At 29.2% G+C, this 112705-nt stretch carries 136 protein-coding genes, 3 tRNA genes and 2 pseudogenes (2 of these 141 running past the window's edge); 56 read left to right on the top strand and 85 right to left on the bottom strand.

Annotated features, from left to right (window positions below):
- Positions 1-611 carry the 3' portion of a threonine aldolase family protein gene (locus ACY2RX_RS02050; RefSeq protein ID WP_490102286.1) on the top strand. The gene continues 409 nt to the left of window position 1, outside the view, so the window shows 611 of its 1020 coding nt (coding positions 410-1020); its start codon lies beyond the left edge, outside the window; it ends in the stop codon at positions 609-611.
- On the opposite strand, the gene ACY2RX_RS02045 is transcribed toward ACY2RX_RS02050, so the two are convergent.
- Genes ACY2RX_RS02045 through ACY2RX_RS02035 form a run of 3 tightly spaced genes read right to left on the bottom strand, consistent with a single transcriptional unit; the run spans position 608 to position 2243 of the window.
- Positions 608-1093, bottom strand: coding sequence for a hypothetical protein (locus ACY2RX_RS02045; RefSeq protein ID WP_490102285.1), 486 nt, complete (start codon positions 1091-1093; stop codon positions 608-610). The genes ACY2RX_RS02050 and ACY2RX_RS02045 overlap by 4 nt on opposite strands.
- A 7-nt stretch (positions 1094-1100) precedes the next feature.
- Positions 1101-1745, bottom strand: a complete 645-nt coding sequence (locus ACY2RX_RS02040) for a DUF8845 family protein (RefSeq protein ID WP_490102284.1) — start codon at positions 1743-1745, stop codon at positions 1101-1103.
- A 3-nt stretch (positions 1746-1748) separates the two neighbouring features.
- Positions 1749-2243 carry an RNA polymerase sigma factor gene (locus ACY2RX_RS02035; RefSeq protein ID WP_490102283.1) on the bottom strand — a complete coding sequence of 165 codons (495 nt, stop codon included), beginning with the start codon at positions 2241-2243 and terminating at the stop codon, positions 1749-1751.
- A gap of 119 nt (positions 2244-2362) precedes the next feature.
- On the opposite strand from ACY2RX_RS02035, the gene ACY2RX_RS02030 reads away from it, so the two are divergent.
- From ACY2RX_RS02030 to ACY2RX_RS01995, 8 genes are all read left to right on the top strand, one after another.
- Positions 2363-3256 (top strand): MerR family transcriptional regulator, encoded by an 894-nt coding sequence (locus ACY2RX_RS02030; protein ID WP_490102282.1) that lies wholly within the window; start codon positions 2363-2365, stop codon positions 3254-3256.
- Positions 3257-3318: 62 nt separating this feature from the next.
- Positions 3319-4788 (top strand): phytoene desaturase family protein, encoded by a 1470-nt coding sequence (locus ACY2RX_RS02025; protein ID WP_490102521.1) that lies wholly within the window; start codon positions 3319-3321, stop codon positions 4786-4788.
- 1 nt (position 4789) lies between these two features.
- A complete protein-coding gene (locus ACY2RX_RS02020) occupies positions 4790-5632 on the top strand; it encodes a phytoene/squalene synthase family protein (protein ID WP_490102281.1) in 843 nt (280 codons plus the stop codon).
- Positions 5632-6081, top strand: coding sequence for a sterol desaturase family protein (locus ACY2RX_RS02015; protein ID WP_490102280.1), 450 nt, complete (start codon positions 5632-5634; stop codon positions 6079-6081). Before ACY2RX_RS02020 ends, ACY2RX_RS02015 begins: the two co-directional genes overlap by 1 nt.
- Positions 6078-6779 (top strand): lycopene cyclase domain-containing protein, encoded by a 702-nt coding sequence (locus ACY2RX_RS02010; RefSeq protein WP_490102279.1) that lies wholly within the window; start codon positions 6078-6080, stop codon positions 6777-6779. The genes ACY2RX_RS02015 and ACY2RX_RS02010 overlap by 4 nt, the downstream gene beginning before the upstream one ends.
- Positions 6772-7239, top strand: coding sequence for a TspO/MBR family protein (locus ACY2RX_RS02005; RefSeq protein WP_490102278.1), 468 nt, complete (start codon positions 6772-6774; stop codon positions 7237-7239). The genes ACY2RX_RS02010 and ACY2RX_RS02005 overlap by 8 nt, the downstream gene beginning before the upstream one ends.
- Positions 7239-7718, top strand: coding sequence for an SRPBCC family protein (locus ACY2RX_RS02000; RefSeq protein WP_490102277.1), 480 nt, complete (start codon positions 7239-7241; stop codon positions 7716-7718). The genes ACY2RX_RS02005 and ACY2RX_RS02000 overlap by 1 nt, the downstream gene beginning before the upstream one ends.
- A gap of 220 nt (positions 7719-7938) precedes the next feature.
- Positions 7939-8535 (top strand): DUF4240 domain-containing protein, encoded by a 597-nt coding sequence (locus ACY2RX_RS01995; protein ID WP_490102276.1) that lies wholly within the window; start codon positions 7939-7941, stop codon positions 8533-8535.
- Positions 8536-8692: 157 nt separating this feature from the next.
- On the opposite strand, the pseudogene ACY2RX_RS01990 reads toward ACY2RX_RS01995, so the two are convergent.
- Positions 8693-9097 (bottom strand): annotated as a pseudogene (locus ACY2RX_RS01990) (argininosuccinate lyase); the annotation flags it as partial.
- 104 nt (positions 9098-9201) lie between these two features.
- Here ACY2RX_RS01990 and ACY2RX_RS01985 point away from each other — a divergent pair.
- From ACY2RX_RS01985 to ACY2RX_RS01975, 3 genes are all read left to right on the top strand, one after another.
- Positions 9202-9345, top strand: coding sequence for a hypothetical protein (locus ACY2RX_RS01985; RefSeq protein ID WP_490102520.1), 144 nt, complete (start codon positions 9202-9204; stop codon positions 9343-9345).
- A 119-nt stretch (positions 9346-9464) separates the two neighbouring features.
- Positions 9465-11888, top strand: coding sequence for an outer membrane beta-barrel protein (locus ACY2RX_RS01980; RefSeq protein ID WP_490102275.1), 2424 nt, complete (start codon positions 9465-9467; stop codon positions 11886-11888).
- Positions 11889-11898: 10 nt separating this feature from the next.
- Complete coding sequence (locus ACY2RX_RS01975; RefSeq protein ID WP_490102274.1) at positions 11899-12645, top strand: LolA-like protein; 747 nt, start codon at positions 11899-11901, stop codon at positions 12643-12645.
- An 82-nt stretch (positions 12646-12727) separates the two neighbouring features.
- Here ACY2RX_RS01975 and argH read toward each other — a convergent pair whose 3' ends face one another.
- The 11 genes from argH to ACY2RX_RS01920 form a co-directional block, all read right to left on the bottom strand.
- Positions 12728-14005, bottom strand: a complete 1278-nt coding sequence (gene argH, locus ACY2RX_RS01970; RefSeq protein WP_490102273.1) for an argininosuccinate lyase — start codon at positions 14003-14005, stop codon at positions 12728-12730.
- Between the two features lie 119 nt (positions 14006-14124).
- The gene (locus tag ACY2RX_RS01965) at positions 14125-15192 is read right to left on the bottom strand and encodes a M20 family metallo-hydrolase (RefSeq protein WP_490102272.1); all 1068 of its coding nucleotides are present in this window, start codon (positions 15190-15192) and stop codon (positions 14125-14127) included.
- A gap of 2 nt (positions 15193-15194) precedes the next feature.
- Positions 15195-15971, bottom strand: coding sequence for an acetylglutamate kinase (gene argB / locus ACY2RX_RS01960; RefSeq protein ID WP_490102271.1), 777 nt, complete (start codon positions 15969-15971; stop codon positions 15195-15197).
- 120 nt (positions 15972-16091) lie between these two features.
- Positions 16092-17030 (bottom strand): N-acetylornithine carbamoyltransferase, encoded by a 939-nt coding sequence (locus ACY2RX_RS01955; RefSeq protein ID WP_490102270.1) that lies wholly within the window; start codon positions 17028-17030, stop codon positions 16092-16094.
- Positions 17031-17067: 37 nt separating this feature from the next.
- Positions 17068-17829, bottom strand: a complete 762-nt coding sequence (proB, locus tag ACY2RX_RS01950) for a glutamate 5-kinase (protein ID WP_490102269.1) — start codon at positions 17827-17829, stop codon at positions 17068-17070.
- Position 17830: 1 nt separating this feature from the next.
- Positions 17831-19024: a glutamate-5-semialdehyde dehydrogenase gene (locus ACY2RX_RS01945; RefSeq protein ID WP_490102268.1), complete on the bottom strand. Its 1194-nt coding sequence runs from the start codon at positions 19022-19024 to the stop codon at positions 17831-17833.
- An 80-nt stretch (positions 19025-19104) separates the two neighbouring features.
- Positions 19105-20235 (bottom strand): aspartate aminotransferase family protein, encoded by a 1131-nt coding sequence (locus ACY2RX_RS01940; protein WP_490102267.1) that lies wholly within the window; start codon positions 20233-20235, stop codon positions 19105-19107.
- Positions 20236-20237: 2 nt separating this feature from the next.
- On the bottom strand, positions 20238-21032 hold the full coding sequence (proC, locus tag ACY2RX_RS01935; RefSeq protein ID WP_490102266.1) for a pyrroline-5-carboxylate reductase: 795 nt from the start codon (positions 21030-21032) through the stop codon (positions 20238-20240).
- A 105-nt stretch (positions 21033-21137) separates the two neighbouring features.
- On the bottom strand, positions 21138-22121 hold the full coding sequence (gene argC / locus ACY2RX_RS01930) for an N-acetyl-gamma-glutamyl-phosphate reductase (protein ID WP_490102265.1): 984 nt from the start codon (positions 22119-22121) through the stop codon (positions 21138-21140).
- Positions 22122-22174: 53 nt separating this feature from the next.
- Positions 22175-23350 carry an argininosuccinate synthase gene (locus ACY2RX_RS01925; protein WP_490102264.1) on the bottom strand — a complete coding sequence of 392 codons (1176 nt, stop codon included), beginning with the start codon at positions 23348-23350 and terminating at the stop codon, positions 22175-22177.
- 4 nt (positions 23351-23354) lie between these two features.
- Positions 23355-23966 carry a GNAT family N-acetyltransferase gene (locus tag ACY2RX_RS01920; protein WP_490102263.1) on the bottom strand — a complete coding sequence of 204 codons (612 nt, stop codon included), beginning with the start codon at positions 23964-23966 and terminating at the stop codon, positions 23355-23357.
- A 607-nt stretch (positions 23967-24573) separates the two neighbouring features.
- Here ACY2RX_RS01920 and ACY2RX_RS01915 point away from each other — a divergent pair.
- From ACY2RX_RS01915 to ACY2RX_RS01885, 7 genes are all read left to right on the top strand, one after another.
- Positions 24574-24987, top strand: coding sequence for a DUF2141 domain-containing protein (locus tag ACY2RX_RS01915; protein ID WP_490102262.1), 414 nt, complete (start codon positions 24574-24576; stop codon positions 24985-24987).
- Between the two features lie 30 nt (positions 24988-25017).
- Entirely contained in the window at positions 25018-26373 is a 1356-nt protein-coding gene (locus ACY2RX_RS01910; RefSeq protein ID WP_490102261.1) for a 2TM domain-containing protein, read from the top strand.
- Positions 26373-26696, top strand: coding sequence for a 2TM domain-containing protein (locus ACY2RX_RS01905; protein ID WP_490102260.1), 324 nt, complete (start codon positions 26373-26375; stop codon positions 26694-26696). Before ACY2RX_RS01910 ends, ACY2RX_RS01905 begins: the two co-directional genes overlap by 1 nt.
- Complete coding sequence (locus ACY2RX_RS01900; protein ID WP_490102259.1) at positions 26696-26992, top strand: 2TM domain-containing protein; 297 nt, start codon at positions 26696-26698, stop codon at positions 26990-26992. The genes ACY2RX_RS01905 and ACY2RX_RS01900 overlap by 1 nt, the downstream gene beginning before the upstream one ends.
- Positions 26992-27330 (top strand): 2TM domain-containing protein, encoded by a 339-nt coding sequence (locus ACY2RX_RS01895; RefSeq protein WP_490102258.1) that lies wholly within the window; start codon positions 26992-26994, stop codon positions 27328-27330. Before ACY2RX_RS01900 ends, ACY2RX_RS01895 begins: the two co-directional genes overlap by 1 nt.
- Before the next feature lie 111 nt (positions 27331-27441).
- The gene (locus tag ACY2RX_RS01890; RefSeq protein ID WP_490102257.1) at positions 27442-28197 is read left to right on the top strand and encodes a LytR/AlgR family response regulator transcription factor; all 756 of its coding nucleotides are present in this window, start codon (positions 27442-27444) and stop codon (positions 28195-28197) included.
- A gap of 349 nt (positions 28198-28546) precedes the next feature.
- On the top strand, positions 28547-28750 hold the full coding sequence (locus tag ACY2RX_RS01885) for a hypothetical protein (RefSeq protein ID WP_490102526.1): 204 nt from the start codon (positions 28547-28549) through the stop codon (positions 28748-28750).
- A 141-nt stretch (positions 28751-28891) separates the two neighbouring features.
- Here the strand turns inward: ACY2RX_RS01885 and ACY2RX_RS01880 are convergent, their stop codons facing one another.
- From ACY2RX_RS01880 to ACY2RX_RS01860, 5 genes are all read right to left on the bottom strand, one after another.
- Entirely contained in the window at positions 28892-31084 is a 2193-nt protein-coding gene (locus tag ACY2RX_RS01880) for a M1 family metallopeptidase (protein ID WP_490102256.1), read from the bottom strand.
- A 157-nt stretch (positions 31085-31241) separates the two neighbouring features.
- Positions 31242-31739 carry a DUF6702 family protein gene (locus ACY2RX_RS01875; protein ID WP_490102255.1) on the bottom strand — a complete coding sequence of 166 codons (498 nt, stop codon included), beginning with the start codon at positions 31737-31739 and terminating at the stop codon, positions 31242-31244.
- A 29-nt stretch (positions 31740-31768) separates the two neighbouring features.
- Positions 31769-32569, bottom strand: a complete 801-nt coding sequence (locus ACY2RX_RS01870) for a peptidase associated/transthyretin-like domain-containing protein (protein WP_490102254.1) — start codon at positions 32567-32569, stop codon at positions 31769-31771.
- A gap of 78 nt (positions 32570-32647) precedes the next feature.
- Positions 32648-33433, bottom strand: coding sequence for a carboxypeptidase-like regulatory domain-containing protein (locus ACY2RX_RS01865; protein WP_490102253.1), 786 nt, complete (start codon positions 33431-33433; stop codon positions 32648-32650).
- Between the two features lie 112 nt (positions 33434-33545).
- Positions 33546-34079 carry a lipocalin family protein gene (locus ACY2RX_RS01860; RefSeq protein WP_490102252.1) on the bottom strand — a complete coding sequence of 178 codons (534 nt, stop codon included), beginning with the start codon at positions 34077-34079 and terminating at the stop codon, positions 33546-33548.
- Between the two features lie 62 nt (positions 34080-34141).
- On the opposite strand from ACY2RX_RS01860, the gene pepE reads away from it, so the two are divergent.
- Positions 34142-34843, top strand: coding sequence for a dipeptidase PepE (pepE, locus tag ACY2RX_RS01855; RefSeq protein ID WP_490102519.1), 702 nt, complete (start codon positions 34142-34144; stop codon positions 34841-34843).
- Between the two features lie 34 nt (positions 34844-34877).
- Here the strand turns inward: pepE and ribB are convergent, their stop codons facing one another.
- The 6 genes from ribB to tpx all read right to left on the bottom strand — a co-directional run bounded on the left by ribB (position 34878) and on the right by tpx (position 41603).
- Positions 34878-36023, bottom strand: coding sequence for a 3,4-dihydroxy-2-butanone-4-phosphate synthase (gene ribB, locus ACY2RX_RS01850; RefSeq protein WP_490102251.1), 1146 nt, complete (start codon positions 36021-36023; stop codon positions 34878-34880).
- Entirely contained in the window at positions 36020-37468 is a 1449-nt protein-coding gene (locus ACY2RX_RS01845) for an LptF/LptG family permease (RefSeq protein ID WP_490102250.1), read from the bottom strand. The genes ribB and ACY2RX_RS01845 overlap by 4 nt, the downstream gene beginning before the upstream one ends.
- A 93-nt stretch (positions 37469-37561) precedes the next feature.
- Entirely contained in the window at positions 37562-38218 is a 657-nt protein-coding gene (gene lolA1, locus ACY2RX_RS01840) for an outer membrane lipoprotein periplasmic chaperone LolA1 (RefSeq protein WP_490102249.1), read from the bottom strand.
- A gap of 3 nt (positions 38219-38221) precedes the next feature.
- Positions 38222-40678, bottom strand: a complete 2457-nt coding sequence (locus tag ACY2RX_RS01835; protein WP_490102248.1) for a DNA translocase FtsK — start codon at positions 40676-40678, stop codon at positions 38222-38224.
- Positions 40679-40721: 43 nt separating this feature from the next.
- Complete coding sequence (locus ACY2RX_RS01830; RefSeq protein WP_490102247.1) at positions 40722-41102, bottom strand: diacylglycerol kinase family protein; 381 nt, start codon at positions 41100-41102, stop codon at positions 40722-40724.
- Between the two features lie 3 nt (positions 41103-41105).
- Positions 41106-41603, bottom strand: coding sequence for a thiol peroxidase (gene tpx, locus ACY2RX_RS01825; protein ID WP_490102246.1), 498 nt, complete (start codon positions 41601-41603; stop codon positions 41106-41108).
- A 117-nt stretch (positions 41604-41720) separates the two neighbouring features.
- Here tpx and ACY2RX_RS01820 point away from each other — a divergent pair, with 117 nt between their 5' ends.
- From ACY2RX_RS01820 to ACY2RX_RS01810, 3 genes are all read left to right on the top strand, one after another.
- Complete coding sequence (locus ACY2RX_RS01820; protein WP_490102245.1) at positions 41721-43100, top strand: MATE family efflux transporter; 1380 nt, start codon at positions 41721-41723, stop codon at positions 43098-43100.
- A 12-nt stretch (positions 43101-43112) separates the two neighbouring features.
- Positions 43113-43337: a DUF8828 family protein gene (locus ACY2RX_RS01815; RefSeq protein WP_490102244.1), complete on the top strand. Its 225-nt coding sequence runs from the start codon at positions 43113-43115 to the stop codon at positions 43335-43337.
- A 237-nt stretch (positions 43338-43574) separates the two neighbouring features.
- Positions 43575-43697: a hypothetical protein gene (locus ACY2RX_RS01810; RefSeq protein WP_490102243.1), complete on the top strand. Its 123-nt coding sequence runs from the start codon at positions 43575-43577 to the stop codon at positions 43695-43697.
- Between the two features lie 64 nt (positions 43698-43761).
- Here ACY2RX_RS01810 and ACY2RX_RS01805 read toward each other — a convergent pair whose 3' ends face one another.
- The 3 genes from ACY2RX_RS01805 to ACY2RX_RS01795 all read right to left on the bottom strand — a co-directional run bounded on the left by ACY2RX_RS01805 (position 43762) and on the right by ACY2RX_RS01795 (position 44848).
- On the bottom strand, positions 43762-44568 hold the full coding sequence (locus ACY2RX_RS01805; RefSeq protein WP_490102242.1) for a carboxypeptidase-like regulatory domain-containing protein: 807 nt from the start codon (positions 44566-44568) through the stop codon (positions 43762-43764).
- A 78-nt stretch (positions 44569-44646) separates the two neighbouring features.
- Positions 44647-44730: transfer RNA gene (locus ACY2RX_RS01800), tRNA-Leu, on the bottom strand.
- 45 nt (positions 44731-44775) lie between these two features.
- Positions 44776-44848: transfer RNA gene (locus ACY2RX_RS01795), tRNA-Lys, on the bottom strand.
- A 95-nt stretch (positions 44849-44943) separates the two neighbouring features.
- Between ACY2RX_RS01795 and ACY2RX_RS01790 the strand changes: the two genes are divergently transcribed.
- Entirely contained in the window at positions 44944-45459 is a 516-nt protein-coding gene (locus ACY2RX_RS01790) for a shikimate kinase (protein WP_490102241.1), read from the top strand.
- Here the strand turns inward: ACY2RX_RS01790 and ACY2RX_RS01785 are convergent.
- Together ACY2RX_RS01785 and ACY2RX_RS01780 are read right to left on the bottom strand one after the other, a co-directional pair.
- Positions 45451-45954 carry a phosphoribosyltransferase domain-containing protein gene (locus tag ACY2RX_RS01785; RefSeq protein ID WP_490102240.1) on the bottom strand — a complete coding sequence of 168 codons (504 nt, stop codon included), beginning with the start codon at positions 45952-45954 and terminating at the stop codon, positions 45451-45453. The genes ACY2RX_RS01790 and ACY2RX_RS01785 overlap by 9 nt on opposite strands.
- A complete protein-coding gene (locus ACY2RX_RS01780) occupies positions 45951-46331 on the bottom strand; it encodes an RNA-binding S4 domain-containing protein (RefSeq protein WP_490102239.1) in 381 nt (126 codons plus the stop codon). The genes ACY2RX_RS01785 and ACY2RX_RS01780 overlap by 4 nt, the downstream gene beginning before the upstream one ends.
- Before the next feature lie 79 nt (positions 46332-46410).
- Between ACY2RX_RS01780 and ACY2RX_RS01775 the strand changes: the two genes are divergently transcribed.
- Together ACY2RX_RS01775 and ACY2RX_RS01770 are read left to right on the top strand one after the other, a co-directional pair.
- Positions 46411-47226 (top strand): FKBP-type peptidyl-prolyl cis-trans isomerase, encoded by an 816-nt coding sequence (locus ACY2RX_RS01775; protein WP_490102238.1) that lies wholly within the window; start codon positions 46411-46413, stop codon positions 47224-47226.
- Between the two features lie 74 nt (positions 47227-47300).
- Positions 47301-47780 (top strand): hypothetical protein, encoded by a 480-nt coding sequence (locus ACY2RX_RS01770; RefSeq protein WP_490102237.1) that lies wholly within the window; start codon positions 47301-47303, stop codon positions 47778-47780.
- A 21-nt stretch (positions 47781-47801) separates the two neighbouring features.
- Here the strand turns inward: ACY2RX_RS01770 and ACY2RX_RS01765 are convergent, their stop codons facing one another.
- Together ACY2RX_RS01765 and ACY2RX_RS01760 are read right to left on the bottom strand one after the other, a co-directional pair.
- Positions 47802-48599 carry a TerC family protein gene (locus tag ACY2RX_RS01765; protein WP_490102236.1) on the bottom strand — a complete coding sequence of 266 codons (798 nt, stop codon included), beginning with the start codon at positions 48597-48599 and terminating at the stop codon, positions 47802-47804.
- 66 nt (positions 48600-48665) lie between these two features.
- On the bottom strand, positions 48666-49445 hold the full coding sequence (locus ACY2RX_RS01760; protein WP_490102235.1) for a sulfite exporter TauE/SafE family protein: 780 nt from the start codon (positions 49443-49445) through the stop codon (positions 48666-48668).
- A 143-nt stretch (positions 49446-49588) separates the two neighbouring features.
- Here ACY2RX_RS01760 and acs point away from each other — a divergent pair, with 143 nt between their 5' ends.
- Both acs and ACY2RX_RS01750 read left to right on the top strand, forming a co-directional pair.
- Positions 49589-51520: an acetate--CoA ligase gene (gene acs / locus ACY2RX_RS01755; protein WP_490102518.1), complete on the top strand. Its 1932-nt coding sequence runs from the start codon at positions 49589-49591 to the stop codon at positions 51518-51520.
- Positions 51521-51553: 33 nt separating this feature from the next.
- Positions 51554-52318 carry a DUF6503 family protein gene (locus tag ACY2RX_RS01750; protein ID WP_490102234.1) on the top strand — a complete coding sequence of 255 codons (765 nt, stop codon included), beginning with the start codon at positions 51554-51556 and terminating at the stop codon, positions 52316-52318.
- Between the two features lie 12 nt (positions 52319-52330).
- Here ACY2RX_RS01750 and ACY2RX_RS01745 read toward each other — a convergent pair whose 3' ends face one another.
- A complete protein-coding gene (locus tag ACY2RX_RS01745) occupies positions 52331-52873 on the bottom strand; it encodes an NUDIX hydrolase (protein WP_490102233.1) in 543 nt (180 codons plus the stop codon).
- Between the two features lie 189 nt (positions 52874-53062).
- Positions 53063-54151, bottom strand: a complete 1089-nt coding sequence (locus ACY2RX_RS01740; protein ID WP_490102232.1) for a M42 family metallopeptidase — start codon at positions 54149-54151, stop codon at positions 53063-53065.
- Between the two features lie 233 nt (positions 54152-54384).
- On the opposite strand from ACY2RX_RS01740, the gene ACY2RX_RS01735 reads away from it, so the two are divergent.
- From ACY2RX_RS01735 to ACY2RX_RS01725, 3 genes are read left to right on the top strand one after another with little or no spacing between them, the layout of a single operon-like run.
- A complete protein-coding gene (locus ACY2RX_RS01735; protein WP_490102231.1) occupies positions 54385-55272 on the top strand; it encodes an ABC transporter ATP-binding protein in 888 nt (295 codons plus the stop codon).
- 47 nt (positions 55273-55319) lie between these two features.
- A complete protein-coding gene (locus ACY2RX_RS01730; RefSeq protein ID WP_490102230.1) occupies positions 55320-58976 on the top strand; it encodes a M1 family aminopeptidase in 3657 nt (1218 codons plus the stop codon).
- A 4-nt stretch (positions 58977-58980) separates the two neighbouring features.
- On the top strand, positions 58981-59637 hold the full coding sequence (locus tag ACY2RX_RS01725; protein ID WP_490102229.1) for a lysoplasmalogenase: 657 nt from the start codon (positions 58981-58983) through the stop codon (positions 59635-59637).
- Positions 59638-59974: 337 nt separating this feature from the next.
- Here ACY2RX_RS01725 and ACY2RX_RS01720 read toward each other — a convergent pair whose 3' ends face one another.
- A complete protein-coding gene (locus ACY2RX_RS01720; protein ID WP_490102228.1) occupies positions 59975-60349 on the bottom strand; it encodes a DoxX family membrane protein in 375 nt (124 codons plus the stop codon).
- Positions 60350-60427: 78 nt separating this feature from the next.
- On the opposite strand from ACY2RX_RS01720, the gene ACY2RX_RS01715 reads away from it, so the two are divergent.
- The 8 genes from ACY2RX_RS01715 to porD all read left to right on the top strand — a co-directional run bounded on the left by ACY2RX_RS01715 (position 60428) and on the right by porD (position 66982).
- Positions 60428-61510, top strand: a complete 1083-nt coding sequence (locus ACY2RX_RS01715; protein WP_490102227.1) for an esterase-like activity of phytase family protein — start codon at positions 60428-60430, stop codon at positions 61508-61510.
- 34 nt (positions 61511-61544) lie between these two features.
- Positions 61545-62066 (top strand): DUF6913 domain-containing protein, encoded by a 522-nt coding sequence (locus tag ACY2RX_RS01710; protein WP_490102226.1) that lies wholly within the window; start codon positions 61545-61547, stop codon positions 62064-62066.
- Positions 62067-62164: 98 nt separating this feature from the next.
- On the top strand, positions 62165-63040 hold the full coding sequence (gene dapA, locus ACY2RX_RS01705) for a 4-hydroxy-tetrahydrodipicolinate synthase (RefSeq protein WP_490102225.1): 876 nt from the start codon (positions 62165-62167) through the stop codon (positions 63038-63040).
- Positions 63041-63062: 22 nt separating this feature from the next.
- Positions 63063-63572 carry a ferritin gene (locus ACY2RX_RS01700; RefSeq protein WP_490102224.1) on the top strand — a complete coding sequence of 170 codons (510 nt, stop codon included), beginning with the start codon at positions 63063-63065 and terminating at the stop codon, positions 63570-63572.
- Positions 63573-63694: 122 nt separating this feature from the next.
- Positions 63695-64558, top strand: a complete 864-nt coding sequence (locus ACY2RX_RS01695; protein WP_490102223.1) for an outer membrane protein assembly factor BamD — start codon at positions 63695-63697, stop codon at positions 64556-64558.
- A 9-nt stretch (positions 64559-64567) separates the two neighbouring features.
- Positions 64568-64888 carry a DNA-directed RNA polymerase subunit omega gene (locus tag ACY2RX_RS01690; RefSeq protein WP_490102222.1) on the top strand — a complete coding sequence of 107 codons (321 nt, stop codon included), beginning with the start codon at positions 64568-64570 and terminating at the stop codon, positions 64886-64888.
- A complete protein-coding gene (gene coaBC, locus ACY2RX_RS01685) occupies positions 64888-66099 on the top strand; it encodes a bifunctional phosphopantothenoylcysteine decarboxylase/phosphopantothenate--cysteine ligase CoaBC (RefSeq protein ID WP_490102221.1) in 1212 nt (403 codons plus the stop codon). The genes ACY2RX_RS01690 and coaBC overlap by 1 nt, the downstream gene beginning before the upstream one ends.
- Positions 66092-66982 carry a type IX secretion system protein PorD gene (gene porD / locus ACY2RX_RS01680; protein WP_490102220.1) on the top strand — a complete coding sequence of 297 codons (891 nt, stop codon included), beginning with the start codon at positions 66092-66094 and terminating at the stop codon, positions 66980-66982. Before coaBC ends, porD begins: the two co-directional genes overlap by 8 nt.
- A 55-nt stretch (positions 66983-67037) precedes the next feature.
- Here porD and ACY2RX_RS01675 read toward each other — a convergent pair whose 3' ends face one another.
- The 23 genes from ACY2RX_RS01675 to ACY2RX_RS01565 all read right to left on the bottom strand — a co-directional run bounded on the left by ACY2RX_RS01675 (position 67038) and on the right by ACY2RX_RS01565 (position 82091).
- On the bottom strand, positions 67038-67307 hold the full coding sequence (locus tag ACY2RX_RS01675; protein WP_490102219.1) for a helix-turn-helix domain-containing protein: 270 nt from the start codon (positions 67305-67307) through the stop codon (positions 67038-67040).
- Positions 67308-67392: 85 nt separating this feature from the next.
- Positions 67393-68235 (bottom strand): DNA adenine methylase, encoded by an 843-nt coding sequence (locus tag ACY2RX_RS01670; protein WP_490102218.1) that lies wholly within the window; start codon positions 68233-68235, stop codon positions 67393-67395.
- Positions 68236-68418: 183 nt separating this feature from the next.
- Positions 68419-68805: a hypothetical protein gene (locus ACY2RX_RS01665; RefSeq protein WP_490102217.1), complete on the bottom strand. Its 387-nt coding sequence runs from the start codon at positions 68803-68805 to the stop codon at positions 68419-68421.
- Positions 68805-69179: a hypothetical protein gene (locus ACY2RX_RS01660; RefSeq protein WP_490102216.1), complete on the bottom strand. Its 375-nt coding sequence runs from the start codon at positions 69177-69179 to the stop codon at positions 68805-68807. The genes ACY2RX_RS01665 and ACY2RX_RS01660 overlap by 1 nt, the downstream gene beginning before the upstream one ends.
- 11 nt (positions 69180-69190) lie before the next feature.
- A complete protein-coding gene (locus ACY2RX_RS01655; RefSeq protein WP_490102215.1) occupies positions 69191-71011 on the bottom strand; it encodes a hypothetical protein in 1821 nt (606 codons plus the stop codon).
- A gap of 3 nt (positions 71012-71014) precedes the next feature.
- Complete coding sequence (locus ACY2RX_RS01650) at positions 71015-71839, bottom strand: phage baseplate protein (protein WP_490102214.1); 825 nt, start codon at positions 71837-71839, stop codon at positions 71015-71017.
- Positions 71836-72300: a hypothetical protein gene (locus tag ACY2RX_RS01645; RefSeq protein WP_490102213.1), complete on the bottom strand. Its 465-nt coding sequence runs from the start codon at positions 72298-72300 to the stop codon at positions 71836-71838. The genes ACY2RX_RS01650 and ACY2RX_RS01645 overlap by 4 nt, the downstream gene beginning before the upstream one ends.
- Entirely contained in the window at positions 72290-73129 is an 840-nt protein-coding gene (locus ACY2RX_RS01640; RefSeq protein WP_490102212.1) for a nucleotidyltransferase, read from the bottom strand. The genes ACY2RX_RS01645 and ACY2RX_RS01640 overlap by 11 nt, the downstream gene beginning before the upstream one ends.
- A 4-nt stretch (positions 73130-73133) precedes the next feature.
- On the bottom strand, positions 73134-73382 hold the full coding sequence (locus ACY2RX_RS01635) for a hypothetical protein (RefSeq protein ID WP_490102211.1): 249 nt from the start codon (positions 73380-73382) through the stop codon (positions 73134-73136).
- A 28-nt stretch (positions 73383-73410) separates the two neighbouring features.
- Positions 73411-73770, bottom strand: coding sequence for a hypothetical protein (locus ACY2RX_RS01630; protein WP_490102210.1), 360 nt, complete (start codon positions 73768-73770; stop codon positions 73411-73413).
- Positions 73770-74057: a hypothetical protein gene (locus ACY2RX_RS01625; RefSeq protein ID WP_490102209.1), complete on the bottom strand. Its 288-nt coding sequence runs from the start codon at positions 74055-74057 to the stop codon at positions 73770-73772. Before ACY2RX_RS01625 ends, ACY2RX_RS01630 begins: the two co-directional genes overlap by 1 nt.
- Positions 74057-74239 (bottom strand): hypothetical protein, encoded by a 183-nt coding sequence (locus ACY2RX_RS01620; protein WP_490102208.1) that lies wholly within the window; start codon positions 74237-74239, stop codon positions 74057-74059. The genes ACY2RX_RS01625 and ACY2RX_RS01620 overlap by 1 nt, the downstream gene beginning before the upstream one ends.
- Positions 74239-74748 (bottom strand): hypothetical protein, encoded by a 510-nt coding sequence (locus ACY2RX_RS01615; protein ID WP_490102207.1) that lies wholly within the window; start codon positions 74746-74748, stop codon positions 74239-74241. Before ACY2RX_RS01615 ends, ACY2RX_RS01620 begins: the two co-directional genes overlap by 1 nt.
- Positions 74749-75240: a hypothetical protein gene (locus ACY2RX_RS01610; RefSeq protein WP_490102206.1), complete on the bottom strand. Its 492-nt coding sequence runs from the start codon at positions 75238-75240 to the stop codon at positions 74749-74751.
- Positions 75237-75797 carry an N-acetylmuramidase family protein gene (locus ACY2RX_RS01605; RefSeq protein WP_490102205.1) on the bottom strand — a complete coding sequence of 187 codons (561 nt, stop codon included), beginning with the start codon at positions 75795-75797 and terminating at the stop codon, positions 75237-75239. The genes ACY2RX_RS01610 and ACY2RX_RS01605 overlap by 4 nt, the downstream gene beginning before the upstream one ends.
- The gene (locus ACY2RX_RS01600; protein WP_490102204.1) at positions 75794-76783 is read right to left on the bottom strand and encodes a hypothetical protein; all 990 of its coding nucleotides are present in this window, start codon (positions 76781-76783) and stop codon (positions 75794-75796) included. Before ACY2RX_RS01600 ends, ACY2RX_RS01605 begins: the two co-directional genes overlap by 4 nt.
- Complete coding sequence (locus ACY2RX_RS01595) at positions 76783-77385, bottom strand: DUF6046 domain-containing protein (protein WP_490102203.1); 603 nt, start codon at positions 77383-77385, stop codon at positions 76783-76785. The genes ACY2RX_RS01600 and ACY2RX_RS01595 overlap by 1 nt, the downstream gene beginning before the upstream one ends.
- Before the next feature lie 190 nt (positions 77386-77575).
- Positions 77576-77899: a hypothetical protein gene (locus ACY2RX_RS01590; protein ID WP_490102202.1), complete on the bottom strand. Its 324-nt coding sequence runs from the start codon at positions 77897-77899 to the stop codon at positions 77576-77578.
- Positions 77900-77902: 3 nt separating this feature from the next.
- Complete coding sequence (locus ACY2RX_RS01585; protein ID WP_490102201.1) at positions 77903-78316, bottom strand: hypothetical protein; 414 nt, start codon at positions 78314-78316, stop codon at positions 77903-77905.
- On the bottom strand, positions 78316-79560 hold the full coding sequence (locus ACY2RX_RS01580) for a DUF2586 family protein (protein ID WP_490102200.1): 1245 nt from the start codon (positions 79558-79560) through the stop codon (positions 78316-78318). Before ACY2RX_RS01580 ends, ACY2RX_RS01585 begins: the two co-directional genes overlap by 1 nt.
- Positions 79560-80024, bottom strand: a complete 465-nt coding sequence (locus ACY2RX_RS01575; RefSeq protein ID WP_490102199.1) for a hypothetical protein — start codon at positions 80022-80024, stop codon at positions 79560-79562. Before ACY2RX_RS01575 ends, ACY2RX_RS01580 begins: the two co-directional genes overlap by 1 nt.
- A 14-nt stretch (positions 80025-80038) precedes the next feature.
- Positions 80039-80797, bottom strand: a complete 759-nt coding sequence (locus tag ACY2RX_RS01570; RefSeq protein ID WP_490102198.1) for a phage major capsid protein — start codon at positions 80795-80797, stop codon at positions 80039-80041.
- Positions 80798-80969: 172 nt separating this feature from the next.
- Positions 80970-82091: a Clp protease ClpP gene (locus ACY2RX_RS01565; protein WP_490102197.1), complete on the bottom strand. Its 1122-nt coding sequence runs from the start codon at positions 82089-82091 to the stop codon at positions 80970-80972.
- A 170-nt stretch (positions 82092-82261) separates the two neighbouring features.
- Between ACY2RX_RS01565 and ACY2RX_RS01560 the strand changes: the two genes are divergently transcribed.
- From ACY2RX_RS01560 to ACY2RX_RS01520, 9 genes are all read left to right on the top strand, one after another.
- A complete protein-coding gene (locus ACY2RX_RS01560; protein ID WP_490102196.1) occupies positions 82262-82693 on the top strand; it encodes a hypothetical protein in 432 nt (143 codons plus the stop codon).
- A 59-nt stretch (positions 82694-82752) separates the two neighbouring features.
- Positions 82753-82825 (top strand) — tRNA-Met (locus ACY2RX_RS01555).
- Positions 82826-82838: 13 nt separating this feature from the next.
- Entirely contained in the window at positions 82839-83282 is a 444-nt protein-coding gene (locus ACY2RX_RS01550; protein ID WP_490102195.1) for a hypothetical protein, read from the top strand.
- On the top strand, positions 83282-84871 hold the full coding sequence (locus ACY2RX_RS01545) for a hypothetical protein (RefSeq protein ID WP_490102194.1): 1590 nt from the start codon (positions 83282-83284) through the stop codon (positions 84869-84871). The genes ACY2RX_RS01550 and ACY2RX_RS01545 overlap by 1 nt, the downstream gene beginning before the upstream one ends.
- On the top strand, positions 84871-85311 hold the full coding sequence (locus ACY2RX_RS01540; RefSeq protein ID WP_490102193.1) for a phage protein Gp36 family protein: 441 nt from the start codon (positions 84871-84873) through the stop codon (positions 85309-85311). The genes ACY2RX_RS01545 and ACY2RX_RS01540 overlap by 1 nt, the downstream gene beginning before the upstream one ends.
- A gap of 58 nt (positions 85312-85369) precedes the next feature.
- Positions 85370-87913, top strand: a complete 2544-nt coding sequence (locus tag ACY2RX_RS01535) for a phage portal protein family protein (protein WP_490102192.1) — start codon at positions 85370-85372, stop codon at positions 87911-87913.
- A gap of 113 nt (positions 87914-88026) precedes the next feature.
- Positions 88027-90162: a phage tail tape measure protein gene (locus ACY2RX_RS01530; RefSeq protein ID WP_490102191.1), complete on the top strand. Its 2136-nt coding sequence runs from the start codon at positions 88027-88029 to the stop codon at positions 90160-90162.
- Positions 90162-90638, top strand: a complete 477-nt coding sequence (locus tag ACY2RX_RS01525; RefSeq protein WP_490102190.1) for a phage virion morphogenesis family protein — start codon at positions 90162-90164, stop codon at positions 90636-90638. Before ACY2RX_RS01530 ends, ACY2RX_RS01525 begins: the two co-directional genes overlap by 1 nt.
- A complete protein-coding gene (locus ACY2RX_RS01520; RefSeq protein WP_490102189.1) occupies positions 90635-91177 on the top strand; it encodes a hypothetical protein in 543 nt (180 codons plus the stop codon). The genes ACY2RX_RS01525 and ACY2RX_RS01520 overlap by 4 nt, the downstream gene beginning before the upstream one ends.
- A 28-nt stretch (positions 91178-91205) precedes the next feature.
- On the opposite strand, the gene ACY2RX_RS01515 is transcribed toward ACY2RX_RS01520, so the two are convergent.
- The 21 genes and pseudogenes from ACY2RX_RS01515 to ACY2RX_RS01415 form a co-directional block, all read right to left on the bottom strand.
- Positions 91206-91409 carry a hypothetical protein gene (locus ACY2RX_RS01515; RefSeq protein ID WP_490102188.1) on the bottom strand — a complete coding sequence of 68 codons (204 nt, stop codon included), beginning with the start codon at positions 91407-91409 and terminating at the stop codon, positions 91206-91208.
- On the bottom strand, positions 91402-91623 hold the full coding sequence (locus ACY2RX_RS01510; RefSeq protein WP_490102187.1) for a hypothetical protein: 222 nt from the start codon (positions 91621-91623) through the stop codon (positions 91402-91404). The genes ACY2RX_RS01515 and ACY2RX_RS01510 overlap by 8 nt, the downstream gene beginning before the upstream one ends.
- Positions 91620-92303: a BRO-N domain-containing protein gene (locus tag ACY2RX_RS01505; RefSeq protein ID WP_490102186.1), complete on the bottom strand. Its 684-nt coding sequence runs from the start codon at positions 92301-92303 to the stop codon at positions 91620-91622. The genes ACY2RX_RS01510 and ACY2RX_RS01505 overlap by 4 nt, the downstream gene beginning before the upstream one ends.
- Positions 92304-92473: 170 nt before the next feature.
- The gene (locus ACY2RX_RS01500) at positions 92474-93010 is read right to left on the bottom strand and encodes a hypothetical protein (RefSeq protein ID WP_490102185.1); all 537 of its coding nucleotides are present in this window, start codon (positions 93008-93010) and stop codon (positions 92474-92476) included.
- Positions 93011-93045: 35 nt separating this feature from the next.
- Positions 93046-93339: an SEC-C metal-binding domain-containing protein gene (locus ACY2RX_RS01495; protein WP_490102184.1), complete on the bottom strand. Its 294-nt coding sequence runs from the start codon at positions 93337-93339 to the stop codon at positions 93046-93048.
- Positions 93336-93410 (bottom strand): annotated as a pseudogene (locus ACY2RX_RS01490) (DUF7220 family protein); the annotation flags it as partial. The gene ACY2RX_RS01495 and the pseudogene ACY2RX_RS01490, both read right to left, overlap by 4 nt.
- The gene (locus ACY2RX_RS01485; RefSeq protein WP_490102183.1) at positions 93394-93552 is read right to left on the bottom strand and encodes a DUF7220 family protein; all 159 of its coding nucleotides are present in this window, start codon (positions 93550-93552) and stop codon (positions 93394-93396) included. The gene ACY2RX_RS01485 and the pseudogene ACY2RX_RS01490, both read right to left, overlap by 17 nt.
- A gap of 10 nt (positions 93553-93562) precedes the next feature.
- On the bottom strand, positions 93563-93985 hold the full coding sequence (locus ACY2RX_RS01480; protein WP_490102182.1) for an LvrA C-terminal domain-related protein: 423 nt from the start codon (positions 93983-93985) through the stop codon (positions 93563-93565).
- Positions 93973-94311: a hypothetical protein gene (locus tag ACY2RX_RS01475; protein WP_490102181.1), complete on the bottom strand. Its 339-nt coding sequence runs from the start codon at positions 94309-94311 to the stop codon at positions 93973-93975. The genes ACY2RX_RS01480 and ACY2RX_RS01475 overlap by 13 nt, the downstream gene beginning before the upstream one ends.
- 157 nt (positions 94312-94468) lie before the next feature.
- Entirely contained in the window at positions 94469-95068 is a 600-nt protein-coding gene (locus ACY2RX_RS01470; RefSeq protein WP_490102180.1) for a hypothetical protein, read from the bottom strand.
- Between the two features lie 4 nt (positions 95069-95072).
- Positions 95073-95258, bottom strand: a complete 186-nt coding sequence (locus tag ACY2RX_RS01465) for a hypothetical protein (protein WP_490102179.1) — start codon at positions 95256-95258, stop codon at positions 95073-95075.
- A gap of 181 nt (positions 95259-95439) precedes the next feature.
- Positions 95440-95598 carry a hypothetical protein gene (locus ACY2RX_RS01460; RefSeq protein WP_490102178.1) on the bottom strand — a complete coding sequence of 53 codons (159 nt, stop codon included), beginning with the start codon at positions 95596-95598 and terminating at the stop codon, positions 95440-95442.
- Complete coding sequence (locus tag ACY2RX_RS01455) at positions 95588-95845, bottom strand: hypothetical protein (protein WP_490102177.1); 258 nt, start codon at positions 95843-95845, stop codon at positions 95588-95590. The genes ACY2RX_RS01460 and ACY2RX_RS01455 overlap by 11 nt, the downstream gene beginning before the upstream one ends.
- A complete protein-coding gene (locus ACY2RX_RS01450; RefSeq protein WP_490102176.1) occupies positions 95845-96309 on the bottom strand; it encodes a hypothetical protein in 465 nt (154 codons plus the stop codon). The genes ACY2RX_RS01455 and ACY2RX_RS01450 overlap by 1 nt, the downstream gene beginning before the upstream one ends.
- Positions 96288-96578: a hypothetical protein gene (locus ACY2RX_RS01445; protein WP_490102175.1), complete on the bottom strand. Its 291-nt coding sequence runs from the start codon at positions 96576-96578 to the stop codon at positions 96288-96290. The genes ACY2RX_RS01450 and ACY2RX_RS01445 overlap by 22 nt, the downstream gene beginning before the upstream one ends.
- Positions 96579-96580: 2 nt before the next feature.
- A complete protein-coding gene (locus ACY2RX_RS01440; protein ID WP_490102174.1) occupies positions 96581-96751 on the bottom strand; it encodes a hypothetical protein in 171 nt (56 codons plus the stop codon).
- A gap of 176 nt (positions 96752-96927) precedes the next feature.
- Positions 96928-97659: a DUF3164 family protein gene (locus tag ACY2RX_RS01435; protein ID WP_490102173.1), complete on the bottom strand. Its 732-nt coding sequence runs from the start codon at positions 97657-97659 to the stop codon at positions 96928-96930.
- The gene (locus ACY2RX_RS01430; protein WP_490102172.1) at positions 97656-97832 is read right to left on the bottom strand and encodes a hypothetical protein; all 177 of its coding nucleotides are present in this window, start codon (positions 97830-97832) and stop codon (positions 97656-97658) included. Before ACY2RX_RS01430 ends, ACY2RX_RS01435 begins: the two co-directional genes overlap by 4 nt.
- Positions 97825-98766, bottom strand: coding sequence for an ATP-binding protein (locus tag ACY2RX_RS01425; RefSeq protein ID WP_490102171.1), 942 nt, complete (start codon positions 98764-98766; stop codon positions 97825-97827). The genes ACY2RX_RS01430 and ACY2RX_RS01425 overlap by 8 nt, the downstream gene beginning before the upstream one ends.
- Positions 98767-98777: 11 nt before the next feature.
- Positions 98778-100862: a Mu transposase C-terminal domain-containing protein gene (locus tag ACY2RX_RS01420; RefSeq protein WP_490102170.1), complete on the bottom strand. Its 2085-nt coding sequence runs from the start codon at positions 100860-100862 to the stop codon at positions 98778-98780.
- Positions 100863-100865: 3 nt separating this feature from the next.
- Positions 100866-101036, bottom strand: a complete 171-nt coding sequence (locus tag ACY2RX_RS01415) for a hypothetical protein (RefSeq protein ID WP_490102169.1) — start codon at positions 101034-101036, stop codon at positions 100866-100868.
- A gap of 109 nt (positions 101037-101145) precedes the next feature.
- Here ACY2RX_RS01415 and ACY2RX_RS01410 point away from each other — a divergent pair, with 109 nt between their 5' ends.
- The 7 genes from ACY2RX_RS01410 to ACY2RX_RS01380 all read left to right on the top strand — a co-directional run bounded on the left by ACY2RX_RS01410 (position 101146) and on the right by ACY2RX_RS01380 (position 106217).
- Positions 101146-101967 (top strand): S24 family peptidase, encoded by an 822-nt coding sequence (locus ACY2RX_RS01410; RefSeq protein WP_490102168.1) that lies wholly within the window; start codon positions 101146-101148, stop codon positions 101965-101967.
- Between the two features lie 455 nt (positions 101968-102422).
- Complete coding sequence (locus ACY2RX_RS01405; protein WP_490102167.1) at positions 102423-102632, top strand: hypothetical protein; 210 nt, start codon at positions 102423-102425, stop codon at positions 102630-102632.
- A gap of 82 nt (positions 102633-102714) precedes the next feature.
- Positions 102715-102894 carry a hypothetical protein gene (locus ACY2RX_RS01400; protein ID WP_490102166.1) on the top strand — a complete coding sequence of 60 codons (180 nt, stop codon included), beginning with the start codon at positions 102715-102717 and terminating at the stop codon, positions 102892-102894.
- A complete protein-coding gene (locus tag ACY2RX_RS01395) occupies positions 102894-103361 on the top strand; it encodes a hypothetical protein (RefSeq protein WP_490102165.1) in 468 nt (155 codons plus the stop codon). Before ACY2RX_RS01400 ends, ACY2RX_RS01395 begins: the two co-directional genes overlap by 1 nt.
- Complete coding sequence (locus ACY2RX_RS01390; protein ID WP_490102164.1) at positions 103355-103522, top strand: hypothetical protein; 168 nt, start codon at positions 103355-103357, stop codon at positions 103520-103522. Before ACY2RX_RS01395 ends, ACY2RX_RS01390 begins: the two co-directional genes overlap by 7 nt.
- A 2-nt stretch (positions 103523-103524) precedes the next feature.
- Positions 103525-104049, top strand: coding sequence for a TlpA family protein disulfide reductase (locus tag ACY2RX_RS01385; protein ID WP_490102163.1), 525 nt, complete (start codon positions 103525-103527; stop codon positions 104047-104049).
- Positions 104046-106217 (top strand): peptidase domain-containing ABC transporter, encoded by a 2172-nt coding sequence (locus ACY2RX_RS01380; protein ID WP_490102162.1) that lies wholly within the window; start codon positions 104046-104048, stop codon positions 106215-106217. The genes ACY2RX_RS01385 and ACY2RX_RS01380 overlap by 4 nt, the downstream gene beginning before the upstream one ends.
- An 18-nt stretch (positions 106218-106235) precedes the next feature.
- On the opposite strand, the gene ACY2RX_RS01375 is transcribed toward ACY2RX_RS01380, so the two are convergent.
- The 4 genes from ACY2RX_RS01375 to ACY2RX_RS01360 form a co-directional block, all read right to left on the bottom strand.
- Positions 106236-106667 (bottom strand): DUF4268 domain-containing protein, encoded by a 432-nt coding sequence (locus ACY2RX_RS01375; protein WP_490102161.1) that lies wholly within the window; start codon positions 106665-106667, stop codon positions 106236-106238.
- A 65-nt stretch (positions 106668-106732) separates the two neighbouring features.
- Entirely contained in the window at positions 106733-107314 is a 582-nt protein-coding gene (locus tag ACY2RX_RS01370; protein ID WP_490102160.1) for a MiaE family protein, read from the bottom strand.
- 1 nt (position 107315) lies between these two features.
- Positions 107316-109505, bottom strand: a complete 2190-nt coding sequence (locus ACY2RX_RS01365; protein WP_490102159.1) for a SulP family inorganic anion transporter — start codon at positions 109503-109505, stop codon at positions 107316-107318.
- Positions 109506-110339: a universal stress protein gene (locus tag ACY2RX_RS01360; protein WP_490102158.1), complete on the bottom strand. Its 834-nt coding sequence runs from the start codon at positions 110337-110339 to the stop codon at positions 109506-109508.
- A gap of 126 nt (positions 110340-110465) precedes the next feature.
- On the opposite strand from ACY2RX_RS01360, the gene ACY2RX_RS01355 reads away from it, so the two are divergent.
- Complete coding sequence (locus ACY2RX_RS01355) at positions 110466-112280, top strand: cation:proton antiporter (protein WP_490102157.1); 1815 nt, start codon at positions 110466-110468, stop codon at positions 112278-112280.
- A gap of 4 nt (positions 112281-112284) precedes the next feature.
- Here ACY2RX_RS01355 and dnaX read toward each other — a convergent pair whose 3' ends face one another.
- Positions 112285-112705: the 3' end of a DNA polymerase III subunit gamma/tau gene (dnaX, locus tag ACY2RX_RS01350; protein WP_490102156.1), read on the bottom strand. It continues 1268 nt past the right edge of the window; the window shows 421 of its 1689 coding nt (coding positions 1269-1689); the start codon falls outside the window, past its right edge — the gene reads right to left on this strand; its stop codon occupies positions 112285-112287.

The following is a 112705-nucleotide window of genomic DNA, read 5'->3' as shown; positions in this document are numbered from 1 at the left end:
AAAATACTACTAATAAAGGTGGAGGAGCTTGTTGGGATTTTTCTGAATTAGAAAAAGTACAAAAAATAGCTAAAGAGAATAACTTGGCTTTTCATTTAGATGGTGCAAGATTGTTTAATGCTTTAGTGGTAAAAAATGAAACTCCTAAACAATATGGAACGTTGTTTGATACCATTTCTATTTGTTTATCAAAAGGTTTAGGAGCGCCTGTAGGTTCTGTTTTATTGGGTTCTAAAAAACATATTGCCAAAGCTTTACGAATTCGTAAATTATTAGGTGGTGCTATGCGTCAAGCTGGTTTTTTAGCAGCAGCAGGTATTTATGCATTAGATAATCATATAGAACGCTTGGCAGAAGATCATCAAAAAGCAAAAGAAATAGGTATGGTTTTAGAATCTGTTTCTTACATTAAAAAAGTAGAGTCGATTGAAACAAACATCATTATTTTTTATGTTGATGATAAAATAGGAGCAGATAATTTTATCAATAAAATGAAAGATAAAAACATTCTATTATCGCCAATGGGAGAAGGTAGAGTAAGAATTGTTACCCATTTAGATTATACTGATGAAATGCACCAAATCTTTTTAAATGCGTTGAAAAATTTTTAAAAATAAAATCGTACAATAGGAGAAAATGGCGATGCATAAATACTTTTGTTCTTGTCATATAAAACATCATATCTAAAACCAAAAGCAAATCTACCACTGTTATAAGCTGCGCCTAAATACATTGCAGGAAAACTGGTGTTTACACTGCCTAAACTATTAGTTTGTTTGGCAAAAGATTGTTCAAATTCGCCCGATAATTGAATGCCTACATTCGGAATTTGATATAATGAAATTATATTTGCGCCATAAACATTGGTAGTAAAATCAGCAACTTCGCTATAAATATAAGTTACCCCAGCTCCTAAAGAAAAACCGTTATTAAAATCGTATACTGCACTTGGCGAAATTCCTAAAGTGGTTTGTGAGCCAAAACCTAAAGTAAATCCACCACCAAATCTTACATTATCCCAAAAATCAGATTTTTGTTGAGCATATATTGAAACGGATAAACTTAAAAGAAATAATAGAAAAAACTTTTTCATAAGACAATTAATTTATGCTGTCTAATTTAGCTAATTCTTTGTAGTTTCTGTTTAATTTTTTTAATAAAATTCCATAAACTAATTGGTAAAAAAGCCACAGTAAAACTAAAAATATAATTAGTGCAATTATTTGGCTTATAATAGATATGGTTATAATTTTGTTAATATCCATAGCTAAATTATTAGGATTCATAATCTGAGTTAACTTATCTTCATCAGAAAACATTGTAATATTTAAAATTAAGCTGACTAAAAAAACGGTTGCTAAATTATAGAATACATAATATTTAACTGTTTTTCTAATCCGTAAAATGCTTTTTATGAGTTTTTTAGTGTTAGAAACAACAGAAATTCTCTTATAGTTTTTATAAAATAAAAACAGGAAAACAATAATTATAACATAATGTAATATCATAAAAATATTAAGAAAGCCCATTAAATTTAAATCTTGATAAACTTTGTAAAAACTATCAGGAATAATAAGGTTTATTCCAGCCCAAAAAATGAACTCAATAATTCCAATAATAAAAATCCACTTTACAATTGAAGATGATTTTGAATGCGCAATTTTGTAAATTTCTAAAGCAGAAAGTTTATTTTCTTCTTCTGGTTGATTACTCCACGCTTTTTTATACTTATCTAATAAATCCATAAGTTATGGGTTTAATATATTTTTTAATTTTTCTTTGGCTCTATTCATTTTTACTCTTGCATTTACGCTAGAAATACCTAAAGTTTCAGAAATTTCTTTATAAGGTTTGTCTTCTAAGTATAAGAATATTAGAGCTTTATCTATGTCGTTTAACTTATGTATAGCTTTGTATAAAGCTTTTAATTGAATTTCTTCTGTATTATCATAATCTGTTGCTTTTATCTTATAAGCAAAATCACTGATGTCTTGTGTTTTTACTGTTCTTGTTGATTTTCTATACAAAGAAATAGCTGTATTTAAAGCAACTCTATACATCCATGTACTAAATTTAGAATCTCCTCTAAACTTTGGGTAATTTTTCCAAAGCTGAATAGTTATTTCTTGAAACAAATCATTATGAGCGCTTTGATTTGTAGTATAAACTCTACAAATTTTATGTGCTATATTTTGGTTTTTTTCAAAGTCCGATAAAAATTTAGTTTCTAAACCTTTCTGCACTTGTATAAATTAGTTAGTTATCTATAAGTAGCGTAAAAGTATGAATTGTTACATTTTTGATAAAAAATATTTTCTTCAATGTTTTTTTTATAAATTTGTTCAACACAAAACAAAATATATTGAACAATATTAAACAAGATTTTACTATTAAAGACCTTGAAAATATTTCTGGTATTAAGGCACATACCATTCGTATTTGGGAAAAGAGATATAATTTGTTGCAACCTAAAAGAACAGATACCAATATTCGATATTATTCTAACAGAAATTTACAAAAACTATTAAATATTGTTTTATTAAATAATAATAACTATAAGATTTCTAAGATTGCAAAAATGACTGATGATGAGTTGCTTTTAAAATCTAAAGAAATTGCTTTTAACGCAGCAATAGATAATGAAGCTATCAACTCTTTAAAGTTATCAATGTTTCAGTTTGATAAAATATTATTCAATAATACTTATACCAAACTTTTGCATAAAAAAACATTTAGAGAAATTTTTAAAGATGTTTTTATTCCATTTTTAAATCACATTGGTTTATTATGGCAAACAGATACTTTATTGCCTGCTCATGAACATTTTATATCAAACTTAATATCACAAAAAATTCAAATAAATACAGAAAAGTTACAATATAGTGTTGTTAATTCTGCCAAAACTTATGTACTTTTTCTACCAGATAATGAAATACATGAAATAGGTTTATTGTATTTAAATTACGAATTAACTTTACGAGGTAATTACACTATTTACCTTGGTCAAAGTTTGCCAATTAATAATCTAGATTATTTTTTTAGAAGCGGAAAAGATATTTGTTTTATAACATCATTAACAGTAATGCCTTATGATAATAAAATTGAAAATTATTTTAAAGAAATAGATAAAGCTTTACAAAATACAAATCATCAATTAATTGCTTTGGGTAGAAAAACAGAACAAGTAAAAAATAATAAATATTCTTCTAAAATAGAATTTTATGACTCTGTATCAGAATTGTTAAAAGAACTATAATTTTTTTTGCTAAATTTTATTTTGTTTAATATTTTTGTATATTTGTTAAACAAAATAAATAAATCGTGAAAAAAGTTTATATAATTGGTTCGGGTTTTTCTTCTTTAGCAGCTTCTTGTTATTTAACAAAAGCTGGGTATAAAGTCACTGTTTTAGAAAAAAATGATACTTTAGGTGGTAGAGCAAGACAATATAAAAAAGACGGATTTACTTTTGATATGGGGCCTTCATGGTATTGGATGCCAGATGTTTTTGAACGTTTTTTTGCTGATTTTAATAAAAAGCCTTCAGATTATTACATTCTAGACAAGTTAAATCCTGGATATGAAGTTTATTTTGGAAAAAGTAATTCCCTCAAAATTTCTAGCCAATTAGATAAAATTTACGCTCTTTTTGAAAATGAAGAAAAAGGAAGTAGTAAACACTTAAAAGCATTTTTAGATGCTGCAAAGTCTAATTATGAAACAGCTATAAAAGATTTAGTTTATAAACCAGGAGTTTCGCCTTTAGAATTGGTAAATACTAAAACAATAACTAGAATTTCTCAATTTTTTTCAACCATAAGAAAGCAAGTTCGAAAAAATATTAAGAGTAAAAAATTAATTCAAATTTTAGAATTTCCTGTGTTGTTTTTAGGAGCAAAACCAAGCAATACACCCGCTTTTTATAGTTTTATGAATTATGCCGATTTTGGGCTTGGAACTTGGCATCCAAGAGGAGGAATGTATTCAGTAATTGAAGGCATAGTTTCTTTGGCAGAAAGTTTAGGTGTAAATTTTAAAACGAATGCAAATGTTGAAAAAATTCTAATTGATTATGAAAATAATTCAGTTAAAAGTTTATTGGTTAACGGAAAAGAAATTAAAACAGATTTAGTTTTAAGTGGCGCAGATTATCATCATACAGAAACTTTGTTAGATAAGGATTTTAAACAATATTCAGAAAAATATTGGAATAAAAAGACCTTTGCACCATCATCACTTTTATTTTATGTTGGTTTCGATAAAAAAATAAAAAATGTAAGCCATCATACACTTTTCTTTGATACAGATTTTGATGTACATACAAAAGAAATTTACGACCATCCTAAGTGGCCAACAGATCCTTTATTTTATGCAAACTTTACATCAATAACAGATGTAACTTCTGCACCAGAAGGAAAAGAAGCAGGTTTTTTCTTGATACCATTAGCTCCAGGAATTGAAGATACAGAAGCATTAAGAGAAAAGTACTTTCATAAAATTATGGATAGGTTTGAGAGATTGACAAACCAAAAAGTAAAAAAATACGTTTTATTTAAAAAATCATTTTGTGTAAAAGACTTTAAAAAAGAGTACAATTCTTATAAAGGAAATGCTTACGGAATGGCAAATACGCTGTTGCAAACCGCCTTTTTAAGACCTAAAATAAAAAGTAGTAAAGTGCAGAATTTATATTTTACTGGGCAATTAACAGTTCCAGGTCCAGGAGTGCCACCTGCATTAATTTCTGGTAAAATTGCCTCAGAATTAATCATTAAAAACCAAAAGTAATATGAAAGAATTATTTGATACAGTATCTAATGAATGTAGTAAATTGGTTACCAAACAATATAGTACTTCATTTTCTTTGGCTGTAAATTTATTGTCGCCAAAAATTAGAAAAGACATTTATAATATTTATGGTTTTGTTCGTTTTGCTGATGAAATTGTAGATTCTTTTCATCAATATAACAAAGAAATGCTACTCAATAATTTTGAAAAAGATTATTATTTAGCTTTAGAACAAGGTATTAGTTTAAATCCAATTTTGAATTCATTTCAGCAAACTGTAACAAAATATGATATTCCAGATGAAATGGTGCAAGCTTTTTTAAAAAGTATGAAAGCAGATTTGTATAAAACAGAATATCAAACAAAAGCGGAGTATGATAAATATATTTATGGTTCTGCAGATGTGGTAGGCTTAATGTGTTTAAAAGTTTTTGTTGATGGTGATAAAAAACGTTTTAAAGAATTAAAAAATGCTGCAATGCGTTTGGGATCTGCGTTTCAGAAAGTAAATTTTTTACGCGATTTAAAAGATGATTATCAAGTTTTAAATCGTTCTTATTTTCCGAATATTAATTTAGGAGAATTAAATGCAGCCTCAAAACAAGTTATTATAAACGAGATTGAAGAAGATTTTGATTTTGCTTTTAAAAATGGAATTCTTAAATTACCAATGGAAGCCAAATTTGGAGTTTATATGGCGTATAGATATTACAAAAGATTACTAAAAAAGCTAAAGAGAGTTCCATCAGAAAAAATTATGGATACTCGAATTAGAATATCAAACCCAATGAAAATCAATTTGTTAGCAAGAAGTTATGTAAAATATAAGTTAAATATTATTTAATGATTTACGCACTAATTACCTTAGGAGTTTTTTTATTGATGGAATGTGTTACTTGGTGTACACACAAGTATGTTATGCACGGTTTTGGTTGGTATTTGCACGAAGATCATCATCAACCAAAATACCAAGGAGTTTTTGAAAAAAACGATGCTTTTTTTGTAGTTTTTGCTGTACCCAGTATGTTGCTTTTTTATTTTGGAACGTATACAGAGCATACTTTTTTATTCTTTATCGGGCTTGGAATTTTATGCTACGGAATTGCCTATTTTTTAGTACATGATGTTTTAATTCATCAACGTTTTAAATGGTTTAAAAATACCAATAATCGTTATTTAAAAGGTTTAAGAAAAGCGCACAAAATTCATCATAAACATTTAGGAAAAGAAGAAGGAGAATGTTTTGGAATGCTGTTTGTTCCGTTTAAATACTTTAAAAAATATAAAAAGTGAGTCAATATTTATACCTCTTTTTAATTTTAGGAAGCATAAGTATTCCGCTATTATATAGTATTTTAGAAAAGAAATTTCATTTTATTCAATATTTTAAAATTGTTTTTTTAAGTATAATTTTAATTGCGATTCCTTTTTTAATTTGGGATGCAATTTTTACAATAAATGGAGTTTGGGGATTTAATTCAGATTATTTTATAGGAGTTAAAATTTTTGAAATGCCCATAGAAGAATGGCTATTCTTTTTTTGTATTCCTTACGCTTGTTTATTTACTCATGAGGTTCTAAAATATTATTTTCTAGATTTTAGAGTATCAAAAAAAATAACCAAAATCATCAGTTTTCTATTGATTTTACTGGCTATTTCAATATTAATATTCAATTTTGGAAAATGGTATACAACAGTAAATTTCATTTGTTTTTTAATATTGATGTTATATAGTGTAAAATATCAACTTAAAACATTGCAACAATATTATCCTAGTTTTTTAATAATATTAATTCCTTTTTTAATTGTAAACGGAATTTTAACAGGTAGTTTTATTAAAGAACCAGTGGTTTGGTATAACAATGCAGAAAATATTGGTTTTAGAATCTTTACTATTCCTTTAGAAGATTTCTTTTACGCATTTGTTTTATTATTTTCTATACAATTAACCTTTAATTTCTTAAAGAAGAAACAATTAAGTTATGAATAAATATATGCGTTTTTTTATATTTTTGACAGCTAATTTTCTTGCGCTTGCAATTGGTGTTTTATTGATGAAAAATGGTCCGCAAACTGTTTGGTACACTTCACTAAATCAAGCTCCTTGGACACCCGCTAACTGGGTTTTTGGATTTGCTTGGTCTACAATTATGCTTTGCTTTGCATTTTATATGACAAAACTGAGTTTTAAATATTATTACTTAGATAAAAAAATAATTACTTTATATACATTTCAATGGATATTAAATGTAAGTTGGAACTACATTTTTTTCAATCAACATTTAACAGTTCTAGGCTTAGTAATTATTGCAATGTTATGGTTATTAATAGGCTATTTTACTTTTAAGCATTTAAAAAAAATAAAATGGTATACTTTATTAATACTCCCTTATTTAATATGGATGACTATTGCAACAAGTTTAAACGCATACATTGTTTTTAATAACTGATGATAAAATTTAAAAAACATTCAGGAATTTATACACTTACAGCTGAACAAGTTTTAAATATTCCTTTAGAAAAAGCGTGGATTTTTTTCAGTTCACCAGATAATTTAGAGAAAATAACTCCAGCAAAAATGGGTTTTAAAATTACTTCTAAAGTTGATAAAAAAGCTTTTGCAGGACAAATAATTACTTACAAAGTAACAATTTTACCAGGAATAAAATCGAATTGGGTTACAGAAATTACCCAAGTAAAAGACAAAGAATTTTTTATTGATGAGCAACGTTTTGGCCCATATAAAATGTGGCACCATGAACATTGGTTTCAAAAATTACCTGATGGAAAAACTTTAATGAAAGATAAAATATCCTATAAAATACCCTTTGGAATTTTAGGTCATTTAACACAAAAACTCTTTATAAAAAAACAGCTTAAAAGTATTTTTGAGTATCGTTTTAGAACTTTAGAAAAAATGTTTAAATGATGTAACCGCTTAAAGATAAATACTAGAAAAAATTATAATTGGTGTTTTTCCTGTTGTTTTTTTAATTCTAAATCACGAATTTTGCTAACTGCGTTTATAAAACATTTAAACGTTGAATATACGTGCTTACGTTAGTCAAAATTTAAACCAAGTGAGATTAATAATAAACATTCTAATTATTACACTATTTTTTTCTTGTATAGAAAGAACTCAAAAACCTGTGAAAGTTTCTAAGTTTGAGAAAAATAAGAATATAAAATTAGAAAATTTAAACTTTGAAAAATCAAGTGAAATGATAGAGGAAGTTAAATATTGGAAAATAATTAATAAATCATTTCTTGAATTTAAAAAATATAGCAAACAAAAAAACGAATTATTAAATCAATTACTAAAGTTAACACCAAAAGAAATTATAGGTTTTAATTTGAGAACATCAAAATTATTAGGAGATTCATATTCGTCTGAATTATGGTGTGCTGCGTATATAATGAAAGGTGGTTGTTCTGATGATGGATTTGAATATTTTCGTTGTTGGCTTATTTCACAAGGGGAAAATGTTTTCTACAAAGCAGTTAAAGACCCAGATACTCTTTCAGATCTAGAAAAAAGAATCTTTTCCAGCTACGAATTAGAGGAATTATTCTACATACCTGAAAATGTTTTTAAAACTAAAACTGGTAAGGAAATTTACGATTATATTGACTACAAAAAATTTCAAAATGAACAAGGAGGTTATAATAATTTTGAATTTAATTGGCAAGAAGACGATAAGGAATCTATGAAAAGAATTTGTCCAAAATTATATAAGAAGTTTTAATCAAATGAGGAAAAGACTTTGACTAACACCGTGTATAATTAATTGCTTGGTTTCACCCAATTTACGAAAGTACTTGCGGACTTTCTATCTCTAATTTGTTTGCTAACTTTAGTGCTTAAATCATACAACTAATCTTATACAAACCGTCAGCAAATTATTATTTTTTAGGATACTTTTCTCTAATTTTATCCAAACCTAAATTATGAATACTACCTACGTGAGAATGTTTTTTTCCTAAATCTGGTTTGTAAGTTCCTGCTTGAACTTGACCTCCAATTTGTTGATAGGCTTCTCTAAAAGACATTCCTTCAACTACTAAATTATTAATAGCATCAACAGTAAATAAATATTGATATTTTTCATCATTCAAATCGATATCTTTTACAATTACTTGCTGAATGGAGTAATTAAAAATGTCTAAAATATCTTTTACATCTTCAAAAGCATTGATAATGTTTTCTTTTAATAATTGAAAATCTCTATGATAACCTGTTGGTAAATTATTGGTAATCAGTACCATTTCTGAATGCAATGCCTGAATTTTATTGCATTTTCCGTTTAATTGTTATTTAGAATAAATATATTTTTTTAACATTTAAAACTAGTACTTTTAAGTTTGTCAAGTGTAATACTAATAAGTGGAAGTTTTTCTTAAAGTAGTAATGACTGCATTCTAGCATTTTTAAAACTGACGCAAATGGAGATGGTAAATTATCTGTTGAGGAATTTTTAACTTTTAAAGATGCTACTTATATGTTATTTATTAGGATAGATGCGGATGGAAGTGGACTGATTGAATTCGATAAATAGAATGCTGCAATTGATAAAGGTTTAAAATGCAGAAAGGAATATATGACAAGTCTTTTCTAAATTCTCATTAATACAAATTTTGCATTAATGAGAATTTAGTTTACTAATTAAACAATTTAATGAAAATTTTATTATTTCTATTATTATCGTTTCTTACACTATCTTCAATACATAGTCAGTATGTTATTGGGTTTTCTAAAGATTCAATATCAAACTCAGTAAATTTTAGTGGTCGCATATTAGATGCCAATAATAAACCTCTAGCTTATGCACATATTATACTTACAAATATAGAAACAACTAAAAGAGCAAAAACCATTAGTAGAGAAGATGGTTCTTTTTATATAAAAACAAATAGTGGCAATTACTATTTGAGTATTAGTATGTTAGGTTTTCAGAGAACAACACAAAAAATAAAACTTATAAAAAATACGATACTAGCTCCAATTATATTAAGAGAAAAAGCTACTGTATTAGATGAAATTGTAATTCGTAATAATATAACTAAAGGAATTAGTCATTCTGCTAACGGAATGGTTTTTAACATTAAAAATGATTCGCTGTTAAATAAAAAACCAATAACGCAAATATTAGAGTATTTACCAGGTTTAAAAGTAGATGAAATAAAAGAAACTATTGGTATGATAGGTAAGAGTTCTATTTTAATTCAGTTAAACGGCAAGCGTACTCGAGTTTCTGGTAGAATGTTATATAATATGTTAGGTAGTATGTATGGAGACCGATTGGAAAATATAGAAATTATACAAACACCTAGTGCCAAATATAGTGGCAGAATAGAAGGTATCCTAAATATAAATTTAAAAAAACAACGAAATAATGGGTTTTTAGGTTCTTTTTCAAGTAGGTATCGGAATAACAACCAATCTTTTATGCCTTCTTTGTTTATGGATTATAAAACGAATAAAATTACGTTTACAGGTGGTTTAACGGGTTTGTTTTTAGATAGAGAAAATATAAATTATACAGAACGTGAGTTTATAAATAGTAAACAGCTTTTTTTAAATACAACAGAAAATAATTTTAAAATGAATTCGTTAAGCTATATTTTTGGCATTGATTACGAATTAAATAAAAAGCATTCCTTTTCTTCTGGTATTTCTATTAGAGATGCAAATAATACAAAAAAACAAAATTTATCTAGCAAACAGTTTAAGAATATTCTATTAGATAATATTTTTACGAATGCTTTAGTACAAAGAACCCCAACAATAAATTATAATTACGATTTTTCATATCGTTATGATATTAAAAAGAAACAACGGTTAGATATGGCAATTAATTATCATGAAAGTTTTAATGATAATAATAATTTCTTTGATATTTTAAACAAAAATGCCACAGAAACCATAATTACCAAAAGACAAAATAGAGATGAAAAGAATGAAAAAAATGAAGTTTTTAGTTTTTTAATAGACTATACAGTACCCTTAAAAACTAATAATATTTTTGAAACAGGTATTAATTATAATAAAGTAATTATTAATAATACGAATTTATTTGAAGTTCTTAATCCAGAGAATTCAACTTGGCAAATTAATTCAGCACTAAGTAACAACTTTAATTATACAGAGCAAGTTTATAGCAGTTATGTTTCTACAGACTCAAATGCAAATAGCTTTAAATATTCATTAGGGGTAAGATTAGAACATATTGTAACCAAGAGTATTTCTACTAAAAGTTCTAAACCTTTTAATAATTCTTATACCCAATTATTACCAGTAGTGTCTTTAAAGTATCTTACAAATAAAGCTAAAACTAGTAGTTTGGCTATGTCTTTTAAAAAGATTTATGATTTACCTAGCTATATTCAGTTAAATCCTTTTAAAATTTACCTAAACGATTTTACAGTAAAAAAAGGAAATCCAAATTTAAAGCCACAAACTATTAATAGTTACGAACTCTCTTATACTCATAAAAACAAGTATTTTTTTAACTATTCTTATAAAGTAGTTAATAACGCTTTTTCTCAAGTAGCAACGCAAAAAAATAAACTTACGGTAATTTCTTACCAAAATATAGGCGAACGAAAAGTTCATTTTTTTAATATTACTTACCCAAGAGTATCGCCATACAAATGGTGGTCATTTAATATCTATTCAAATTTTTCCTATGCACAAGTAAAGAGCAATTTAATTAAGAATGATGCGAGTTTGGTTGGTTTAGAGCTAATAAATGATTTTTCTTTACCAAAAAAAATTAATTTAAGAACCTATTTCTCTGCTATAACAAATAGTTTAAACGGTATTCAGAAGACAAATGGAGGAAATTTTAGTGCTAACATAACTTTATCTAAACGTGTTTTAAAAAACAAAGGAAGTTTTAATTTTAGTTTGTATAATATTTTAAATACTTTTAATAGAAAAATAAAAACCTACACTTTTGATGGTGTTAGAAATTTAGAAAAAACTACAGGCATACCAACTCCTTTTATTTCTATGGGGTTTTCGTATCGTTTTTCTTCTGGTAAAAAAATAAGCAAAAAAGTAAAAAAGAAAAGTAGTATAAATGAAAACAGATTTTAAAACATATAAAATGAAAAAAAAAATAGTATTTATGCTATTGATAGCTTTAAATTATTCACTTAATGCGCAAACAGCTGATGAAATTTGTAAACAATTTATTAAAAACACGGGTGGCTATGCAAATTGGAAAAAAATAAAAGGAATTAAAACGACAGAAAAAATAGAGAACAAAAGTTTTTTTGATTCTATAGTAACTATCCATTTAAAAAATGGCAAGCAACTAAAAAAAGTATTTACAAATAGAAATGAAATGGTTGAGTATATTTTTGATGGAAATAAAGCTTGGGATTATTCGAGATCTAAAAAAACCAGAGAATTAAGTGAAAATCAAACAGAAATACTACGTTCGCAACGAGATGATTTTCCGAACACTTTTATAGATTACAAAAAAAAAGGTTTTGAAATAGAATTATTAGGGAAAGAAACTATAAATAAAACGGAGTGTTATAAAATAATAGTTCTTAAAAACACCTTATTTTTAAATGGACAAGTGGTAGAGAATATCGTTTATTACTATTTTGATACGAAAACTTTTTTACTAATATTAATAGAAGAAGAAGAAAAAACAGGAATGTTTAGAGGTAAAATAAGACAACAATTTTTATCAGATTATAGAAAAGTAAATAATTTACATTTTCCTTTTGTAATAAAAAATTCTTATAAAAATAATTCTTCTATGCAAATAACTCTTTTAGTTAAAAAAATTCAATTAAATCCAATAGTAAGCGAAGAATTATTTGTGTTTCCTGAAAAATAGGATTGCATTGTTTTTGAAAACAATATAATCTTGATTATCAAATTAAATAAAACAATAAGAGGTTTTAATCCCTTGTATAAATTTATTGTTTAGGATATTTCTCTCTAATTTTATCCAAACCTAAATTATGAATACTACCTACGTGAGAATGTTTTTTTCCTAAATCTGGTTTGTAAGTTCCTGCTTGAACTTGACCACCAATTTGTTGATAGGCTTCTCTAAAAGACATCCCTTCAACTACTAAATTATTAATAGCATCAACAGTAAATAAATATTGATATTTTTCATCATTCAAATCGATATCTTTTACAATTACTTGCTGAATGGAGTAATTAAAAATGTCTAAAATATCTTTTACATCCTCAAAAGCATTGATAATGTTTTCTTTTAACAATTGAAAATCTCTGTGATAACCTGTTGGTAAATTATTGGTAATCAATAGCATTTCTGAATGCAATGCCTGAATTTTATTGCATTTTCCACGAATCAATTCAAAAACATCAGGATTTTTTTTATGCGGCATAATGCTACTTCCTGTGGTTAATTCATCAGGAAAAGTGATAAAACCAAAATTCTGACTCATATACAAACAAACATCCATAGCAAAACGAGCCATTGTGTTGCACAATCCGCCTAAAGCAGAAGCAATAGAACGCTCACTTTTTCCACGACTTAATTGCGCAGCAACAACATTGTATTTTAAGGTTGAAAAATTGAGTTCTTTGGTTGTTAATTCTCTGTGAATAGGGAAAGAGCTGCCATAACCTGCAGCAGAGCCTAAAGGATTTTGGTCTACAACTTTTGATACTGCATTTAATACATAAACATCATCAATTAGTAATTCTGCATAGGCAGAAAACCACAATCCAAAGGATGATGGCATTGCTACTTGTAAATGCGTATAACCAGGTAATAAGCTGTCTTTGTGAGTTTCAGCCAAATTTAATAAGGTATCAAACAGCGTTTTTACTTTATCATTTATAATTGATAAGTTCTCTTTATAATACAATTGCAAAGCCACTAAAACTTGATCGTTTCTAGAACGCGCTGTATGAATTTTCTTGCCAACTTCACCAAACTTATTAGTCAACTCCCATTCTATTTTAGAGTGCACATCTTCAAAGGATGCTTCAATTTCAAACGTTCCGTTTTCAATATCAGTTGCTAATTCTTGTAAACCTTTTTTTAAATCTTTTAATTCATCAGTAGTAATAATACCAATAGATGCTAGCATAATTGCGTGTGCAATTGATGCTTGAACGTCATATTTTGCAATGTGAATGTCAATTTCTCTATCGTTACCAACAGTAAAGTTTTCTATTTGTTTGTCTATACTAAATCCTTTATCCCAAAGTTTCATATTTATAAATTTTATTTTAAAATTTAGAATCAAGAAAAAAGACCGTTTCACTTTCAGAAAAAAGACAAAATTTTCACGTCTTTATTCTCTATTCTTTTCTCTTGTTTCTCTATTCTTTTTTAAACAATTACACGATTCAACAATTCAACGTATATTCTAATTCCTTCTTCAATTTCTGATAGATAAATAAATTCATCAGCAGAATGCGAACGTTTACTATCTCCAGGTCCTAATTTTAATGATTGGCAAGATAACACAGATTGATCGGATAATGTTGGAGAACCATAAGTTTTCCTCTCCATTGCAATTCCTGCTTTTACCAAATCGTGGTCAGTAGAAATTGATGACGAATTTAATCGTAAACTTCTTGGAGTAATTTTTGTACAAGGTGATTTTTCTTGTAAAATGTCTGCAATTTCTTGATTTGAATAAGCATCATTTACACGAACATCAATTACCAAATTGGTGTGTGCAGGCACTACATTGTGTTGTTTACCAGCATTTATTTGAGTTACTGTCATCTTCACATCACCCAAAGTTTCAGAAGATTTTTCGAAATGAAAATCTTTAAACCATTGTAAAACTTCAATCGTATTATAAATTGAGTTGTTATCATTTGGATGTGCTGCGTGACTTGGTGTTCCTTCTACATCAGCATCAAAAACCACCAAACCTTTTTCTGCAACTGCCAAATTCATTAAAGTAGGTTCTCCAACAATTGCTACATCAATATGTGGAATAATTGGTAACATACTGTTTAATCCATTAGGTCCACTGTTTTCCTCTTCTGCAGAAGCCACAATAACTAAATTGTATTTTAAGTTTTCTTGGGTATAAAAATTAGTGAAAGTTGCAATTAATGAAACCAAACAACCACCAGCATCATTAGAACCTAAACCATATAATTTATCTCCTTCTACAGTTGCTTTAAAAGGATCTCTTGTATAAGCAGTATTTGGATGTACTGTATCGTGATGAGAATTTAACAACATTGTTGGTTTACTTTCATCAAAATGTTTGTTGGTTGCCCAGATATTATTTTTTGTTCTTTTAAAAGGAATATTATTATTGTTAAACCAAGCTTCAATTAAAAGTGCAGTATTGTGTTCTTCTGTAGAAAATGATTTCGTTTCAATCAAATTTTTAAGAAGTGTAATAGCGTTTTTTGTTAATTTTTCGATGATCATTTTTATAATGTAATTGTTGTAAAAAACTCGTTTTCTTTTCTTAACATTGATGTGTTTCCAATATGTACTTTGGCAACTCCATTTTTTAAGGCATCAAAGCAATTTTCTAGTTTTGGTAACATTCCATCAACTATTATTCCTTCTGCCAAAAGCTCTTTATATTTTTCTGTGTTGATGTTTTTAATAACAGAATTTTTGTCATTAAAATCTTGTAGAACACCATTTAATTCAAAACAATAATAGATAGATGTTTCATAGATTTTACTCATACCAACTGCAATTGTACTTGTAATTGTGTCAGCATTTGTGTTTAATAATTGTCCTTTTCCATTGTGTGTAATGGCACAAAAAATGGGTGTGAAACCAGCTTTAATTAGTTTATCAATAGAATTATGGGCTACTTTTTTTACATCACCTACAAAACCAAAATCAATATCTTTTACAGGTCTTTTATCAGATTGAATACTGTTAATATCTGCGCCTGTTAAACCAATTGCGTTGGTATTTAAAGCTTGTAATTTAGCCACCACATTTTTGTTCACTAAACCTCCGTAAACCATAGTTATGACTTCTAAAGTTGCTGCATCAGTAATTCTTCTGCCATTTACCATTTTAGATTCAATTCCTAATTTTGATGCAATGTGAGTAGCACGTTTTCCTCCTCCATGCACTAAGATTTTATTTCCTTTTATGTTAGAGAATAATTTTAGAAAAGCATTTAAAGATTTTTTATCTTCGATAATATTACCTCCAATTTTTATGATTGATAGTTTTTCCATTATTAGCTGTTAGTCGTTAGCTGTTAGCGCGCAAAATGCTAAAAGCGATTTTATAAATTTTCCTATATTTTTTTCAAAACCTCTAAGGTTTTTAAAACCTTAGAGGTTTAGTTGAATCGATTATAAGTTTTCCAATATCTTTTTCAATACCAATTGTGCTGCATAAGTTCTGTTATTTGCTTGTTCAATTACCAAAGAACTTTCGCTATCTAAAACAGCATCTTCTGCAACCACATTTCTTCTTACAGGCAAACAGTGCATAAATTTTGCATTACCAATTTTGTCTTTGGTAATCATCCAATTTTCATCAATTTTTAAAATTTCCCCATAGTTATCATAAGCACTCCAGTTTTTTGTGTATACAAAATCGGCATTTTTAAATGCTTCTTTTTGATTGTGATAAATAGGCGTGTCTTTAGTAATTTCTGGATTTAAATCATATCCTATTGGATTTGCAATTACAAATTCTACATCCATTTTTTGCATTGCTTTTACAAAACTATTGCTAACAGCGTGTGGTAAAGTTTTAATATGTGGCGCCCAACTTAAAACTACTTTTGCTCTCTTTTTTGTTGTATTTTCCGCTATTGTGATTGCATCAGTTAAACCTTGTAAAGGATGAGCAGTTGAACTTTCCATATTAATAATTGGAACAGAAGCATATTTTACAAACGAATTTAAAACGTGTTCAGATTCATCTAATTTTTTGTCTGTTAAACTAGGAAATGCTCTTATAGCAATTGCATCACAATATTGAGAAACTACTTGTGCAGCTTCTTTAATATGTTCTGCAGTTTTACCATTCATTACAGTTCCATTACCGAATTCAATTCCCCAAGCATCACCAGAAACATTCATCACTATTGGATTCATACCTAAATTAAGTGCGGCTTTTTGAGTACTTAAACGTGTTCTTAAACTTGAATTAAAGAATAATAAACCTAAGGTTTTGTTTTTTCCTAATTCAATATTCTTTAGAGGATTTGTTTTAATTTCTTTGGCTTCTTCAATCCAAGAATAGATATCGTCAATGTCGTTTATAGATGTATAATGTCTCATTTTATATTTTTTTGAAAGAGATCTAAACTGCTAGTAATTATTTTATTTTTGTAAACGGTATTTTATTTTCAAAAGCATTTGTAATAAAATTATCTTTTAAACCGTTTACAATCCACGTTTCTATATTTGCATTTTTACTTAAAGAAGCTGCTTCAATTTTTGATTGCATTCCACCACTTCCGTGCGTAGATTTAGAGTTGACAATTTCATTTTTTAAAGCATCAAAATTGGTAACTTCTTTAATTGTTTTTGGTTGTTTATTTTTAATAGATTCTTTTGTGTAAATTCCATTTGTATTTGTGGCAATAATTAGTAAATCTACATTTAATAAAGAAGCTGTTAAAGCGGCTAGTTTATCGTTATCACCAAATTTAATTTCGTCTGTTGCAACCGTATCATTTTCATTGATAATCGGAATGTAATTATTGTTAACCAACACATTTATGGTATTTACAATATTGGTTTTGCTTTCCTGTTTTTCGAAATCGGAATAGGAGAGAAGGCACTGAGAACTCAACAAACCATATTCTCTAAATATTTCTTGATAAATTCTAATTAAGTGCGGTTGTCCAATAGAAGCTAAGGCTTGTTTTACAAAGATTGCTGACTGTTTGCTTTCTAGTTTTACAAACTGTTTTGCCACAGCAATTGCACCAGAACTCACAATTATAAACTCGCAAGAATCTTTGAGTTTTGCAATCTGATTGGCAATATCTTCTATTTTTCCTCTAGATATATTATTAGTTTCTTTGGTCAATGTGTTTGAACCAATTTTTAGTAATATGCGTTTCTTTTTCATACTATCTTATTTGTCCATTTCCGTGAACATACCATTTGTTAGTTACTAAATGTTGTAACCCAATTGGTCCACGTTGATGCAATTTATCTGTGCTAATGGCTAATTCTCCTCCCAAACCTAATTGCCCACCATCTGTAAAACGAGTAGATGCATTATGATACACAGCAGCACAATCTATGTTTTCCATAAATATTTTTGCAATTGCATCATTTTTGGTGATAATGGCAGCAGAATGTCCTCCAGAAAAATGATTTATTTTTTGAATAGCAGCTTCAGTGTTTGCAATTTCACCAATCACGATTTTATAATCTAAAAACTCTTCAAGCCAAACTCTATCAGACTCAATTGCTTGTAAATTGTAATTTTCGGCAACAATTTCATCACCCAAAATATCAATTTTATTAGCTTTTAATTTTGATATTAATTGTTCGATAAACTCCTTTTTATTTGGAAGGTTTTTATCAATTAAAACTTTATCTACTGCATTGCAAGCAGAAATTTTAGATTTTCCGTTGATAATAACATCAATTGCAATATCTATATTCGCTTCTTTAGAAACATAGACAAAATTGTTTCCTCGTCCGCTAATAATAACAGGACAAGTAGCGTGTTGTTTTACAAAAGCAATTAAACGTTCTCCTCCTCTTGGTACAATTAAATCTACTTTTTGTGTAGGTTTTTCTAAAAAAGCTTGTGTTTCTGTTCTGTTAAACTGTAAATATTCTACCCAATTTGTAGAAGCTTTATGCTGTTTTAAAGCTTTGTGCCATAACTCAACAATCTTTAAGTTAGAGTTTAATGATTCTTTACCACCTTTTAATAAAATTTTATTTCCAGATTTAAATGCAATTCCTGCAGCTTCAACAGTAACATCTGGTCTAGATTCGTAAATAATTAAAATAGTACCAAAAGAAGCCGTTTTATTAAAGACCTGCATTCCGTTTTCGTGTTTAAAACTAAAACGCTCTACACCTACAGGATCTTCTTGAGAAGCCAAATGCAAAGCCGCTTTAATCATTTCATCAACTTTTACATCATTAACTTTTAAACGATCGAACATAGAGATATCATCACCTTTATAAGCTTTTAAATCTGTTTTGTTAATGCTGATTATTTCTGCTCTGTTTTTCTCTAAAAGCTTTGCCATTGTTAACAAAACAGCGTTTCTTGTTTCTATGGATAATAAGGTGTTCATTTTTTAGTATTCAGTATTCAGTATTCAGTATTCAGTGTTTAGTGTTTAGTGTTCAATCTATTTGTGTTTTGTGTTTAAATTTAATTGTTTAAAGCAGTAATTAAAGTTTCAAAAAACTGATTGATGTGTTCTTTTTTGACAGTTAGTGGAGGTAAAATTCTTAATAATTTTTTATTAGCTGCTCCACCTGTAAAAATGTGGTAATCGTAAATTAATTTCTTTCTTAAATCACCTACTTCAAATTCGAATTCTAGCCCCAGCATTAAGCCTCTTCCTTTAATTTTTTTTATTTGTGGAATTGTTTTTGCGATTTCTACAAAATAGGCTGATACTTCCTTTACATTGTCTATTAACTTCTCTTTTTCAATTACATCTAAAACCGATAAACCAGCAGCACAAGCTAAATGGTTTCCACCAAAAGTAGTTCCTAACATTCCAAATTTAGCTTCAATAGAAGGATGAATTAAAATACCTCCAATAGGAAAACCATTTCCCATACCTTTGGCAATAGAAATAATATCTGGTGTCACATTATAATGCTGAAAAGCAAAAAACTTTCCTGAACGTACATAACCAGACTGCACTTCATCAGCAATAAAAAGTGTGTTGTTTGCTTTACAAAGAACATCAACTTGTTCAAAGAAATCAGCAGAAGCTTCGTCTAAACCACCAACTCCTTGAATAAATTCGACAATAATAGCACAAACATCGCCTTTTTTGAGTTCTTTTTTTACACCCTCAATATCGTTTAAATCAAGAATTGTAACCTCTTGTTGTGCGTTTATTGGTGCAATAATAGTTGCATTGTCAGTAGCAGCAACAGCTGCAGAAGTTCGTCCGTGAAAACCATTTTTAAAAGCAATTATTCTAGATTTTCCTGTTTTAAAAGAGGCTAGTTTTAATGCATTTTCATTAGCTTCTGCACCAGAATTACATAAAAATAATTCGTAATTTTTACAACCAGAAAGTTCTTCTAATTTATCTGCTAACTGTTTTTGTAAAGGATTCTGAATTGCGTTCGAATAAAAACCCAATTTTGCAACTTGTATAGAAACAGCCTCAACATATTTTGGATGAGAATGACCAATTGAAATGACAGCATGGCCACCATATAAATCTAAATATTCTATATTGTTTTTATCATAAACATAAACTCCATTTGCTGAAACTGGAGTAACATCATATAAAGGATAAACGTTAAAAAGTGGCATAATTATTTTGCTTTAATTTGATTAATTTTTTCAAAAGAAGTATTAATTCCTTTTATTAAAGATGAGCTTAACCCTTGGTGTTCCATTTCGTTTAAACCTTCTATAGTACAACCTCCAGGCGTGGTAACTCTATCTATTTCTGCTTCTGGATGCTTGCCAGATTCTTTTAATAAAGTAGCAGCACCAAAGCAAGTTTGCATTGCTAATTCGTGTGCTTCATCAGCTTCAAAACCTAATTGAATAGCACCTTGAGTGGTGGCTCTTATTAAACGCATCCAAAAAGCAATTCCGCTTGCGCAAATAACAGTTGCTGCTTGTAATTGTTCTTCAGGGATAACCATAGAACGTCCTAAACTGTTAAAAATAGTTTTAGCCAATTCTATTTTGGTTTTTCCTTTTTCATTAGCAGAAATACAGGTCATAGATTGCCCAACAGCAGCAGCTGTATTTGGCATAGCTCTTATAATATGGTGTTTTGCGCCAATAACATTTTCTATTTTACCAATAGAAAAACCTGTAATTACAGAAATAATTAATCGGTCTTTTTTTAATAAATACTTTACGTTTTCTAAAATCTTTTTTAGATGTCTTGGTTGTACTGCAAAAATGATTATTTCAGAGTTTTTAATAGCTTCTTCATTATCAGAAGTTAAAATAACTTTTTTGTAATTGCTGAATTTTTTAATAGAGTTAGTATCTCTTTTAGTCATATATAAAGAACTAACAACATTATTTGTTAATAATCCTTTTGCTATAGATTGTCCTAAACTTCCTGCTCCTATAATGGCTACTTTCATAAATATTAGTTTTAAAGTTTTAACGTTTGAATGTTTCAAAAGTTAAAACCGTTTATAATAATTAGATACTGAAACAAGTTCAGTATTTAAAAACCTTTAAGGTTTTTAAAAATAATTTGCTTTTAAATTTAAACCTAAAGTTTCTTTATAACCATACATTAAATTCATATTCTGAATGGCTTGTCCGGAAGCTCCTTTTAGTAAATTATCTATGGCACTTGTAATTAATAACTTGTTATCATATTTAATTAAGTGAATTAAACACTTATTTGTATTTACCACTTGTTTTAAATGAATGTCTTCATCAGAAACAAACGTAAATGCAGCATTTTTATAAAATTCTTTATATAATTTTTTTGCATCATCTATAGAACCATCAAATTTTGTATAGGCTGTTGCAAAAATTCCTCTAGAAAAATTACCTCTGTTGGGCACAAAATTTATTTCTGAATGAAAGCTGTCTTGTAATTGATTTATAGTTTGATGAATCTCTCCTAAATGCTGATGTGTAAAAGCTTTGTAATGAGAAAAGTTATTATCTCTCCACGTAAAATGTGTGGTTTTAGATAGAGAAGTTCCTGCACCAGTTGCACCCGTAACCGCATTAATATGGATATCATTTTTTAACAAACCATTTGCTGCTAAAGGTAAAATTGCCAACTGTAAAGCTGTTGCAAAACAACCTGGATTCGCAATATATTTTGCAGATTTTATTTGCTCTTTTTGTAATTCAGGCAATCCATACACAAAATCTTTTCCTTCAAAATTTTTATCAGTATGTAACCTAAAATCATTACTTAAATCAATGATTTTTGTGTTATCAGAAAAACGATTTTCTTTTAAAAATGCAGTTGAATTTCCGTGCCCTAAACACAAGAATAAAACATCAACATCAGTATTTATTTCTTGGGTAAAATCAAGTTCTGTATCTCCGATTAAATCTTGATGAACTTTATACAATTTGTTGCCAGCATTAGATGTACTGTACACAAAATTGATATTTGTTTTTGGGTGATGTAATAGTAATCTAATTAATTCTCCTGCTGTATAACCTGCACCACCTATAATTCCAATTTCTAAATTTCTCATTTTGAAAAGTTTTAGACCTCACAGGTTTTTAAAACCTGTGAGGTCTTTTCTATTTATTTGTTTACTTGTTGATATATTTTATTCTGATTTCCTAAAATCTTGATAAAACCTTTAGCTTCTTCTGCAGTCCAAGCTTTGTTTTCTTCACCATAACTTCCAAATTTCGCAGACATTAAATCGTGTTTAGATGATATTCCATCCAAAGAAAAATGATAAGGTTTTAGTGTTACAAAAACGCTACCTGTAACTTTGTCTTGACTGTTTTCTAAAAAAACTTCAATATCTCTCATCACAGGATCTAAATATTGACCTTCATGTAAATGCATTCCGTAAAAACTAGCTAGATATTCTTTATGTTGTAATTGCCATTTTGTTAAGGTATGTTTTTCTAATAAATGATGCGACTTTATGGTAATTAATGCAGCAGCAGCTTCAAAACCAACTCTTCCTTTAATACCAACAATGGTGTCTCCAACGTGAATATCTCTACCAATTGCATATTTTGACGCTAAAGAATTTAGCAATTCTATACAGTTTTTAGAGTCATCAATTTTACCATTTACTGCTACTAATTCTCCTTTATTAAAAGTTAATACTACTTTTTGAGCATCTTTACTTTCTAATTGAGAAGGATAAGCCGAATTTGGTAAAGGTTTTTCTGATGTTAACGTTTCTTCGCCACCAACACTTGTTCCCCAAAGACCTTTGTTTACTGAGTATTTAGATTTTTCCCAAGACATATTTATTCCTTCAGATTTTAAATAATCTATTTCTTCTTGTCTTGTTAATTTTTGATCTCTAATGGGAGTAATAATACTAATCTCTGGTGATAGAGTTTGAAAAATCATATCAAATCTAACTTGATCATTTCCTGCACCAGTACTTCCATGCGCAATATATTTTGCACCAATACTTTTTGCGTATTCTACAATTTCTATAGCTTGTATAATTCTTTCTGCGCTCACAGAAAGTGGGTAAGTATTGTTTTTTAAAACATTTCCAAAAATTAAATACTTTACTACTTTTTGATAAAATGTAGCAACAGCATCAATATTTTTATACGTTGTAACGCCCATTTTATAAGCATTACTTTCTATATGATTTATTTCTTCTTTTGTAAATCCGCCAGTATTTACACTTACTGCATGCACTTCATATTCTTTTGATAAGCTTACTGCACAATAAGAAGTGTCTAATCCGCCACTATAAGCAATTACTAATTTTTTCATACGATTATTTTTTATTCTTTTTTAGAAATAAGTTTTGTTTGATGTTTTTAAGTCTTTTAAAAACATTTTCTTTTACTTTTTTAGAGGTTTCTTTATTTTTTGGATCAAACAACATTCCTGTACACAAACACATTTTTCTGTCTGTTCTTGTTAACACATCGTAATTTTTACAAGTTTGGCAACCATCCCAAAAGGTTTGATCGTCTGTAAGTTCTGAAAAAGTTACAGGTTTGTACCCTAAATCGCTGTTGAGTTTCATAACTGCTAAACCTGTGGTAATACTAAATACTTTTGCAGTTGGATATTTATTTCTAGAATGCTCAAAAATTTTACTCTTAATTTTTTTTGCTAAACCAATACCTCTATAATCTGGATGTACAATTAACCCAGAATTGGCAACAAATTTTCCATGTCCCCATTTTTCAATATAACAGAATCCAGCAAACTTGTTATCATCTAAAGCAATAACAGCATTGCCGTTTTCCATTTTTTTGGCAACATAAGCTGGCTTTCTTTTTGCAATTCCTGTACCTCTAACTTGAGCGGCATCTTCTATGGTTTTGCAAATGATTTCTGCGTAAATTGTATGTGATGTATTTGCAATTACAATTTCCATTGCATTGTATTTTTATTTTATAAAATTGTTGTTTGTTTTATTTGGATGCAGAATTGGACTCACCTAATTCCATTAATTTTAAATTACCCCAAAGGGCGAAATGGAAAATTGCGTCGAATATTGTTATTCTTTAAAATAACGAATGATTGTAAGTAAGTTTTGTAAGAAATATTCACGGTAAAAAAATAAATGGTTAAATACTATAATAGATTGCTTTATTGCTAATGTAGATTATTAGCGACGGCGATTGCGCAAGCGCAAACTGGGAACTATTGTGGTATATAATTTATTTCTTCTAGAAGTAATCATACAGCAAAAGTATATCTTTTTTATATACTATTATTAATAATGTATTGCTTTTTTGTAAGTTTTATCAAATTTAAACAAAATTGTATTTTGGGTTAAAAATTATTCAAAATAAAAGTGTATTAATGGTTTTATGATAATTTATGACGCTTTTTTTCTGTATAATTTTAACTGTTTTTAATATCATTTTTATAAATAACTACAATTCATCCTTAAAAAAATACGATTCAGTATTCTTTAATTTCTAAAAATTGAGTGCTGTAGCATATTTGTATCATCATTAACCATTAAAAATAAAATTATGAAACTTTTAGTAACACTTTTAACAGTAACAATGTTGTTAATTACAAACTTAATAACTGCTCAAAACAAAACAATAACAGCAACAGTAGTTAATGTAACTTCTGATGATGGAAAAGTAGGATTTGCTTTATATGATAAAACTACTTTTATGAAAAAACCAATTCAATCTAAAAATGCAAAAATTGTTGATGGTAAAAGTACCATTACATTCGAAAATTTAGAATCTGGAGTATATGCAATTGTATGTTATCATGATAAAAACAATAATGATAAAATGGATTTTTCTCCACAAAGAATGCCTTTAGAAGATTTTGGAGCATCTAATAATGTAATGAATTTTGGTCCTCCTAATTTTGAAAATGCTAAATTTATTGTAGATGATAAAAATGTATCTTTAGAAATTAAATTTTAGTAATTTTATTTTAAAATAATAGTTTCGAAAATGAAAACACCAAACACATCAATTTTTAAAAAAATAAAAAATGACTTTATTGTTTGTCTAAAACTTACAATAATACTTGGAATCTTTTTCATAGTCATTAATCAAGAGTTTAGTTTAAAAGGAATGGGTTTGGTTTTTTTAATTTCTAGTATGTATTCTTTTATTTTAGGTCTAGGAAATGGAATACTAAATGAATATTTAAATTCTAAATGGGATTGGGTTGAAGAAACTAATAAAAGAGTTTGGGCCGGAATTATTTTAACAGTTATTTATACGGTTTTTGCAGTTTTAATAATCCATTATATACAATATATAATATTATTTGGTCATAAATTTGAAAACTTTTTCAAAGATTATTTAGTTTGGGTTCATCTGTTTGCGATTATTTTTTCTTTAGGTGTAGCAGTTTTTTTTCATGCAAAAGGTTTTATGAGCAATTGGAAATCTGCAATGACCAAAGAAACCACAAAACAAGAAATTGTTGCAAAAATAGAAACTGCAAAATTTGAGTCTTTAAAAAATCAATTAGATCCGCATTTTTTGTTTAATAGCTTAAATGTATTAACAAGTTTAATTGGCGAAAACCCAAATCAAGCAGAAAAATTTACCACAAAACTATCTAAAGTTTATAGGTATGTTTTAGAGCAAAGAAATAAAGATTTAGTGCCAATTACAGAAGAGTTAAACTTTGCAAAAACCTATATGCAATTGCTAGAAATGAGGTTTGAAGATGCAGTTAAATTTTCTATTCCAGAAACAATTAGCAATAATGAGTTAAAAATTGTACCACTTTCTTTACAACTTTTACTAGAAAATGCAGTAAAACATAACGTGGTTTCATCCTCTAAACCATTAAAAATTTCAATTTATGAGGAGAACAATTATTTAATTATAGAAAATAACATTAATCCTAAAGAAGCCATAGGAAAAAGTACCAAAGTAGGACTGCAAAATATTGCAGATAGATATGGATTAATAACAGATACTCCTGTTAAAATAAAAAATAACAACACAACTTTTAAGGTGAGCTTGCCTCTCTTATATAAAATGAACAATATTATGTACACAGAAGATTTAGAAAACAGCAAATATGTTAAAGCAGTAGAAAGAGTAGAAAAATTAAAAGAATTTTATCAAAATTTAGCATCTTACTGCTTAGTAATACCATTTTTAATTTTTATAAATTTAAGATTTTCGTCACAATTTCACTGGTTTTGGTTTCCAATTTTTGGATGGGGAATAGGTTTAGTATTTCACTTTTTAGAAGTAAATAATTACAATATTTTCTTAGGAAAAAATTGGGAAAACAGAAAGATTAAAGAATTGATGGACAAAGAAAATAAAAGAATTAGATAATGGAAACAAAATTTACAAAAGAACAAAAATATGTGTTGGCTCGTAAAAGAGTAGAAAAGATTGCAAAATTTTACAAACATTTAGCTATTTATATTGTTGTAAATATTTTTTTAAGCGCAATATTTATTGTTGGTGATATAAATGATGGAGATACTTTTAATGAAGCTTTTACAGATTATCACAATTATAAAATATGGATGTATTGGGGAATAGGAATCTTTTTTCAGGCATTAAATACTTTTGGTTTAAGAATGTTTTTCAATAAAAATTGGGAAGAAAAAAAGATAAAAGAATATATGAACGAACAAGATTATAGAAAATAATGAATACAGATTTTACAAAAGAACAAAAGTATATTAGAGCAAAAAAGAGAGTTAATGATATGAAAGGTTTTTATGTTCACCTTGTAGTAATGTTACTTTCTTTACCAATAATAATAACAGTAAATTTAATGTTTGTACAAGGTTTTCATTTTTTCTGGTTAGCCGCTTTTGGTATGCTGTTTTCAGTAGTTATACATTGGTTTTTAGTTTTTGGATTTTCTAAATTTGGAATGGGTAAAAGCTGGGAAGAAAACAAGATTAAAGAATTTATGAACGAACAAGATTATAGAAAATAATGAATACAGATTTTATAAAAGAACAAAATTACATTAGAGCAAAAAAACGAGTAAAAGACATTAAAGGTTTTTACATTCATTTAATTGTTTATGTTTTGGTAAATATTTTTATTAGCGGAATTATTATTTTTGGTTTAACAAGAGACGAAAATGATAGTGTTCTAGATGCATTGTCTAATTTTGGAGTATATTCTACTTGGGTTTTCTGGGGAATAGGAATCTTTTTTCATTGGTTAGGAGTTTTCGGATTTAAATCTTTAGGTTTTGGCAAAGATTGGGAAGAAAAGAAAATTAAAGAATTGATGAGTAAAGAAGATGATAAAATGAAGAGGTTTTGAAGTAGCAAAGTAGCAAAGTTAAAAAGTCTTAAAGTTGTCGATTCGGAAATATTTTATTTTCACTAAACACTAAACACTAAACACTAAACACTAAACACCAACAACTAACAAATGAACGTATTAATAATTGAAGATGAAAAGCCAGCAGCAAGAAGGCTAAACAGAATGTTAGCAGAACTAAATATAGAAGTCCAGCAGATGTTACATTCTGTAGAAGAATCGTTAAACTGGTTGCAAAATAACGAACATCCAGATTTAATATTTTTAGATATTCAGTTGTCAGACGGATTGTCTTTCGAAATTTTCGAAGAAATAGAAGTCAATTCTGCTATTATTTTTACAACTGCTTACGATGAATATGCGCTAAAAGCCTTTAAATTAAATAGCATTGATTATTTACTAAAACCTTTAGATGAAGATGAGTTAAAAGTTGCGGTAGATAAGTTTAAAATTAATCAACCAAAACAAACAAATGTTCAAGTAAACTTGGATGATATTCGTAAATTATTGGTAAACCCAGTAGATAGAAAATTTAAAAAAAGGTTATCTATAAAAGTTGGTCAGCATATAAAAATTATTCATATAGATGAAATAGAATGTTTTTACAGTGAAAATAAATCGACATACATACACACAAAAGGAAACAGAAGTCATCTGTTAGATCATTCTTTAGAAAATTGGCAAGAACAACTCAATCCAGAGTGTTTTTTTAGAGTAAATAGAACCTTTATAGTTAACATAAATACAATTAAGGATATTATTACATACTCTAATTCTCGATTAAAACTGATATTAAATTCCTTCTCAGAATCAGAAATTATTGTAAGTAGAGAGCGTGTAAAAGATTTTAAGAATTGGATTGACTAACGCAGTCAGTTTCTGTATTTATCTTAATCTTCGAAATGATAATTTAGTTTACTTCTAAACTTTTTTTCTGATAACTTCGCTAACTACGAATATAAAACATTTTAAACGTTGCATATTCGTGTTAACGTTGTGGTTTATATTCAAGAAGCTCGTGGTAATGGTGCCAAAAATAGTTGGCAAATTCTTTCTAAGTTCTTTCTAAGTATGGATTCCTTCCTGCGCAGAAAGGACAGACTAAATAACGTGAATAATGGATAATAAAAAAGTGTTTTTACATTGTGTTTTTTACTGGTTTTTAGTAAATTACATAGTAAAAACACTTGTAATACTTAGAAAGTTTTATGTAATTTTGGATGATTTTTACGTAGAATTTGCTTCTCAACTAAAAAGTCATCCAAAAATAGAAGACAGGACTATAAAAAGAAGAAATCGTAAAGGAAAATACTTAAAAACATCTGTAAAATTGAGCATACTAGACATCGTCTGTAAAAGGTTTTTTAGTAAATCTAATTGTTGGACTAACAGCGTAGTAGGAGATGATGAATTTGATTAATTATCATCAAAAAAGCTTTTACGGTATATTTATTTAGAATGAAGATGCAGAATAAAAAACCCAGTGAATTTAAATTCACTGGGTTAATTTTAACATTAATAATCGTCAACCTAATTTTAGGACGACTCAAGAAAAACAAATTTAGTTTTTCATTTTCTTTTTAAAATTATCGAATTTATCTAATTTCTTTTTTGGCCAACTATTGTTAGAAGTATCTACATCTGCAGTTTCTAGATCAGGATCTACAACGATGCTTTTAATTTCTTTTGATGAAGCAAATACTCTTTTAACTTTTTTATCGTTTTTCATCCAAATTTGTGCTGGGAAAGTTTGTTTTTCTGTTGTACCATCAGTATAAGTTAATTGTACAATAAGTGGCATAATTAAACCTCCTGGTTTTTCAAATTCAACAGAATAAATATAAGAAGGCACTTCTTTTCCTTCAGCATATTTGTCCATTGCTTTTGGGTTTGCATCTTCTTTTTTATCAGTAAGGTAAACTAAATCTCCTAAATTATCAAAATACTGTTTGTATTGCTCTTTTAACTTGGTAACTCTTTCACCTGGTTTGTCTGTTAAATATAAAGGTTTAACAGATTTTATACCAATATCGTTTACATCAGTTGTGTAAAACCATCCTCTCCAAAACCAATCTAAATCCATACCAGAAGCATCTTCCATAGATCTAAAGAAATCAGCAGGAGTTGGGTGTTTAAACATCCATCTTTGGGCGTAAGTTCTAAATGCGTGGTCAAATAATTCTGGTCCCATAATGGTTTGTCTTAAAATATATAAACCTGCAGCTGGTTTTGCATACGCATTTGCACCAAATTGTTTTACATAATCTCCTTGAGACATAATTGGAGAAATATTACTTTGATCTCCCCCCATATATCTGGTAATATTTTTTGCAGGATTTTTATCAAATAAAGCTTTGTCGTATTTAAATTCTGCTAAAATTTGAACAAAAGAGTTTAAACCTTCATCCATCCATGTCCATTGTCTTTCATCAGAATTAACAATCATAGGAAAGAAATTATGACCTACTTCATGAATTATAACGCCTATCATTCCTTTTTTAACTCTTTCTGAATATGTTCCATCAGGGTTTGGGCGTCCAAAGTTGAAACAAATCATTGGGTATTCCATTCCTTGATTTTTTGCGTGTACAGAAATGGCTTTAGGATAAGGATAATCAAATGTTAATTTAGAATACTCAATAAGTGTGGTAGCAACTGCTCTTGTAGAGTGTTCTTCCCATAAAGGGTTTCCTTCTTTTGGATACATAGAAACCGCCATTACTGTTTTTCCGTTAATATTAACAGCCATAGCATCCCAAATATATTTTCTAGATGTTGCAAAGGCAAAATCACGAACATTTTTAGCTTTAAATTTCCAAGTTTTTGATTTTGTTGAACGTTCTTTTTCAGCTTTTTCTGCCTCTTTTTGAGAAACTATTATTACAGGATCTTTAAAAGACTTTCTTGCTTCTTCCCAACGTTTACGTTGCTTTCTTGTTAAAACATTTTTTTCGTTTTGTAAAACACCTGTAGCATCTACAATATGGTCTGCAGGTACCGTTAAGTTTACTTCATAATCTCCAAACTCTAGTGCAAATTCAGAACGCCCCCAGAATTGCATATTTTGCCATCCTTCTACATTATTATAGACTGCTAATCTTGGAAAAAATTGTGCAATTACATAGTTGTTGTTTCCATCAGGAAACGCTTCATAACCAGAACGTCCACCATCTTTTACATAGTTATTAATTTTATAATTCCATTTAATTCTAAATTTAAACGTATTACTAGAAGCTAAAGGTTTAGGCAAATTAATACGCATCATAGTTCTGTTTATAAAATGTGATAAAGGTTTACCATTACTTTCTACTTTTTCTATATTAAAACCAAAACCTTTGCCTTTTTTCATATAGGTTTTTTGAAAGTTTTTTGGAGTGATAAATGCTGATGCACCTGTAGATTTAGCTAAAGGTGTTTTAGAATCGTCTGCTCTTATATTTTGATCTAACTGAACCCACAAATAATCTAACTGATCTTTTGAGTTGTTATGATATGTAATCGTTTCATCACCATAAATATGATTTGTGTTTTCGTCTAAACGGATATCCATAACATAATCTACTTTTTGTTGTGTATATTGATGTCCCGGAGCACCAGATGCAGTATGCTGGTCATTAGGGGTAGCCAAAACATCTTTCATTTGTCTGAACTTGTTTTGGTTTATGTGTCCTTGTTGGGTTTTCTTTTTTTCTTGTGCAACAGTTGCTGTTACTACAAAAAAGAAAGAAAATAAAATTAATGATAATTTTTTCATTTGAATTTGAATTGGTTAAAATGTTGTCGAAATTAACAATAAGAAAGTTAATAAGAATAAAAGGGTTAAAATTTTAACAAACCTTTAGGTTATTCTGTTTTAGAATTTACAGTTTTCATATTTTGGACTTATTAAACCCATAAATATTTTAATAAAATTAGTATTTTAATTTACTTTGAGTTTTCTTTTTTGTAAGCAATACGCTTTTATGCTTACCATTAACCTTAGATTTTATAAGGTTTTGTTGATCTTGAAAATGTGCCATTAAAATTTTATTAGAAATTTCTATTGTATTTACACTTTCAATATTTTCTATTTCTAAATAAAAATAGACCAAATCTTCATCATATTCTTTGCCTATATAATTAAAGTCTTTGGCAATATTATCAATTTTAAAATGCAATTTATCTTTTAAATATTGTTTAAAATAATGGTCGTTATTTTTTAACTCTTTTTTTGTAGAGAGTTGTAAATCAATATTATAATCTTTATTTAAAGCAGTTTCTATATCATCTATAAAAACATTTATTATTATCTGTACTGCTTTTTCTTCTGGCTTAAATTTTATTTCGGTTAAACTTAAATAGTATTTATGTGTAGCAAAAGATAATAACGGAATTGCAATAAATAAAAGTAGTATTTTGAGTGTTTTCATAAATTGTTACAACCAATTATTTAGCCAAGTTACTCTTTTTTTATGATTTGTAAATAAGAGATACTTTGCGCTCTCAGTATTTTTATAACTTCTAAAAGCTTTCCTTTTCTATGAAATTCTTCTATACCTAAGGGATTACAATATTCTAAAAAGTGAAAATAATTATCGACAGGAATTTTTAATTTTTTAAAAAAGAAATCTTCACCTAAATCACCCATTATTTTATAAGGAAACGCTTTTTTTTGTGCTAATTTTCTACGCAAGGCCCACAAACGTTCTGAATGCTTAAAAGGAATAATTGCTGCAGCACCAACACCTGCAAAAGTTGCTGTTGGGTCTGTATTATTAAATGGTGGTCTAACTCTTTTATCTATATAATCATCTTCTACTGTTGCATCCCAATCTATATTAGAAAAATCCATTAGGTTTCTTAAAATAGAATCTCTTTTACTTTTGGGTACAGTTTTAGAATCGATTCCTAATCTACCCGTTAAATTATGTTTTCTGAGTTCAAATTCATCTAAAATGTAAATCTTAAACTTTAATGCAACAACTATAATTCTGTTTGTATAATTATATTTTTTGATAGTTATAGTTCTTGTTTTGTGTTGTATGGATGAAATTCTTAGAGAATCGCCCAAAGAAACAAATATTTCGAACCTACCAAAATCGGATGAAGAAGTACCTTGATTGCTATTTAAGTTAACAATATTGGCATTTTTAACGATTCCTAGAGAATCTATAACTTTACCCTGAAGTAGTCTTTTTTTCTCTTGAGATATTGTTGTTAATGATAGTAAAAGAATAAAAAAAAGTAATTTTTTAGTCATATAAATACTGTTGATTAAAACAAATTTCGTGTAATAATTATTTAATTAAGGCTAATAAGTTTGTAAACTTATGTTAAATCAATTTTTTTTATAAGCTACTTTAATAGCTGATTCTTCTTTTTGAAGAAAGGATTTACTTTGCTGAATCAATATTTTTGTAAGCTTAATATTTTCTTTTTTAGAGAAAATTTGGATGATATTTTGTTTCAAACAATAGTTTAAAAAAGGATTTATATTTTCTTTTTTTATCTGCAAATCAGTTACAAAAAAATCATCTGTAAAGTATTTTCTAATTTTTTTTAACGTCCTGTCTTCGTTGGCTATTTTTTCTACAATTTTTTTACGTCTATTATTTCCGTTTAAAGCATTGATTAAATTAGGTATGTTTATAATTCCGCCAGAACTTATTTTTACAATGGCAGTATTGGGTTTCTTTGTAGTATTTGCATAAGGCAGACCTAAAGTTTTGGCATTTACAAGTGGTCCTTTATATTTTTTTATAGTTGGATCTTCATAAAAAATACTTCTTGGTTTTTCTAAAGTAAATTCTTTTAAAACTGCAATACTTTCTTTCATCATTATAGAAATTATTGGAGTTTTTAAATGCTTTTTAGAAATTATTACAGACTTTTTTTTAAGATTTAAATGAGAAAAAAAGAGAGTGTCACCAACTTTAACTGGTATTTCAAAAGATCCTAATTCATTAGAAATGGTGCCTTTATGGGTGTTTTTATTAATAATATGAACATCATTCATTAAAATACTATCTAATTTTATAATACCATTAATAAACTTTCTTTTTTCTTGAGAAATAGAAGAAAAGCATACCATAAAAATAAATACAAAGAATAGTAATTTTCTCATTCAACAAAGAAAAAGACAGGTGTTCTTAAAATTGTATTAATAGACTGGTAAACTTGTGTTAAATAAAAAAAGCACCACTTTAAGTGATGCTTTAATTAGGTTTTTTAAAGAATTATTTTTCTAGTTCTATATATATAGTTCCTTTTGTAGAAATGGTTTTACCATTTACGGTTTCGGTTTCATTAGCTTCTCCTTTTAGTTTTATATAGTTAGAAGAATACTCAACAACATTTAATAAAGTAGGATATTCATCATTTTCAGTAAAACGAATTGTGTTACCTTCTAAAGACCAAGTTGTTGAAGTTATTGGAGATAAATCTGTATTAATTTTTTGCACTTCTTTATGTTGCTGACCTAAAAATGTAGCAGTAAGAACAAATGTATATTTACCCTTTAAATTAACAACTTTAGGATTGTTTGTAAAAGAAAAAGTAAAATCAATATCTTTTGCTACAGCAGAAAAAGTAGCAGATATTTTTTTGCCTTGCTCAGTAATACTCATACTTCCATTTTCTATGGTTTGACTTTTTAAATTCCAAGTGCCAACCAAATCAGATGCTGTAATACCAGTACTTTCATTATCATTAGACTCACAAGAAGTTAAAAAAGCAACAAAGGTAAAAAGTAATAAAATTTTTGTTTTCATAATTTATTGTTTTATACAAAATTACTAAAAATGATTTAATGATTTGTCTTATTTTTGATTTTATGAAAAAAATGATTATTGCAAGTACATCTACAGTTCACGGAAGCAGTTATTTAGAATATTTATTACCAACTTTAAAAGAACATTTTAAAGAAATTAAAACACTGCTTTTTATTCCCTATGCTAGGCCAGGAGGTATTTCTTATGATGCATATACTGCTATTGCAAGAAATGCTTTTGCAAAAATTAGTATTGATGTAAAAGGGATTCACGAATTTAAAAATCAGAAAGAAGCTATAAAAAAATCAGAAGGGATTTTTACAGGAGGAGGTAATACTTTTGAGCTGGTAAATCAACTCTATAAAAATGATGTTTTGGTAGATTTAAAACAAACAATTAATAGTGGAACTCCTTATTTAGGAACCAGTGCTGGCAGCAATATTTGTGGTATTACAATGATGAATACTAATGATATGCCAATAGTTTATCCGCCAAGTTTTACAACTTTAGGTTGCATTCCTTTTAACATAAATGCACATTATTTAGACCCAATAAAAGGTTCTACACATATGGGAGAAACTAGAGAAACTAGAATTAAAGAATTCCATATTTTTAATAAAACTCCTGTTTTAGGTTTGCGAGAAGGTTCTTGGTTAGAAGTTTTGGGTGATAAAATTTCTTTAAAAGGAAATCTTACAGCTAGGTTATTTCAGCAACATAAAAAACCTGTTGAGTTAGAAAGTGGAGTAGAGGTTGTTATTTAGTTTTTTTTGATATTAAGCAACTAAAAACTAAAAACTAATACGTCACATAATCTACAATTTCTAAACCATAACCAATCATACCAACACGTTTTGTTTGTTTTGTATTGGTAATTAATTTTAATTTATTAATATTTAAATCGTGTAAAATTTGTGCTCCAATGCCAAAATCTTTGGCATCTAATTTTATTTTTGGCACTGTAACTTCCCCATTTTCTTGACTTTCTTTTAAGATTGATAATCTACTCAATAAATTATGAGATTGATTTTGTTGATTTACAAAAATGATGGCTCCTTTCCCTTCATCATTAATCACCTGAAACATTTGATCTAATTTTTTATCAGCATTATTTGTTAAAGTACCTAAAATATCATTGTTAACTAGGGTAGAATTAACTCTTGTTAAAACACCTTCGTTTTTAGACCAAGCTCCTTTTGTTAAAGCAATGTGTATTTGATTGTTAGTTGTTTGCTGATAAGCTCTTAATCTAAAATCACCAAATCTGGTAGCAATGTTAAAATCTTCTTTCTTTTCGATTAAAGAATCGTGCTCCATTCTGTAAGCTACTAAATCTTCTATCGAAACAATTTTAATATCAAATTTTTTGGCAACATCTAAAAGTTGCGGTAAACGTGCCATTGTTCCATCTTCATTCATTATTTCTACAATAACCCCAGCAGGTTCTAAACCCGCTAAACGTGCAAAGTCTATGGCAGCTTCTGTATGACCAGTTCTTCTTAAAACGCCACCTTCTTTTGCTTTTAGCGGAAAAATATGACCAGGTCTTGCTAAATCAAAAGGTTTGGTGCCTTTTTCTATTAATGATTTTACGGTTAATGCTCTGTCTGAAGCAGAAATACCTGTGGTAACACCCTTGCCACGTAAATCAACAGAAACTGTAAATGCAGTTTCCATAGGGTCTGTGTTATTGTTTACCATCATTCCTAATTCTAGTTCTTTACATCTAGTTTCGGTTAAAGGTGCGCAAATTAAACCACGACCATAAGTTGCCATAAAATTAATCATTTCTGGAGTTGCTTTTTCTGCTGCAGCTAAAAAATCTCCTTCATTTTCTCTGTTTTCATCATCAACAACAATAATAATTTTACCATTTCTGATGTCTTCTATAGCATCAGAAATAGTATCTAATTGTGTTGTTTCTTTTTTAATTTTTGGCGTCATATATTGGTTGTCTTTTTAGAAAAGATTTTTTTAAAGAAATTAGAAATTGGTTGTATAAAGGCATCTGTATTAAAAATACCTTTGTCTTTAGTGGCTCTTCTGGTTAATAAAATTCCTAGCGGAACCATAATAATGGCAGCAATCCAAGAGCCTAAAAATGCTGAAATAGAACTTTCTTCAGCTAAATTTTTTCCAAAAGTATTGCTAAAAAAATACATTACATAAATGGCAATTGCTAAAACCATTGGCAAACCAAAACCTCCTTTTCTAATAATAGAACCTAAAGGAGCTCCTATAAAAAATAAGATAAGACATGATAGTGAAAATGCAATTCTATTGTAATATTCTGTATCGAAAAAATTTAGAATTTTTCTGTTCCATTTTAAAGAAGCCATATTGTTATCTACTGAGCTTAATACTCTATTTATTTTGGTTGTGGCTGAGTTTAAAATTCCTATTTTTTCTGTTAAATTAAAATTTTCTAATATTATTGGGTTTAGATTTTTTTTAACTAAAGAATCTGGATATTTATAAAGCTCTTTTGCTTCTGAACTTAAGTATAGATTTTTAGATTTTAATTCTAAAAGTTCATCATAATTAGATTTTAAACTAGGTATAGTGTCTTTTAATTGCTTTATACTCAGCATTCTGTAATTATTTGTTACCTGAACTTTATCTAAATCATCGCCATTCATTGAAGAAACATCAATATTAAACTCATACTCTTTAAAAGATGCGTTAGAAGCTGTCATTCTTTTTCGCTTATTGGCAGTTGTAGCAGATTTTACGTGTTCTTCATAATAATATCCATCATATAAAATAAAGGTCATATAACGACTTCCTTCTTCTGATAAAATTTTACCTCTTTCTGCAGTAATTACTTTCTGATTTCCTTTGTTGCCAGTTAAATCATAGATTAATACTTTTTTTAGAAGGTTTTTTTCTTCTCCATATTTTTCTTCAAATTTAATTTGATATCCTGGTAAATCACTATTAAAACTACCTGCAACCAATGCCAAAGCTGGTTTTTTCTTTTTAATATTTAAATACAAATTAGATTGTTTTAACATTGCATAAGGGTAAATATTATTTAGGAAGAAAAAATTAATTACGCTTAAAAATAGTGTTAAAATTACCAAAGGTTTTACCAAACGTTGTAGAGAAATTCCTGCAGATTTTGCAGCTGCAAATTCATAGTTTTCACCCAAACTACCTAGTGCCATTATAGAAGATAATAATACAGCAATTGGTAATGCTTGGGGTGTAATAATTAAAGTACTATAGTATAAGAATTTTAAGATAAAAGGTAGGCTAATGCCTTTGCCAGCAATGTTTTCAAAGGTTTGCCAAAGTACTTGCATTACAAGTACAAAAAGCACGATTAAAAAAGTGGCAATAAAAGGTTTTAAAAATGATTTTAAGATGTATTTATCTAAAATTTTCATGAATTAATAAACGCTGTTATAAGTTTATATTCTTAACAAAAATAGCATCTTAATTATTAAGATGCTATTAATTTCTTGTTAATTGAAAAAAAGTTAATCAATTGTGTATTTTTGTTTTTGGTATTTTTCTTTATTAAAAGTAAAAAAACTTTCTGATATAGGTAGATTATTCTTAAATCGAGTAATTGTAAATGTTGTTTTAGAATTGTTAGCACCTGTTTGTATTAATTTATAAATATGCTTGGTTTTTGCATCTATTGCTAATTCTACTTTTACAATATCAGAATTACTATCTATGGGAGTTAGTGTTACAAATTGAATTTTTCTTCCATTCAAATTTTTTAATTTTCCTAACTCAAAATTATAACCTTCTTTGTAAAAAGTTAATAATTTAGATGGATAAATAAAGCCATCATCATCGTTCATATCTCCATCAGTAATTGAGATTTCTTTTTCATCATTATTAATTACATAAAGTTTTTTTCCATCAAAAATAAATTTATTACCTAAATAATCTAAACTGTATTTTTCTCCTTGTAAAGTAATTTTTCCTCTAATTGGTGGTTCATCACCTTCTTTTATACCTGCATCTTCATTGCTTAAAGTTTGACTGAAATTGATAGCCATATTTTTGTAAGCTCCCATTTTTGTAGAAACTTCATCTAATAATGATTTTGCTTTTTCTGATTCTTGAGAAAAAGTAATTGTTGTAATTAATAAACTTAAAAATAAGATTCCTATTTTTTTCATTTTTTATTGATTCTTTTCGTTTTCTAATAATTGTTCTAACGCAATTAAATCTGACACTAAAACTTGTCTGGCTTTACTTCCTTCAAAACCACCTACAATTCCAGCAGCTTCTAATTGATCTATTAATCTACCAGCTCTATTATAGCCTAGTTTTAATTTTCTTTGTAATAAAGAAGCAGAACCTTGTTGTGCTGTAACAATAATTTCTGCTGCATCTTTAAACAGTTTGTCTCTGTCTGTAATATCAATATCAATACTTGTGCCACTTTCATCATCTATATATTCTGGTAGTTGATAGGCTTCTGCATACGCTTTCTGAGAACCAATAAAATCAGTAATTTTTTCTACTTCTGGTGTATCTACAAATGCACATTGTATTCTTATAATATCATTTCCTCCAGAATATAACATATCTCCACGACCTATTAATTGATCTGCACCAGGAGCGTCTAAAATAGTTCTAGAATCTATTTTTGAGGTTACTCTAAAAGCTACTCTTGATGGAAAATTAGCTTTAATAATACCCGTAATTACATTTACTGAAGGTCTTTGTGTAGCAACAATTAAATGTATACCAATAGCTCTTGCCAACTGTGCTAAACGTGCAATTGGGGTTTCTACTTCTTTACCAGCAGTCATAATTAAATCTGCAAATTCATCAATAACCAAAACTATATAAGGCAAAAATTGATGACCATCATTTGGGTTTAATTTTCGTTGTTTAAATTTTGCATTGTATTCTTTTATGTTACGAACCATTGCCAATTTTAACAAATCGTAACGATTGTCCATTTCTATACAAAGCGAATTTAATGTAGCAACAACTTTGCTTGTATCTGTAATAATAGCTTCTTCTGTATCTGGTAGTTTTGCTAAATAATGACGTTCAATTTTATTAAATAAAGTTAGCTCTACTTTCTTAGGGTCTACCAAAATAAATTTTACTTCTGCAGGATGCTTTTTATATAAAAGTGATGTTAAAACGGCATTTAGCCCAACAGATTTTCCTTGTCCAGTTGCACCTGCCATTAATAAGTGCGGCATTTTAGCCAAATCTACCACAAAAGTTTCGTTAGAAATAGTTTTACCTAAAGCAACAGGTAATTCCATTTGAGATTCTTGAAATTTCTTGGATGAAATTGCAGAATGCATAGAAACTATAGTCGATTTTTTGTTTGGAACCTCAATACCAATGGTACCTTTTCCAGGAATTGGCGCAATAATTCGAATCCCTAAAGCCGATAATGACAAAGCAATATCATCTTCTAAATTTTTAATTTTTGATATTCTAATTCCTGCTTCTGGCACAATTTCATACAAGGTAATTGTTGGTCCAACTGTGGCTTTAATTTCGGCAATACCAATTTTATAATTTTTGAGCGTTTCTACAATCTTATTTTTATTGGCTTCTAATTCTTCAGGATCTATAGAAATGCTTTCATTGTATTGTTTTAAAAGATTAAAAGTGGGAAACTTAAAGTTTGATAATTCTAAAGTAGGATCAAACTCACCAAAATCTTTTAGTATTTTGTCTGATAAATTTTCGGCAACACTTTTTTCTTCCTCAATTTCTTCTACATCAATTTCTACTTCTTTTTCTTCAATAGGAGTTTCAGTCTCTAGAACAGTTGCTGCTTCTTTTTCTATAGTTAGCGGAATTTCATCTTTTTTTGATGATACATCAGAATGTTTAGAAATAGTTGGTTTTAAATTTTCTATTGAAAGTTCGAATTCTGATTTTCCTTTTTTGGTTGCTGATAAATCAATCGTTTCAGAAACATTTTCAGCATCCGTTTTTATGACTTCATTATTCACAATTTTATTCTCAGTTTTCTTTAATTCTAAAGCTTTTCTTTCTTCTCTTTTTCTTTTTAAATTGTCTAGATAAGCATCAAAAGTAACTTTATAACGTAAAACTAAATACACTATAAAAAGGAAAGTTAATAGAATTACTAAGCCTGTTTTACCAATAAAAGCTTGTAAATATTCATTTACTTCAAAACCAATGATTCCTGATAATAATGCATATTTTTTATGTAAAAAACCCAGCGCCACTGAAATCCATAAAATGGCTAATAAACTCCAATTCCAAGAGATTATAATTTTAGAAAACTTCTTTTTTAAAAGAATGTAAGCACCTGTTAAAAATACTTGAAAAGCAATCAAAAATGCACCAATTCCAAATCCTTTATAAATAAAAAAGTGACTTAAATTTGCACCAATTTTACCTAATAAATTTTTACTTTTTACAGCTTTATCAGCCAGTTTTGTAAGTGTACTTTGGTCTTCTTGCCAATTAAAGAAAAAAGAAATAAAAGCAATACACAAAAAAGCAGCAAATAATATTAAGAAAGTTCCTAAAATTGTTTGTGTTTGTCTTGTTTTAAAGAAATTTAAAAAACTCGGTTTTTTATCCGAAGAATTTATTGCTTTTTTTGTGCTTTGTTTTCTTTTAGCCATTAATGATTTTCGGTCTATTTTAGCAGTAAATATACGGATTTACCTAAAATAATAAAGTTATTTTAGGAATGTAAATTATACAGGCAATAATTAAAGAAATAATTGCAGCAAAACTTGGTGCTCCTGCAGCAATGTCTTTTATAAAACCAATTTTTTTATGATAATCTGGATGTATAAAATCTGCTACTTTTTCTACAGCAGTGTTTAATGCTTCTGCAACTAAAACTAAACCAATTACAATACATTGTAACATCCATTCTGTAGCAGATATATTAAAATAAAATCCGAAAAGTGTAGCAATAATTGCAAAGAAAATCTGAGCTTTAATACTATCTTCAGTAGTTATTAAAAGCCACATTCCTCTTATTGCGAACTTCATACTTCTAAGTCTTCCTCTTAAAAAACTATCATTAGGATTTTTCATTAACTATATTGCTTTTAAGGCTGCTTCGTAATTGGGTTCGTCAACAATTTCAGAAACTTGTTCTGTATAAACTACATTTCCTTTTTCATCAATAATAACAATAGCTCTAGAATGCAAGTTAGCTAAAGGGCCATTTGCAATTTCTAATTCATAATTTTTACCAAATTTACCAGTAGCAAAATCAGATAGCATTACCACATTTTCTATACCTTCTGCACCACAAAAGCGAGCTTGCGCAAATGGTAAATCTTTAGAAATACAAAGTACAACTGTGTTTTTAAAATCAGCTGCTTTTTTGTTAAATTCTCTAACAGAAGTTGCACAAGTGCCAGTATCTACACTAGGAAAAATATTTAAAATGATATTTTTACCAGAAAAATCTGATAAACTTTTATACGATAAATCTATTGCTGTTAATGTAAAATTTGGAGCCTTAGAACCAATTTTTGGTAAGTTTCCAATAGTATTAATTGCATTTCCTTTTAATGTGATATTTGCCATTTCGTAAAATTTTGTGAGCTTCAAAAATACATTTTTTAATCAAATTAAACAGTTTCTATTTTATTAATATTGTTCGTTTTTTATAAATATCTTCGCAGCTAGAAAAAAGGCACTTAATTGAATATTTCTCAATACACATCAGAATTTAAATACAATTGGAAACTGGCAGCCCCAGTAATGTTAGGTATGTTAGGACACACTTTTGTGAGTTTTATAGACAACATTATGGTTGGGCAATTAGGTACCGCAGAATTGGCAGCTGTTTCTTTAGGTAATAGTTTTATGTTTATAGCAATGTCTATTGGTATTGGTTTTTCTACTGCAATTACACCTTTAATCGCAGAAGCAGATGCATCAGATAATTTAAAACAAGCAAGATCTACTTACAAAAGTGGTTTGTTTTTATGTACCACTTTAGGGATTGTTTTGTTCTTAGGAATCTATTTTTCGAAACCTTTAATGTATTTAATGAAACAGCCAAAAGAGGTTGTAGAATTAGCAATTCCGTATTTAGACTTGGTCGCTTTTTCGTTAATTCCGTTAGTTATTTTTCAGGCAATAAAGCAGTTTAGTGATGGAATGTCTATGACAAAATACCCAATGTATGCTACTTTATTGGCAAATATTGTAAATGTAGTTTTAAATTATGTATTAATTTTTGGAAAATTCGGATTCCCAGAAATGGGTATTGTTGGTGCTGCTTACGGAACCTTAGCATCTAGAATAATAATGGTTATTTATTTAGGAACTTTGTTACGATTTAAAGAACGCTCTGCACAAATAGTAAAAAATATAAAATTCTTTGTGTTAGATATTTTAATGATAAAAAGAATTATCAATTTAGGTTCTTTAAGTGCTATGCAAATGTTTTTTGAAGTTGCCATATTTACTACTGCTATTTGGTTAAGTGGTTTGCTGGGTAAAAATCCGCAAGCGGCAAATCAAATTGCATTAAACCTATCTTCTATGACATTTATGGTGGCAATGGGTTTAAGTGTTGCCTCTATGATTAGAGTAGGCAATCAAAAAGGATTGCAAAATTTTAAAGAATTACGAAGAATTGCTTTTTCAATATTTTTATTAGGTGTTTTATTTGCAGTTTTCTTTGCCAGTATTTTCTTTATTTTTCATAAAAGTTTGCCTAATATTTATGTTGATTTAAATGATACTACGAATTATGTAGATAATATGGAAGTAATTGCAATAGCATCAAAATTATTATTGGCAGCAGCATTTTTTCAAATTTCAGACAGCATACAAGTGGTGGTTTTGGGTGCGTTAAGAGGTTTGCAAGATGTAAAAATACCCACAATTCTTACTTTTATTTCTTATTGGGTAATAGGTTTTCCTGTTTCTTATTATTTAGGAAAAGAAGAAATGTATGGTAGTTTTGGTATTTGGTTAGGACTTTTGGCAGGATTAACAACAGCCTCAATTTTATTATTTATTAGATTTAATTCTTTAACTTTAAAATTGATAAAAGAAAAACAAGATTAAAAATATAAAAAAATGAACTTACCTAAATTTTTATTGGCAGATAATAGCAATTTTCCAGAAGATATTTTTGTGTTACATACAGAATTTCCTCGTTTTATGATTAATTTAAAAGATGATGAAATTGAGTGGTTTGAAGATTTATCTGGTGAAAAGGAAGATGACATTGCCACAGAATTGGCAGTTTTAATGGACAAAGCTGGCGAATTTTACGATGAAGAAATGAAAAAATATGAGTAGTTTGTATTGATACCTCTCTTTGTCATTCCTGCGAAAGCAGGAATCTAAACCGACTTTTATCCTGCCTTTGCAGGATTAACAGTTAGTTCTAAATCACTATTATTTAAGGATTTACTTATTGTCTTTTTGGAATTTTAAAACTTAATTTTTGCAGCATTCTTAAAGTTCTGTTAAAGTAATTATTGATGCGTAACTTATTTATAATGACGTCGTCTTATGAGTATAAAATCAATAAAAATGAATAGTACAAATTTAAATAAAGAACAGAAGCATAATACAGTACAAATTATTCAATCTAAAAGAATGACTTGGAATACAAGAAGAAAGCATAACTACAAATACATTACAACCGTATTTTAGTTATTAATTAGTTAGTTTTTAATAGTTGATCTAGGTCAAGAACTGTGTTCTTGACCTTTTTTTATTAATTTTTTACAGGAATTTTATCTCTATCAATTTTCCCTTTTTTGAGCGCTTTGTAACTCTCGTAACAATCTAAAATTGCTTCAATCATTTGTAAATCAGAGGCTTTTTTTATAAAATATTCAGAGTAATTACAATCTGATAAGAGCTCTGTGAGTTCTTGTCTATCCATTTCTAAATACTCCATCATAACTTCTCTATCAAATTTACCTGCTAACATTTTACGCAAATCATCTTCTTTTTTAAGCTTTTTTAGTTTTTTTAACTGTTTCGGTTTTTTTCCAAAAAGATTATACAAAAAATCTACAGGTTGAAACAAAGCTGCAATAGGAGAGGAGAAGTTTTTTCCTCTAGGTTTACCAATTTCATAAGTTTGTGGTAGTCCATTAATTTTAATACGTGTAAATTTATCTTTAGGAACCAATTTAACATCAACTTCTAAAACACCTATAAGTTTTGTAGATTTTATGACTACTTCTCTTATTTCTTCAGGTTTTTCGTAGAGAGCAATTAACAATTCATTTCCTTTTAATAAATCGTTGGTAATTTTTAATTTTATAGATGCAAATCCTAAATAAGAAACTAAAATGGTGTCATTAACTCTTGTTGGTAATTCAAAAAAACCTTTGTCATTAGTAATGGTTCCTTGTACAGAATTTAAATTTAAAACGTGAGCAGCGCTTAAAACTTTTTTGTTTTCTGCATGAATAATCTGACCTTTTAATTTTTTTATTGGTTGAATTGAGTCTTGTTGAGAAAAAGTGCTAACGGAATATATAAAGCACAAAATGAATAGTAATCTTTGCATATTGCAATATTAGTAATAAAAGTGTTTAGAAAGGTTAATTTTTTGTGAAACCCTTTCTATTTAAAAAAAGAATTAAAGTGCGCACGAGAAGATTCGAACTTCCACATCCTTACGAATACTACCCCCTCAAGGTAGCGCGTCTACCAATTCCGCCACGTGCGCATTCTGTAAAATAAAAAAGTTAAGCGATTGCTTAACCTTTTTTTGTGACCGGGCTGGGGCTCGAACCCAGGACCCTCTCCTTAAAAGGGAGATGCTCTACCAACTGAGCTACCAGGTCTTTTGTAAATCGTTTGCAAATATACTATCAATCATTGGAATTATAAGTATTATTTTGAAAATTTTTTACGCATATTTGCATCAAATAATAATTGTATGAAAATAGTATTATTGGGTTATATGGCATCAGGTAAATCTAGTATTGGTAGAAAACTTTCTAAAAAGTTATCTGTGAAGTTTTTAGATCTTGATGATTATATTGTAGAAAAAGAAAAAATGTCTATTTCTAAAATATTTGAAGAAAAAGGAGAAGTTTATTTTAGATGGATAGAACACAAATATTTAAAAGAAATTCTTACTAAAAAAGGTAATTTTATACTTGCTTTAGGTGGTGGTACACCTTGTTATGCCAATAATATGGAAGAAATTAATAAATTAGATATTTTATCTATTTACTTACAAGGAAGTACAGCCACAATGATAGAAAGGTTAATTAAAAAGAAAGCAAAAAGACCTTTAATTGCTTCTTTAGCTGATGATAAAATTCCTGAATTTGTAGCCAAACATCTTTTTGAAAGACGTCCTTTTTATGAGCAGGCAAAAATCAGTATTAAAATAGATGATAAAACAAAAAAAGAAGTTGCTAAAGAAATAAAAGATTTATTAAACTAAATATGCAACAGCACCTTTATCTGTAAATTCTAGTTGAATGTGTTCTTTTACAGAAGTAGATAAAGAAATACCTTTAAAATCTGCTTTTACAGGATATTTTTTGTGATTTCTATTTACTAAAACTGCGGTTTTAAATTTTTTTAAAGGCACCTCTAAAAAGTGTTTTATTCCATAAATTAAAGTGGTTCCAGAACTTAAAACATCATCTACCAAAATTAAAGATTTATTTTTATAATCTTCAATATTTAAAGAAGTAGTAATTGGGTTTAAAGGTTTTTTTTTATCCATAATAACTTCACAAATAGTTATTTTTAAAGTTGATATTTCTTCTAAAACTTCTACTAATCTTTTGGCAAAAGTAAAGCCATTACCAATAATTCCGGCAACAATTACTTCTTTTTCAGAACTGTTAGTTTCGTAAATTTGATACGCAATTCTTCTAATTTTTTTTGAAATTTGCGATTGCGTTAAAATAATATTTTCTGTAGTTGTCATAAATCTTCTGTTGTATCGTCTTGATAGTTTTCTATGTCTCTTCTGTCTTTTTTTGTGGGTCTACCAGTACCTTTTTTACGGTAATAATCTTTAGCAAATTTTAATAAATCAGTTTTTTCGAACTCTTCTTTTGGTGTAATGTCTTTTCTGTATAAATCTACCAATTTTGCGCCAACTCTACTTTCTGGTAAATCTAAAACTTTTATTTGATAATTTATTTGATTTTTTCTAACTAAAATCAATTCATTACCAAAAACTTCTTTAGCGGGTTTTATGCTTTTTCCATCAATTTTTACTTGTCCTTTTTTGCAAGCAGTTGTAGCTAAACTTCTTGTTTTAAAAACTCGTATGCACCACAAATATTTATCAATTCTCATAAAAAAAGTTAAAATATAAAGTTTGTCTTTTTACAAAGGTATAAAATTGGTAAATTGCGCACTCAAATTTTAAGATTAAATGAATAAAATTAAAAATATAATAGGAATTCTAGTTTTAGGTATTGTTTTATATTCTTGCAGAGATAATCAAGGAATTAACAATCCTTTTTTAGATATAGATCATAAAAAATTAGCTTCATCAGATAACGATTCTTTGGTAAAGTTTTTAAAAAACCATTATTATGATGCTACTTTAGATTCTGTAAAACCAATGGTTGCAGGCAAAACACCTTTGTTTACTAATATTATAGAAATGCCTGCTAAAAGAAATGATATTAATTATACGCTTTATGTATATAGTATAAGAAAAGGAGATCCTACACCAGATAAAGATAAAGGAATGCCTACAATTGCAGATTCTATTTTTGCAAAATATTCGGGTCAAACCATTATATCTTCTACCTCATTAAGTAAGAAATCATTTGATAAAAATACAAAAGGAGCTTGGTTTTCTTATGATAAATTAGCGGTTAGAGGATGGTCTTATGGTTTTACACAATTTAAAGGAGGTTCGTTAAAAAAAGAAGTAAATGGAGATCCTTTTAATGGGCCTATTACATATTTAAATGGAGGTAAAGGAATTTTATTTATTCCTTCTGGATTAGCCTATACCTCTATAGATACAAGGAATTATGGATCATCTTTAGTTAATAAAAATTTAATGTTTTATATTGAATTGTTAGATTTTGTAAAAGACACAGATCATGATAATGACGGTATACCTTCTTACAAAGAAGATGCAAATAATGACGATGATTTAACAAACGATTTTAGCGATCCTTCTAACCCTAGATTGCCTGATTACTTAAATCCTAAAATAAAAAAAAGCAAATAAGTTTTAGATAAAAATAAACGAGGTAGTAATTTTTAAATTGCTACCTTTTTTCTTTTTAATAGTATGTTAACTTGATGAAAGCGGTTACTGTAAAACAAATAAAAGATGAATTAAAGCATAAGTCAGTAAATGATTTAATAGAACTCTGCTTGCATTTATCGAGATTTAAAAAAGAAAACAAAGAGTTATTAACGTATTTATTGTTTGAATCTTATAACGAAGAAGGTTACATTGAATCTATTAAAGATGAAATGGATAATCAGTTTTCAGAAATAAATACAAAGAGTTTTTATTATATTAGAAAAAGTGTTCGTAAAATTTTATCGAGCACAAAAAAGTTTATCAGATATTCTAAAAAGAAAGAAACAGAAACTGAATTACTGCTTTATTTTTGCCAAAAGTTAAAAGCACTTAAACCATCAATTAAAAGGAGTACAAGGTTGCAAAACGTGTTTAATACGCAGGTTAGAATGATAAAAAATGCAATCGATAAATTGCATGAAGATTTGCAATATGATTATCAATTAGAATTGGACGAATTATTAGAACAATAAAAAAGCTGCCTTAAAACTATTTTATTGGCTTTTTTCAGCTAACAATTTCTTTTGATATCTACCTTGTACAACATCAACTATTACTAAAATTGCTAATACAAAATAGAAAGTTGTTTTACTCATTGGTACAATTTCGTTTCCAAAAAGTTTAATGTGAGCTAAATGTCCGCCTTCAGTAACTAGCATTATTCCTACAATAAAAAGGATAAAAAGTCCTAATACTTCATACATTCTATTTTTTGCTAAGAAGCTCGAAATTCTATCGGCTAAAACCAACATTAACAAACCACTAATAACAATAGCAATTGCCATAACAATAAAAGCAGTGGTGGCGTTTTTTATTTCGCTAGTTAAACCAATAGCAGCTAAAATGGAATCGAAAGAAAAAACCAAATTCATTAGAACAATACTTGCCACAACAGCATTAGACGATTTTATTCTTTTAGAATCGCCCTCAACATCAGTATTTAAATCTTTGGTACCAATCATATGCCAAATTTCTTTGATAGCTGTATAAATAATAAAACCACCACCTAATAAAACAATAATACTGTGTCCGTTAAAAGCAAATTTTATAACATCTTTCATTCCGCCAGATAAAAAAGAAAAAGGTTCTTGAAAATAATCGATAATAGAAACCAACAAGAAAAGTAACACAATTCTTAAAACAATGGCAATTAAAATTCCTGTTTTTCTTACTTTTTTTTGATCAGATTCAGGCGCTTTTTTCGATTCTAAAGAAATGTATAATAGATTATCAAACCCAAGTACAGCTTGTAAAAGGATTAGCATTACTAATGTAAAAATAATTTCTAACATATTTTTTTTGATGAATTAAGGTTGATGTTTTTAAAAATTCAAATATATTAAAGTAATCTTTGTTATTTAAAACAAATATTTTATTAAAATTCTGAGACTTACAAAGGCAATTAAAATGGCGGTTGCTTTTTTTAGTTGAATAGGAGTAAAGTAAATATTGCTTATTCTGCTGCCTATTTGTCCGCCAATAAAAACAGTAATTAATAAAATAGATGTTAAATTCCAATCAATCGTAAAATAAGGATTAGAATACTGTCCTATTAAGCCAGCAATAGAATTTACCAAAATAAAAACACTGGCTGTTGCAGCAATTTTTTTAGGCGTATCCCAATTGGTTAAATGCAAAAGAGGTGCTAAAAAAATACCACCGCCAATGCCAACCATTCCAGAAATAAAACCAATAAAGCCACCATAGCTAGCATTTTTTAACGGCTTTTGGTTTGTAATTTTTTCATCCTTAGAAACAAAACGTTTAGAAACCCACATTGTAATTGCCGCAAACAATAATGTGAGTCCTAATAAAATAAAAAAGAATTGCTGACTTATTTTTAAATAGCCACCTAAATACGCTAAAGGAATACTAAAAATAACAAGCGGAATTATTTTTTTCCAATCGATTTTTTTTTGATGACAAAACAAAACCACATTGCTACTCACTACAACAATATTACAGAGCAAAGCTGTTGCTCTAATTTGTGTAAAAATGATTCCTGTTAAAGCTAAAATAGCTAAATAGCTAGAACCACCACCAAAACCAACAGCAGCATATAAAATGGATACAGTAAAAAATAGTAAAACTATATGCCAATGGTTAAAAAAGGTTTCTAAAAGAATCTGAAAATTCATAGATAGCAAATATATTATACTTCAAAAGAATTCATATTGAAATCATTAATTATTTGTATTTCATCGATTAAAATTAGGTTACAAGTAGAAAAAATAAAAATTTCTTTACTATTTTCTAGAGATTAGTATCTTTAGAATCTAAAATAAGCAAACAACAAAACGAAGTTATGAGTAATTACCACATCAAACATTTAGAAGAATACTATCAAGTTTATAGAAAATCGATAAGAGAACCCCAAAATTTTTGGGAAGAAGTTGCAGAAGAACATTTTCTTTGGAGAAAAAAATGGGATAAAGTTTTAGAATGGGATTTTACAAAACCAGAAATTAAATGGTTTCAAGGTGCTCAATTAAATATTACAGAAAACTGTATTGATAGACATTTAGCAACAAGAGGAGATAAAACGGCTATTTTATTTGAGCCTAATAATCCAGATGAAGCAGCAGAACATATTACTTACAAGCAATTGTATGAAAGAGTAAATCAGTTTGCAAACGTATTGAAAGCCAACAATATTGGCAAAGGAGATAGAGTTTGTATTTATGTTCCTATGATTCCAGAATTGGCAATTGCAACCTTGGCTTGTGCCAGAATAGGTGCTATTCATTCTGTAGTGTTTGCAGGATTTTCATCCACAGCATTAGCAACCAGAATAAATGATGCAGATTGTAAAATGGTCATTACTTCTGATGGTTCTTACAGAGGAAAAAAATCAATCGATTTAAAAGCAATTGTAGATGAAGCTCTAGAAAGTTGTCCTTGTGTAGAAACTGTTTTGGTGGCAAAAAGAATCAATTCTGATATTCAGATGAAAGAAGGACGTGACAAATGGTTGCAACCTTTATTAGATAAAGCATCTAAAGAATGCAAAGCAGAAGTAATGAATGCAGAAGATCCTTTATTTATTTTATATACATCAGGTTCTACAGGCAAACCAAAAGGAATGGTACACACCACAGCTGGTTATATGGTATATACAGCCTATACCTTTAAAAATGCTTTTCAGTATAAAGAAAACGATGTGTATTGGTGTACTGCAGATATTGGTTGGATTACTGGTCACTCTTATATTGTTTACGGACCTTTAGCAAACGGAGCAACTTCTGTAATGTTCGAAGGCGTACCTAGTTATCCAGATTTTGGACGTTTTTGGGAAATAGTAGAAAAACATAAAGTCAATCAATTTTATACTGCGCCAACTGCCATTAGAGCCTTGGCAAAACACGGAACAGAATTGGTAGATAAATACGATTTATCATCTTTAAAAGTTTTAGGATCTGTAGGAGAACCAATAAATGAAGAAGCGTGGCATTGGTATAATGATAATGTTGGGAAAAAGAAAAGCCCAATAATAGATACTTGGTGGCAAACAGAAACTGGCGGAATGATGATTACACCAATTCCGTTTGTAACACCCACAAAACCAACTTATGCAACGTTACCATTTATAGGAATTCAACCTTGTTTAATGGATGAAAACGGAGAAGAAATTAAAGGAAATCAAGTAGATGGAAGATTGTGTATTAAGTTTCCTTGGCCATCTATTGCAAGAACTATTTGGGGAAATCACGATCGTTATAAAGACACCTATTTTTCTGCCTATAAAAATAAATATTTTACAGGCGATGGCGCTCTGCGAGATGAAGTTGGTTATTACAGAATTACAGGTAGAGTAGATGATGTAATTATTGTGTCTGGTCATAATTTAGGAACTGCACCTATAGAAGATGCAATTAACGAACATCCTGCAGTTGCAGAATCTGCTATTGTTGGTTTTCCTCACGATATAAAAGGAAGTGCATTGTATGGGTACGTGATTTTAAAAGATACAGGAGAAGGTAGGCTTCAAGATAATTTGCGAAAAGAAATCAATCAAATTATTACAGAACATATTGGTCCTATTGCAAAGTTAGATAAAATTCAATTCTCAGAAGGATTGCCAAAAACGCGTTCAGGAAAAATTATGCGACGTATTTTGAGAAAAATAGCTAGTAATGAAATGGATAATTTAGGAGATACAAGTACATTACTAAACCCTGAAGTTGTACAAAGTATTATTGATAATCGATTGTAAAATGAATTAGCAGCAAATTAAAATCAATATAAAATGAAAAAAAAACTTGTATTATTACTGCTATTAGTCGCTTTTTCTTGTAAAAATAAATCAGAAAAAAAAGAGAAAAAAGAAGTGACTTCTGAAGTAAAAAAAGAAAAATTCCCGGTAGAATTAGGGAAAGTTTTTAAAAAACACGGTGGAATTAATGCCTGGAGAAAAGCCCAAATACTTTCTTTTAACAAAGGAAAAGAAGTGCATACTATAGCTTTACAATCTAGAAAAACGGTTATTAATACTCCAGAATATTCTTTAGGTTTTGACGGAAAAGAAGTTTGGTTAGATGAAGAAAAAAAAGGCACTTATAAAGGAAATCCTACTTTTTACTACAACCTATATTTTTATTTTTATGCAATGCCTTTTGTCTTAGCAGACGATGGAATTATTTATAAAAAAGTAGAGGATTTAGTTTTTAAAGGAATCAATTATCCTGGTTACAAAATTTCTTACAAAGCCAATATTGGTAGCTCTCCTGATGATAATTATATTGTCTATTACAACCCAAAAACCTATCAAATGGAATGGTTGGCGTACACAGTAACTTTTACATCTAAAAAACCAAGTGAGAAATATAAAATCATAAAATATAATAAATGGGAAAACGTAAACGGATTACTTTTACCCAAAGAAATTATTTGGTATAAAAAAGATGATAAAGGAATCCCTACAGAACCAGCAAGACCTGCTACAGAGTTTACTTTGCCTTTGGTAAGCCAAGGTAAATTAGCAGATTCTTTTTTTAAAAAACCATTAAAATAAGTTGGCAGTATTTTAGATTAAATGCTCAATAATTTTATCATAAACAAAACAATAATAATTATGAAACCTTGAAAGCAAAACGTTTTCAAGGTTTTTTGTGTTTTTTAAGGTTGATAAATCAAAGAGTTTAATACCAGCAACTTCTTCTTTTTGAATAACTAATTCATCTACAGAAACTTTTAATTCAGCAATAAATACCTGATGAAATTCGTTGTCTTGAATTCCATTTTTGTGTTTCACTTGATGAATTCTTGTGCCAATTTTAATAAGGTCTTTATCCTTTAATTGCAAACCAATTTCTTCAAAAACCTCTCTTTTTGCTGCCGATAGAATTTTTTCGCCAGCAGCAATATGTCCTGCCACAGAAATATCCCACAAACCAGGAAATACTTTTTTAGTTACTGCTCTTTTTTGAAGTAGTATTTTTTCATCCGAAGTAAATAACCAAATATGAACAGTTGTATGAAACCAACCTTTTTTATGCGCTTCAGATTTTAAAGCAGTTTTTCCTGTTGGTTTTCCTTTTGCTGTTAGTATGTCTATGAGTTCATCCATATTTATATAGACACGAATTTCACTAATTTACACAGATAAAAACATTTATTAGAAAGTAAGTTTAAGATTATTATCTTCAGCTAGGATCCAAAAAATATCATTTTTAAATTTTTAGTTTTTTCAGTAAGTATTTACAGAAGTTTTACATTTAAAAATCCGTGTAAATCTGTGAAATTCGTGTCATTCAATTTACTCAAAATAAGAAAAAGTTTCTCCGTTTTTAATATTTAACAATGTTTCATAAATCATTTTAATAACATTTTCTACGTCTTCTCTATGCACCATTTCTACAGTGGTGTGCATATATCTTAATGGCAATGAAATTAAGGCAGAAGCAACACCGCCATTACTATAAGCAAAAGCATCCGTGTCTGTACCTGTGGCTCTAGATAAAGCAGAACGCTGAAAAGGAATTTTTTTAGCCTCGGCAGTTTCTGTAATTAAATCACGTAATCTTTGTTGTACAGCTGGCGCATACGCAACAACGGGTCCTTTACCAATTTCTAAATGACCTGCTTTTTTCTTGTCAATCATTGGTGTTGTTGTATCGTGCGTAACATCCGTAACAATTGCCACATTTGGCTGAATTGTATCTGTTATCATTTCTGCTCCTCGCAAACCAATTTCTTCTTGTACCGCATTTGTAATGTACAAACCAAAAGGCAATTCTTTTTTGTTTTCTTTTAACAAACGAGCCACTTCAGCAATCATAAATCCGCCCATTCTGTTGTCTAAAGCTCTACAAACAAATTTATCACCATTTAAAATATGAAACTCATCTGGATAAGTAATAACGCAACCCACGTGAACTCCTAATTTTTCTACTTCCTCTTTAGTTGCACAACCTGTATCTATAAAAATATTATCTGGTTTAGGAGCTTCTTCATTGGCTTTATTTCTAGTGTGTATTGCTGGCCAACCAAAAACGCCTTTTACAATGCCGTTTTTTGTATGAATATTTACCACTTTACTAGGTGCAATTTGATGGTCTGAACCTCCATTTCTAATCACATAAATTAAGCCATTATCAGAAATATAATTTACATACCAAGAAATTTCGTCTGCATGCCCTTCTATAACTACTTTGTATTTTGCATCAGGATTTATAACACCAACAGCAGAGCCATAAGTGTCTGTTATAAAGGTATCTACATAAGGTTTTAGATAGTTCATCCAAATTTTCTGACCTTCCCATTCATAACCTGTTGGTGCTGCATTATTTAAGTATTTTTCTAAAAAAGTTAGCGATTTTTTATTTAAAATTGATTTTTTTGCCATTGATATAAGTTTATAAAGTTTTAATGTAAAAAAGTTTGAAAGTTAAATGCCCTCTTTAGTGTTTTCTTTTGATGGAAATAAGAAAAGAAAAAGTATTGAGAACATTTTTTTACTTCTTTTTGTAAAAATAAAACGTTTTTTTAGGATTTCCGTTAAAAAAAGAACAAAAAAGTGTAACAAAAGTGCTTACTTTTACACTTATCACAAAAGTAAAATTCACTAAAACCAAAAATATGAAATTAGTAATTGAAAACTTAACCAAAACTTACAAGAATGGTGTAAAAGCGATAGATGATTTAAGTATAGAAATTGGTACAGGTATGTTTGGCTTATTAGGTCCAAATGGAGCTGGTAAATCTTCTTTAATGCGAACCATTGCAACGTTGCAAAGTCCAGATACTGGTAGTATTACTTTTGGTAATATTAATGTTTTAGAAGACAAAATGTCTTTGCGAAAAGTGTTAGGATATTTGCCACAATCTTTTGGTGTGTACCCAAAAATGTCCGCAGAAGATTTGTTAGATTATTTTGCAACTTTAAAAGGAATTTCTAATAAAAATGATAGAAATGCAATTGTAAAAGAAGTGTTAGAAATTACAAATTTATATGATGTTAGACGCAAAAATGTAGCGGGTTATTCTGGAGGAATGAAACAGCGTTTTGGTATTGCACAATTGCTTTTAAACAACCCAAAATTAATAATTGTTGATGAACCTACTGCGGGTTTAGATCCTGCTGAAAGACATCGTTTTTTAAATGTTTTACGCGAAGTTGGTACCAATTGTACCGTTATTTTTTCTACGCATATTGTTGATGATGTAAAAGAATTGTGTAACGAAATGGCAATTTTAAATGGCGGTAGAATTTTAAAACATACAACTCCACAAGATGCAACTAAAGAAGCAGAAGGTAAAATTTGGACAAAGATTATTAACAGAGATGATTTAGAAACAGTGGAAGCTAATTTTAATTTATTATCATCAAATTATAATCAAGATAATACTTTAAATGTTAGGGTTTATGCTGATGAAAAACCTGCTGATGATTTTATAGCAGCTGCACCTCAATTAGATGATGTATATTTTATCGCCTTAAAACAAGATGAACCTGTTATTGCATAATAACACAATTAAACAATTTAACAGTTCAACTTTTACACATTAAAATTATGTTTTCTACCATATTTAAATACGAAATCTCTTATTGGTTTAAAAAACCAGCCACATATATCTTTACAGCAATATTTTTTATTGTAGCCGTTTTTTTATCCTCAAGTTCTGCAGGAATTTTTGATGGATTAACCTTGACAACAGGATCTTCTAGAATTGTAAACTCGCCAATGGCAATAAACGGAATGTTTAATTCGATGGCAATTTTCTTATTCTTTTTGTTTCCATCAATTATTGGAGTTTCTGTTTATAGAGACTACAAAAGCAATATGCATTCTATCTTATATTCCTATCCTTTTGGTAAACTAAGTTATTTATCAGCAAAATTTTTTAGCGCTTTTGTAATTGTTTTATTGATAATTTTAGTAGCGGGAATAGGATTATTTATTGGGTACAGATTACCAGGAACAAACCCAGAAATTGTGGGTACTTTTAATTTTTATGCGTATTTGCATTCGTATTTAGTCTATATAATTCCGAATGTTTTATTGTTTGGAGCCATTGTTTTTGGGGTGGTTACTTTTACTAGAAATATTGCAGCCGGTTTTATTACAGTTGTACTTTTAATGTTTGTGCAGGCAGTTGCAGAAAGTTTTTTATCTAACCCAGATAACCGATTTTTAACAGCTTTGTTCGATCCTTTTGGCGGGCAAGCAGCCAACTATTATACTCGTTATTGGACGGTTGCAGAACAGAACGAATTAATGCCACCTTTTAAAGGTGTAGTAATTTACAATAGATTGCTTTGGTTAGGAATTTCAAGTATCGTTTTGGCTGGCGTTTATAAGATATTTTCTTTTAGTCAAAATGCGTTTTCTTTTAACTTTAAAAAGGATAAAGGACAGAGAGTTGTTAAACAAAATTTTGGCGGAATTACACGTGTAGAAATACCAAAAGTAAATTATGATTTTTCTTTTTGGAATGATATTAAAACAACTTGGAAATTATCGAATATCGATTTTAAATACATTGTAAAAAGTTGGCCTTTTATTGCCATTTTAATTGTTGGGTTGATATCCATTTTAATTTTTGCAATAACTGCTGGAGAATTGTTTGGCACAAAAACATATCCCACAACGTGGCAAATGTTATTATTACCAGGAGGAACATTTACTTTCTTTATAAACTTGCTCACTTTTTTATATGCAGGAATGTTAATTAGAAGAGGAGAAATGGCAAAAATAAATAACCTTGTAGATGTTACGCCTGCTAAAAACTGGACATTATTGTTATCAAAATTTGTTGCTTTATTAAAAATGCAACTATTATTATTAGCCGTAATTGTTGTGGCAGGTGTGTTGTTTCAAACTTATAAAGGATATTATAATTTTGAAATTGGTCATTATTTAAAAGAAGTCTACGGTTTAATGTTCTTGCATTTTACTATTTGGGCATTTTTGGCAATGTTAATTCAAACCTTAATAAAAAACCAATATTTGGGATTATTTGTATTGTTACTTATTTTAATAGGATTGCCATTGTTATCGTTGGCAGGAATAGAACAATCTGTTTTTAAATACAATCAAAATCCGGGGTATAAATATTCTGATATGAACGGATATGGAGCTGCCATCAGCAAATATTTTATTTACAAAACCTATTGGTTTATTGGCGGTGTAATTCTATTAATTGTAGCAGGTTTATTCTGGATGAGAGGAATTACGTTTTCATTTTCTGAAAGAATAGAAATAGCAAAAAAACGCTTAAATACAAAAACGAAAGCTGTTTTAGCTGTTTTAATTATTGTGTTTTTAGGAATTGGAGGTAGCATTTATTACGAAAACAACTATTTAAACGAAAGTATTTCATCAAAAGAAAGAGAAAAACTACGTGTTAAATGGGAAAAAGAATATAAAAAATACGAAGGAAAAGCGCAACCAAGAATTGTGGCTGTAAAGGTTGATATGAATATCTACCCAAAAACACGCGATTTTAAATCATCAGGAACCTATAAAATGATTAATAAAACGGATGAAGTTATAGATAGCATTTTCTTAAACCATAACAGTTATCCTAGTAAATTTGAGTTTAACAAACCCACAAATTTGGTGTTGGAAGATACCATCCAAAATTTTGATATTTATCAACTTACAAAACCGTTACAACCCGGTGATAGTTTAGAACTTACGTTTGAAGTTTATAACAAACCCAATACGCTTTTAAGAAGCCATTCGCCTGTAAGACATAATGGAACCTTTATAAATAATATGCAATTATATCCTACTTTAGGATATTCATCAGCAGGCGAGTTAACAGACAACAAAACGCGTAAAAAATACGATTTACCTAAGAATGATTTGCGTCCACATCCGTCAGATTCTACGGCATTAGGAAATACTTATATTTCTAAAGATTCAGATTGGATTGATTTTGAAGCCACAGTTTCTACCTCAGAAGACCAAATTGCTATTGCCCCAGGGTATTTACAAAAAGAGTGGACAAAAGATGGTCGTCGTTATTTTCATTATAAAATGGATAGCAAAATCTTAAATTTCTTTGCATTTAATTCAGCAAAATATGAGATTAAAAAAGACAAATGGAAAGATGTAAACTTAGAAATTTATTATCACAAAGGACACGAATACAATTTAGATAGAATGTTTAAAGGAATAAAAGCTTCGCTTGATTATAATTCAAAAAACTTTAGTCCTTATCAACATAGACAAGTAAGAATTATTGAGTTTCCAAGAACTGGGGGTAGTTTTGCGCAATCGTTTCCAAATACAATTCCGTTTTCAGAAGCAGTTGGTTTTATTGCAGATGTAGATGATTCTGACGAAGGTGGTGTAGATTATCCGTTTGCAATTACGGTGCACGAATTGGCGCATCAATGGTGGGCACACCAAGTAATTGGCGCAGATGTTTTAGGAGCAACAATGTTGTCAGAAAGTTTGTCTGAATATGTTGCCTTAAAAGTTTTAGAACACGAATACGGAAAAAGTAAAATGCGTAAGTTTTTAAAGAAAGCTTTAGATGGCTACTTGCAGCAACGTACTTTTGAGCGCAAACGTGAAAACGCATTGATGTATAATGATGGTCAAGGATATATACATTATCAAAAAGGTTCTTTAGTATTTTATGCATTGAGCGATTATATTGGCGAAGAAAAATTGAATGGAACCTTAAAAAAATATGTTGAAAAAGTAAAGTTTCAAGAAGCGCCTTATACAACTTCTATAGAAATGGTAAATTATATAAAAGCAGTAACTCCAGATTCTTTGCAGTATGTAATTAAAGATATGTTCGAAACCATAACCTTGTATAGAAATAGAGTAGTAGATGTAAAATCGACAGCATTAGATAACGGAAAATATCAAGTAGATATTGAGTTTGAGGTTTCTAAATACAGAAATAATGAAAAAGGAAAACGCTTTTACGGAGACCAAGTTGGAGATACGTTAACTTACAAAACAGATAAAATGAAGAAACCCATTTTATCTGTAAAATTAGCAGATTATATAGATGTTGGTGTTTTTGGTGAAGAAGAAGTTGATGGCAAAAAGAAAGAAACAGAACTCTATTTACAAAAACATAAGATTACTAAAATCCATAATAAAATTTCTATTATTGTTGATAAAAAACCTGTAGAAGTTGGTGTAGATCCTTACAATAAATTAATTGACACACAATCTGAAGATAATAGAAGAAAGCTTTAAAATTATGATAAAACAAAACAAAACTCTTTCACCATCAATTTTATTTTTAATTGTTGTGGTACTGCATCTTTTAGGACTTTTATTTAATGATTCTTTGGCTTTTTTTACAAAACCATTTATTACCATTTCTTTGGTTATTGTTTATTTAACGTCCATAAATAAAGCCAATTTTTGGTATGTTTCTGCGTTGTTTTTCTCTTTTTGGGGAGATACTTTTTTACTTTTTAAAGAAGAGTTTTTCTTATTTGGATTGGTATCTTTTTTAATAGCGCATCTTTTATATATAAAGCTGTCTTTAAGTTATTTAAGTAAAATTTCAATAGCAAAAATTATAACTTCTTCATTGCCTTTTATTATTGCTTTTGCAGGGGTGTTTTTTTTAATAAAAGATAATTTAGATGATATGTTAATTCCAGTAATTATTTATGGCATAATCATTTCTACTTTTGGTACAATTGCTTTGCTAAATTATTTTCAAGAGAAAAAGACCGCAAATTTATGGTTGTTTTTAGGGGCAGTAATTTTTATAATTTCCGATAGTATCTTAGCAATTAATAGGTTTTATGAAGCTAGAGAATTGTATGGTATTTCTATAATGATAACTTACATTGTTGCTCAATATTTAATTTGTAGAGCTGTTATTGCAAAAGAATCTAATTAAACTTTTACTAATTTTTGATATAAAAAAAAGCAACTACAAATTGTAACTGCTTTTGTTGTTCTAAATAAATAGATATTACTTTTTTTATTTTTAATCAACTATTAGATATTTTAGGGGGCTCCAATAATTAGGGGGATGATTAGAAAAATAAAATTTATTTCATATTATTATTTAGGGGATATAAATATGTAACTATTATTATAATTACGAGGCTAAATTAATAAAAAAGAAATACAATACAATAGTTTTTATTGTTTTTTTTTGATATCAATTAGCTATGAATTAAGTTTAAATCTAGTTGTTTAAAAATCAGGATTTTAACTATTTAATTTTTATCCTATAAAGGAATGTTTTTCCTCACAGAAAACAAAATAATTACTCCTAACAAAAATGTTAGCATTGCAGCACCAAAAAGTAAACCACCATCATTATTGTATTCTATACCAATTATGGTTAAATGCGATAAAATGGCTCCAGCCATAAGTCCAACAGTTAAAAAAGCACCATACCAAGTTTTTTTTGGTACAAACAATAAAATAGAAGCTATCAATTCTAAAATGCCAGTTCCTATTCTCATACTAGCTTCGTTTTTACCAGCTATTTTTGTAAATAAATCGATACTTTCTTGAGCACCAGAAAATTTATAATAAAGTGTTTGCAACATTATAAAGGCAACAATTAGTTTAAACACGAAGATTAGTTTTTTATTCATAATTATTGGGTTTATTATTTTAGACGATAAGATTAATTTATTCTTACAAAATCATAAATTTGTTTAAAATTCTTTTGGATGAAAAATTACTTTGTATTCTTAATTTATATAGCACTTTTATTTTCTTGTGCTACAGTAAAAAAAACAAGAATTACTTTTTTAGATGAATATATTGTCAATGATTCTAGAAAATTTCAAAATTCAATTTTAGGAGGATTTTCGGGAATAGATTATTGTAACAAACAATATTATTTGGTGGTAGATGATGCCAGAAACCCTCGTTTTGTAACAGCCAATATTTTTATTAAGGACAATAAAATTGATACTGTAGCCTTTAATGATGTTGTTTTTTTAAAAGACACAATTTCTAAATTTTATAAAGAAAATGCGCTAGATTTAGAGTCTATTTTTGTTGATGACGAAACTCAAGAAATTAACTTAGTTAGCGAGGGTTCAATCCGTAAAGATTTGCAACCATCAATTTTTGTTATCGATAAAAAAGGAAATTTTAACCATCAATATAAATTACCAAATCATTTTTCGAATTTAAAAAATATAAAGCACAATGCAGTTTTTGAAGCTTCATCAAAAAGTATTAACAAAAAAGGTTTTTGGGTAGCAATGGAAGGTGTTTTAAAGTCTGATGGAGTAGCCCCAACTTTTACAAAAACATCATCGCCCATTAGAATTACATATTTTAACAAACAATCTAAGAAAGCAACCAAACAATTTGCATATCAACTAGAAAAAATTACAAAACCAGCCAAAGGAAACATCAATTTAAATGGTGTTACAGCAATTTTAGAATATACAAAAAATCATTTTTTTATTATAGAAAGAACGTATCAAAATGGTTATGGTTCTTATGGAAATATAGTAAGAATTTTTGAGGCTTTTATAGACGATAAAACCACCAATATTTTAAATATTGATGAACTAAAAAACACAGATTTTATTCCGCTCAAAAAAAGATTGATTTTTAATTTTGAGGATGTTAAAAGCAAACTAACCAAAGGAATTATAGATAATATAGAAGGAATTACATTAGGCCCCAAATTAGCAAATGGTAATTTATCTTTATTGTTAATTTCTGATGATAATTTTCAAGCTTACGGAAAACAATTAAATCAGTTTATTTTATTAGAAATTGCAACTAAATAATTCCTATTTTTACCCCGTTAAGCAAAATTAATGAATGAATTTTTCCAAACTTAAAGAAGCTAGATTGCATAAAAAACTAGCTAAAACATTATCTAAATTAGAAAGAAACAAGGTAGTTTCACAAAAAGAGATTCAATCTGTAGGTATTATCACTTTAGATGAAATCTCATCAAAAATAGATCTGCAATCAGAAATTGAGTCTGTTTTAGGAGTAAGAAACACTAAAATTTACAGCTTTAAAAAGTTTGAAAAAACAGCCCCAGTTTCTTATAAGCATTTTTCTGAAAAAGATTTTAGTTGGAATGGAGAGATAACACAACCTAATTTTAAAAGTTTTTTAGAACAACCTTTTCATTTGCTAATTGGTTATTTTAATACCAATCATTTATATTTAGAATTGGCAACTTTGCAGTCTAAAGCAACTTTTAAAGTTGGTTTTTCTGAGGTAAATCAAAAAATATACGATATTGAGTTTTCAGAAAAAATAGAAAACATCCAACAATTTTCTTTAGAGCTTAAAAAGTATCTTATTATTCTAAAAAAACTAAAAAATTAAACTTTAATATAAAAGTTGTGTATTCTTAGTAAGAATTTAGTTTTTCTAAATTAAATCCATCTTAAAATTGTAATTTTACATCTTTAAAACACATTGTAATGCAAAAATTTATTGGAACAGGAGTTGCGTTAGTTACGCCATTTAATAACGATTTAAGTGTAGATTTTGAGGCACTTGTTAAATTGGTAAATTACAACATAGAAAACGGAGTAAATTACTTAGTAATAAATGGTACAACTGGCGAAAGCGCAACAATTACCAACCAAGAAAAACAAGAAATTATAGAGGTTATTATAAAAACGAATAACAAAAGAGTTCCTTTGGTTTTAGGTGTTGGAGGTAATAATACAGCATTGGTTGTAAACGAATTAAAAACTAGAGACTTTTCTGGTTTAGACGGAATTCTTTCTGTGGCACCTTATTACAGCAAACCAACCCAAGAAGGATTTTATCAACATTACAAAGCCATTGCACAAGCAACAGATTTGCCAATTATTTTATACAATGTTCCTGGCAGAACTGCAAAAAATATGGAACCCGCAACAACTTTGCGTTTAGCAAACGATTTTAAAAACATTGTTGCTGTTAAAGAAGCAGGTAATAATCAGCAACAATATTATAGCTTATTAAAAGACAAACCAGCAAATTTTTTAGTAATTTCTGGTGATGATGATTTAGCTTTGGGTGTTACTTTAGCAGGTGGTTCTGGTGTAATTTCGGTGATTGGACAAGCTTTTCCAAAGCAATTTTCTACAATGATTCATCACGGTTTGCAAGGAAATAATAAAGAAGGATTTGATATTCATTATAAAATGATGAATATTATCAATTATATTTTTGAAGAAAATAACCCAGCAGGAATTAAAACTGTTTTACAAGAATTAAATATTTGTAAAAATGAAGTACGTTTACCTTTGGTAAAAGCAAGTGCAGAACTTACAACTAAAATTGCTAAATTTGTTGCAGAATTTTAATCGTAATTTATAAATTAAAAATATGTTATCACCAAATATAGAAAAGGCATTAAATAATCAAATAAGAATTGAAGCAGAATCGTCTCAAGTATATTTAGCTATGGCATCTTGGGCAGAGGTTTTAGGTTTTGAAGGTGTTGCACAATTTATGTACGCACATTCAGACGAAGAAAGAATGCATATGCTAAAGTTGGTAAAATTTATAAACGAACGCGGAGGACACGCAAAAGTATCTTTACTAGAAGCACCTCCAACAGAGTTTGGATCCTTTAAAGAAATGTTTCAAGAATTGTTTAATCATGAAGTAAAAGTATCTGCTTCTATAAACGATTTAGTTGATATTTGTTTGCAAGAAAAAGATTATGCTACACACAATTTCTTACAATGGTATGTTTCTGAACAAATAGAAGAAGAAGCCTTGGCTAGAAACATTTTAGATAAAATAAAATTAATTGGAGACGATAAAGGAGGTTTCTATTTATTTGATAATGATATAAAACAGCTCATAACTACAGCGCCAAACCAAATATAAGATTAACAAAGTTTTAGTATCCACAAATCGCTTTTTTTATATTTTTTATTGATTATTGCACTACACAATTTATAGTGTAAAAAACGTTTTATTAATCCATAATTAATTACTAATTTTGCCCGATGCAAAAAATTAAAAATTTAGCGTGTTTATTAATGTTCTCACTAGTATTTTATTCTTGTGGAGAATATCAAAAAGTATTAAATAGAGGTACAACAGCAGAGCAATATAAAATGGCTGTTAAAATGTACGAGACAAAAAAGTATGGTAAAGCTTTACGCCTTTTTGAAAAAATAACACCAAGTTATAGAGGTAAACCTCAAATGGAGCGTATTTCTTTTATGATTGCGCAATCTAATTTTAATGAAAAAAATTATAGTATCTCTGGGTATTATTTTGATCGTTTTTCAAAGAATTATACAAAAAGTTCTAAAAGAGAAGAAGCTGCATTCTTATCTGCTTACAGTTATAAATTAGCTTCTCCGCGTTTTAGTATAGATCCTACAGATACCAACAAAGCTTTAGAATCTTTTCAGAGTTTTATAAATACATATCCAGATTCAGATAAAATTGATGAAGCCAATAAATATTACAAAGAATTAAGATATAAGCTTCAGAAAAAATATTTCGAAATTGCAAAAACGTATTACAGAACAGCAGATTACGATTTAAGAAACTATAAAGCTGCAATTCAGGCTTTCGATAATTTGTTGTCAGATTTTTTAGGTTCAGAATTTAAAGAAGAAGCTTTATATTATAGGTTAAAAGCAGCTCATGACTTTGTTTTAAAAAGTACAGATAGAAGAAAACCTGAGCGTATTAAAAATGCTATTGAAGCTTACGAAAAGTTAAAAAGAAATTTTCCGGAATCTAAGTTTTTAGAAGATTCTAATAAAATGTTAGCAACATTAAATAAAGAACAAACTAGAATAGAAAGTTTAATTGCTTTGCAAAAAAAACAACTACAAGATTTACAAAAGAAATAATAATAAATTATGGATTATAAAGATACAAATGCTGCATTAAGTACTGTTACTTATGATAAAAATGAAATAGAAGCACCTACAAAAAATATTTATGAAGCTATTTCTATTATTGCAAAAAGAGCAGAACAAATTAACGGAGATTTAAAGAAAGAATTGGTTGATAAATTAGATGAGTTTGCTACTTATAACGATAGTTTAGAAGAAGTTTTCGAGAACAAAGAACAAATAGAAGTTTCTAAATTTTACGAAAGATTGCCAAAACCTACTGCAATTGCAGTAGAAGAGTGGTTAAATGATAAAGTATATTATAGAACTCCTGAAACAGAATAATGTCTGTTTTAAGTGACAAAAAAATTCTCTTAGGAATAACAGCTGGAATTGCTGCATACAAAACAGCAACTTTAGTTCGTGCATTTATAAAATTAGGCGCAGAAGTCAAAGTAGTAATGACTCCTGCGTCTAAAGATTTTATAACACCACTCACACTTTCTACACTTTCTAAAAATCCTGTACATTCTACTTTTTACAATAAAGAAGATGAAAACGAATTATGGAATAATCACGTAGATTTGGGGCTTTGGGCAGATTATATGGTAATTGCGCCAGCAACTGCCAATACAATGTCTAAAATGGCAAATGGTGTTTGCGATAATCTTTTATTAGCAACTTATTTATCAGCAAAATGTCCAGTATATTTTGCACCAGCAATGGATTTAGATATGTACATCCATCCATCAACAAAAACAAGTTTAGAAAAATTACAATCTTTTAATAATGTAATGATTCCTGCAACTTCTGGAGAGTTAGCAAGTGGTTTAGTGGGCGAAGGAAGAATGGCTGAACCTCAAGATATTGTATCATTTATAGAAAATGATATTGTATCAAAATTACCTTTAAAAGGAAAAAAAATGTTGCTAACAGCGGGGCCAACTTATGAAGCAATAGATCCTGTTCGTTTTATTGGCAATCATTCTTCTGGTAAAATGGGGTTTGCAATTGCAAAAGCTGCTGCAAATTTAGGAGCAGAAGTGTATTTAATTACAGGGCCAAGTCATCAACAAATAAAGCATTCTTTTGTACATAGAATTGATGTTGTTTCCACAGATGATATGTATAATGCAGCTCATAAATATTATAATGATGTAGATATTGCAATTCTTTCTGCAGCAGTTGCAGATTATAAACCAAAAAATATTGCAACTCAGAAAATAAAAAAGAAAGATGCTACGTTAGAGATTCAGTTATCACCAACAAAAGATATTTTAGCATCTTTAGGAGCAGTGAAAAAGAATCAATTTTTAGTCGGTTTTGCGTTAGAAACTAATAATGAATTAGAAAATGCAAAAAGCAAGCTAAAAAGAAAGAATTTAGATGCCATTGTTTTAAATTCTTTGCAAGATAAAGGTGCTGGTTTTGCAACAGATACAAATAAAATTACTATTATTGATAAGGATTTGAATGAGAAATCTTTTGAATTAAAGCCTAAAGTAGCAGTTGCAAAAGACATTATGAACGAGATTGTAAAAAAAATAAATGCGTAAATTAACACTCCTATTTTTGTTATTGTTTTCAGTTTCTGTGATAAAATCACAAGAATTGAATTGTTTGATAAATGTAAATTATAATCAAGTTCAAGGTTCTAATACACAGGTTTTTAAAACATTACAAAAATCATTAACTGAGTTTGTAAATCAAACAAAATGGACAAATAGAGAAGTAAAACCAGAAGAACGCATTAATTGTGCGATGAATATTATTGTCACTTCTAGAGAAGACAATAGGTTTTCTGCAACACTACAAGTACAATCTACAAGACCAGTTTATGGTGCTACATACGAAACACCAGTTTTAAATTTAAAAGACAATAAATTCGATTTTAAATACAATGAGTTCGATCCGTTAATTTATAATAAAAACTCTTTTGACAGTAATTTAGTTTCTACCATTGTTTTTTATGTAAATATTATTTTAGGAGTAGATGCAGATACTTTTAAGAAAAATGGGGGAGATGTTTATTTAAAGGAAGCACAAAATGTAATGCTGCAAGCACAACAAAGTGGCTTATCTGCTTGGAAAAATGTGGTGGGCAAACAAAATCGTTTTTTGTTGATTGATAATTTGTTATCACCTAAATTAGTTGCTTACAGAACAGCTATGTATAATTATCACAGAAAAGGATTAGATAATTTTGTTGCTAATAAAGATTTAGGGAAACAAACCATTGAAGATTCTGTACTTTCTATAGAAAGCATTTATAACAAAACTGTGGGTAATTATTTAATTCGTTTGTTTTTTGATGCAAAAGCAGACGAAATTGTAAAGATTTATTCTGAAGGTGTAGAAACCAGAAATAAAAATAAATTAGTACAAACTGTTCGTAAAATTTCTCCTAATAACAATTCTAAATGGAAGAAGATTAAGTAAATTAATTACTTTTTCTATATCATTTCTGCGAAAGCAGTAATTTAAACAATAAACTTTATTCCTTAAAAAAATAAGACACTTCTACTTCAAAAATAGCCGCCAACATTAAAAGCATTTCTAATTTTAATTGAGATTTACCATTTTCTAAACGATGATAAGATTTTTGACTGATTCCTAGTCTATCACCAACATAATCTTGCGTGTAGTCTTTTTTTCTTCTAGCAGTTCTAATTCTTTTTCTAACTTTCTCTACTTTTTCCTGTAACAACATATTATTATTATTATTATTATTATTATTATATAATCGGCGAAACCAAAAGTACATTTTTTAACCTTAATGAAAACTAATAACTGATTTAAATTTGAACGCCATTTAAATGGTTTTTAAACAGCGTTCAAATACTATTTAATTAAGTAGTGGTTTGAGTCCACTTAAAAAGCATTATATCTGTATAAGTTGCATTGTGATTCATACTTGCTTTAAACTCTTTTTTAGCTGCTTTTTGAAAAGGATTTATACCTCCAGTATAATCACTAATCCATTCGCATAACTCTATTATACTTGACTTGTTAGAAGTAAAGTAAAAATAGTTCTGATTATGTAAAGTCTTCAGAACATCTAGATAATCTTTTAGTTTCCAATAACCATCACTATTATAGGTAGAGCAGTCAGTTGAAAGGTATGGTGGGTCAATTAAAAATACTACATTCTTAATATCTTTATACTTTTCAAAAACCTTCTTATAATCTAAAGAAACCACATCAATACCATCAAGATAGTTTAATGCTGGCGGATAATTATTTACTCTAATTTTATTATACAATGTTTCTTTTTCCAGCTCTTCAATACTTAATACATATTTCATTGAAAACAACAATGATGAAGACAATGTAATAAAATCAATAAAACCATTTTCTTTATTAATTCTATCAATAGCCTGTTGTTTTATATGTTTAGAGACTATTTTCTTTCTCTCAACTCCTTTAAAAATAACTCTTAAATCTTCCAGTATTTTGTTAGTTTTTGGAATTGTTTTAATTCTTTTTCTAAAGTTATCATAATCATTATAAATCACTTTAGCTTCAGGGTGCACATCTTTAGCTGCTCTACTTAATAAGCCGCTACCTCCAAATAAATCCACATACAATGGTGGTGATGGTTTATTAGATAGTTCTTCTTTAAAATGTTTGATAAAATTCCTTTTTTGACCAACAAAAGGTAATGGAGCTGTGTTATAAACTTTGCTTTTCATTTATTATATTTATATTAATTTACTTATTATATTTGCAACTTCTCACACATTGTTCATATCAAAAAAAACCAACGACTGTAGAAGACTTTTGTCCTCTAGTAGTCGTTGGTTCGATAATTAAAAATGTGTGAGAAGCTTTTTTAAACTAGAGGGCTTTTATACTCAATCCTCTATTGAGTTTAGCTATTCATCTGCTTCAATACTATTAATAGAATGATTAGGGTCTAACTTGTCCAATAACCAATCTAAACCTTTACCAACTTTAGATAATGTATTTGCTTTCTTATTCTTACCTAATACGCTACTAATAGTTTCATCAGGATTACCAAAAGAAATGCCTGATGAAACTATTAAAGCATCGTTAAACAATTCTTTACAGACAACATTTGCTAATTGGTCTATACTTAAAGCCCACGCATAAAACCATTCTGCAACTTCTTTTACTCCGTTCTTAAACTTGCTTTTCCAAAAAGAAGCTACAATTCCCCAAATGATTGCAAATGGCAATAAAATAGCAAACAAACCAATTGCTACAAATACTAACGTTATGGATAAAACTATTTTTTTCATTATTCTAGATTTTCAGTTAACTCCCAATCATTAGGTTCTAGTTCGTAAATAGTTTTTCCATCGTCAAAAAGGTTTGTAGTCGTATCAATTAATAAGCCTAATTGGATTTTTTTCCACTCTTTTTCTTGAGTATCTAGCCCGCTAAAATCATTGTTCGCCTCTAAGTACAACTCTAATTGGTGTAATTCTTGATTAGTTCTAAATACCTCTTTAGCTGAAAATATTTCTTTTGTACTATCTTCTTTCAATACATAGTCATTCACTGTAAATGTTTTCCCTGTTTTAGTGCATATATAATTGCTAATTTCGATTAATATTTTTCCGATTTTATGACTTCTTTTTTCGTATGAAATTGGTGTCTTTGTTTGTATCATTTTTTTAATTATTAACTTGGTGTTGTTACTGATTTTATTGCCCCTGTGTTGTCTTTATATAAAGCATTATTTGGTAAGCCTCCTGCTATTGCAGCAGCATTATCTGCGTAAACAGGATAATGAAAAATAAAGTTTCCGTTTTCATCTATATAAGCTCTAACTGTTTCAGGTTGCATATCTGTTCCAGATGATTGTTTTTGACCTGTTATAAATCTTAATCTACTTTTACCGTTCCCTTTTCCTGTACCTGCAACAAAATCTAAATTTCCACCATCTAAATTTTCTGCTCCTTTTTGGGTGTTGCTTTTAAAATAAATATCCCCTTGTGACATTCCTTGTCCAAAATCCGCACCCTTTATAGCATATATATTATTATTTGCATCCGAAGCTATACTACCCCAAGTTCCAACAGTTTGATTTAATGGTATAAAAACGTTTGTATTAGCAAACTGTATATATAAATCTCCGTTTACAGTTGATGCGTAAACATCACCTATATCTGAAACGTGAATAGAGTTCCAATTTTTTAAATTATTATAAGGAATAAAATCTCCTGTTCCCCCTGTTCTTTTGTAAATATCTCCATTGTTTCCATTTCCTCTAATAGCATAAATATCTCCATTAGGAGCAGAGGTAATGCTTTCCCAAACTAAATCTACAGCAGATGGTATAGTTAAAGTTGTATTTGTTCCTGCAACTCTTTGGTAAATATCTCGTGTAAATCCATCACCACTACAAGTGTAAATATCTCCGTTTGGTGCTATTGTACCACCCCTGATAAGATAACTTGGGTATTGTAAAGTAAAATCATTGTCACCAGTATTTTGTAAATAAAGACCATCTAAACTTTGACTATTTGGTTTACAGATGAAATACAACCTATCATCGTGAGTGATACCAACTTTTATAACATTAGAAACATTTAATGTTTGCAATACAAAGTTTGTAGTATTAAAATTTCTTTTGTAAATCTGACCTACTGCTGTGACTGCATACAAATCTCCGTTATTTTTACAAGCAATTGAGACAAAAGACATTCCAGTATTTAATGCGTTGAAATTAGCATTTACTCTATAATCATTTGTTCGACCAGCAACAAGTCTTAAATTTCTTCCTTTAGTGTTTGCATCACTTTCTTCTATTCCTATTTCTCTATCAACTTGGTTTCCAAGAGTGACATCTTTTGTTGGGTCATAGACAGTTCCAATACCTACTTTTTGCCCTGTATCTACAATTCTACTATTTACAATATCATTAGCACCATCAGATTTTGGAACTGTATTAATATTTCCATTTAGTTTGTTTTGTTTACCAGCTAAATCCGTATCATCCGCTAAAACACCATTTCTGTCTTGCAAGGTGTAGTAACGTGTTGCTGTATTACTATTTCTAAAAAAAGAAGTGAATGTGTTTGCAAAATTTCTTAACCCTAATTTGTCGTATAAAAAGGTTTTTACAACATTAACATTTTGAGCAGCTGACAAATTAACTGTATCTGTTTTATCTGACTTACCAGTTATGTCAACTTCATCTACTGAAATTTCTAAAGGACTTGCTACAGTTCCATCGCCTTCAATGTTTACATTATTAGAACCTTCAGTAACCAAACTACCAATATTGGATAAATGTATTGTTCCATCATCTATATGATTTTGTAATGCTTCTTGATTCGCTTTTTCTGCTAGATAGGCGTCAAAGTTTTCAATACTTTGTGCTGGTATTGCATCGTCTTTGTGCCAAAATGAATCCCAAGCACTAAAGAATTGTTCTTGTGTTGGTTTTAAACCAGTTTTAAACCAGTTTTTTATGGTGTTTAAATTTACTTTTGCCATTGTTTAAAGTCCTTTAAATTGTATATATGCCAATGTGTAAAAAGGTGGTCTATTTTCGTGTGCTTGGTCACCACCTTTGTCATTGATGTTTAGAGTATGTGTGTGCGAACCAGCAGAATTTGTTTCTTTAGAGTGTGGTGGTAAAGCTCTTAAATGGTCATTTCCTGAACGTGGGTCAGAAGCCCATTGAGATGAAGAAGCTGTATAATTGTGTTTATGGCTTCCTGCTGAATAAGTAGAACCTGTATGTTTATGTGATGGCATTTCTTGCTCTGTTAAAGTTACTTCTTCTTCACCTCCTGTTTTTCCAATAGTATCGTAATCGCTTTTAGCTGCATCATAACCTACAATGAACTTACCACGTAGGTCAACTGTTTCATTTTGACCATCACACAAATGCCATCCTGCTGGAATATTTGCTAAATTACCTGCAAACATATCTACTTTATCTATGTATAAAGCTGATGTTAAAGGATACGCCCTTTTAAATTCAGTCCATAATACAGCAGCTGTTCCAGTTCCAAAAGTTGCATAACGTTTATAATAGGTTGGTTTTATATCGCCATTTTCAAATTCTACATCAGTAGATTCTTCTATAATGACAATTTTTGACTGAATACCACCACCTACAAAAGGTAGCAGCTCACCATCCCAATAAATAACACCATCACTAATATTACTACCAGCTTGTATGCATCCTTTTACAATAGATTTTGCACCTACCAAATCACCAAACGCTTGAAAAATATTGTAAGCTTCTTGCATTTTTGATAAGGTTTCTGTTTCTAAAGGAAAACCACCTACTTGGTCAAAATTTGTGTAATTCATATTTCTATAATTTTATATCTTTTAACGCCTTTTTTAAAAAAATTAATAGTTGCTTTTAATGCGTGTATATTTGTGTTTATAATATCAGCAGGAACATAGACAATGAAGTCAACACCAGTATCTGCATAATCTTTTGTAGAATGTAAGAACATTGTACCTAGATATTTTGTCTTTTGTTCAGATGCTGTATAGATATATTGACGGATGAATCGATTTCCATCACCAATAGTGATTCGTCTTAATGTATCATCAAATCTATCGTTTAATGCCTTTCTAAAATGACATACTTGCGAATTATGGTTCAATAAATAAGCATCCTCTTTTTGTGTTTGTAAAAATTGATAATGTAATTGATAAACAGGGCTCACTATTACCTTGGTAAAAGCAATAAACTTCAACTTTCTGTAATTGGTTGGCAATAACGAAACTGCCAATTTTTTAAAATCTACATTATACCACATAAACTACATCTTCAAAATTTTGAATTTCATAATAACCACTCACTGGTATTCTTTTTACATAAATTGTAGATGGTACACCATGTGTTTGTGTAGCTACATTTAACCAACTTGATTTTGCTTCTTTCAAATGTGCAATCTTAACACCATTTACAGCCTGAACCTTGTCTACCAAACTTTGCAAGATTAAAGTACCGTCAAAAGGCAGTTCTTTCATAAATTCGGTAATAGCATCTTCTACTGGTTTGTTACCATTTTTAATACTTACTCCCGAGAGGTCTAAAACCAAAGGGTCTATAAATATTTCAAAGTTTAAGAATAACTTATCTGCCAAATAATTAATAACAGTAACTCTATCACCAGCCCACTTTATTTCTGCGTAATATGCCTCTAGAGCAGTTTTTTGATTATCAGTAATTTGTGCTAGCTTATTGTTTTGTTCACCTGCTACTTTAATAATTATGGTACCAGGTTTATCACCATCGTTTGCTGTTGCATATTTGATTATTTTTGAAGCTTCAATATCAATTTCTTTTGCATCAGTATTGTCGAACTTATCAGAATCTTGGAATAAATCAAAACCATACTGAAATTCTAAAGCCTTAGTTCTATACCAAGGTAATGTGCCACTTTTTTGGTTGTAAATTACGGTGGTTACATCGGCTCTATGTGTATCAAAATAAACTCTTAAATCTTGGAAACAATATGCTACAATAAATAGAAATAAATTCCAAATAGATACCTTGTTAGTACTATTTAAATCTACTAATTCTGTTTGATTATTTTTTACAATAATCATTTCTTTCTTTATTTCTTCTACTGTTTTTTTCATCTTTTTAATCTATTACAAAACCTCCTCCTATACTCCAGCAACCTATACCTTCACATCCTATCATAATTTTCTTTGTTGCTTCGGTCAATCCTGTAGCTGGCAGAATGTTATTTGCTTGATAGTACTTTAGAATGTCAACATCTATTTTTAATTCTTCAGGAATATTTAATATACTACCAGCTTTAATGTCCTTAGAAGGTGATTGTTGATTTGCTTTTGCAATTAATAATGCATTAGACGCATCTCCTGTCAATTGGACAGCTAAGTCTTGATAGTTTTGATTATCTAGTACTGTTATCTGCATTTTTTAATTGTCTTTTTAAGTCTGCATTTTCTCTTTTTAAAGCTGTATTCATACGTTTATGAAGTTTAATTTCATCTTCTAAAACTTTCATCTTTCTATCATACATCTCAACTATATCGTTAAATTTCTTTTCATACCTGTGGTTTAAATCGTCCATCGCTTCTTTGTACATAGAAACTACATCTTTGCCATTTTGTATGTCTTTACTATCAACATCAGCTTCAACTCCTTTAGTAACTGCTTTGTTTTTTCGGCGTTCAAAAAGCCATGCTAAAGAAAAACCCCCACCAAAAACTGTACTTAAAATACTTACTAAATTTTCTTGTATGAAATTCATTATACTTCTATGTTTAGATTTTCAAAGCCTTCAGATAAATCAATAGTTGGATTTTCATAACCAACATTTTGTAATTGTACCTTTAAGTCTCTTTTAAATTCACTCTCTTTTTTGTTTCCTTTTATGTATTTAATTGCCCCAAAACCAACCAAAGGATGTTCTTTAAATTCGCCAGAAAATGAGTTAAAAACATCAACAACATGTTGCTTATCACTTTCTTCAATAACAAAATCGCCGTTCACTATTTTTAAATCACCATTTTCGTCAAGTGCAAAATCCTTATTCATTATACTATAATTAAATTATGTGTGTCTCCACGACTATCTGTTCCAGTTGCTTTTCCTGTTTTTACAAACTTTTCAAAAGCATCAGCCAATTCAGAAGCAATTGTATCTACATTGTCATTAATATTTGGTTGCTTTAAAATTGCTTTTAAATCAGTTACTAAAGTTGCTTTATCTAATGCCATTATTTCAATATTTTTAAAATATTTGTAATTTCTGTTACTGTACTATTTTCAATTTCTTGAAGCTTTGGAACATCAGGAGTAACACCTATTGAAACCACTACTTTTTGCAATACCTTATTTACTTCAATTTGATTATAGAAACCAGTTTTTAAAACATCTTTCAAATTGATATTATCTCTAACAATTTTATATCCATCTTTGTCAATTTCGAATTCTGAAGTATCAATTTTAACTGCTACTTTTTCAATCTCGCTACAAGCAATTAAAACTGCTTCAGAAATATCGCCTTCAATAATGCCACAAAGCACAATACTTCCTTTTTTTGGGGTAACCTTAAACTGGTTTTTAACTGGTGTTAAAACACTATTAAAACGAACGTCTAAAAGAGAAGGCATTCCTTCTCTTTTCACATCAATAGAATCAGCTTTTACTTCAGATACAATTCCTGAAGTAAGCACCATCTTTTCGTGTTTTTTTAATAGCGATAAAAAAGCAGCTTCAAAACTCATTTACTTAATTTTTATAACAATAAAAATGAAAACCCCAATCAATAAAAACCAAGCCCATTTGGGTGTTTTAGTTTTAACAACTTTGACACCCTTTTTTTCTTTGTAAGTACTTGATAATCGAATACTATCTTGTTTGTATTTAGACTCATATTTAGATTTATAAACCTGAACAATACTATCTGTATTTGCTTCTAAATAAATAGTGTTATTTATGGTTCTTAATTTGATATTTGTTTTACCTAACTGAGTTTTTAATTCTGCTACTTTGATATTTCCTAAACTGTCACAAACATCCTTTAAAATTAAATCAGTTTTTGAAGCTGGAGTAACCTCTGTCCTGGTCTCATAAATTATAGTGTCTTTTTTAATGAAATTTAATACTATACTATCATTTTTAACAATGTTTGTGCTTCGTTCTTTTTTTACAGTTTTATTAAATAAACCGCAACCGGTAAAAAAACTAATGATAATGATGTAAATAAATTTTTTCATAATTTGTATTTTTTATATGCTTTTGCTAATTTTTCATCGTACTTATTTCTTTTAAAGCCTGAACCATTATAGAAATAAGCAAATTTTGCCCAATCTTTATTCCTTAATTCATCGTCAATTCTTCTTGAGATAATGAAATTCACAAATGCTTCTAATTGTTTTCCTTCACTTTTATACATAGCATTTACAAACTCTTGTACATTTTCAAATCCACATTTATCATAGTTGAATCCCATAATTTGAAATTTACCCCAACTAGCGGATTTTAGAGCTGCTTCACGATTTAATTGAACAGCTTTGTCAAGACGTTTATGCTGATTTTGATTATAATAAGTTCTTATCCAACGTGGATAACTAATATTTCTATTAATCCAGTTTGTGTATTTTCCGTTGGTTAACTTATGAAACCAATGCCCTTCAAATAAAATTTTAGGAGAACCATCTTTATTAAATCCACTTCCTCTACTTTCTACTTCAGCAACTGCTTTAATTGTTGCTACATCACAACCAATAATATAGGCAGCAATGGAGTAATCGTTTTCTTGTAGTCTTTTCATAATTTTAATCCTAATTTATTGATGCGTTTAAAGCCATCAGTACTATTGAATTTTATTGATACTTCTTCTATCAAATACTTTCCATCACGTTCGCTGTCTTTGTAATTTGGGTCTGTAATTTCAACTGACTCTCCAGCTTTGGTTCTTGGAATACCCCAAGTAGGAATACTACCTTGGTAACCATCAAAATTCAAGCTCTTATAATTTTTTTCTGCTAACTCTTTTAATTCACTCAGCGTTTTGTCTGTAAAATGAAGCGTTCTTTGTGCGCCATCTTTATCACCAAAATCACTGGTTAATCTTCCACCATTTTTATTGATTGAGATTGCCTTGAGTAATATTTTAAAATCTTCTTTACGGACAAATTTTAAATCATTGCTTTGCGCTCTTACATTTCTGTTAATATTGATTTCGTGAACAGCTTGAGGTTTTAAACTTATTGGAAAACCTACCTGAAGAACTTTACCAACAAATCGAGAATGTAAACCATAATCTTTTCGTAAAGTTTCTAGAGTTCTATATGCTGAAGCATTGTTAATAGTGAATTTTCCGAGTTTTATATCATCTATAATATCATAAGAATAACCAGGAGTAATTACTTTTAAAAGTTGTAATAAAGTAACTGAAGAAAACGCTTTAGAAAAATTGCTTTTTCGTAATTGAAACATCTCGTCTTCAGCTTCAATTACTAAAGGTATGTCTGCTGATATTTTACTGACATAACCTTTAAATTCGGTTTCTAAATTTCCATCGTAACCTAATGCTATTTCTAAAGGATCATTTACTTTTATAAAATCTAAAATATTCTTACCAGCAAATTTTTCTTTAGAGTTAGTTACAATACCAACATATTCTCTAGGTAAGATAATAGTAGCAGTATCAGACAATTTTTTAATACTTTCATTTGTTGTAATACTATTTACATATTCAACAACTACATTGCCAATAGTAACCTTACAAGTCATATCAAAATAGAGATAATTCATTATAAGTTTGGATTTGATAATGTAAATCCAACTGGCTTAATAGCTCGAGCTGTTAATACAAATTGAATGGTGTCTTCAAAACCTTGTACGCCATTTATCTCAATAGATTTAAAATAAATACTTGAAATTGATTTGTCAAAGAACTGAGTACCTGATACATCTATCACGCCATTGTATTCAAAAAAGTTATTTAACTCTTTTACTTTACTTTCAGGATATTGATGATTTTCAATATCAATCAATATGCCTCTTATTCTTAAATTATATTGTCTAGTACTCCACCGTTCTACAACTTCATCAGCTGTACCATTGATGTCTGTAACAATATGTTTTTTATCTCGAGAGAAACTTACAATTGGTGGAGGAGCTAAAATGTTTTCATTTTCTGAAGCTGCTATAAAAGGTACAGCTCCAAATGCTATTTTATTTTCTCCATACTTAAAAGACATTTCTTCAAAATCTTCTTTGGATTTTTCGTAAAACTCAAGATTGTATTTATTTTGTTCTTGAGTAACAGTAACTGCATTTGGTTGATTAACGATTGCTAAACTTCCAAATGCAGCTGCATATCTTCGAGAAAGATTTATAGTTACTTGTGTCATTTTAAATTTTCTTTCATTTGCTGTCCTAGAACTCCAGCATCAGCTAAAAACTTTACTTGCGCCCATTTTAAAGACCACTCTACATCACTCAAAGCTTCAGGAAAAGGAACATGCAAAAAATGACTGATATAAGCATCTATTTTAAAGATACCATCCTTTTCGCCTGAGTAATGAAGTCCTGAGCAGTCTTCTAAAACTTTTTTATAGTTCCCTGTCCTATTGGAATTAAATCAGCTAATAAAGCAATGGTTGTGTTAAACATGAAGTCATCAGCTTCAATTTGCTCTCTATCCGTTAGAATGCAACCTCTTACTAAAATTTCTTGCGCTTTCTTTGGATTAGAATCTGCCCACTTCATATATTGCCCAGTAACATTTCTTGTAGGCACTTTTGCAACTACTTCTATTGTTTCTTTATGAGCTTCGGTTGTAGGTATTTCTAAAATTCTTAGATTCTCTTTACCTCCATTTTTTGCAGCTAAATCTTTTTTTACTGCTTCAGTTAAATTTGCCATCTTTTAAAAATTGTTATAATCAATATCTAACACAAATAATGTGTGTTGTTTGTTCAATCCCATATCTCCAGTTACATCACGACCTTGGTCTTGAAACTTGGCTAAAATGGTATCATTAATAATATCATTGTAATCATTGGTAAATGTTACGTTGATATAGAAAGGTTTTACATTTAGTAAATTACCTCCAGCAGCTTTTTCTATTCTAGCAATATCTTGCATCATAAAAGTAGCTGTACACGTGTCTGATATTTTACCTTTAGACCATGAAGTACCCTTGTTTTTCAAAGTGTGATTCATTTGGTGTTCTTGCTCTGTATTGTAGCTGATTTCAACTAAATCAGAAGGAACACCAGCAATGTTTACATCAACATCACCGCTATCATAAGCTTTGTTATTTCTAATTACTTTACTCATTAGATGCTGTTTTTAAGATTAGAAGTTCCTTTAATAGTTCCTATATTTCCATAAGGCTGAATCTGATATTTTACTATCAATTCTTTAGCAGTAATTAAATCGCTATTTGGGTCTACAATTGTTTTACCTGAAGAAATTTCTGTTGCAGCTTCCATACTTGCAAAAACATCATCACCAAGGTTTTCAAAGTATTTAACAACTCCAGTTGGTAATTTTCCACTTTTATCTACTGGCTGCTTTGTTTTTACTTTTGGTAACAATGCATTTCTAAGCAATCTGCGAGCCTTGTCATGCGTTCTACCATAAGCAATGGTATGCTCATTAATATTACCTTCAGCATCTTGTATAATCTCAACACAAGTATGGTCATTGTTCCATCGAACTCCAGCCATTGGAGGATATGTAGTTCCAAAAATGTAACCTTTATCTTCTAATGTTTGTAGTTGTGCCAAATTAGATTTCACAGTTGTGTTATTACTCAAACCTGCAACAATCCATTTTTTTGTTAAACCATCTGTTAAGTTAAAAGCTTCATTATCTCCAATGTTTTGGTTTACAGATGCAACACTTACAGTTCCTAGAGCAGTTCCAACATCAGCCATTTTTTTAGCATTGCCATTTAAAGCACTTGCATAGTCAAAATCTTGCCCTATAATTACTGATACGTTTGGAGCAGCTACATTTTCTAAATCTCTTAAATTTGCTGAAGCTGCAACATTACCTCCAAAGTCATAACCTTCTAATAAAATATTACAAGGCATAAAGTTATCATCTGACCAATTGTATAATAATTGCGCTTTTGCAATTGCATTATATACATCGTCAGGAATTCCATTTAACAAAGTAGTAGCACCAGTTGGATTAACTGATAAAGCAATTTGTCTAATTTCTCCTTCAGCTTCTGTAATTAAAGCTTTCCCTAAAGTATCATTTGCACTTTCACACATCTCTACTAAAGTAGTAGCTTGAGCAGCTAATAAAATATAGAGTTTAGTTCCTTCTCCAGCCAAACGATAAAATTCGCTTACGTGTCTGTAAACGTTAACATCATTTGTAGTGTCATAAGCTGGAGTAATTCCTAGATTTTCGGTTTCTACTAAATTGTAAACAACCGCAACCGTTCCTAAAGCTAAATTAGCAGCAGCAGGTGCAGCAGCAAGAAGTCCTGAAACTCCATCGCTAACTGCTAATGCATTTGCGCCTACTTTACCTTTAGAGATTTTTGCTCCGTCTAAACTTGCCATTACTTACCGAAAATTTTAGTAAACAATGAACGTGAAGCTTCTTTATTAAAAACAATTTTAATAAGCTTTCCTTCTTTAAAAGTTAAAGAAGAACCTTGATACTTGTAATCACCAGTTGCTGGCTTTCCATCAATAGTAGCTTCATCACCTTCAATAGGTTCTCTTAATTCTCCTTTAATTTTAGGAAACACCAACTCTTTTTTACTATCAGTAATAATTACCATAGCACCTTCAACTGTTTTTACAGTTTCCAAAGAGTCTTTTTGGTCTTGAGTTTCTTCTTTAGAAACAGCATTGCTCTTTAAAATTAGAGCATACTCAGATTTTTTACCTTTAACACTATTAGATGCAAGGTTCTCACTTGTAAAAAATTCTTCACGAATATTTACAAACAATGCTGAAAATGAAGGATTTCTCCCAAAAAATTCGGAAGCAGCTTCATTTATTTTATTTGTGATTTTCATATCTTAATATAATTTTAAGCAGTCGCAGATACGATAGCTCCGATTGCTCTTTGCTTACGTGGTAACACGATGTAGTTATGTTTGATATTATATTCCCAACGTTGAGTTCTCGGTTTTGGAGAATCAACATAGTTTTTTGTACTACCTGAAGCTTTAAACATATCAGGAGCATAAAATGCAACAGAGGCTTGACGGTCTCCAGCAGCTGGAACAACACCGAAAGACTTTTTAGTTAAAGCAGTAGCATCATAATAAGGACAGTCTACATATTGGTAGACTTTAAAGCCTGCTATTCTACCTTTCAACATTCCGTTTTCATCAGAAGATAAATGGTCAGCTGATACTTTTCTAGCCATTGCATCTTCTAAAAGGTCATTGTAGTGGTCAGAAGTTAATACTAATACTCTACCAGCTAATGGAATTTTTAAAGCATCAAACTTTCTTTTCATAGTGATAGCATCTTTCACTAAAAATTTTCCTGAACCATCAACAACATCTCCAGTTGTTTTAATAACAGGAGTGTTTATTGTATTAGCTGCTGGAGCAAGTGCATGAGCTGCCTTAGCGTGCTTTTTAGCCATTACAGCTTTTGTATGCTTATCTTGAACTAACTGAATCTTGTCATAAGCGATATATTGAATTTCATCGTCAGACACTTCAGTTACTTCTGTTTGATACTTATCTAAAGTAATTGCAATGTCAGAATCTCCTTGAGAAGCTGATGCAATAGGATAAGTTGTATTGTTTATCAATACTTCAGGGTCAGCATCCACATCTGTCATGTGAATAACTTCATTTTCACCTCGAGTCGCAGAAACAAATCTTGACTCATCAGGAATTTCGTTTAAGAACATTGCCTCTTCAGTAGCTCTAAATTGTCTTACTAAAGAATCCGTCCATATTTCTTGGTTTAAACCTGCCATTATATCTTTTTTTAAATGGTTATTAATCTACTTTAAAGCTTTCTCCAAACTTTGCCTTACCTAATGCTAAAAATGCTTCAGGATTTTTTTCTGCCAATACTTCTAAACCTTTTTGGTCTTCAGCTTGGTATTTGTCCCAGTCCCAACCTGCTTTTACTTCAGGAACAGAACCATCTGATTGTTTACCTGAAAACAACTTAGAAATATCAGGTCTACCTTGTACACCTTCTAAAGCAAGAGCCAAAGCATCAACTCCAGTTGTTTCTCCAATTTTTCTATAAGCATCAATTTTGCCTTTGTCAAGTTTACCTTCTAAAGGTTTTAACAAAGCTTCTATTTTAGCTTCTGATTCTTCTTTAATACGCTTTTCTAAAGTGTCGTATTTTGTTTGTAACGCAGTTAAATCTGCTGTTTTACTTTGTGAATTGAAATGTTTATCCAATGCTTCAAATACAGCAGTATCAGAAGAATTTTCAGTAACACCATTCAATCCGTACTTTGCAATAATTGCTGACTTCATTTTTATGGATTTTGATTTAAATTTATTTTCTGTTTGTGGAGTTGCTAAAAGAGCTTCGAATTGCCCAAATAGTTCAGGGTTTGCAAGTGCTTGTTTTTCGTCAATTTTAATATCGACAACTGGGTCTACTATTTCATCTACCAAACCTTCTTTTAAAGCTTTCTTTGCATTAAAGTAAGTATCGCCTTCAAACCATTTTAAAACCGATTTTCTTACTTTACCAGTCATAGCAATCAAATCTTCAATAAAGTTTTCGTTCATATCATCCAATAAATCGGCATTAGAACGATGGTCACTTGCTGTACCTCTTGTAGTTCCTTGTGCTTGATGCACCATTACAAAACCATTCTTAACAATACTTCGTTTATCAGCTGCTGGCAATAAAAATGCTCCCATAGAAAAAGCAACACCATCTACTTGCATATTTATAACAGCTTCAGAAGTTTTTAATCTTGAATGAATGTAATTTCCTGTAAACACATCACCACCTATAGAATGTACATGTACCTTAATTGTTGAATACACTTTTTCTATTTGAGAAAAGTGATGGTCGAAATACATATCGTCACCAGACCACATACGCCCATGTAACCAAATAGTATTGTCTTTTACTTTAATAATCATTTGTAAATGTTATGCTTTTGAGCCTCAAAAGTGATGTTTATAATCATCGAAAAAAAGAATGTTTGCAAGGGTTTCAATATTGTCTGCAACGTTTGCAAACATTGTAAAGTTGAGTGATGAGTTTCTGTACTTTCGTACAGAAACCTACTAACAAGTAGATAATTTTAAAAATGAAGTTTAAAAACTTGGTCTTAGTTTTTGTCATCGGGATGATGGCATTAATGAGTTGTAGCAATACTAATGCTGCCTCAGCCGAAAAACAAAAAAATGAGCTGGTAGATGTTGTCAAAACAGCTATCAATCCTCAAATTTTAGCAGCAGACACACAGACTGCTTTAGAAAGTTCTGTGATTGATGTTTCAATATCTGACGATAGGTATTATACAGTTATCACACTAGATGATACTGTTTTTGAAGTCGGAGATAAGCTTGTTATCCAGCTTAAAAATATTGTTGAAATAAAAACTAACTTCAATAGAAATAGCTTTAAAAAGAAGACAAAAGACAATATACCTATTGTTTTTAAAGAAGGTCTAAACATTGATAAAACACTATTTAAACAGCCTGATGATAGTTATCAACGAGTCAGCTTAAAAAAATAATGTAAAAACGTTGCAAATAAAAAATCACTTTCTAAATACAGAAAGTGATTTTTACAAATCGCGAGATAGAGCAGTTGGTAGCTCGCAAGGCTCATTACCTTGAGGTCGTAGGTTCGAATCCTGCTCTCGCTTCTAATTCTATAAAATGTCAAGATTACCATCAGCAAAAGCAAAACCAATAGCCGAACGAATGTTCGTTGAAGATTGCGAGAACGCAAACTATATTGCTGAGTTCTTAAGTTATTCTGAACAGACAATTAGCAAATGGAGAAAAGGTGACCCAAAAAAAGGCATTCTTTCTTGGGATGAGAAAAGAGCGCAAAATTTATCTGCTCCACACAAAATAAAAAACCTTCTTCAGAAACAATTAGAATTAGTTGCTTCAGGAGAAAAAGCAACCATTGATGCAGATGCCTTATCAAAAATATCAAAAGTATTACAAGATGTTTCAGGCAAAGTTTCTACGCAAGTAGCATTATCTGTTTTAAAAGAAGTAGATATGTTTATTAGTGAAGTAGACCCTGAAGAAGCTGTAAAAATATCTAAATGGCATAGAAAGTATTTACTAAATAAAGCTGCTTTAGAATAATGGTTATTGAAGAAAACATAGATAGAAAACTTCAAAAACTTATAGAAGGCTATGACTCTCATTGTAATAGATTAAGAAAAAAATCAGCTTTACAATTTGAAGAATCTCCAAAGGAAAAGAATGACCGTAAAAAGCAACTAGAAAAAGAATATACAGATTGGTTTGAATTTTTCTTTAATGATTATGCAAAAGTAAAATGCGCACCTTTTCATAAGAAGCTTGGAAAGTTAATTATAGACAATCCAACCAGTAGTGTGTTGGCTGAAATTTATAGAAGTGGCGCAAAATCTGTACATATAAATTTAGGGATTCCGCTGTATTTGTACCTCGTAAAAAAAGAGCTTTTCTTTATGTTGTTGGTCGGTCAAACCGATTTAAAAGCAAAGAAGCTACTGTCTGACATTCAGGCAAATTTAGAACACAATCAGCGGATAATCTCTTATTATGGTAAACGCTATAAAACTGGTAACTGGGTTAATGGAGACTTTAGAACCTCTGATGGTGTAAAGTTTTTTTCTTTAGGTTACGGTCAAAATCCACGTGGTATTCGTGAACTAGCAGAAAGACCTGATTATATTTCTGTGGATGATTTAGATAGCAAAAAACGTGTTAAGAATGACCGTTTAAGTCGTGAAGCATTAGAATGGGTTTGGGAAGATTTACAAGGTACTTTTGATGAAGGTTCTCTACGTAGACGTTTTGTAGTTGCCAATAACAACTTCCATAAAAATACAGTTATCAATCAGTTGAAGATTGAATTCAAACGTATTAATAAAGTCGCCAAAGAATATGGAGATAAAATTGAGCATTTTACACTTTCTGTTCCAGCTGTAAAAGATTTAGAAACTTTTGAGCCAGCTTGGAAAGCCAAAACATCTGCTGAATACTGGAAAAAGAAGTTTAGAAAAACGCCTTACCGTTCTTTTATGCGTGAATATATGCACGTTCATATTGTAGATGGTAGTGTTTTTGAAAATGAAGACGTCCTTTACAAACAACGCTATCAATATCGTCAATATGATGCCTTGGTTGTGTATGGTGATTTAAGTTATAAAGATGCTGGAGATTATAAAGGCATTGCTTTTATTGGAAAAAAAGGACGTGAATATAATATTCTAGCTATCTACAACAGGCAAGGTTCTAGAGCCTTGTGTGCGGAATGGTTATACAATCTTTACGAAGACAAGAACCTTGAGAAATACAATATCAGCTACTACATTGAAGGATACTTTGCTATGGATGAATTTGTCAATGATTTTGACGAAGAAGGAGACAAACGTGGGTATCATATTCCTGTGGAATCTGACATTGATAAAAAAGGCGATAAATTCGATAGAATTGAAGCAATGACAGGGCATTACAAACGAAAATCTATTTATATAGATAGTGCAATTAAAGAAGACCCTGATGTAATGTTGTACATAGAACATTTACTTGCTTTTGAAAAAGGAAGTAAAACACCAGTTGATATTTTAGATGCACAACAAGGAGGAATACAAAAGCTAAATAAAGCAACTTTTATAGAGAAATTTGAACCTCGAGTGTTAAGTAGAAGAGAAACTTTAAACAAACGTAAAAACAGATTTTAATGGCATTTTTAACGGTAGAAGATTATTCGGTGCTAATCCGAAAAGAACTAAAAGATATTATTGAAGAGTCTGAATTTGAAGGTGTAGAAGCGGATGCAAAAAGATTACAAGCTGAAGGTATGGCAGTTTCTCAAATTACAAATTCTTTAAGTGGTCGTTTTGATACGGATGCAGTTTTTTCTGCTGAAGGGAATGCTCGAGATAATTACATTGTAATGATTACAATTGATTTGGCAATTTACCATCTATATACTTCAGTTGCACCAAATCTGATTCCTGATGTTAGAAGCACAAGGTATCAAGATGCTTTAGATTGGCTAAAAGATGTAAGAAGAGGCAATGCACACGCAAATTTACCAAGATGGAAAAACGATGCTGGAGAAGATAAATTTGATTTTAGAATTAGCTCTGAAAGGAAAAATGAAAATAACAAATGGTAAAAACACCGTTTAAATACCGTTTAAATTCAATTTTAAGCGAATAAAACAAAAATATAGTATGAAGATTTTCGGATTTGACATAAACCGCTCTAAAGACTTAAAATCATTTCAAGGAAAAAGAAGTGATGCTTCAGGAAAATTGCTGCAAGCAGAAAAGGATTTAATCCTAAAAATAGTAAATGCTTTTAAAGATAGAAGTAGAAAAGACATTGATAAATGGAGGCAAGCTATTAAAATATCTGAACTCCCTGAAAAACCTCGTTTTAATTATTATTATGACTTAATAGATGACCTAAGAACTGATGGACATTTAAAAGCGCAATTACGCTTATATGAGTATGCCATTTTAAATACTGACTTTAGTGTCATAGACCAATCCAACAAAAAACCAAATGAAGAAGCAACTGAATTCTTTAATCAAAAATGGTTTTACGATTTTTTAACAGCAGGTATTCAAAGAGACTTTGTTGGTAATACCATTTTGTTATTTAATGCTTTTTTACCAACTAAAGTTGAGTTTTCAATCATACCAAGGCGTAATGTTGTGCCTCAGCAAAAAATTATGATTCCTGATTTATCTAAGAATGATGTTATTTCTTATGATGACCCTTATTTTGAGAATTGGTTAATTGAAATAGAGGCAAATCAAGATGAACCTTTAGGAATTTTAAATGACATTGTACCAAACTTAATTTGGAAAAGAAATGTGGCACAGTCTTGGGCTGAGTTTTGTGAGAAGTTTGGTATGCCAATGATAACAGCCACTACTAACAAATCTGATGATAAAAGCTTGGATAAAATTGAATACATGTTGCAGCAAATTGGCGAAGCTTCAACAGGAATATTTCCTTTAGGTACAACTGTAGATATTAAAGAAGCAAGTAGAACGGATGCGTATCAAACCTATTCAAAATTCATTCACTTTAACCGTGAAGAAATTTCTGTAGCCATTGTTGGTGGTACAATGATAACAAATGACGGAAGTTCAAGAAGTCAATCAGAAGTGCATGAACGTAATTTAGATGAAAAGATTGCAAAAGCAGTAAAAAGAAGATTAACCTTTTTAGTAAACGATGTTTTAATACCAATATTAAGAAATCAAGGGTATTCTTTTATTTCAGAAAACAGCAGATTTACATTTAACAAATCTCATAATTTAGCATTAGATAAGTATTGGAAAATTACTCAAGGTGTTATGAAAACTCATGAGGTTGACGAAGCTTGGTTGTCTGATACTTTTCACATTCCAATTACTGGTAAAAAAAAAGTCCAAACCAAACCAATAGTAAATAATATTAATGCGCTTGGTTTAAATATTCCTATCTATCCTGAAGACAAATGTTGTGATACCCATTTTTCAGCAATAGCATCTAAAGCTTTAAACAACATTCAAAACATAAGTAATGATTTAGCTGAAGAAATCTATCAGAAAAAAAACACATTAGGGACAGCTGCCAAATTAATAGCTGAAGAAACGCTTTTATTGTTAAATGGTTTAATAACTGGATGGGGAACTTACAGAACTGAAGCTTCTTGGAACGCAACAGACCATTTACTTTTACAAATGATGGAACAAAACATAATTGAGTTTGCAGCATCTAAAACAGAAGCTCGTTTGGCAGCGATGACCGATTTAATGGTAAATAGAGAAAAGAACCAAATCAGGTCATTAAGTGAGTTTAAAGCTGAAGCTGAAAAAGTAACGAAAAACTTTAATACCACTTATTTAGAAACGGAGCGAAACTTTACCATTGCAACTGCTCAAAATTCAGCAGCGTATTTAAGATTTAAAAGTGAAGCTTCAACAGTAACTCCTTATGTACAATATCAAACTGTTGGCGATGATAAAGTGAGAGAAGAGCATCAATTACTAAATGGTAAAGTTTTCAATTTAAATGATACTGAAGCAATGCGCTTATATCCTCCAAATGGTTATAACTGTCGTTGTGAGATGGTGCAATATGTTGGCGATAAAAGTAAAGTTATAAGCGGTAAAGCTGCTATGTCTATAATGGGTGATGATTTTTCAGGTTCTGACTTTGGTTTTAATAGAGCAGACACTAAAGAGGTTTTTAATAAAAGTCAGTTTTATACAGATGATGGAGAAATACTAAAAAATGCCAATACTATTACTTACAAATCTTACAATGGTTTAACATCATTTAAAGAGTTTAAAGGGCTTAAAAAACTGAATTTAGATAGTACCATTTCTCCAGGGAATTCATCAGAACTATTCAGATCGGATGGAAAACAAGGAAAGTCTTTATTTATGGGGTTTACAGACCATTTAAAACGCAAAATAATACTTAAAAACGATGTTTTTAAAAAGCATACTTCAGGAAAATACATTAAAAAAGGAGAAGATAGACACCAACTTTTTCCGTTTGTAAAAGAGGTTTTAAATACGCCTGATGAAGTATGGTTAAATTCAATTAGTAATAAGAAATTTCAATATACCTATATCAAATATTTTAAAGATGAAGCTGTAGTGGTTAAAACGACACTAGGAACTAATAATAATGAAATTGGTACTTGGTATAAATTGAAAAAGAAAGAAGAAGACGAGCGAAAAGGAATTCTATTAAAAAAGAAAAAAGCTTAACACAATCTCCCTTGCGGATATTAAAGCTAGTATGTAAACAGTGACTTTTGGTTATTAAGCTTATTGCAAGATTGTGTTAAACTTCTGATACAAAAGTATAAAAAATAAAATAAATGGCAGCAACAGCAAAATTAAAACTGTTATTGGAACTTGGAAACAAGCTCTTTAATAATAAATTGATGCAAACCAAACGAAAGTTGAATAAAACAACTGACAAAATGAAAGGAAAACTAAAACAGTTAAAACTTTCTACAGTTGATGCATTTTCTGCAATGCGTAATGAAGTACCATTGTTTGGTAGGGCAATGGATTTATTAGGCAATCCATATACGCTCATTGCAGCTGGACTTTTAGCAGTCGTCACACTTTTTGGAAAAGCAACTGTAGAAGCCAAAAAGTTCAATCACGAATTTCTACAAATTAAGCAGTTAAATCTTGATAAAAACAATAAGGATTTAAAGACCTATAAAGGTCTCATAATGGATTCTGCATTTGAAACTGGTAAAAGTTTAACAGATACCACAAAAGCGTATTATGACATACAATCTGCTCTTGGTTTTTATGGAAAAGATGCAGTTACTATTTTTAAAAGTGTTGCCAAATTTAGCACCGCAACTGGTGCAGAATTAAACGATTCCATCAATGCAACCTCTAAAGCAATTAAAGCTTTTGGATTAGATGCTAAGGATACAGATATGTTACTTGCTAGTAATGCAAAAACGGTTCAAGTTGGTATTACCACTTTTAAAGAATTAGCAAAGGTGCAAACAGAGTATGCAGGAGCTGCTGCTGGAGCAGGTCAAAAAGTAGATTCCGCTAATAAACTATTTGCAGTTTTTACATCAATCGCTAAAGATAGTCAGCAAGCTGCCACCTTAACTAAAACCGCTTTTCAAGGATTAACACAAGCAGCTACAGTAAAAGGTTTAAAATCTATTGGAGTTAATATTTACGATGCTACTGGCAATTTGAGAACAATGGAAAGTATTATTGGAGACGTAGATAAGAAATTCAAAAAGATGTCTCCTAAACAGATTGATGAACTAATTAATAAAATTGGAGGTTCTGAAGGTTTGCGTGCATTGTTAACTAAGACTAAAAACGGAGCTGATGATATGTTTAAAACATTTGAAGCTTTTGATTCCTCTAAATTTAATTTAGATAAAGCACTTAAAAATGCAAATGGAGATGTAACTGTTCTAAGTAATTTAGTTAAAAATAGGTTTAACGTAATTATGGCAAAATTAGGAGCAAAAATACTACCACTCGTTCTAAAAATTTTAGTAAAAACAAATAATGTATTAACATTTCTATATAGGAATGGTAAAAAAATATGGTCGTTAATTAAGGATTTAACCATTGCTTTTATAGCATTTAAAACCACAAACATTTTACTAAACTTACAAATTGGCAAATTAGGAGGACTTTTTAGAATGGGATTAGCTGGTGGAATAAAACTTTCTACAAGTGCTATGAAAAACTTCACAGCATCAATTAAAGCAAACGCAATTGGTTTAATTGTAAGCGCAATTGCTGTATTTATATCTAAAATAACTGAAGCTATGGATAAAATAGATGAGTTTAGAGAAAAAATGCTAGAAAAAGATAAAATGTTTGCTGAAAATGTGTCAAATATTTCAAATCCAACTAGTTTAGATAGTGGCTTATTAAACACAAATGATTTAAGCAAAAGACAGGCTGATGATATTTTAAATAGAACAAAAAATAGATTAAATGAACTAAAAGATTTACGTTCCAAATTAAAAGTTCAATTACAAAATCAAGGGTTTAATAGAGATAACATTATAAAAGATAATGCTGAACTAAAATCTTTACAACAATTAAAAAATCCTGATTACCTCCAGAAAAAAAGAATAGACCAATTAAAGTTTAATATTTCTGAACATACCAAGGAAATTACAAAAGGATTTAATTATGAAAAAATTCAAAGTTTAATTAGAAAGAACAAAGGAATTTTAAAAAAACTTGGTGTAAAAGGCGATTTACTTGATGATGATTATGGTGATAATAAAAACAAAAATAATAATTCCAATAATACCGATTATGGAGTAGGAAAAGTTACAGCTGCTGCATCAAGTGCAAAATCTATTGTTATTGAAAAAATAATATTTCATCAAGGAGAAATGAATGTCAGTAATAAAACTTTGAACCATAAAACTCCTGAAGAATTTAAAGAGTGGTATGATGACCAAATGATGAAAGTTGTTAGAAATGCAGAAATGAGCTAATGAGCGATTTTATAAATAAATTAAATAAGGTTTCTAAAGCTGTAGATAGGTTACCTCCAAGATTGGCTGTTGTTGCAGTAAACTTTAGTAAAGAACGTTTTGTGCGTAAAAACTGGGTGGATAGAAGTAGGGTTTCTTGGAAAAAAAGACAACGTAAAGACAGAGGTTCTTTAATGGTTAGAACTGGTAGGTTAAAGCGTTCCATCAGAAAGTTATCAGTAAACAGAAATGTAATAATTATTGGTACAGATGTACCTTATGCTCAAGTGCATAATGATGGTGGAACTATCAAAAAAAATGTTCGTGTAAGAGAACATAATAGAAGAACCAGGAGTGGTAAAAAAGCAACTGTAAAAACACATAAAAGACAAATGAATGTTACACTACCACCAAGGCAATTTATTGGAGAAAGTGCTGTGCTAATGAGAAGATTAGAAAGACAAATAGAACGTGATTTAAAAAATGCCATAAAATGAAAGAATTTTATAAAAAACTACAGTCAACATTATTTGCTCCAGCTTCTAAAACTAAATTTACTGAAGCTGGCGTAAAACCAGTTAAAGAAGTCGATTTTTACAAACAACAATATTTGGTCCAGGAATCTTTTGAAGTGTTAAGTTTACCAGCTGTTTTAGTGCAATTTGATATTGACCATAAAAGAAACCAAGCTACAGTTACTTTACATTGTTGTTATGAAACTATTAGAGATACTTCAGGTAGAAAAAAAGTTACTGGAGACAATGCGCTAAAGTTTTTTGACTTTGTAGATACCGTATATAATTTAGTTGAAGATTTAGAAAGTAATTGTACTGGTAAGTTAGATTTGATTTCCGAAAATCAAGATAAGAACGATGCTATAATTTACACACAATTATTAACGTTTGAATGCTCTTATAATGGTAGAATAAAAAAGGCTACAGATAAGTTTAGTGAAACCGATGGAGATGCAACTTTAGTAACAGAAAGTAATTTGGTAGGAGAAATTAAAGACTTTGATTTTGAAACTGAAAACTAAAAAACCCTCGAATTCGAGGGTTTTAAAATTACTGCTTTATAAAAACTTCACGAGGTGGTAGCATATCTAATACCAAATCTATAGTATAATACACTGTAGCGTGGTCAAAAGTAGCTTCATCTTGTAGTTGTATCGATTTTAATAACGATACAATTCTGTTATAGTGATTTTCTTGCGCAAATGTATGATTACTTACAATAGCAACACCACCTTTTTCTGTTGTCTTAATCATTGCTTTCAGTTTTAGGTTTACAAGTGCCGCAAACTATTAAACGTCTTACCAAACGCTCTCCAATTAATAAAACAATGGCTTTGCGTTTCTCCATTACTTTATGGTCGCACTCTAAAGTGGTGCGTAAATACCAATTGGCTGGGTGCATTTTTACAAAATCTTTTGCAAATGCAGTCATTTCAGACTTTCTTTCAAAATAGATCGTTGGTCTCATATCGCTAAATTTAATTGTAATGGATTTGTAATTTTCTTAGAATTAGATAAAATAAGCTGTACGCCTAATTGGTTGGTAAACCAAGCAGGATGTGTATTACCAAACACCCAAATTTTACTAGCCAAGGTTTGTTTTGCATTTAGCTTTTTTACAATTTGTGCAGCACCAGTAGCACAACATAAGGCTCTATGCACATCGTTAATAGAAAACCACTCTATACCATTTAAGTTAATGACCCTAACAGAAGCCTCTTGAAAGTTTTTGGTTAAAAAAGGCACGTCTCTAGCATCTACAAAAGCATCTTTTTGTTGATACTTGGTAGCATAATAGCCTTTTTTACGGATGCTTGGTAACACTTCTTTAGTTACCCACTTTCTAAAACTTTTGGCTTCTGGCTTGTTGCTACGCATAATTAAGGCGTACAAACCACTTTCTGAAACTAACCAAGTTTCACCTTGACGACCTAAACTTTGTTTAGTGCGTTCATCTTGGTCTAACATTTTGATTGCAACACTAACGTTAGTGTGTTCTAAAACATCACAAACATCTTTAGCAACAAACCAAGGTTCATTTTCAATAATAAGATTTCGAATTTCGTGTTTACTTTCCGAGAATTGGAAAGTCATCACTTTAGATTGCTCATTTTTAGACGGAGCTTGTCTTTCTTTGCTGTCGTACATTTGAAACAAAAATTAAGTTAATAAAATCCCCAGAGGTGTACGACAATAAAAATTGCGATGCAATAGATATCCGCATATCCTCACGAATATGCCCTCTGGGTGTTTTAATGATTTCTGTTTTGAAATGCATCTTGTTTATTTTTATTATCGTACGATGCAAATATATAAAATTATTTTAAGAACAATTCTTTTGGGTTTAAATTACTGTAATGGTTATATATTTTCATAAAAACTTTACTTTTTCTTAATTTTCTATTAGTGTAATCTCCAATTGTTTCAAATGATTTCATATCGTTACCAATATCAGCATTTTCAACTCTTTCAGCTATTTTCATAGCTTTAATTAGCTCTTTTCTATTTTCCTTTAACCATTCAATAAAAAGGTTGTTTACATTGTCTTTATAGATACATTTTTCACTTTTTATTTGTTTTTCTGCATCTTTAAATTCATCAGTCCTACCTTGAAAAACAATTCCTAATAAATAATGAAAAGCCTTTATGTTAGAATTTACACTATAATCACGTTCAATTAATGTGTATTTATCAAAATGATACATTCCAATGTTATTAATATTAGCAGGATATTTTGCTTTTTTTTCTTCAATCATATCTAATCTTTCATTTTCAGCAATTTCTTTTTCTTGCTTTTCAAGTTTGCCCTGTAATTTGTTAATCGATTTATCTAAAAATTTGTTTAGCCATTTCATATTTTAAAAGTTTAATTATTAAACTTTCAAAGATACTACAAACAACACTTTTTATACTTCTTATTAGAACCACAAGGGCAAGGTGCATTTCTATTTATTTTTTCGCTCTTTTTTATAGGTGCAAGTTTCATAGTATGCAACCTAGCAAATAGTTCTTTTATATTGGGTTTTTCTTTGTTGTAATGCTTTATAATAAAGTTTACAATCATTTCTTCAGAAACATTAAAACCTGCGTTTAAATAGCGTTTAACTAGGTTTTGAATACTCTTTAAATTAGTGTCGGTATAAGGCACTTTAGCAGCATCTAAAAGTTGTATTGACTTAATCATTTTTGTTTAATTTTTTTATTAAAAAAACGTCTAATTACATAACCTCTAGCAATACTAATTGCTGTAAAAAAAAAGCACTACTAATACATTTTGAACACCAGAACTGTTAATACCTACTATTGGAAAAATAATGAATGTACTTATCAGACTTATAACAAACCCAACAGTGGTATTAGTAATGGCTTCTAGTAAACTTTGTTTTTTTGTTTGCATATTTCAATTTTTACTCATTATAAAATCTTCTTTGGTATAAATAGGTTTCAGGGTTTAATTTCTGCTGACCCACATTACCAATTAAATGGTTATTGTATCTTTTTATATGTACAAAAACTTTTGCTTTATCATTTTCAGAAAGTGCATCCCAAAGTTTTATAGCTCTTTGTTTGTTTCCGTGTTTATAAGCGTAGGTATTCCAAAAGTTTTTAAAAGATAAATCTAGTTCTATTTTATCAACTTTAAATTCTTTATGGTCTTTAAAATATTGCAAATCTGAATGCATAAAAGGAAACCTTTCTTTAAAGAACTTAACAGTATTATGGGTAACATTCATTTCTGTAGAATAACCTTTTAAAAATCCTTTTAAACAGTATTTAAATAGCATTTTAGAGCCACTTTTATGAGTAACTTGGTATTTTATTTCGTCCATGGGTCTAGTTTTGATATAATGTTTTCTAATTGTAATTTTTGATACTCATTTTCTGACCAAGAAAACAGCTCTACACATATATTTTTTAATGCCCAAGCTTCATGATATTTCAATGTAGTATCATATTTCTTTTTTTGAGTAAAAAGACTTGCTTTTTTTAGGATAGATTTACATTTTTTATCAAATTTATCAGCCAAATCCAAACCAATAGAAACAAATATTTTTTGCGGACTTTCAAACTGATTAAAAGGCAAATCATATAACTTTTGCAGCAATGTATTTGCTGCAATTAGTTCGTCATTTGTAAATTTTAGTTTTAGTTTCATTTTTTACCTAATATTTCTTTTGTTTTTTTTCTTCTTTCTAATACTAATTTTTTACAATTATCACATTGGTTTTTACATATTCCCATTTGAAAAGCATCAAAAAAATTATTAGTACAAAATTTATTGGTTTGATTATTTTTAAAACTTAGCATAATTCTTAATTTAAATACAATCCTGTTGAAACTTGCTTATTGTAACTACCACCTTCTACTTGCATAGAAACTCTATCAGCTACCTCTTTTCCTGACATTTTAGAGGTATCCATTTTTGATACCTGGTCTTTTTTATAGATGCCACTTTTTAAGATGTATTTTGAAAAGAAAATAGGATATAATTCTTGTCTTCGTTTGTTTTTGGTTCTTGGAGTTCTACATCTATTTACCAAAGGCAAAACAGCAATTTTATATTGCTTTTTCATGTGTCTTTTAAAGTATTCGTAGGTAGATGTTAGAGTAACAAAATCTAAATATTCAAGATTTAATATGATTTCTTTTACACCATATGTACTTTTATAAACTTCGTTGTATTTATCTTCTAAAAAGTAGTGTAAAAGTTGTTGGAATAGCATTAAATCAAGCTCAGTTTGATACTTAAAATGATATTGTTTTTTATTGATGTTCTCAATGTCTTTATCAGACAATTTATACTTTGCAATTAGTCTATTTAAAGCTTTTTTAGCAGCTACTTTTTCGCCAGCAACTCCACGATTTACCAATTCATTTACTTTAGCTAATTTTTGTCTTATAGTTTCGTTCATAATGTTACTTTTTAAGACCTATTTGTTTAGATATTTCAGAAGTCATTCCACCAAATTCTCTGTAGGTATTACAAACTTCATACATAATGTTTTGCTGCTCTGTATTTTTTGGTGATGGTAAAAATCGCCACCATCTGCAAACTTCTAATCTTGATGCATTGCATACTTCGTCTATTGTTGGATATTTCATAATAATTCGGGTTTTAAGCCTTATTTTGTTGAATTCGGGTTAAGAGCCTTAGTTATTCGTCTTTGATAACAAGGTTTGTCTAATAAAAGCTGTAGTTCTATAAGCTCTTCAGTTGAGCAAGCACTTAAATATTTTTGCGGATTTACATCGAGTGTAAATACTTTTTGAATTTTTGGCATAGCTACTTCTTTATAAATTTACAGTCTAAAATTGCTCCATCAGGAAAGGTTACTTGATAATCTATACGCAAACCTCTATGTTCAGCTTCTAGTAATTTTAATCGTTCTCTAGTTACATTTCGTAAGTAAACACGTCCTTCAGAATAGAATTTATATTGCATCTTTTTTAGGTTCTTTCTCGGTTTCAAAAAGGTTAAATTGTAATGCTTCTTCAGCTTTAATTTTCTTTAAATCTCTAACAGCTGGCACACCTAAATACTCATCAAAAGTTCGCTTGCTAATTTTATAGATAGGAAATACATGTAGTTCGAATATTTTAGTATTAGTCAAACCTACTTTTTGCCATTTTTTGGCAATTTCCTGAATATCTATAATTCTTTGAAGCTTATTTTTTTGATTGTATGCCATTAATTTAATACGATGTTTGGTAGTTTATACTTAAATGAATGTGCTTTTGTTCCAGCTTTCTTAGCAGACCTATTAAAGTTTGCTTTTATGGCTCTAAACTGTCTAATTAAAGCGTCTAATTCGTCTAATTGATAGCTGTTTAATTGCTTTTTTAAGATGCTACTATTCTTCATGAAATTGTTGAAAGAAGTCCAGTTACTAGTGTCGTGAATACCAACATCAGTAGCAATTTTTAACACGATACTTCGCTTTTTTCTACGTTCAATTTCAGTGTACGCATCAATGTTCTTTACAAATGCAAAAGAACTTTCCATTTTACTGCAAAGTGCTTTTACTTCAGCAAGTGTTAAATCTCTTGTAGACTTAGTTCTACCTTTGGTAAAAGCATAGATTAAATCGTGTCTAGATTGTTCATCAATCTTTGCTTTAGATAGCAATGTCATTAACTTTCTGTGTGTAGCCATTTTTCTATATTTTTATCCATTTTATCACTATAATATTCATTATCAATCAAAACATTTGTATAGTTTGATAAGGCGTTGATTGTAGTTCTATTATCTACATTATGGTTGATAATATCAACTTGATAATTTTCGCCTTTTAATTCTGCTGTAACTGCTATAAAACCTTTGTTAAACAAAACCATTTTAACAGCTCTTAAACGTCGCTTAAAAGTGGCTATTTTGCCTTCTTTATGAACTCTTAAATCTTTGACTTGATAATTTGTTTTCATAACTAATAAATTTCTAATTGTACGCTATAATTAAATTCGGTTTGCAACATTTTAATATGTTTGTCATTTACTTTTGTATCATAGTTTTTGAATATTGTTTTACTGTAAGGATTATAATTAATTGCCTTTTTTCTTAAAACACGATGTAAATAATATCTTCTATTGCTACTCATAATCTTTAATTCTTGTTCCCTTGGTTGGATTCGAACCAACACTTGCAAAACCCTCATTTTACAAGCAACCAATTCAAGGGATTTGATTTAATCAAATAAATCAGTTGGTGGTTGTTCATTTCTTACAATCCATAATACAACCGCAATACTTATAAATGCTATTACTAATCCCATAACTATATACTTGAAAATGATAAATTAATATTCTCCCATTTATCGCCATCTTTTGGGCGATGTAAAAACTGATAACCATAACCTTTCATAACGTTACTGTAACCTTCTTTAACAAGTCTAATTCCTTCTATCCAGCGTTCATCAGTAGAATAATCTTCGTGTTTTAACAATTCCATAACTCTACTATGCTCTAAATCTCCTTTTTCATTTCTAACAAGGAAGCCCATAATGAGTTCAAAATCTTTGATGTTTCTCTTTTTTACAACATCGCTTAGATAATCTCTTAATAAATCCACACCTTTTTCAGCACGTTCGTCCCAAGTTGGTTCTGTATCTCTTCGTCTTACTACTCGTTTATCTCCGATGGTATTGGTAATTGAAAAACCGCCTTTGGAATTCTTTCTAATTTGTCCGTATTCTGTTAGTTTTTCAGATTGCGAAACCATGAGTCCAGCAACTTTATCTTTATAAGCTTTAATCATTTCTTGAAGTGTTATTGCCTCAGAAATCAAATCAGTAATATTGGAATCTCTATTTTTTACATATTCCTGTTGCTCTTTTTCACGTTTCTTACGCCTTTTCTCTTTCATTTTAGCAACTTTAGCTTCCATTTCTTCAATGGTCATTTCTCTTGGTTCTACTGGTGCTTGTGTGTCTTTCATTTTATTTGAATTTTGATGGTTATTATTAATTTCTTCGAATTCTACTTCTATATCGTTTACGTTTTTACTCATGCTCTTATAACTTTTAAATTGTTTTCTTCAAGCTCTATTAACTTTCCTACATAGTACGTTTTTGCTTGTTTTTTACGCTTGTATAAATGATGCTTTGCATTAAAATGATTGAGCCAATTATTTAATTCAGCAATTTTTGCTTCTAGTTCAGGTTTGGTATGTATTTTAAGCATGAGACATCTCCTTTTTTTCTTGATTATTTATAGCTCTCTCACGTATAATAATTCGTTTTATTCTACGAGTATCTTCAACAACTTTTACTTGTACAGTTGTCTTTTTTACCTTTACATTTTTTATAATAGGCTTACATTCATCAAAAATGTCTTGTTGTTGTTTTTTATCATAAACTCCATTACATTCACAAATTTTTTGCACATCTTTTAATGTATTTCCAAAAAGCTTTAAGTAGTTTCTTCCAAGTCGACTATCAATTTCATCATAGCCATCTTTATTGTAGCGCACACCTCTTTTAATCTCTTTTTCTAAAGCTTCTGTACCAGCAATTAGTAAAGACATTTGGTCTTCCATTTCATTGTATAAATGAATGATAAACTTAATTGCAGATGCTTTTAAAGAATTGGCTTGGTCTAAAAAAAGTGTAGGTGTATTAATTTTTAATTCAACAAAAAAATCAATTACAAGTTGACTTAAACTATCTATTGAATTGTAGCCTTTTGGTACAGATTTACCAATACTTTGTAATAAATGCTCTATAAATTCTCTAGCAGCCCATTGTCGGCATTTTAAATAGTAATTAAATGGTTCGTCATTATTGTTTATAAACCCTTTAATACCTTCTGTTTTTCCTGCTCCAGCCAAATAAGCAATAGGTACAAATAGTTTTTGGTTTTTTGCTTTAGCAATAGTGCTTTGCATCATTTTATAATTGGTAGTTGGTGCAATTTTCCATTCAGAAAAATTATGTTCTAATTTAGAAGCAACTTTTAACCATATATCGCTACTAATTAACTCCCATTTGTTATTTCGCATTTGGCTAATAGTTGCCGAAGAAACTTCACACTTGTTTGCAACCTTGTTTTGACTACCAAGTTTTAAAACTCGATTTTCAATAGTTTGTACTATTTCTTTTTTTTGTAAGTTTGTCATAAGTAAAAAAATTAAAATTGATTAGATGTAAATTCGTCTATGTCTATATCATCACCGTTAGGAGTGTTGCAATCACTTCCAACGGTTTTTTTATGATTATAAGTTTCAGTTTCTTGATTTAAAAAGATGGTTTCAGCATCAGTAGCCTCGTTTTTAGAGGTGTATTTACCCATCATTAAAGCTGCTTCATCAAAACCTTCAGTAGCTTCTTCAAGTTCTTTTTTACGCCTTTCTTCAATGGCTTTAATTCTTGCTTTTTCTTTTGATATTTTATTAAATTCAGCTTGTGGACCATAAGGCTGTACTTCTTCAAATTCAGAAGCTTCACATAGGTAAATTAAAAATTGTTCATTTTTCTTAAAGACAAATACTTTTGATAAATCTTCTAAATCATAACTTAAAATCACTTCAGGTACTTTACTAAATACCTCATAATTTTCTATTTTGTAGTGATACGTAATTCCTTGTATATCTGTAGAAATTAAACCAAGGTTATTAACTTGTTTCTTCTTTTTCAGTCCAAAAAGCATTGATATTTGAAAGTCTTTTAGTTTTTTTACATTTGGCTTTTCACTTTCTGAATGTAGTAGTTTTGGAGATTTGTTTACACTCTTGTACTTTCTTGAGTAAAAAGATAAAGGTGTATTTCTGTATGCTTCAACAATTAGCATACTTTCACGCCAAGAATCGTGTAAATTAAATTTATCTTTTAGAGCGTTAGATTTTACCTTCTTTAAATATTCAGGAGAACGATGTGCAAATAGTCTATTACTTTTTATACCTTCTCCATAGTAGTATTCAGAAGAATCTGCAAATACAGATTGCATAGTTCCGAACCAACGTTCTAATTTCGCTTTGGACTGAGGATTGTGGCTAATGGTTACTTTAACGCCCATTTGTTCTAATTGAGCAAACAATCTTTTTGCCTCTTCTGTATTATAACCAGGAAACCTGTCAAATACTATTTGATAAGGCAAATAACCCGTTTCATTGACTGCCATTTTAAGAGCAGAAATTACAGACCATCTATCTTCTTTGTAATCAAAATTATAACCAATTACATCTCCACTATGTACATCACGTACAGCAATTATAAACAAGTGCTTTAAATTACCAGCTTCTGTTTTATGTGCTATTAATTGCATTCGAGTAGCATCTACATGCCAACAATCGCCTGCAAAAATTGCATTCTTCATTGGTATATAACCTTCATACATTTTTGCTCCACGTTCGCCAGTTCCAAATCTTGTTTTTGACGTTAAAAATTTTATATAATGTTGTTCAAATATATTCTGACCAAACCAACGTCTACTAGGCATTGCTTTACCTGTAAGTTCACATAAATGAGCTACTTTTCTAATAATACTATCATTAGAATAGTTTTGTCCCATTGCACGCATCTGAACTGCCCAACTGATAATTTCTTTATCTACATGAACCTGTGCATTTGCATTCCATTGTCTTGGTAAATACACTAAATCAACAATAGCGTAACCACCACTAAACATTTTTAAGACTTTTTCTTTAAGTTTCCTGTGATTTTTTGGTAAGTAACGGATGTCATATTTTTCTAATAATTGACAATATTCTTTAAAAAATGCACTCTTACTGGTGTCTAATTGATGCTCATGAATCCATTCTACAGCTCCTTCTAATAATGCAGCAGCAATGCTTAAATTTTCTTGCTGAATTTTTGTATTGTTTAAGTAAGCTCTATAATAAACTTTCTTAATTTCTCTTTTATGATGTAAAAAATGAGGTTCTAATAAAGAAACATTTTTATTTTCCATTGCTTCCTTATAAGCATTTACCAACTCTTCTCTGTCTCCAAATAAATCTCTATAATAGGTTGGTTTTCTGTTAGGAATATTATCTAAAGCGTAGTAAAATTTGTTTTTAATTTTTGCGAAACGCCATCCTTTACCTGTATCAGGTAAAATATTGTGATGCCTATAACAAGGCTGAACTGATGACTTGTAGCGACTTCTAACAGATTCAAACCAATGTTCATTTTTATTGATTAAATCATTTACAAGTTTTTGGCTAACCCAAACAGAATTATTCTTTACTAATATGTCATCTTTTGTAAAGTTCATGTATTAGCTTATAAGTTCTTCTGCTCTTTTTTTAATTTTCCTAACAGCTTCAGTATTTCTATCTTCGTACTTCCCGTTCAAGACATCTCTAACATATCTATCACTATATCCAAGCTCTCTTCCTAGTAATTTTCCAATTCCGTGGAAGTATTTATTTTTAACTGCGCTTTCCATTAATATATTTTTTGTTAATTTGTGTTCGTTATTATATGAACAAAAATCGTAATTATTTTCGAATAAACAAATTTAATTCGAAAATATTTTCGTTTAATTCGAAATATTTATGAAAACCATAAGTGAAAGAATAGGATATTTAGTGGATTTGTTTACTGAAGGAAATAAATCAAAGTTTGCAGAAGAAACTCAAACAAGTGAAGCTAACATTAGAAATTACATCAATGGAACTAAACCAAAATATGATTTTATTTCTAATGTTTTAACTAAATATCAACAGATAAGTCCTGATTGGTTTTTGAATAATAAAGGTGAGATTTATAGAGTTCAAAACGTTGGACATAAATACCTAAACGAAGAATATTACGAAAAAACTAAAAATACAGAAAAAATCAACAAAAAAAACGTTGATAAAAACGTTGAGGTTTTTGAGACAAAACCAAAAGTGCAAAAAACATCGTCATTTCGTGGTAGTAATATAGAATACAGTCCAGAGGGTAAGCTACCAAAAAAACGTAATGGTAATACAGATTTAGTTCCTTATTATGATACAGATTTTGCTGCTGGAGGCAGTATCGCTACTATTGAAGATGTTTCAATACAGCCAGCTTACTATATGGATATTCCTGAATTTTCAGGATGTACAGCTTTTAGAGCCTATTCAGATAGTATGGAGAAACTAATTAAAAGCGGTTCTGTTTTATTTGGTACTAAAATAGAAACTTGGCTAGAACACTTAGAGTATGGGCAAATTTACGGTATTATATGCAATGATGGTCGCAGATACCTTAAATACATAAGAAGAGCAGATAAACATTTAGAACAGTTCCTTTTAAAATCAGAAAACGAAGACTATGATGATTTTGATATGCCAAAGTCAGCAATTCGCTCAATTTGGCTTATTCACGGTTGGTTAAACAAAAGAACTTAAAAGAATCAGCCAAAATTACAATAGGGTTTAAACATTCTTTAAACATCGTTTAAATTAAATTCAACCAAAATTATTAATATCCTTTGTATTTATTGTACTTTTAGTATTACCCCCTATAATTATTATGGCAGGTAATAAAATGACAACATTTTATATCAAAGATAATAATACTATTTTCTTTTTGCAATAGCCACTTTTTGGGTAACGGAAAACCGTGAGTTCTCTCACGGTTTTCTGTGAGCTTAAAAAGGTATAATTTACTCTTTTTTTGGTATTGACAAGTTGTTTTTTCTGTTTTAATTTTACTTTTATAACTGGCAATGTTTGTTATAAGCATTATTCAGAATCTTTATAAAATTATTAAAAAGTTTAAATATTTTAGAAATTGACTAACGTCATTCACAATTTCTAAAACTATGTTAACTTTGAATGGCGAAACTAAAATTATTTTAATTATGAAAAATTTAGATTTAAATCAAATGGAACAAGTTCAAGGAGGTGATTTTCAATGCGTTTTTGCTGTTGGATTATTAGCAGTAGCTGCTGTAGGTTTATTTACAATGGCTGCGCCTATAGCCTATACTGCTGCTATTATAGCTAGTCAATCAGCTACTGTTGCTGGTTTTATAGGTAGCTCTATTGGCGCATCTATGGCTTGTTCTTAATTTATTTAGGGTTGTCTAATTTTTTAGGCAACCTAATTTTAATCACTAAATACTAAAACGTTAAACTTAAATTTTAAAAAAAATGAATTTATTACAAAAAAAAATTTTTTTAGCAATCACTTTATTAATATGTGGTTGGTCTATAGGTCTTATTATTAAAAATGAATATGAAGGCAAACAACTTTTATTCTATATTATAATTTCTGTAAGCGCTTTTTTAACCGGAATTGGAGTTTGGCTTAGCAAAAATAAGAAGGCTTGATGAATAATTCTCTTCGACTTATCATCATTATAATATTTGTAACTTTTGGCTTAACTTATTTAACAGAAAAAATATTAGAGTTAGATAACTTAACTTTAAACACATTAGCAGAGCAATTTACATCTGAACAAATAGAGAGTTTTATGAATTTTAAAAATAAATGGTCAAATATTGGCTATATATTTCTTCCTATTTTTTTAATCTTAAAAACATCTATAATAGCAGCGATACTAGATATAGGCTGTTTCTTTTTTGATAAAGAAATCAAGTACAAAAAACTGTTTAACATAGTAATAAAAGCAGAATTTGTCTTTTTGTTAGTTATTGTTTTTAAAACTACTTGGTTTTATTTCTTTCAAACAGACTATAATTTAGAAGATTTACAAAATTTCTACCCTTTATCAGCTTTAAATATAATAGGTTACGAAGGTTTACAACCCTGGTTATATATCCATTTCAGGTGTTAAATCTATTTGAATTAGCCTATTGGATTATTTTAGCTTATTTAATAGGTAAGGAACTTAATGAAAATACAGATAAAGGTTTTTCAATTGTAGCAAGTAGTTACGGTGTAGGTTTATTAATTTGGGTTGTTGGTGTTATGTTCTTAACTTTAAATATAAGCTAACTATGAAAAAAAAGAAAATAGGTATTATAGTAATCATTAGTATTGTTAGTTTATTATCTTATTTAGGTTACAATATTATTACCAAAACAAAAGAAAAAAGTAAAATAACCAAACAAATACAAACCATTCCAAAGTTTGAGTTAAAAACATTAGATAGTACTTCTTTTACGAATCAAAATTTAAAACCTAATCTATCAACTATTTTCATTTATTTTAATAGCGATTGTGATTTTTGTCACCACGAAGCTGAAAGTATAAGTCAAAACTTAAACAAATTTGAAGATGTTCAATTTATTTTTGTTTCTTTTGAAGAAACAAAAGCAATCAAAAAATTTGCAGAATTATATAAATTAAACAATCAAGGAAATATTGTCTTTTTAGAAGATAAAAAAGGTGAATTTTCTACTATTTTTAATGCCAGTTCTATTCCGTATATTTTAATCTACGATAAAAATAACAAACTTATCAAAAAACATAATGGTCAATTAAATGCAAACGGTATTTTAAGAGTATTGAAACAAAAATGACTAAACAAATAAATCTATCTCAAAAACACTTACAGCAAACTTTTAAACTACAACAAGATCAATCAGATTGTGGTGTAGCCTGTTTATTATCAATTATTCAATATTACGAAGGCACTAATTCTTTAGAAAAGTTAAGAGAATTAAGTGGTACAACAAAACAAGGTACAACCTTGTTAGGTTTGTATCAAGCATCCAATCAATTAGGTTTTACTGCACAAGGCAATGAAGCTGACTTACAAGCAATCATAGACCATAAAGCCCCATTAATACTTCACGTAGTAATTGAAGAACGTTTACAACATTATGTTGTCTGTTATGGTTATAGAAATAATAAATTTATTATTGGAGACCCATCCAAAGGTATTGTAGAGTTAACAATAGAAGAATTAGAAAAAATTTGGAAATCTAAAACTTGTTTAACATTAATACCAAATAACAATTTTGTAAAATCTAAAACACAAACCAACAACAAAAAAAAATGGTTTATAAAATTAGTAAAAGAAGATTCAAAATTAATTAGCTTTAGCATCATTTTAGGTTTAGGTATTGCAATTTTAGGGATGGCAATGGCAATATTTTCTCAAAAACTAATCGATGATATTTTACCCTCAAAAGATTTTAACAAACTAATTACAGGTATTATTTTAGTTGCTTTTCTTTTATTAGTAAGGGTTTTGTTTACAGCTTTAAGAGACTTTTTCTTAATCACACAATCCAAAGATTTTAACAACAGAATTATAGATAGTTTTTACACATCATTATTACATTTACCAAAACCATTTTTTGATACTCGTAAAATAGGTGAATTAGTTGCAAGATTAAATGACACTCAACGTGTTCAAAAAGTTATTAGTCAAATTATTGGCAATACAGCTATTAATATTTTAGTAACTATTGTTTCTTTAGGGTTCTTATTCTTCTATTCTTGGCAAACGGGTTTTATAGCTTCTGTTAGTTTACCTTTCTATTTTTTATTAATTTATAGTTTTAATAAAAAAATTATCAATGCACAAAAAGAAATGATGCAAGGGTATGCTTTTAATGAGAGTAATTATATTAATTCTATGCAAGGTATTGCAACTATTAAAAATAATAATAGGCAATCAATTTTTCAAAAAATCAATCAATTTATTTACGGCAACTTTCAAGAAAAAGTATTTAATTTGGGTAAGATAAATGTCCGTTTATCTATATTTTCTGGTATTTTTAGTGTCTTGTTTTTAATTGGTATTTTAATCTATACTTCTACACAAGTTTATAATGAAGTTATGCAATTGGGAGAATTAATGGCAATTTTAGGGATTGCAGGTTCATTGCTACCCTCTGTTGCAAGTTTAGCATTAATTACAATTCCAATTAATGAAGCCAAAGTTGCTTTTAACAGAATGTATGAATTTACTTCCATAGAAGCAGAAAATAAAGGAGATATTCCTTTATCAAAATTCAATTCTTTAGAAATTAAAAATCTATCGTTTCGTTTTGCAGGAAGAAAACAACTTTTTAAAAATATTAATATATCCATAAATAAAAATGAATGTATCGCAATCGTTGGAGAAAGCGGAAGTGGTAAAAGCACATTAGGGCAAGTTTTACAAAAATTCTACCCTTTTGAAAATGGAGAGATAATTGTCAATAATCAATTTAATCTACCAAATATAAACACAGAAAATTGGCGAAATATTATAGGTATTATTCCACAAGACATTACCATATTTAGCGGAAATGTAATCACAAATATTTTATTAGGTAAAGAAGATACTCCAGAAAATATTGAGAAATTTTGTAACCAATATGGTTTTACAGAATTTGTAAATAGTTTGCCTCAAGGCTTTGCCACAATTTTAGGAGAAGAAGGGATTAATTTATCTGGTGGGCAAAAACAAATCATAGCATTAATGAGAGTTTTATACAAAAAACCTCAATTATTGCTACTAGACGAATTTACCTCTGCAATGGATAGAAAGACAGAAAAGTTTGTTTTAAATTTATTAAAAAAAATAAAATCTGAACTAACTATCATTTTCATTTCCCATAGATTACATTCTTTACCTCAAATAGCAGATAAAATTTATGTATTAGAAAACGGAGTAATTTCCAATTCTGGAACACATCAAGAATTAATGGAAACTACAAATTTTTATAGTGATTTTTGGAAAGAGTTAGTTTAAAATTTGAAAGATAAATATTTATACATTCTTTATAACAGCTTCATATTCATAATAAAAGAGTTCGAATTTTGGCATTGTTTCTACAAAAAACTCGTAACAAGCCCTCCAAGTATTTTTATTGTAGATGCTAAATTTTTTATTAAAAGGAACATAAATTCTATGAATTTGTTTTCCGTTTTCTAATTCATAAGCATCATCAAAAATAACTTCTGGAAGTTCTGTTTCTAAAAGTGTTTTTAAAGAAAGAAGTTGATCAAAATAGAGAAGGTTAGCAACTTCATCTGGTTTTTCGATATCTAAGCAAACGGCTGCTTTTTTTCTATCTGCCACAAATTTAAAAGAAAAACCTTTAATTTTGGTATTGTATAACAACCACTTTCTAGGAAATGATTTCCCAAAACTTGTCCAAAATTCTTTTCTAAGTTTTGCAGCTTCTTCTTTAGAAAACATATTTTAAATTAGTTTGAATTTAAGAGTCTGATTTTCTTTCCTTTGGGAAGATTAAGATGGGCTTTTTACCCATATATTTTAGCCAACTTTCCACGTTCGCGCATAAGTTCAGCTTCAAAAGCTAATAAATCATTCCATTTTTTGTCAACAATTTTTCTATCTTGATATTTGCGTGCAAACTGTAAAAAGGTGGTATAATGATTGGCTTCAGAAATCATTAAATTATTATAGAATTTAGACAACTCTTTATCTTCCATATTTTCAGAAAATACTTTAAAACGCTCGCAACTTCTTGCTTCAATAAGAGCAGCCACTAATAAACGTTGAATTAAAGCATCTGTTCTGTCTTTTGTTTTTGGAAAAAACTTTTGCAAACGAACAGCATAATCATTCTTTTGCTCTCTACCTAAAACCATTCCGCGTTTTACCATTAACAAATGTACCATTTTAAAGTGTTGCATTTCTTCAATAGCAATATTGCTCATTTCTTTTACCAATTCTGTTTCTTCAGAATAATTTATGATAATAGAAACTGCGTTTGATGCAGCTTTTTGCTCTAAAAAAGCATGATCTGTAAGTATTTGCTGCAAATTGTCTTTTGCTATTTCTGCCCAAGAAGTTTCGGTTTCAAATTGTAGTCCTAACATATTATATTGTTTTTTGTAAACCCATACCAAAATACGCTAAAGATTTCATTTCCTTTACACTAGCTAAACGTTCGTTGCCAATTACTAACAAACCATTTTCTGTAGCTTCTATATGATATTGTTTGTTGCTTTCGAAAAACAAAATTAATTCATCTGTAAAAAATGCTCTAATTTTTTCTTCATTTTTTCCTGATAAATAAAAACGTTTGCTAAAATCTGGATGTTCATCAATATTAATGTCTTTATAACCAGCAAAATCTAAAATATATTCAAAAATTCCTTCTTTATCTAAAGTAAAGTTTGGAATTGGTTTTAATGTATGTATATGCAACATTGTAGCTTTTATTACTTGTTTTGCAATCATTTCTCCTTCAGAAAATTGCACATCAAAAATGGTGCAATCTTCATTAGAAAGTACATTAGAAACTTTGTCAATTTTTTTGGTTTTAAAATACCCAAAAGTTGGCAATTCTTCCATTTCTTGGGCAGAAAAAGCATCATATTTCCAATGCATTTCTTCGCTTATATTCTGAATTAATTTTTGCCTTTTGGTAAGTACACCTTCTTTAGGAATCATTTGTTTGGGTAATATTTTACGCAATGCAAATGGATGCTCACTTCCAGATTTAGAATCGTCTAAACCAATAACTTCAAAATGCCCACCTTTTCTAGTAAAAGATGCTGTATAATTACTCATATTTTCCATTACAGAATGATCTACAAAATCGCATAAAGAAAAATCGATAATTGCTTCTTCGGTTTCAGGAATCTGATCTAGTTTTGCTTTTAGTTTTGTGTAGTTTAAAAAACTCGAAAAATTCTTTACACTAACATAATATTTATCATCTTCTTTAAACATTAAAACATTGGGTTTTAAAACGTTTTTAATAAATAATAATACATCTTTATTAATGATAATATGAATAATAAAAGTGACTAAAATACCAACTAGAATACCCGCAATTAAACTGGTTGTAATGGTTGTAAATAAGGTGATTAAGAAAATAACTAATTGCTCAGAACCAATGTTAAAAACCTTTTTTATGTTTTCTGGTGATGCCAATTTATATCCTGTATAAACCAATATTGCAGCTAAAGCTGATAATGGAATTTTGCGTAACTCTGTTGCAAACAGTAAAATAAAAAGTACCAAAAATGCTGCATGAAAAAAGTTTGCAGATCTATTGGTTCCTTTATTATTTACATTTACAGAACTTCTTGCAATTACGGTAACCACGTTTAATCCGCCTAAAAAACCACTAATAACAGTTGCTAAACCCAAAGCTTTAAGATCTTTATTTACGTTAGAACGTCTTTTTAAAGGGTCTAATTTATCAACAGCTTTAATGCTTAATAAACTTTCTATACTAGCAATTAAAGTGATGGCAATTACTGCATTTATAAAATTTGTGTGATAAATAATTGAAAAGTCAGGAAAAGCAAAGTTTGATAAAATATCATCAGGTAAATTAATTAATAATTCTTTGTGAATAGGATAATCTGAAACAGCAACCAAATCAAAATAATAGTACAGACCAACACTTAAAACTACAATCCACATAGGTGCAGGAATTAATTGAAAATATCTGTTTCTAATTTTGCTATAAAACACCATAATTAGTAAACTGAAAACACCTACTAAACCAGCATAAAACATACTAGGATTGTCTGTTTTTATAAGGTTGATAATACCTTCTGGAACTTGAAATAACAACTCAACAATACTTCCTTTGGCATTTAAATTTCCTAACATAACGTGAACTTGTTTGGTAAAAATACCAATACCAATAGCAGCCAACATTCCTTGTATTGCTGATGCTGGAAAGAAATCACCCAAAGACCCCATTCTTAAAAAACCTAGAATAATCATTATAATTCCAGAAATTACAATGGCACCTAAAGTGTATAAAAAACCTTGGTGCATATCTCCATTACCAAGTGTGGTTATTGCGGCAAGAATTACGACTACCAAACCATTTCCTGGTCCAGTAATTGTAACGTTAGAACCACCAATTATTGCAACTACAGTTCCGCCAACTATTGCAGCAATAATACCAGAGATTGGAGGTGCTCCAGAAGCTAAAGCCAGTCCTAAACCTAAAGGAAGTGCAATTAATGAAACTACAAAGCCAGAAAATAAATTTTTAGGAATATCGCCTAAAAACGTTTTAATAGTATTTTTCTTATTCATCTATTTAACGATTAAAACATCCGTTGGTAATTCAGATAAAATATACTCAATATCATGAGGGAAAATTCTATCTATAAAACCAAGTTTATTGGGAGCATTCATAACTAATAAATCAGCTCTTTTTACTCTAGCATAATGCCCAATAGAGTACCCTCTTTTACCAAAAATACTTTGGGTTTTTACAGTAATGTTTTTGTTGTTTATCGTTTCTAAAATATGTTTTACACGTTGATTTTCTCTGTTTCTAAGTCTTTCTTTTACAATATTTGCCTTACGCAAAGTCTTATCATCACTAACTATTACTTGTAATTCTGCCGGACTCACTTCTTCTACAATAGTAATTTTATTACATTTTAGATGTTCAGAAATAACAAATGCTGTTTTTATGGTTTCTTCAGTTTTCTCATCCTTTAAACCATTTACAACAATATGTTTACAAGCAACTCTAACTATAGATGGTTTAATTAATAAAAGTACAGAACAAGGAGCTTTTCTGGTAATTTTTCTTGCTATAGATCCCACATAGTATCTTAAAAGGTTTTCTTTTTGCAAAGCACCTAAAATTAATAGGTCTATATTTTCTTGAACGCAAGTTTCTAGAATTACTTCAACAGGGTTTCCTTCTTTCCAAATACTTTTAAATGGTTTTTTAAGAGATTCAGCTTCAGATAAAATTGCTTTTAAATTTGCTTTTTTTTGATTAGATTTTGTGCCAACATGAACTCCAACTAACTCAGCTTCAAATAGGTTTGCTAGTCTAACAGCTTCAAATAGATTTGCTTTTAAGTTTGGAGAAAATGCAATACCTATTAATATCTTATGAATTTTTTGCAATGAAATGGATTAAGGATTAAGTAAGAGGTACAATATAGGAAACTTTACAAGAAAGAAAAAAAACAATAATTTTTTTTTATGACGTATAAACATCCTTAAATTTACTTTTTAAATCGAAACTTAATTATGTTAGAATTAGCAGGAATTATCATTTTAGGAATATTAGCACAATGGTTTGCTTGGAAATTTAAAATTCCGGCAATTTTGCCTTTAATTTTAATTGGTTTATTTGTTGGACCAATAGCTGCAGAGTTTTTTAGTGAAGATGGCGCTAAATGGATAGAACCCATTTGGAATGGTAAAAAAGGACTTTTTCCTGGTGAAGGATTGTATTATTTTGTTTCGCTGGCAATTAGCATCGTATTATTTGAAGGAGGTTTGACTTTAAAAAGAAGTGAAATAAAAAATGTTGGTCCTGTTATTACCAAATTAATCACCTTGGGTTCTGCAATTACTTTTTTTGGAGCTGGTATTGTTGCACATTATATTTTTAATTTAGGATGGGAGCTTTCTTTTCTTTTTTCAGGATTAATTATTGTAACAGGTCCAACAGTTATAACTCCTATTTTAAGAAATATTCCACTTAAAAAAGATATTTCTACCGTTTTAAAATGGGAAGGAATTCTAATAGATCCAATAGGAGCTTTGGTTGCAGTATTGGTTTTCGAATTTATAAGTGTTGGTGGTGGGGGAGGATTTACCAAAACCGCTCTAATGGAGTTTGGTAAAATTTTACTTTTTGGTACCACTTTCGGATTTACATTTGCACACGCATTGGCATATGCTATTAACAAAAAACTAATACCACATTATTTATTAAATGTGGTTTCCCTTTCTACAGTTTTATTGGTATTTGTAGAGTCAGAAATTTTTGCACACGAATCTGGTTTATTGGCAGTTGTTGTTATGGGTATGGTTTTAGGAAACGGAAAATTAAGCAACTTAAAAGAACTCCTGTATTTTAAAGAATCTTTAAGTGTTTTATTAATTTCTATTCTTTTTATTTTATTATCTGCCAACATAAATATAGAAGACTTAATGTTGTTATATACATGGAAAACAGCAGCGCTATTTGCAATTGTTGTATTTATCATTAGACCTTTAGCAGTTTTTGCAAGTACAAGAAAATCAAAATTAAAATTCAATGAAAAATTATTTATTAGTTGGGTAGGCCCAAGAGGAATTGTTGCTGCAGGTATTGCTTCTTTATTTGGAAGTAAATTAATAAAACAAGGCATAGAAGGTGCTGAATATATTACACCTTTGGTATTTATGATTGTTCTAGGAACCGTTTTATTTAATGCAACAACGGCAAGATTATTTGCAAAAATGGTAGGTGTTTTTCTAAAAACTTCTCATTCAATTTTAATTGTGGGAGCTTCTAGTCCTGCAAGATTAATCGCAGAATTTTTAAAGAAAAATGGGAAAAGAGTCATTTTAATAGATGCCAATAGCGATTATATTAAAGAAGCTTTAAAAATGGATTTAGAAGCTTTTAGAATAGATATTTATAATGAAGATTTATCTGATAATATTGAGTTGAATGATGTTGGTTATTTAATTGCAATGACGGGTAGTGATGCTGTAAACAAATATGCAATTAGTAGTTTTTCTGAATCTTTTGGAGAGCATGGTGCATATAGATTAGCAACCTCAGAAGAAATAAGAAATGGGAGTGAAGCTCTAAAAAACACCTTTTTTACACCCAAAGACGATTATTTAAATTTAAGTGAAGCTTTTAGAGATAATCCTAAAATTTATGAATTAGAAATTACATCAGAAGAAGAATACAAAACAATGCTTTCTAAAGTATTTAACGAATTAAAATCTGTACCTTTATTTGTTAAAAAAGGAGAGAAATTATTCTTAATTCCAGAATTTGAAAAAATATATGGTCCAAATGATAACTGTACCTTAATTTATTTAGGAAAGAACGTTTAGAAAATTACAAATCTAGCTCAAAAGTTTGCCTCAGTTTTTCTAATAGAGGATTTTTCTCTTTTAGCTTATTAAATTTTTCTAGAGGAGTATAAGCAAACTTTCTCTCAACAGTTTCATTTAGAATTACAAGAATATCAATTCCGTAATTATTAAGTTTTTCACGTAAAAACTTTAATAATTTAGGTCTTCCTTTTTTAAATTGATCTTGCATTAATTTATTAGGAACTGTAAACAAAATCTTAAAGTTTTCTTCTAGTTTTGGTAGGTCTGTACCTACAATAGAAGCCATACTTCTTTCACCTTTTTTATTTAATAAACTCACATATTCTTTCCAGAATTGTTGTAGCTGTTGTTCCGTAAAAATATCTTTTGGATGATTTTCAAAACTTTCTTTAATATCCGTTTCTTTGACCTCTTTTTTCTTA

Source organism: Polaribacter sp. 2405UD43-2 (assembly GCF_058147125.1).
The sequence above is the reverse complement of the archived record's forward strand: the minus strand, read 5'-3'. Positions and strand labels throughout refer to the sequence as shown.

Bases quoted from the DNA above. Each gene is read 5' to 3' on its own strand.
- ACY2RX_RS01955 (WP_490102270.1), bottom strand. From the start codon at position 17,030: ATGAGACATTATACATCTATAAACGACATTGACGATATCTATTCTTGG.
- ACY2RX_RS01785 (WP_490102240.1), bottom strand. From the start codon at position 45,954: ATGACAACTACAGAAAATATTATTTTAACGCAATCGCAAATTTCAAAA.
- ACY2RX_RS01365 (WP_490102159.1), bottom strand. From the start codon at position 109,505: ATGAATAAGAAAAATACTATTAAAACGTTTTTAGGCGATATTCCTAAA.
- ACY2RX_RS01560 (WP_490102196.1), top strand. From the start codon at position 82,262: ATGAAGTTTAAAAACTTGGTCTTAGTTTTTGTCATCGGGATGATGGCA.
- ACY2RX_RS01920 (WP_490102263.1), bottom strand. From the start codon at position 23,966: ATGGAAATTGTAATTGCAAATACATCACATACAATTTACGCAGAAATC.
- ACY2RX_RS01460 (WP_490102178.1), bottom strand. From the start codon at position 95,598: ATGCAATATAAATTCTATTCTGAAGGACGTGTTTACTTACGAAATGTA.
- ACY2RX_RS01745 (WP_490102233.1), bottom strand. From the start codon at position 52,873: ATGGATGAACTCATAGACATACTAACAGCAAAAGGAAAACCAACAGGA.
- porD (WP_490102220.1), top strand. From the start codon at position 66,092: ATGCGTAAATTAACACTCCTATTTTTGTTATTGTTTTCAGTTTCTGTG.
- ACY2RX_RS01590 (WP_490102202.1), bottom strand. From the start codon at position 77,899: ATGGCAAATTTAACTGAAGCAGTAAAAAAAGATTTAGCTGCAAAAAAT.
- ACY2RX_RS01665 (WP_490102217.1), bottom strand. From the start codon at position 68,805: ATGAAAAAAATAGTTTTATCCATAACGTTAGTATTTGTAGCAATTGGT.
- ACY2RX_RS01880 (WP_490102256.1), bottom strand. From the start codon at position 31,084: ATGAAAAAATTATCATTAATTTTATTTTCTTTCTTTTTTGTAGTAACA.
- ACY2RX_RS01775 (WP_490102238.1), top strand. From the start codon at position 46,411: ATGAATAAAATTAAAAATATAATAGGAATTCTAGTTTTAGGTATTGTT.
- ACY2RX_RS01980 (WP_490102275.1), top strand. From the start codon at position 9,465: ATGAAAATTTTATTATTTCTATTATTATCGTTTCTTACACTATCTTCA.
- dapA (WP_490102225.1), top strand. From the start codon at position 62,165: ATGCAAAAATTTATTGGAACAGGAGTTGCGTTAGTTACGCCATTTAAT.
- ACY2RX_RS02020 (WP_490102281.1), top strand. From the start codon at position 4,790: ATGAAAGAATTATTTGATACAGTATCTAATGAATGTAGTAAATTGGTT.
- ACY2RX_RS01655 (WP_490102215.1), bottom strand. From the start codon at position 71,011: ATGGCAAAAGTAAATTTAAACACCATAAAAAACTGGTTTAAAACTGGT.
- ACY2RX_RS01815 (WP_490102244.1), top strand. From the start codon at position 43,113: ATGAACTTACCTAAATTTTTATTGGCAGATAATAGCAATTTTCCAGAA.
- ACY2RX_RS01650 (WP_490102214.1), bottom strand. From the start codon at position 71,839: ATGAATTACACAAATTTTGACCAAGTAGGTGGTTTTCCTTTAGAAACA.
- ACY2RX_RS01610 (WP_490102206.1), bottom strand. From the start codon at position 75,240: ATGAAAAAATTTATTTACATCATTATCATTAGTTTTTTTACCGGTTGC.
- ACY2RX_RS01910 (WP_490102261.1), top strand. From the start codon at position 25,018: ATGAAAACACCAAACACATCAATTTTTAAAAAAATAAAAAATGACTTT.
- ACY2RX_RS01975 (WP_490102274.1), top strand. From the start codon at position 11,899: ATGAAAAAAAAAATAGTATTTATGCTATTGATAGCTTTAAATTATTCA.
- ACY2RX_RS01725 (WP_490102229.1), top strand. From the start codon at position 58,981: ATGATAAAACAAAACAAAACTCTTTCACCATCAATTTTATTTTTAATT.
- ACY2RX_RS01645 (WP_490102213.1), bottom strand. From the start codon at position 72,300: ATGTGGTATAATGTAGATTTTAAAAAATTGGCAGTTTCGTTATTGCCA.
- ribB (WP_490102251.1), bottom strand. From the start codon at position 36,023: ATGACGCCAAAAATTAAAAAAGAAACAACACAATTAGATACTATTTCT.
- ACY2RX_RS01435 (WP_490102173.1), bottom strand. From the start codon at position 97,659: ATGAGTAAAAACGTAAACGATATAGAAGTAGAATTCGAAGAAATTAAT.
- ACY2RX_RS01515 (WP_490102188.1), bottom strand. From the start codon at position 91,409: ATGATTAAGACAACAGAAAAAGGTGGTGTTGCTATTGTAAGTAATCAT.
- ACY2RX_RS01905 (WP_490102260.1), top strand. From the start codon at position 26,373: ATGGAAACAAAATTTACAAAAGAACAAAAATATGTGTTGGCTCGTAAA.
- ACY2RX_RS01715 (WP_490102227.1), top strand. From the start codon at position 60,428: ATGAAAAATTACTTTGTATTCTTAATTTATATAGCACTTTTATTTTCT.
- ACY2RX_RS01485 (WP_490102183.1), bottom strand. From the start codon at position 93,552: ATGCAAACAAAAAAACAAAGTTTACTAGAAGCCATTACTAATACCACT.
- ACY2RX_RS02040 (WP_490102284.1), bottom strand. From the start codon at position 1,745: ATGGATTTATTAGATAAGTATAAAAAAGCGTGGAGTAATCAACCAGAA.
- proB (WP_490102269.1), bottom strand. From the start codon at position 17,829: ATGAAAAAGAAACGCATATTACTAAAAATTGGTTCAAACACATTGACC.
- ACY2RX_RS01510 (WP_490102187.1), bottom strand. From the start codon at position 91,623: ATGAGACCAACGATCTATTTTGAAAGAAAGTCTGAAATGACTGCATTT.
- ACY2RX_RS01425 (WP_490102171.1), bottom strand. From the start codon at position 98,766: ATGACAAACTTACAAAAAAAAGAAATAGTACAAACTATTGAAAATCGA.
- ACY2RX_RS01375 (WP_490102161.1), bottom strand. From the start codon at position 106,667: ATGTTTTCTAAAGAAGAAGCTGCAAAACTTAGAAAAGAATTTTGGACA.
- ACY2RX_RS02000 (WP_490102277.1), top strand. From the start codon at position 7,239: ATGATAAAATTTAAAAAACATTCAGGAATTTATACACTTACAGCTGAA.
- ACY2RX_RS01965 (WP_490102272.1), bottom strand. From the start codon at position 15,192: ATGATCATCGAAAAATTAACAAAAAACGCTATTACACTTCTTAAAAAT.
- ACY2RX_RS01535 (WP_490102192.1), top strand. From the start codon at position 85,370: ATGAAGATTTTCGGATTTGACATAAACCGCTCTAAAGACTTAAAATCA.
- ACY2RX_RS01500 (WP_490102185.1), bottom strand. From the start codon at position 93,010: ATGAAATGGCTAAACAAATTTTTAGATAAATCGATTAACAAATTACAG.
- ACY2RX_RS01730 (WP_490102230.1), top strand. From the start codon at position 55,320: ATGTTTTCTACCATATTTAAATACGAAATCTCTTATTGGTTTAAAAAA.
- ACY2RX_RS01525 (WP_490102190.1), top strand. From the start codon at position 90,162: ATGAGCGATTTTATAAATAAATTAAATAAGGTTTCTAAAGCTGTAGAT.
- argB (WP_490102271.1), bottom strand. From the start codon at position 15,971: ATGGAAAAACTATCAATCATAAAAATTGGAGGTAATATTATCGAAGAT.
- ACY2RX_RS01465 (WP_490102179.1), bottom strand. From the start codon at position 95,258: ATGAAATATCCAACAATAGACGAAGTATGCAATGCATCAAGATTAGAA.
- ACY2RX_RS01735 (WP_490102231.1), top strand. From the start codon at position 54,385: ATGAAATTAGTAATTGAAAACTTAACCAAAACTTACAAGAATGGTGTA.
- ACY2RX_RS01695 (WP_490102223.1), top strand. From the start codon at position 63,695: ATGCAAAAAATTAAAAATTTAGCGTGTTTATTAATGTTCTCACTAGTA.
- ACY2RX_RS01750 (WP_490102234.1), top strand. From the start codon at position 51,554: ATGAAAAAAAAACTTGTATTATTACTGCTATTAGTCGCTTTTTCTTGT.
- ACY2RX_RS01690 (WP_490102222.1), top strand. From the start codon at position 64,568: ATGGATTATAAAGATACAAATGCTGCATTAAGTACTGTTACTTATGAT.
- ACY2RX_RS01445 (WP_490102175.1), bottom strand. From the start codon at position 96,578: ATGAAAACAAATTATCAAGTCAAAGATTTAAGAGTTCATAAAGAAGGC.
- ACY2RX_RS01455 (WP_490102177.1), bottom strand. From the start codon at position 95,845: ATGGCATACAATCAAAAAAATAAGCTTCAAAGAATTATAGATATTCAG.
- ACY2RX_RS01430 (WP_490102172.1), bottom strand. From the start codon at position 97,832: ATGCTTAAAATACATACCAAACCTGAACTAGAAGCAAAAATTGCTGAA.
- ACY2RX_RS02045 (WP_490102285.1), bottom strand. From the start codon at position 1,093: ATGAAAAAGTTTTTTCTATTATTTCTTTTAAGTTTATCCGTTTCAATA.
- ACY2RX_RS01925 (WP_490102264.1), bottom strand. From the start codon at position 23,350: ATGAAAAAATTAGTAATTGCTTATAGTGGCGGATTAGACACTTCTTAT.
- ACY2RX_RS01475 (WP_490102181.1), bottom strand. From the start codon at position 94,311: ATGAAACTAAAACTAAAATTTACAAATGACGAACTAATTGCAGCAAAT.
- coaBC (WP_490102221.1), top strand. From the start codon at position 64,888: ATGTCTGTTTTAAGTGACAAAAAAATTCTCTTAGGAATAACAGCTGGA.
- ACY2RX_RS01585 (WP_490102201.1), bottom strand. From the start codon at position 78,316: ATGAGTAAAGTAATTAGAAATAACAAAGCTTATGATAGCGGTGATGTT.
- ACY2RX_RS01480 (WP_490102182.1), bottom strand. From the start codon at position 93,985: ATGGACGAAATAAAATACCAAGTTACTCATAAAAGTGGCTCTAAAATG.
- ACY2RX_RS01640 (WP_490102212.1), bottom strand. From the start codon at position 73,129: ATGAAAAAAACAGTAGAAGAAATAAAGAAAGAAATGATTATTGTAAAA.
- ACY2RX_RS01740 (WP_490102232.1), bottom strand. From the start codon at position 54,151: ATGGCAAAAAAATCAATTTTAAATAAAAAATCGCTAACTTTTTTAGAA.
- argH (WP_490102273.1), bottom strand. From the start codon at position 14,005: ATGAAACTTTGGGATAAAGGATTTAGTATAGACAAACAAATAGAAAAC.
- ACY2RX_RS01700 (WP_490102224.1), top strand. From the start codon at position 63,063: ATGTTATCACCAAATATAGAAAAGGCATTAAATAATCAAATAAGAATT.
- ACY2RX_RS01890 (WP_490102257.1), top strand. From the start codon at position 27,442: ATGAACGTATTAATAATTGAAGATGAAAAGCCAGCAGCAAGAAGGCTA.
- ACY2RX_RS01550 (WP_490102195.1), top strand. From the start codon at position 82,839: ATGTCAAGATTACCATCAGCAAAAGCAAAACCAATAGCCGAACGAATG.
- ACY2RX_RS01565 (WP_490102197.1), bottom strand. From the start codon at position 82,091: ATGATTATTAAAGTAAAAGACAATACTATTTGGTTACATGGGCGTATG.
- ACY2RX_RS01495 (WP_490102184.1), bottom strand. From the start codon at position 93,339: ATGATTAAGTCAATACAACTTTTAGATGCTGCTAAAGTGCCTTATACC.
- ACY2RX_RS01915 (WP_490102262.1), top strand. From the start codon at position 24,574: ATGAAACTTTTAGTAACACTTTTAACAGTAACAATGTTGTTAATTACA.
- ACY2RX_RS01470 (WP_490102180.1), bottom strand. From the start codon at position 95,068: ATGAACGAAACTATAAGACAAAAATTAGCTAAAGTAAATGAATTGGTA.
- ACY2RX_RS01865 (WP_490102253.1), bottom strand. From the start codon at position 33,433: ATGAGAAAATTACTATTCTTTGTATTTATTTTTATGGTATGCTTTTCT.
- ACY2RX_RS01770 (WP_490102237.1), top strand. From the start codon at position 47,301: ATGAAAGCGGTTACTGTAAAACAAATAAAAGATGAATTAAAGCATAAG.
- ACY2RX_RS01580 (WP_490102200.1), bottom strand. From the start codon at position 79,560: ATGGCAAGTTTAGACGGAGCAAAAATCTCTAAAGGTAAAGTAGGCGCA.
- ACY2RX_RS01720 (WP_490102228.1), bottom strand. From the start codon at position 60,349: ATGAATAAAAAACTAATCTTCGTGTTTAAACTAATTGTTGCCTTTATA.
- ACY2RX_RS01710 (WP_490102226.1), top strand. From the start codon at position 61,545: ATGAATTTTTCCAAACTTAAAGAAGCTAGATTGCATAAAAAACTAGCT.
- ACY2RX_RS01420 (WP_490102170.1), bottom strand. From the start codon at position 100,862: ATGAACTTTACAAAAGATGACATATTAGTAAAGAATAATTCTGTTTGG.
- ACY2RX_RS01830 (WP_490102247.1), bottom strand. From the start codon at position 41,102: ATGAAAAATCCTAATGATAGTTTTTTAAGAGGAAGACTTAGAAGTATG.
- ACY2RX_RS01625 (WP_490102209.1), bottom strand. From the start codon at position 74,057: ATGAATAAGGATTTTGCACTTGACGAAAATGGTGATTTAAAAATAGTG.
- ACY2RX_RS01540 (WP_490102193.1), top strand. From the start codon at position 84,871: ATGGCATTTTTAACGGTAGAAGATTATTCGGTGCTAATCCGAAAAGAA.
- ACY2RX_RS01940 (WP_490102267.1), bottom strand. From the start codon at position 20,235: ATGCCACTTTTTAACGTTTATCCTTTATATGATGTTACTCCAGTTTCA.
- ACY2RX_RS01790 (WP_490102241.1), top strand. From the start codon at position 44,944: ATGAAAATAGTATTATTGGGTTATATGGCATCAGGTAAATCTAGTATT.
- ACY2RX_RS01675 (WP_490102219.1), bottom strand. From the start codon at position 67,307: ATGTACTTTTGGTTTCGCCGATTATATAATAATAATAATAATAATAAT.
- ACY2RX_RS01900 (WP_490102259.1), top strand. From the start codon at position 26,696: ATGAATACAGATTTTACAAAAGAACAAAAGTATATTAGAGCAAAAAAG.
- proC (WP_490102266.1), bottom strand. From the start codon at position 21,032: ATGAAAGTAGCCATTATAGGAGCAGGAAGTTTAGGACAATCTATAGCA.
- ACY2RX_RS01605 (WP_490102205.1), bottom strand. From the start codon at position 75,797: ATGAAAAGACTACAAGAAAACGATTACTCCATTGCTGCCTATATTATT.
- tpx (WP_490102246.1), bottom strand. From the start codon at position 41,603: ATGGCAAATATCACATTAAAAGGAAATGCAATTAATACTATTGGAAAC.
- ACY2RX_RS01615 (WP_490102207.1), bottom strand. From the start codon at position 74,748: ATGAGTTTTGAAGCTGCTTTTTTATCGCTATTAAAAAAACACGAAAAG.
- ACY2RX_RS01875 (WP_490102255.1), bottom strand. From the start codon at position 31,739: ATGAAAACACTCAAAATACTACTTTTATTTATTGCAATTCCGTTATTA.
- ACY2RX_RS01505 (WP_490102186.1), bottom strand. From the start codon at position 92,303: ATGTACGACAGCAAAGAAAGACAAGCTCCGTCTAAAAATGAGCAATCT.
- ACY2RX_RS01660 (WP_490102216.1), bottom strand. From the start codon at position 69,179: ATGATACAAACAAAGACACCAATTTCATACGAAAAAAGAAGTCATAAA.
- ACY2RX_RS01440 (WP_490102174.1), bottom strand. From the start codon at position 96,751: ATGAGTAGCAATAGAAGATATTATTTACATCGTGTTTTAAGAAAAAAG.
- ACY2RX_RS01530 (WP_490102191.1), top strand. From the start codon at position 88,027: ATGGCAGCAACAGCAAAATTAAAACTGTTATTGGAACTTGGAAACAAG.
- ACY2RX_RS01805 (WP_490102242.1), bottom strand. From the start codon at position 44,568: ATGCAAAGATTACTATTCATTTTGTGCTTTATATATTCCGTTAGCACT.
- ACY2RX_RS01385 (WP_490102163.1), top strand. From the start codon at position 103,525: ATGAAAAAAAAGAAAATAGGTATTATAGTAATCATTAGTATTGTTAGT.
- ACY2RX_RS01835 (WP_490102248.1), bottom strand. From the start codon at position 40,678: ATGGCTAAAAGAAAACAAAGCACAAAAAAAGCAATAAATTCTTCGGAT.
- ACY2RX_RS01860 (WP_490102252.1), bottom strand. From the start codon at position 34,079: ATGAAAACAAAAATTTTATTACTTTTTACCTTTGTTGCTTTTTTAACT.
- lolA1 (WP_490102249.1), bottom strand. From the start codon at position 38,218: ATGAAAAAAATAGGAATCTTATTTTTAAGTTTATTAATTACAACAATT.
- ACY2RX_RS01810 (WP_490102243.1), top strand. From the start codon at position 43,575: ATGAATAGTACAAATTTAAATAAAGAACAGAAGCATAATACAGTACAA.
- ACY2RX_RS01575 (WP_490102199.1), bottom strand. From the start codon at position 80,024: ATGAAAATCACAAATAAAATAAATGAAGCTGCTTCCGAATTTTTTGGG.
- ACY2RX_RS01600 (WP_490102204.1), bottom strand. From the start codon at position 76,783: ATGAATTATCTCTATTTTGATATGACTTGTAAGGTTACTATTGGCAAT.
- ACY2RX_RS01945 (WP_490102268.1), bottom strand. From the start codon at position 19,024: ATGAACACCTTATTATCCATAGAAACAAGAAACGCTGTTTTGTTAACA.
- ACY2RX_RS01355 (WP_490102157.1), top strand. From the start codon at position 110,466: ATGTTAGAATTAGCAGGAATTATCATTTTAGGAATATTAGCACAATGG.
- ACY2RX_RS01765 (WP_490102236.1), bottom strand. From the start codon at position 48,599: ATGTTAGAAATTATTTTTACATTAGTAATGCTAATCCTTTTACAAGCT.
- ACY2RX_RS01620 (WP_490102208.1), bottom strand. From the start codon at position 74,239: ATGGCATTAGATAAAGCAACTTTAGTAACTGATTTAAAAGCAATTTTA.
- ACY2RX_RS01760 (WP_490102235.1), bottom strand. From the start codon at position 49,445: ATGAATTTTCAGATTCTTTTAGAAACCTTTTTTAACCATTGGCATATA.
- ACY2RX_RS01845 (WP_490102250.1), bottom strand. From the start codon at position 37,468: ATGAAAATTTTAGATAAATACATCTTAAAATCATTTTTAAAACCTTTT.
- ACY2RX_RS01410 (WP_490102168.1), top strand. From the start codon at position 101,146: ATGAAAACCATAAGTGAAAGAATAGGATATTTAGTGGATTTGTTTACT.
- argC (WP_490102265.1), bottom strand. From the start codon at position 22,121: ATGAGAAATTTAGAAATTGGAATTATAGGTGGTGCAGGTTATACAGCA.
- ACY2RX_RS01870 (WP_490102254.1), bottom strand. From the start codon at position 32,569: ATGACTAAAAAATTACTTTTTTTTATTCTTTTACTATCATTAACAACA.
- ACY2RX_RS01545 (WP_490102194.1), top strand. From the start codon at position 83,282: ATGGTTATTGAAGAAAACATAGATAGAAAACTTCAAAAACTTATAGAA.
- ACY2RX_RS01780 (WP_490102239.1), bottom strand. From the start codon at position 46,331: ATGAGAATTGATAAATATTTGTGGTGCATACGAGTTTTTAAAACAAGA.
- ACY2RX_RS02005 (WP_490102278.1), top strand. From the start codon at position 6,772: ATGAATAAATATATGCGTTTTTTTATATTTTTGACAGCTAATTTTCTT.
- ACY2RX_RS01370 (WP_490102160.1), bottom strand. From the start codon at position 107,314: ATGTTAGGACTACAATTTGAAACCGAAACTTCTTGGGCAGAAATAGCA.
- ACY2RX_RS01595 (WP_490102203.1), bottom strand. From the start codon at position 77,385: ATGACACAAGTAACTATAAATCTTTCTCGAAGATATGCAGCTGCATTT.
- ACY2RX_RS01450 (WP_490102176.1), bottom strand. From the start codon at position 96,309: ATGGCTACACACAGAAAGTTAATGACATTGCTATCTAAAGCAAAGATT.
- ACY2RX_RS01895 (WP_490102258.1), top strand. From the start codon at position 26,992: ATGAATACAGATTTTATAAAAGAACAAAATTACATTAGAGCAAAAAAA.
- ACY2RX_RS02015 (WP_490102280.1), top strand. From the start codon at position 5,632: ATGATTTACGCACTAATTACCTTAGGAGTTTTTTTATTGATGGAATGT.
- ACY2RX_RS01630 (WP_490102210.1), bottom strand. From the start codon at position 73,770: ATGAATTTCATACAAGAAAATTTAGTAAGTATTTTAAGTACAGTTTTT.
- ACY2RX_RS01415 (WP_490102169.1), bottom strand. From the start codon at position 101,036: ATGGAAAGCGCAGTTAAAAATAAATACTTCCACGGAATTGGAAAATTA.
- pepE (WP_490102519.1), top strand. From the start codon at position 34,142: ATGAAAAAAATGATTATTGCAAGTACATCTACAGTTCACGGAAGCAGT.
- ACY2RX_RS01670 (WP_490102218.1), bottom strand. From the start codon at position 68,235: ATGAAAAGCAAAGTTTATAACACAGCTCCATTACCTTTTGTTGGTCAA.
- ACY2RX_RS01520 (WP_490102189.1), top strand. From the start codon at position 90,635: ATGAAAGAATTTTATAAAAAACTACAGTCAACATTATTTGCTCCAGCT.
- ACY2RX_RS01400 (WP_490102166.1), top strand. From the start codon at position 102,715: ATGAATTTATTACAAAAAAAAATTTTTTTAGCAATCACTTTATTAATA.
- ACY2RX_RS01405 (WP_490102167.1), top strand. From the start codon at position 102,423: ATGAAAAATTTAGATTTAAATCAAATGGAACAAGTTCAAGGAGGTGAT.
- ACY2RX_RS01380 (WP_490102162.1), top strand. From the start codon at position 104,046: ATGACTAAACAAATAAATCTATCTCAAAAACACTTACAGCAAACTTTT.
- ACY2RX_RS01395 (WP_490102165.1), top strand. From the start codon at position 102,894: ATGAATAATTCTCTTCGACTTATCATCATTATAATATTTGTAACTTTT.